Source organism: Variovorax sp. GW821-FHT10D07 (assembly GCF_059415325.1).
Genome location: NZ_JBWKMZ010000015.1, coordinates 110,129 through 218,561, shown reverse-complemented (window position 1 = coordinate 218,561; position 108,433 = coordinate 110,129). Strand labels below are relative to the sequence as shown.

Genomic DNA, 108,433 nt, shown 5'->3' with positions numbered 1-108,433 from the left:
GCATCGATCAAAGCGTTGATCTGGCCCACGGTCATGTCCGCGGTGACCGTGACGCCCAGTTCCTTGAGCAGGCCCGAAGGAGTGATCTTGGCATTGACCAGGCCGTCGTATCCCCCCAGCGAGCCCGACAGGTCGAGTCCGATGCTCTTCAGCGAACGGCCGAGCAGCGAGTCGTTCTTGATCGTCACCAGCTTCGTGCCGACCGAGAAGGTGGCGACAGGCGAGCCCAGCGCGCCGACGGCCTGCACGCAGATGTTGCGGCTGCCAGAGAAGAAAGGCAGCAGCGTCGGCGGTGCCTTCGTGATCCGCACGCGAACGGCGTTGTAGGGCAGGCCTCCCGGAATGAAGCGGTTCTCCTCGCCGGTCAGGCAGGCGGTGGCGGTGGCCGGCGGTTTGTTCGCCGGGGTCCAGTTGCCGCACTCGGGCGTGTCGATGGCGATGCCTGGCAGGTTCTGTCCGGCATTGGTCGTCGCGGCCGCGATGGCGGCGGCGCACCCGTTGGGCGTGGCCAGGGCGCTCAGCCGCTGCGCACCGGCCAGGGCCGAAAGGTCCGCGGTCTTCTGGAACTCGCGCTTCATGAAGAACAGGTAGCCGAGTTCGGTCCCGATCAACGCGATGACGATGAGGCTCAGCGCGATCGCGGTGTTGATGATGACCGAGCCGCGTTGGCGGCGGCGGCCGTGGGAGATCGATTGCATGGTGGCCTCTATACGGCGGGGCGCGCGGCCGTCGCCTTGCCCAAAAGATTGGTCGGCATCCAGCTGCTCGTCCACGGGACGATGTTGGGAAGCACCGGGTTCTTGCTGTACGGATAGGTCACCTTGATGGTGATCTGGTCGGGCGAGGAGGTATTGATCTCGGGCGCCACCATCTTCGAGCGCAGCCAGTCCTTCTTCTGGTCGACGCCGACGCCCACGCTGGCCGGCGTGATCAGCGAGGAGGCCAGGGCGTCGTAGATGGCTTCCTGCACGCGCGGGTCGTTCATCGCCACGGTCTTTCCGAGCCGGAGCACCGCGCGGGCGCCGTCCTCCGCCGAGCGGGCCACCACCTGCTGCGTGTACAGGACCGCACCGAAGGTGACGATGCCGTAGAGCGCGAGGAACAGCAGCGTGAAGACCAGGGCGAACTCGATCGCGGCGATGCCGCGCTGGCGCTTGCGCAGGGCGTGCCTGGTGCCGATTCCGCAAGGACGATCTGTCATGACGGCCTCCCATCGAACAGCATGCTGGCCTTGCCCACGATCTGGCTCGGGAACACGAGACTCAGGATGGGCGGGAGCAATTGATTGACCTTGTCCGCCTTCACGGTCACGACGATCTGGCAGCGCTGGGTCCAGTCGGTGCCGAGCACGCAGTTGTCGGGCGCGCAGCGCGTGGCCTCGGCGCCTTCGACGCGGCATATCTCCGCCGTCACCGCCAGCGGCTTCATCGCCGCAGGCATCCAGCTGGTGCGCTGCGTGGCGATGTCCACGGCGCGCGTCGCGCGTGCCGGCAGCGTCAGCTGATAGCGCAGCGCCGCGCGCGCACCGTCTTCCGCGGCGTTCTGCAGTCCCATGCGAAACGCGAGCAGCATGCCGTAGCTGAGGATCCCGTACAGCACCGCGAAGAAGATCAGGAACACGAGGGCGAACTCGACCGCATACATCCCGCGCTGCCCCCGGGACGGCGAGTGTCGGCTGCGGATGTATTTCATGTCGAACTCCTCGGATCAAGCGATCGATGATGGACGCCTACTTGCCGCCCGCACCGCTGTCGCCCGACGACTTGACGGACGAGTTGAATTTCTCGGGGATCGGGTATTCGAAGCTCTTGAGATAGCGTTCGTAGCTGCGGCCTGCCACGGGGCCGGCGATCGGGCGCGGCGTGCGCGACGCGATCTCGCCGCTGCGTTGCCATGCCAGCAGATTCAGGGTGGCATCACCGACCTCGAGTGGAGGAACGTCGAACTCATCCTCTTCCACTTCAACCATCTGCGCATCGGGTGCGTCTTGCGCCGAGGGCGCCGCGGCGACTGCTGGCGCCTGGGGAACGGGCGCGGCCTGCGCCTCCTTGCCCTTCGGCGCATCCGGCACCTTCACCGTGGTCACGCTCTTGGAACCGGCTTCCTCGGGCTTGGCGGCATCGGATTGCGCGAATGCGTTCGGTGCGCCGAGCAGGAGCGCGACGGCGAACGCGCAGGCGGACAGCGCGGAGACGGCGCCGTTGGATTCTTGGTTCTTCATGGTGTGCCTTGTGTGATCGGGGTCGGTGTGAGCGGTGCGGCCGCGGCCGAGGCGGAAGGATTCAATTGGCTGGCGGTGCGCACGCCGCCCATGCCGGCCCAGCGCGAGGGCTTGAGCGCGAGCGGAATGACCGCGGCGGCATCGTCGGATGCGAGGGTGGCAACCGCCGCCGCGTCGGGTGCGGGTGCAGGTGCGACAGCCACCGGTGCGGCAGGCGCCGCGGGTACCGCCGAAACGACGGGTGCCGCGTCCGCGGCAGGTGCCGTCGCGACGGGCGCCACCGGGCCCCGGGTTCCCCGCATCTGCTGCGCCGCGTCGCGCACGGCGGCGCGGGTCGCCTCGGGCATGCGGTTCGCGTCCATCAGCGCCGTGGCCTGTTCCCGCTGGTTGGTCGCTTCGAAGTAGAGCGCGAGATTGGCCTGGGCCTGCGTGCTGTCGGGGCGCAGCTGCAGTGCCTGCATCAGCGGCAGCCGCGCTTCGTCGAACTGCCCCGCGCGCAGGCTGGCATAGCCGAGGTCGCTGAGCAGCAGGGCGTCGGTCGGTGTGCGGCGCTGTGCCTGTCTGAGCAGTTGGGTGGCTTCGGCGAAGTTGCCCCGTGCACCTGCCAGCAGGCCCAGTCCCCGGTAGCCGGCGCTTTCCAGCGGCGTGGCCAGCAGGCGCTTGTAGGCGGCTTCGGCCGGCGCGGCCTGGCCGGTCTGGCGCAGGGCGTCGGCGCGCATGCGCGTGGAATCCGGCGACACGCCCCAGCGTTGTTCGAGCGCGTCGATGTGCGCGAGCGATGCGAACCACAGGCCCTGCTGCTGCATCTGGTCGACGACCTTGAGATAGGTCGCCTGGGTGTCGATGTTGGCGCTGGCCTTCGCTTCGGTCGCCGTCTCGAAGGCCTGTCGCTGCTGAGCATCCTCGCCAGCGGCGTAGTGGTCCTTGGTGGCGGAGCAACCCGTGATCGCCAGCGCGATCGCGACGACCACGGGCAGCAGCAGGGCGGCGCGCAATTGCGGGGTGCGCATGGAAAGAGCGGCGTGCTTCATTTGATGACAGTCCCCAGCGAACGGAAGATTGCAATGACGCCCGGCCCCGCCGTCACGATCATCAGGGCCGGCAGCAGCGTCGTGACCATGACCGCGGTCATCTTCACGGTGATCTTTCCGATGCGTTCCTTCATCTCGGAGCGCCGGTGTTCGCGCAACCGGTCGCTGAAGACGCGCATGGGTTCCTGCACCGCACCGCCGTGGCGATCGACCTGTACCAGCAGGCCGACCAGGCTGCGGAGGTTCTCGTTGCGGTGCAGGGTGGCCAGGCGCTGCAGCGAATGCTCGCGCGTGCGGCCCTGGGTGTACTGGCGGTTGGCCAGCGTGAGCTCGTAGCCCAGCACCGGCAGGACATGGGCGAAGTCGGTCGCCATGATCTGCAGGCTCTGGTCGAGGCTCAGGCCCACGCCCTGCAGCAGCCTCAGCAGGTCGACGAACAGCGGAAGCTCGCGCGCGACCGCCATGCGGCGGCTGGCGGCGATGCGTCCGAGCACCCACTTGGGACCCATGAAGCCGATCACGAACAGTGCCGCGAACACCGACAGCACGACGCCGCGGGTCTGTCCTTCGCCCCACAGCACGAAGGTCAGCGTGGGCAGCAGCAGGGCCAGCAGGATGCGGGTGACGAGAAAGATCAGCTGCGCGCGCCGCGAGTTCAGGCCGCACTGGTCGATGAGGTTGCGGTCCTCGTCCGCGACCAGCGCGCGGCCGAGCTTCGAGTCGAGCCAGTGGAAGGGCAGGTCGGCGTCGGGCTTGTAGGGCTGGTCGAGCGCGGAGGCGGCGTCGGCCGATCCGGCCGCGAGCGCCACCGTGCCCTGATGGATCGCCTTGCCGATCGCCTGTCCGCTGCGTGCCCGCCGCAGTTCCGACACGACGAGGGTGCCGGCCGCGATCAGCAGGCCGAGGGCCAGCAGCGCGAGGCTGATGGCGGTCAGGGTGCCGGGTGTCAGCGTCATGCGATCCTCGCGAGCTTGTAGAGCAGCAGGCCGCCGAGCAACTGGAGTCCACCACTGGACAGGACGAGCAGCTTGCCGGTGTCGTCCTGCCACATGCCCAGGAAGTAGCTTGGGTTGCTCATGAAGATGAAGGCACCGACGCCCAGCGGGAGCAGTCCGAGGATCCAGCCGGACAGCCGGGTTTCCGCCGACATCGCCACCAGTTCATGCTCGGCCTGCTCGTGGTCGCGCATGAAGTTGCTGACCCGCTCGAGCAGCAGGTCGGCGCGCCCGCCGTAGCGCACGCCCAGTCCGAGGATCGAGGCCAGCAGGAACATCTCCTCGATGCGGACGTTGGTCGCCGTCTGGTGCAGGGCCTTGTCGAGGTCGACGCCCGCACGAACCAGCGAAGCGGAGCGCTCGAGGTGGCCGCGCAGCGGCTCCTGCGTGGTGCCGATGGCGAGCTGGAACGCGGCCTGGGTCGAATTGCCGATCGTGATCAGGCGCACCATCGCGTCGATGTAGCCGGGCAACTGGCCGACGAGCGTGCGCCGCATCTTCTGCAGGCGCAGCCAGATCGCGAAGGTGGCACCGAGCGTTGCCAGCAGCAGGACGACGATGGCCACGGCCAGGCCGCCGAACGCTCCGGCGATCAGCGACAGCAGCACGATGCCGAGCACCACGAAGGCAAGGGTGCGAGGCTTCAGAACGCCCTCCAGCCACCCGGGCATGACGTTCTCCAGCCAGTTCTTGGGCCGCGCCGCCGAAGGCGTCGCCTCGGTCTCGAGCCAGGGGTCGGTGGTGAGGCCGGAGATCAGGTTGTCGACGGGCGACGGGTTGCGCGCGGCGGCCGATGCCGCCAGCGGCGCGGGCATCGAGGCGCTCGCGCCGCCCTGAATCTGCTGCGACAGGTGCCGGCCCACGGCCTGGCGCGTCTGGCGCGTCCTGGCCCATTGCCAAAGGATCAGGCCGCCCGCCGCCAGCAGCAGCGCGACGACCGCGACGCCGAGCAATACCGCGTCACGCACGGGAGTCTCCCTGTCCCGCGCGCGCGAAGGCCTGGCGGAAGCGCGTGATCTTCGGCGAGTGCGGCGCGATGCCCAGGCTGACCCAGCGGTCGCGCTCTTCGCCGTCCGGCGCCACGACCGGCTCGTAGCGATACAGCTCCTGCATCGCGACGACGTTGTCGTTCACGCCCGTCACTTCGCTCAGCGAGATGATGCGGCGTTGCCCGTTCGACATCCGCCCGATCTGCACGATGAAGTCGATCGCGCTCGCGATCTGCCTGCGCAGGCTCACTTCGCTGCCCTGGTAGCCCGCGAAGCCCGCGAGCATCTCGAGCCGGTAGAGGCATTCGCGCGGCGAGCTCGCGTGGATCGTGCCCATCGAGCCTTCGTGGCCGGTGTTCATCGCCTGCAGCATCTCGATCACCTCGGCGCCGCGCACTTCGCCCACGATGATGCGGTCGGGCCGCATGCGCAGGCTGTTGCGCAGCAGGTCGCGGATCGACACCACGCCCTGGCCGTCGAAGCCGCCGGGACGGCTCTCGAGCCGCACCACGTGGCTGGTGCTCAGCGAGAGTTCGGCCGTGTCCTCGATGGTGATCACGCGTTCGCGCGCCGGGATGAAGCTCGCCAGTGCATTGAGCAGCGAGGTCTTGCCCGAGCTGGTGCCGCCGCTCACGAGCACGTTGCAGCGCGCGCGCACCGCGATCTCGAGCAGTTGCGCCATGCCGGCGTCGAAGGTGCCGAGCTTGACCAGGTCGGCCGGCGTGAGCGGCTCCTTGCGGAACTTGCGGATCGAGACCGACAGGCCGTCGATCGCGAGCGGCTCGATGATCACGTTGATGCGGCCGCCGTCGGGCAGGCGCGCGTCGACCATCGGGTTGGCTTCGTCGAGCCGGCGTCCCAGCGGCGCCAGGATGCGGCGCACGATGCGCATCACGTGTTCGGAGTCGGCGAAGCGCAGGGTCTCGCGCTCCAGGATGCCGTGACGCGAGACGTAGACGTTCTGGTAGCCGTTGATCAGGATGTCTTCGACCGCGGGGTCGTTGAGCAGGTCCTCGAGCGGACCGAAGCCCGCGAGTTCCTTGGTGAGCGCATCCGAGATGAGTTGCATCTCGCGGTCGTTGATCGGCACGCGGCGCAGGCGCACGAAGCTGTCGACCTCGAGCTCGACGAACTGCTGGATCGAGGCGCGCGACCAGCGGCCGAACTCCGCGCCCAGCTCCTCGATGCGGCTGAGCAGGTGATCGTGCGTCCAGCTCTTGATGTCCTGGAACTGCTGGGAGGTGATGAACGCCTGGTCGTCGTCGGCGAATTCGATATCGGTGGACATGGGCTGTTCAACCTTGGGTGGGGCTCTTGCGGAAGCCGGTGACTTTCGACATCAGCGCCGTCCAGCGTGGGTCCTTCGCCGGCTGCTGGCTGGAGCCAGAGGTGTATTCCTGGTGCAGGCCGCGTGCGAGGCCCGCGATGGCTTGCGAGTACGGGTCGTTGCGCGCGGTGCGCACCAGCATCTCGCCGCGGCTCGAGGCCGCCAGCAGTTGCGTGCTGCGCGCGGGCAGCACGTGGCGCAGCGGCAGTTCGAGCCGCTCGGCGATGTCCTTGGCCGACAGGCCGACATGGCTGTCGAACTTGTTGACCACCAGCGACATCTGGTCGGTCTCGAGGCCGCGCGTGCGCAGTTCCTTGAGCATGTTCGCGGTGGAGACGATGGCGCCGATGCTCTGGTCGCAGACGACCCAGCAGCGCTGCGCTTCCTTCGCGGTCTGCGCCACGAAGTCGATGGTCGAGAAGCCGCCGAGATCGGCGATCTGGAAATCGAAGAAGTCGCCGAGCCGCTTGATCAGCGCGACCGAGTCGGAGTGCGAGATCTCGCGCACCTGCGCGAGGTTCGCGGGCAGCGGCAGCACCGCCACGCCGCTGGTGTGATGCGCGAGCGCCGTGTGCAGCAGGGTCTGGTCGAGGCGGCGCAGGTTGCGCACGCCTTCGACGAAGCTGAAGCCGCTCTGCGTATCGAGGTAGAGCAGTCCGTCGCGCGCAGGCAGGCCGAGGTCGAGCAGGGCCACGCCGTGGCGCGCGCTGCGCCCCGGCGCCTTGGCGGGCGCCTGCGTCAGCAGGTCGTTGAGCATCAGCGACAGGCTGGTCGCGAGCGTGGTCACGCCCAGGCCCGGCCGCGCGCCGAGCAGCGCGAGCGTGCAGCCGCGCGTGCCGCTCTGCAGGCTGCTGCGGCTGTCCAGCAGCTTGCGCAGCGTGTTGACCGCGTCGCTGGGCGGCGCGGCCATGTCGACGAAGTCGTCCACGCCGGCGCGCAGCGCGGCCAGCATCGAGGCCGGTTCCGCCGACACGCCCGTGGCCAGCACCGGCAGTGCCTGCCAGTCGCGCTTCAGGCGTTGGTGCAGTTCGCTCGCGGCCTGCGCGTGGTCGCCGGAGAAGTCGAGAAAGACGGCCACCGGGCCGAGCAGGGCGATGCGTTCGTCGATCGACTTGATGTCGGGCGACAGCACCACCACCGTGCCCAGCTTGCCGAGCGCGTCGGTCAGCCACGTGATGTGGCCGACGTTCGGCGAGGCGAAGAGATAGGTCTCTGCGCCGGTCTCGGGGAGGCTGTCGCGAGGGGCGTTCATGGCGTCTGCCACAGGGCGTGCGTGGCTGGTTTCCATCAACGCGAGAAGCCCGGCACCGCCGTGCCGGAAGCCGGCCCCAGCAGGTGCGCGCGCCACACGGGACCGTCGCGCTGCTCGGCACCGCCGGGCAGGTAGGGCGTGAGGTCGGTGTCGCGGGCGATGGGCTTCACGAGGTGCGGTGTCACGAGGATCACCAGCTCCTTCTCGTTCATCTGGTACTTGTTCTGCTTGAAGAAGGTACCGAGCACCGGGATGTCGCCGAGCAGCGGCACCTTGTCCGCGTTCGAGGTCGTGGTGCGGCTCACGAGGCCGCCGATGATGAAGCTCTCGCCATCGCCGAGTTCGACCGTGGTGTCGGCGCGGCGGGTGCTGATCGCCGGCACGGCCACGCCTCCGATGCTCAGCGAATTGGTGTAGTCGAGGTCGCTGGCCTCGGGCGCCACCTTCAGCACGATGCGTTCGTTCGACAGCACGGTGGGCGTGAGCGTGAGGCCGATGCCGAAGGGCTTGTATTCGATGCTGGTGGTACCCAGTCCCTGAGGCGCGGGCACCGGCAGTTCGCCGCCGGCAAGGAAGCTGGCGCTCTGGCCCGACAGGGCCACCAGCGTGGGTTCGGCGAGCACGCGCGCCATGCCGTTGCCTTCGAGGAAGCCGACGTCCAGGCCGATGCCGGCCTTGTTGAAGCCGAACAGGAGGTTGAAGGCCTGCGCGAGCGGGGTGTTGTATTCGGTGTTGATGCCGCCGGTCCCGGGGAAGGTCACCGACCTCAGCGACGCGGGCGTGAAGACGCCGAAGCTGAAGCCGTTGGAGTTGGCGCGCGTGCTGAAGATGTTGAGGCCGGCTTGCTTGAGCACGCTGCGGTTGAACTCGACGACCTTGACCTCGACCTGCACGGTGTTGCTGCGCACGTTGACGACCGAGCGGTCGACCAGCACCGACTTCTCGCCGCCGGCCGCCGATGCCGTGTCGCGCGCGTCCTGGTGCGCGGGCATGCTGTCGAGCGAACCGGTCAGTGTGGAAGCACGGCGGCGCACTTCGAGTGCGTAGACCGTGGCGGTCGACTGGCCCTTCTCCCAGATCATCAGCGTGGTGCGGCCAGCCGCCTTGCCGGTGACGATCAGGCGCGCGGCCACCGAATTCGGCGATTGGCGCGTGAGCGCCACGCCGGCCACCGTTTCGTCGGCGATCGCCATGCGCTCGATGCCCTTGGGGATCAGCAGTTCCTTCTGCGTGCCGGCGTCCACCAGCAGGCGCATCGGCGCGCGCTGCGTGACTTCCTGCGCGTCGGCCGCGGATGCCAGGGGCCATGCGCCCGGTGCCATCAGGCACAGCGCCACGGCGGTCAGGCGCAAGGGGTGGGCACGGCCTGCGGATGTCGCGCGAGGTTGGAGCGTCATGGTGTTTTTTTCCTGCATGGGATGCATGGGCTTGGCGCTGGGTGCCGATTAGTAATTGATGGTTTCGCTGCGGTCGCCGCGGATCACTTCGACCTTGAGTCCACCGCCGCGCTGTCCCTCGGCGCGCGGCGCGGAAGTGCGCGGAATCACTGTCGCCGTGCGGATCGCGCCGGGCTTGCCGCCGGTGACGAAGTCGGCGGCGGTGAGGCCGGCCTGTGCACGGTCGAGGCCTTCGAGCGGCGCGCGGCGCGGTTCGCCGGGCTTCAGCGGCGCCGGCTGCAGTGCCGTCGGCAGTTCGGCGAAGAGCTTCGGATCCGGTTCCGTCATGTCGGTGGGATTGCGCAGGGCCAGCAGCAGGCGGCCGCTGTTCTCGCCCAGCGTCAGGCGGTTGACGTCATCGACGGGCACCGCGAGCACGGCGGTGCGGGCCGCTTCCCCGCGTTGCTGCTGGGCGGCGGCCGTCTTGTCGGCCTTGGACGGCAGGCCATCGACCGAGGCCGTGCCGAATGCCAGCACCCGCTTGCGCGACAGCAGCAGGCGCGCCTGGCTGCGGTCGACGTCCCTGCCGTCGGACTTGAACATCACGAAGACATCGACGAAATCGCCGGGCTGGACCTTGTTGCCCACGCCCATGACTTCGTCGGCCTTGATGGCGATCGCACGTTCGCCTTCGGCCACGCGCAACGCCAGTCCCGACACCAGTTGGCCTTCGATGAGCGGCGTGCCTTCGCTGAGGTCGATGACCGGCACCCGGCCTTCGAGCGGTGCCGTTTCCTGGAAGGCACCGGCCGGATTGATGGTGAGGCGCTCGACGCGCAGTGCTTCGACGGGAATCACCTGCCCCGCGGGAAGCGCCCGGGTCGCGATCACGACCGGGTAGGTTTGCGCCTGCGCCGCCTTGTCGGGGGCGCTGGCCGTCGCGGCGGGGCGAACGGGGGCGACCGGTTGGCGGCTGAGCATCCATGCGTACACGCCGAGCGCGATTGCCAGGAGCACGAGAACGGCTGCAATTATTTTGGTCAGATTGATCATGTGCTGCGATCGTGAAGAGGGGCGGACGATGGAAAGGCTGTCGGGCGGGGATGTCGGATCGAACTCCTAGAAGTTCTGTCGGCCCCAGAACATCCACACGATGGTGGCGAGCGAGAGATAGGCCGCGTAGGGAATGAACTTGATGCGCCGCACGGAAGGCGTGCCGTCGGTCCGCATCGGCTGGCCGAAGAGCAGGTTCTCGAGTCGCGGATACAGCGGCCAACGCTGCGTGAAAAGCCAGAGCAGTCCGTGGGCGGCCGCGAGGATGCTGCCGATGACCCAGATCGGGAACAGGGCGGCATGGCCGACCCAGAGTCCGAGGGCTGCTGCGAATTTCACGTCGCCTGCGCCCATGAGCCGGGCGACGTAGAAGATGAGGAGAAAACCGAAACCGGCGGCTGCCCCGATGAGGCTGGAGCGCCAATCGATGTCGAAGGGATTGCTGCCGACCGCAAGTGCTGCCAGAGCCAGGGCGGCTCCGGCAAGCACGAGCCAGTTCGGTACACGGCGTTGTCTGAAGTCATACATGGCGACAAGAAGAAGCCAGAACAAACAAATCGACGCCGAAATTTCACGCACGTTCGGATCGGACTAGGGGGTGGTAGGAGCGGTGCCGGCGGTGGTCAGCGCGGTGGAAATCTTTTCGAAGATCACCTTGAGCTTGTCGCCAATTCCGGGCAGAACGCCCACGATCACCACGGAAATCAGGCCTGCAATGATTCCGTATTCCAGCGCGGTAGCGCCTTCTTCATCACGAATAAAACGAGTAATAGCGTTGAGCATGATTAACCTTTCAGAAAAAGTCGTTAACAAGGGCTGGCGGTGCGAATGTTATCCGGCGTAACTCTGTGTATCAACAAGGCAAACCCGATGGAAGGGAGTTCCGCTGTGCTAGTCAAGGATTGCTAGCACGATGGCTGCCAACTCCCACGGACATCGGTTGACCGGTCGGTCAGAGACGCTGAGTAACAGTTCGGAAACGATTTTTCCCTCTGTAGGCGTGCACCGACATCCCATGAAGACGGGAGGGAGTGTTACGGAACAGGGGTGCGCGAGAGGGGCGCGTTACGGGTACATGCGTGTTACGTGTTACGTGACACGACCCGAAAACGGTCAGATGTAACAGTCCAGAAAGGGTTGGACCGTGCGCAAAAAATCACAGGTTCAGGGCCTCAACCCTGCCTGCGAAGGGGGATCAGCCCAGGATTTCCTCGTGGAAGAGCTTCCACTCGCCGCCTTGGCGCAGCCAGTACTGGCGGCGCATCCGACCGCTGCGTTCCCCCTCGAACACCTCGCCGAAAGTGGCGACCATGGTGTCGTCGCTGTCGCGCCAATGGAGGTAGGAAACATCCTTTAACTGAATACGCCGGCCCTGGGCGTATTCCATTTCGTCGCGGACAATTGAAATTCCGTCGGCCGATTTTTTGGCTTGGCGCTGAAAATCCGGCAAATAGAATTTTTTCAATTGCGCTTCATTTCCCTGGGTCCGGGCGTCTTTCCAGGCATTGATCGCGCTGGTAAAGGATTGGGCATCCTTTTCGGCCTGGGGCTGGGAAATCCATTGCAGGCTGCGCGCGGTGACGACCGGCGTGGCGCCGATCTGCACCTTGCGCAGCAACTGGCGCAGGTCGGGATTGGCCATGACCACGCAGCCGTCGCTGGCCAGCGGCGCGCGCGCGTACTGCTGCGAGGGCGTGCCGTGCAGCCAGATGCCGCCGCCGGTCTTGCCGCGGCGCTGGTCGTAGGCGTTCGGGTAATTGATCGGCAGCGCGCCGGCGCCGTAGAAGTCCTTGAGCGACTTCGGGTCGAGGCTGCTGGTGATGAAGTACACGCCCAGCGGGGTGCGCGCGTCGCCCTCGATCGCCTTGTCGATGCCCGACTTGCCGACCGAGATGTAGTAGTCGGCCACAAGCTTCAGGCCCTTGTCGCCGTTCTCGAGCAGGTACAGGCGCGAGCGCGAGGCATCGATGGCGATCGCATAGCGGCTGCGCGTGGACAGCTCGAGGAACTGCGAGGGCACGGTGTTCGGCGGCGGCCGTTCGCGCAGCGCCTGCAGGCGGCGGCGCGATTCTTCCTGCAGCTCGGCCATGGCCGGGTTGCCCTTCAGGCGCGCCACGCTGGCGGCGTCCGAGAGGCTGTGCACGGCCGGCACCTGCGAGGCGAGCAGGTCGCCGTACACGAGCTGCGCGAGCTGGAAATTCGGGTAGTCGCGCACCAGTTCGCGCGCCTTGGCCAGTGCGGGCCGCGGCTGGCCGCGGCCGAAGAGTTCGTAGATCGCGATCAGCCGCGCCTCGGCGTTGCCGGCTTCCTGGATCGCGCCCGCGGGCGGCGCCTTGCGCGCGCTGCGGGCTTCGGAAGACGCGGCGGCGGTGCCGGCCGTCGCGGCGGCCGCGGTCGCCACGGCCCCCTTCTTCAGGCGGGCCTGGGCCTTGCCGCCCTTGGCGTCGCGGGCCTCCCGGGCTTCGCGCACGCTGCGCGATTCGCGGGTGCCGCGCGCTTCCTTGGCGCCGGCCTTTTCCTTCTGCGCCAAGCGGCTGCTGCCGGCAGCGCTCTTGCCCGACTTGGCACCGGCCGTCTTGGCATGCGAGGTCTTGCCCGTGCTGCCGGCGGCGCCGGCAGGCATGGCGAGCACGAGGGCCGACGCGGCCATCAGCGCGGCAAGGAGGCTCCCGCCGCGCCGGAGTTCTGGGATCTGAGGCCGGCCCCGCCGGACGATGTCTGCCACTAGCCGCCGACGCTTTCCTTGCGAATGTGCCACTGACCGCCGGAGCGTTGCAGTTCCAGCGTCTTGCGGCTGGAGATGTTGAGGTTGTCGGCACGGTAGACCTGGCGGAACTTGGCGGTGGCCGACTGGCCGTTGACCTGGATCACGAGGTTCTCGAGGTTCACGCTGATGCTGGACTTGCCGACGATGCGCGCGCGGCGTTCCTCTTCCCAGTTCTTGCGGCTCTGGCCGCCGCCGGGCGTGAAGTCGCTGCCGTAGGCGGCGAGGTAGCGGTCCATGTCCTGGCCGGCCCAGGCGGCCGCCCAGCCGCGCACGGCCGATTCGACCTCCGCATTGGCACTCGACGAAGCGGCGGGTGCGACCGGCGCGGCGGCCGGGGGCGAAGCCTCGGGGGCCTTGGCGACCACGGCCGGGGCCGGTGCAGGTGCGGGCGCCGGGGCCTTGGCCACCGGTGCGGGCGCCGGCGCCGGCACGGGGGCCGCGACGGGCGCCGGAGCGGGGGCGGGTGCCTTCGCGACCGGGGCGGGGGCCGGGGCCGCCGGTGTCGGGCGCGGTGCCTCGGGCGCCGCCGCCGCCAGCACGGTCGGCTTGGCGCCGGGCACGGCCGGCACGAACAGCGTGCGGATCACCGCCAGCTTGGGTGCGACCGCGGTGTTGTTCTGGTCGAGCTGCAGCGCCTTGCTGTAGGCCTGGCTCGCGAGCCGCGCATAGAGATCGCCGAGGTTCTCCTGGGCGGTGGCGTAGCTCGGATTGGTGCGGATCGCGCTCTCGAGGGCGTTGCGCGCCTTGTCGAACTGATTCTGGCTCGCGTAGATGACCGCGAGGTTGTTGTAGGGCTCGGGCAGCTCGGGGGCGTCCTGCGTGAGCTGGGTGAAGGCGGCGATCGCCTCGGCGCGCTTGCCGGTGTCGAGCTGGATCACGCCCTTGAGGAAGCGCATCTGCGGGTCGCGCGGCTTGTCCTTCAGGAAGGCGTCGGCCTTGGTCGAGGCTTCCTCGAGCTTGCCGGCCTGCATCAGGCGGTCGACTTCCTCGTGCTCGGGCGCCGCCAGCGCGGGCAGCGCCGTGGCACCGACCGCGGCGGCCAGGAACAGGGCGCGCACGACGGGCGTCAGGCTGAAAGGAGTGCGCAGGGAGCTCTTGGGCATGGCGGCGAGGCCTCGTGAGGGAGAGGAAAGGGGATGCGCCCGGGATTGTAAGTGGGGCGGTTAACCTTCAGACACACCGAGGGCGCCGCTGCGGCGTGCCTGCAACGCCGTTTCATTCCCCGCGGCATCGACCACCGGAAACCGTGGGGCCGGGCCTTTCACGCCGCGCCGCGTTCCTGCCCGCTGTCCGCCGGCGCCAGCCCATGCCCCGGCGCCGGCCGCAGCATCGCCGGAAAGTGCATGTCCCTGTAGGCCACGAAGCGGCTGCCGCGCGCCAGCCGGTAGCCCCACCAGACCGCCACGAACAGCACCAGCCCGATGTAGGTCGAGAACACGCCGATCCAGTCGATGCGCCCGCCCGTGAAGGCGGCGTAGTTCTGGCCCAGCGTGACCACCAGGCACAGGCCGAAGGCGAACAGCGGCCCGTAGGGGAAGAAGGGCGAGCGGTAGGGCAGCAGCGACAGGTCCAGCCCCTGCGCCATCATTCCCTTGCGGAAGCGGTAGTGGCTCACCGCGATGCCGAGCCAGGCCACGAAGCCGGTCATGCCCGACAGGTTCAAGAGCCACAGGTACACGCCCTGGCTCTCCGACAGCGAGGTCAAAAAGCACAGCGCGCCGACCGCGGTGGTCGCGAGCAGCGCATTGAGCGGCACGCCCGCGCGCGTGAGCCGCGCGAAGCAGCGCGGCGCGCGGCCGTCCTTCGCGAGGTTGAACAGCATCCGGGTCGAGGCATACATGCCCGAGTTGCCGGCCGACAGCACGGCCGTGAGGATCACCGCGTTCATCACGCTGGCCGCGAAGGCCAGCCCGGCGTGGCGGAACACCAGCGTGAACGGGCTCACGCCGATGGCGTGGAGGTCGGTCTTGATCAGGTTCGGGTCGGTGTAGGGAATCAGCACGCCGATCACGCCGATCGCCAGCACGTAGAACAGCAGGATGCGCCAGAACACCTGGCGCACCGCGCGCGGGATGTTCTTCGCGGGGTTGGCCGATTCGCCGGCCGCCACGCCGATCAGCTCGGTGCCCTGGAACGAGAAGCCCGCGATCATCGCCACGCCGATCATCGCGGGCAGGCCGCCCACGAAGGGCGCGTCGCCGAGCGTGAGGTTGCCGAAGCCCGCGGGCCGGTCGCCGCGCAGGATGCCGAAGATCATCAGCACGCCGACCACCACGAAGGCGATCACCGTCACCACCTTGACCAGTGCGAACCAGAACTCGGCCTCGCCGAAGCCGCGCACCGAGATCGCGTTGAGCAGGAACATCAGCCCGAGGAACAGCGCGCTCCACAGCATGGCCGGCGTGCCCGGGAACCAGTACTGCATCACCAGCTGCGCGGCCGCGAGCTCGACCGCGATGGTCACGGCCCAGTTGTACCAATAGTTCCAGCCGAGCGCGAAGCCGAAGCCCTCGTCGACGTAGAGCGCGCCGTAGGTCGCGAACGAGCCCGACACCGGCATGCAGGCCGCGAGCTCGCCGAGGCTGGTCATGAGGAAATAGACCATCGCGCCGATCAGCAGGTAGGCCGCGAGCGCGCCGCCCGGGCCGGCCTGCGACACGGTGGCGCCCGAGGCCACGAACAGGCCGGTGCCGATCGAGCCGCCGATGGCGATCATCGTCAGGTGGCGCGTGCCGAGCGCGCGGCGCAGCGTGGGTTCCTCGGCGGCGGTGCGCGAGGCGAGGGTGGGCGCGGTGGAGTCCGTTGCCATGTCGTTGTGTTCTCCCGTATGAGCCCGCGCGGCCCGTGAGGCCCGCGCGAGGTGGCGGCGATCATAAGTGCGGCCCTGCGCGCACCCCGCGTCGCCCCGGGGTACGGCCGCGGGGCCCGCACAGTACAGTCCCGCCATGGACCGCCTCCAGAGCATCGAAGCCTTCGTGCGCGTCGCGCAGACGCAGAGTTTTGCGGAGGCGGCGCGCCAGCTCCGGGTGGCGAACTCGGTGGTCACCACGCGCGTCAAGCAGCTCGAGGAGTTCCTCGGCGCGCCGCTGTTCCACCGCAGCACGCGCGTGGTGCGGCTCAGCGACGTGGGCCAGGCCTTCCTGCGCGACTGCGTGGAGCTCGTGGGCCGCGCCAACGACATCGTCGACCAGATGCGCGATGCGCGCGGCACCCCCTCGGGCGTGCTGCGCGTGCATGCGCTCACGGGCATGGTGCTCGGGCGCTTCGCCTCGCTGCTGCGCGAGTTCCACACCACCTATCCCGACATCCACCTCGAGCTGATCGTGAGCGACGCGGTGGTCGATCCGGTCAAGGCCGGCGTCGATTGCGCGCTGCAGATCTTCCCGGCCGCCTCCGAGGAGCTGGTGTCGCGCCCGCTGTTCCCGGTGCGCCGGCTGCTGTGCGCCACGCCCGAGTACCTCGAGCGGCACGGCACGCCCGCGACCCCGCGCGAGCTGCACCGCCACAAGCTGGGCCTGTACTCGGGCTACCCGACGCGCGACCGCTGGACCTTCCACCACCAGGGCGAGCAGACCACCATCTATCTCGCGGCCGCGCTGCTGACCAACAGCGTGCACCTGCTGCGCGAGTACGCGCTCGAGCACGCGGGCATCGTCTGCCTGCCCACGCTGGTGGCGGGCGACGCGATCGCGCGCGGCGAGCTGCGCGTGGTGCTGCCCGAGCACCAGCTCTCGTCGTTCTCGCTGAGCGCCGTCTATGCGGGCACCTCGCGCAACGCGCTCAAGCTGCGGCTGTTCATCGAGCACATCGCGACCCGCTTCACGCGCGTGCCGCCCTGGGACGCCACCCTGATCGAGCGCGGAATGATCCCGGCCGAACTCATCGAGTGAGGGCGCGCGTTCCCGGGTAAACCCCAGCGATTATTCGGAGTCTGCGAATAATCCTCTTCCAATCTGGTCCCTACCGGCGGCCCCGGTTGTTTCCTAGAGTTCGGTCCAAGCCAGAACCAAGGAGACCGCCATGACCCAGACCGCCCAGACCCACCAAGTCCACGAAGGGCCCGCCTACCGCACCCGCTTCGGTTCGCTCGCCCACTACGAGAAAGGCCACGTCGAGCCGATCGCCGACGACGTGCGCCACTACGCCTTCTCCAATTGCTTCGAGATCGCGAACAACAGCCGGCCCTATGAGAAGGTGGTGTTCGGCCAGAACCAGATCTACGTGCTCGAGACCCTGCGCGCCGAGGGCCACTCGCCCTGGTTCACCTGCGCGCACGACGAGTTCGCGCTGGTGATGGACGGCGAGGTCGAGGTGCACCTGGTGCAGCTCGATGCGGCCCAGAAGGTGGCCGACCCCGAGAAGAACGGCGCCGTGCAGGTCGAGGGCGAGCCGCGCGGCAAGAAGATGGGCTGGATGAAGCTCTCGCGCGGCCACCAGGGCCTGCTGCCGAAGAACACCGCCTACCAGTTCCGCAGCGCACGCCCCGGCGTGATCGTGCTGCAGACCTGCAAGGGCGAGCTGTCGGTCGAGAAGTGGGCCGAGATCTGCCAATCGCATTGATCGCATCGAAAGAGGAACGCACGCCATGAACGCCCCCGCAGAACTCGCCCGAGTCATCGCCTCGCAACCCGACGCCATGCTCGGCTACAAGGACTTCTCGCTCGGCAGCTTCCGCTTCCGCCGCGACGAGTATTTCGTCCACATCGGCTGGCAGACCCGCGACGGCCGCCCGATGAGCCACACCATGGATGCGGGCAACTACCTGCGCGCGCTGATGCGCGACGTGGCCTGGGGCTTCTTCTACGGCTGGGTCAACTTCGACAGCGTGTTCGGCACCGTCAACCACTACGACTCGGTCGACCTCTATGCCGGCAGCTTCAACGGCACGATGAAGGACGCGGGCATCGACCTGCTCGAGAACTTCCCGAGCGCCCAGATCCGCGCCACCTTCGAGGCCATGCTCGACGACTGGACCAACCAGAGCTTCGATCCCTTCGCCGCGCCGCAGGAGACCGGCTCGCCCTACGGCCGCAAGAACGGCAACAACACGGCCAAGATCACGCGGGCCCGCGAACTCGCCACGCGCTGCGTGGGCCTCCAGGGCGACCTCGACCTGCGCAGCGACGAGCGCGGCGCGCCGGTCAACCGCGCCTTCGCCGACGTGCCGCAGGACCAGCCCGAGCTGCATCCCGAGCCCGGCTTCGAGAACGAGGTGCATGCCTTCAATCTCTTCGGCTTCCTGAGCCGCTCGCAGGTGACCTGGAACCCGAGCTTCACCTCGGTGGTCAAGCACAGCTACATGTGCCCGACGACCGAGGAGCACATCCTGCCGATCATCCACGGCAACGACCGCGTCGAGTGGTTCTTCCAGATGACCGACGAGATCCACTGGGACTGCGGCGACAAGAACACCGGCAAGCCGATGGCGCGCGTGATCATGAAGGCCGGCGACATGGCCGCCATGCCCGCCTACTGCCGTCACCAGGGCTTCAGCCCCAAGCGCTCGATGCTGCTGGTGTGGGAGAACGGCTCGCCGAGCCTGGTGTACGAGATCCAGAAGGGCGAGAGCCCGGAGATCCCGGTCCAGTTCTGACCGGCTTCCCTTCCTTCCCAACGCCCCATCCAACTCTCCCCCGCGGGGGAGGGAGAGGAAACGCATGCCTGCTTCGTCCATACGCCACCAGCTCTTCATCGACGGCCGCTTCGTCGACGCCGAATCGGGCGAGACCCTCGCCACCCTGAACCCGCACGACAACACGCCGATCGTCGATGTCGCGCTCGCGGGCAAGGCCGACGTCGACAAGGCCGTCGCCGCCGCGAAGCGCGCGTTCCCGGCGTGGAGCCGCATGGCCGCCGCCGACCGCGGCCGCATCCTGCTCAGGCTCGCCGACCTGATCGAGGCCAACGCCGAGGAGCTCGCGCGCCTCGAATCGCTGGACACCGGCCACCCGATCCGCGATTCGCGCCGGCTCGACGTGCCGCGCACGGCCGCGTGCTTCCGCTACTTCGGCGGCATGGCGGACAAGTTCCAGGGCGAGACCATTCCCGTCGAGGAAGGCTTCCTCAACTACACGCTGCGCGAGCCCGTGGGCATCGTCGGCCAGGTGGTGCCGTGGAACTTCCCGCTGATGTTCACGAGCTGGAAGATGGCGCCCGCGCTCGCGGCCGGCAACTGCATCGTGATGAAGCCGGCCGAGATCACGCCGCTGAGTTCGCTGCGCATCGCCGAGCTGATGGCCGAGGCGGGGCTGCCGCCCGGCGTGGTCAACATGCTGCCGGGCCTGGGCAGCGTGGCGGGCCAGTACATCGCCGAGCATCCCGAGATCGCGAAGATCGCCTTCACCGGCAGCACCGCCACCGGCCGGCGCATCGTGCAGGCCAGTGCGGGCAACCTCAAGAAGGTGCAGCTCGAGCTCGGCGGCAAGGGGCCCAACATCGTGTTCGAGGACGCGAACCTGCAGGCCGCCGTCAACGGCAGCGCCTGGGCCATCTTCCACAACCAGGGCCAGGCCTGCATCGCGGGTTCGCGGCTGATGCTGCACGAGCGGATCGCCGACGAATTCCTCGCGCAGTTCATCCCGCTCGCGAAGTCGATCCGCCTCGGCAATCCGCTCGACGAGACCACCGAGATGGGCCCGCTGACCAGCGCCCAGCATCGCGAGCGCGTGCTGGGCTACGTCGAGGTCGCGCAGGGCGAGGGCGGCGAGCTGCTCGCGGGCGGCCGGTCGCCGGGCGGCGATCTCGCGAAGGGCTGCTATGTCGAGCCCACCGTGATGCGCGCGAAGTCGTACCGCGACCGCGTCGCGCAGGAAGAGGTCTTCGGCCCCTTCGTCACCGTGCTGACCTTCAAGGACGACGAAGAGGCGATGCGCATCGCCAACGGCACCGACTACGGCCTGGGCTCCGGCCTGTGGACGAAGGACCTGCAGCGCGCCCACAAGGTGGCGCGCGAGCTGCACGCCGGCATGGTCTGGATCAACAGCTACAAGCGCGTGAACCCCGGCTCGCCCTTCGGCGGTGTGGGCCAGAGCGGCTACGGCCGCGAGATGGGCTTCGACGCGATGCGCGAGTACACGCAGGTCAAGAGCGTGTGGGTCAACGTCGACGCGCGGATACCGCCGCACTTCGCGCGCTGAGTTTCGGCAGAGCGGCATCCGCAGACACAAGAACAGGAGACAGGCATGACATTCAATCGCAGGCAATTCACCCAGGCCACCGCGGCCCTCGTCGCCGCGGGCGCGACACCGCTGGCGTTCGCGGCCGATACGCTCAAGATCGGCTACGTGTCGCCGCAGACCGGCCCGCTCGCGCCCTTCGGCGAGGCCGACAAGTGGGTCATCGACCAGATGAAGGCCGCCTTCAAGGACGGCATCGCGGTCGGCGGCCGCAAGTACGCGGTGCAGATCGTGCTCAAGGACAGCCAGTCGAACCCGAACCGCGCGGGCGAGGTCGCCAACGACCTGATCCTCAAGGACAAGGTGGCGCTGGTGCTCACGGCCGGCACGCCCGAGACCGCGAACCCGGTCAGCGATGCCTGCGAGCTCAACGAGGTGCCGTGCATCTCGAGCGTGGTGCCGTGGCAGCCCTGGTTCTTCGGCCGCAAGGGCGATCCGGCCAAGGGCTTCGACTGGACCTACCACCTGTTCTGGGGCCTCGAGGACGTCATCGCCAACTTCACCAGCGGCTGGAAGACGCTGGCCACCAACAAGAAGGTGGGCGGCCTGTTCCCGAACGACGGCGACGGCAACGCCTGGGGCGACAAGGAGCTGGGCTTTCCGAAGCCGCTCGCGCAGATGGGCTTCACGCTCACCGACCCGGGCCGCTTCCAGAACGGCACGCAGGACTTCAGCGCGCAGATCGCGGCCTTCAAGAAGGAGGGCGTGGAGATCGTCACCGGCGTGGTGATCCCGCCCGATGCCAAGACCTTCCTCACGCAGGCGCGGCAGCAGGGCTTCAAACCGAAGGTGATCACGCTCGGCAAGGCGCTGCTGTTCCCGGGCGCGATCGAGGCGCTGGGCGAACTCGGCGACGGCCTTTCGACCGAGGTCTGGTGGAGCCCCTCGCATCCCTTCGCCTCGAGCCTCACGAAGCAGAGCGCGAAGGCGCTGGCCGAGGCCTACGAGGCCGGCACGAAGAAGCAGTGGACGCAGCCGATCGGCTTCGCGCATGCGCTGTTCGAGGTGGCGGCCAACGCGCTGGGCCGCGCGAAGTCGCTCAAGGCCGCCGACGTGCGCGATGCCGTGGCCGCGACCTCGATCCAGTCGGTGGTCGGCCCGGTCAAGTGGGGCGGCCAGGGGCCGTTCAGGAACGTCAGCAAGACGCCGCTGGTGCTCGGCCAATGGGGCAAGGGCACGAAGTACAAGGTGGAACTCACCCTCGTGAACAACGAGGCCGCGCCGGGCATTCCCACCGGCGGCAAGCTGCGCGCGCTCTGACCGCCATGGCGCTGCTGGCATTGCATGGCGTGAGCAAGTCCTACGGCGCGCTCAAGGTCACCGACGGCATCACGCTCGCGGTGGCCGAGGGCGAGACGCTGGGCATCCTCGGCCCCAACGGCGCGGGCAAGACCACGCTGTTCAACCTGATCTCGGGCGACGTGCGCGCCGATGCGGGCCGGGTCGACTATGCGGGCCGCGACGTGACGCGGCTGCGACCGCATCAGCGCTGCCGCGCCGGCATCGGCCGCAGCTACCAGGTGCCGCAGCCCTTCGGGAACATGAGCGTGTTCGAGAACCTCGTGACCGCGGCCTGCTTCGGCGGGCAGCAGACCGAGCGCGAGGCCTGGCGCACGGCGCACGAGGTGCTGGCGCAGACCGGGCTGATGGCGCAGGCGAACGCGCCGGCCGGCGGGCTGCGGCTGCTCGACCGCAAGCGGCTCGAGTTGGCGCGCGCACTCGCGACGAAGCCGCGGCTGCTGCTGCTCGACGAGATCGCGGGCGGGCTCACCGAGCCCGAGGCCGCGGTGCTGGTGGGCGAACTGCGGCGCATCAAGGCGCGCGGCGTGACCATGATCTGGATCGAGCACGTGGTGCATGCGCTGCTGTCGCTGGCCGACCGGCTGTTCGTCATCAACTTCGGGCAGAAGCTGGCCGAGGGCGAACCGCGCGCGGTGATGAACGATCCGGAGGTGCGGCGCGTGTACATGGGGATGGAAGCATGAGCGGAGCGCTGCTCACCACCCATGGCCTGCAGGCCTTCTACGGCGACGCCCAGGCCCTGTTCGGCATCGACTTCGCGCTCGCCGCCGGCGAACTCGTCGCGATCATCGGCGCCAACGGCGCGGGCAAGTCGACCTTCCTCAAGAGCCTCACGGGCCTGGTGCGCGCGCCGCGCGAGGCGATCCGTTTCAGGGGCGAGCCCATCGGCGGCCTGCCGCCCGGCGAGATCGTGCGGCGCGGCCTCGCGCTGGTGCCCGAGGGCCGCCGGCTGTTTCCCAGCCTCAGCGTGGAAGAGAACCTGCTGATGGGCGCCACCGCCCGGCGCCCGGGCCCGTGGAACCTGCAGCGGCTCTATGCGCTGTTCCCCATCCTGGCCGAGAAGCGCCGCCAGCCCGGCACCTCGCTGTCGGGCGGCCAGCAGCAGATGGTGGCGCTGGGCCGCGCGCTCATGAGCAATCCCGACGTGCTGCTGTGCGACGAACTCTCGCTGGGCCTCGCGCCGGTCGTCATCCGCGAGATCTACGCGGCCATGCCCGGCATCGCGGCCGAGGGCATGACGGTGGTGATCGTCGAGCAGGACGTGACGATGGCGCGCCAGGTCTCGCGGCGCGTCTACTGCTTCCAGGAAGGCCGGGTGTCGCTCGAGGGCCTGTCGGCCGATCTCACGCGCGAACGGATCGCACAGGCCTATTTCGGCATCGAGGCGGCCCATGCTTGAGACCCTGCTCCAGGGCGTGCTGCTCGGCGGCCTCTACACGCTGTTCGCGCTCGGCCAGTCGCTGATGTTCGGCGTGATGCGGCTCACGAACACGGCGCAGGGCGACTTCATCATCCTCGGCGCCTTCGCGGTGATCGCGGGCGTGTCGCTGGCCGGCGCTGCGGCGCCGTGGCTGGTCGCGCTCGCGGTGCTGCCCGTGGCTTTCGGCTTCGGCTATGCGCTGCAGCGCTGGGTGCTCAACGGCACGCTGGGCAAGGACCCGCTGCCCTCGCTGGTCGTCACCTTCGGCCTGTCGATCGTGATCCAGAACCTGCTGCTCGAGCTGTTCTCGGCCGATCCGCGCGCCATCGAGACCGGCGGCCTCGGCACGCGCGGCCTGGCGCTCGGCGAATCGCTGTCGCTCGGCGTGCTGCCGCTGATCGTGCTGGCCGTGGCGCTCGCGGCCACCGGCGCGCTGCAATGGCTGTTCGCGCACACCGCGCTGGGCCGGTCGTTCCGCGCCGTGTCGGACGACCGCGAGATCGCCGAGCTCATGGGGCTCGATGCGAAGAAGGTCTATGCCTTCGCGACCGCCATCGCCTTCGTGCTGATCGCGGTGGCGGGCGCGCTGCAGGGCATGCGCACCACGGTGTCGCCGTCGGACGGCCCGCTGCTGCTGCTGTTCGCCTTCGAGGCCGTGATCATCGGCGGCATGGGCTCGTTCTGGGGCACGCTGGCCGGCGCCATGATCCTCGGCATCGCGCAGCAGGTGGGCTTCCGCCTCGATCCGGGCTGGGGCATCTGGTTCGGGCACATCGTGTTCCTCGCGGTGCTCGTGTTCCGGCCGCAAGGCCTGCTTCCCAAGACACGCGGATGACGCCGATGACGACCCCCGCCACCCCTTCCTTCGTCGCGGTCGAGCGCGCCACCGCCGCGAGCCGCGGCGCCCTCGTCGTCGGCATCGCGCTGGTGCTCGTCGCCGCCAGCCTGCCCTTGTGGGGCGAATCGAGCTGGATGCGCGAGTTCGTCGAGATCGCCTGCTACTTCATCTTCGCGATGATGTGGAACCTGCTCGCGGGCTATGGCGGCATGGTCAGCATCGGGCAGCAGGCCTTCTTCGGCTTCGGCGGCTACGCGATGCTGGTGCTCGGCAACTTCGCGGGGCTCAATCCCTTCGTCGCGATCCCGCTCGGCGCGCTGGCCGCGGGGCTGGTCGCGATTCCAGTGTCCTTCATCGCATTCCGGCTCTCGGGCGGCTACTTCGCGATCGGCACCTGGGTCATCGCCGAGGTGTTCCGCCTGAGCTTCGCCAACGTGTCGGCAGTGGGCGGCGGCTCGGGCACCACGCTGACGGCGCTGCGCGGCATCGACAAGGCCACGCGCGAGAGCGTCACCTACTGGATGGCGCTGGGCTGCGTGGTGGCGGCGGTGGCGCTGGTCTACCTGTTCCTGCGCAGCAAGCGCGGCCTCGCGCTGCTGGCGATCCGCGACAACGAGGTGGCGGCCGAGTCGCAGGGCGTGCCGGTGGCGCGCATGAAGCTCGCCGTGTACGGGGTCGCGGCCTTCGGCGCGGGGCTCGCGGGCGCGCTGTACTTCGTCGGCAACCTGCGCATCAGCCCCGACGCGGCCTTCAGCGTCAACTGGAGCGCGTTCGCGATCTTCATGGTGGTGATCGGCGGCATCGGCCGCATCGAAGGACCGCTGGTCGGCGCGCTCGTCTTCTGGGCGCTCAACAAGTTCCTCAGCGACTACGGCACCTGGTACCTGCTGGGGCTCGGGCTGCTCGCGATCGTGGCCACGCTGTTCTTCAAGCAGGGGCTGTGGGGCTTCGCGCAGCAGCGCTGGGGCTGGTCGCTGTTTCCCACGCAGCGCAGGCTGGTCGCCGGCAAGCCGTGATTTCGCGCTGCGATGCAGCATTCTTGTAACGATCTGTTTACAATTAGGGCTCCGCCGCTTCCACCCGGAGTTCCTCCCGTGACGATCACCAAACGCCGCCTGCTCGAGGGCGGCGCCACCGCGCTGGCCGCCTCGCTGCTTCCCCCGTTCGCCCTGGCCCAGGACAAGCCGCGCGCCGGCGAAGCCGCCTGGCCCACCAAGCCCGTGAAACTGCTGGTCGGCTTCCCGACCGGCGCCTCGCCCGACCTGCTGGCGCGCGCCATCGCCGAGCCGCTCGCCAAGATCCTGCGCCAGCCGGTGCTGGTGGAGAACAAGCCCGGCGAGAGCGGCAACATCGTGGCCGACCAGGTCGCCAAGGCCACCGACGACCACACCATCGGCGCGCTGATCAACGGCAACCTCACGATCGCGAAGCTGCTCAATCCCAAGATTTCCTTCGATCCCGAGAAGGACTTCGCGCCGGTCGGCATGGTCGGCACCGCGCCGCTGGTGCTGGCCGTGTCGGGCAATGCCACCGGCAAGACCGCGGCCGACCACCTGCTGTGGGTGCGCAACCTCGGCAGCGGCGGCAAGTACGGCACGCCGGGCGTGGGCACGGTGGGCCACCTGGGCATGGAACTGCTCAAGAGCCGCTCGGCCATCACCGCGCAGCACAAGCCCTACACCGGCAATCCGCAGGTGATCGCGGGCCTGCTCGCGGGCGAGATCCAGCTCGCGCTGCTGCCGCCCGCGCTCGCGATGCCGCACGTGCGCTCGGGCAAGCTCAAGGCCATCGGCGTGACCTCGCCCGAGCGCAGCCCGCTGGTGCCCGAGCTGCCGACCATCCGCGATGCCGACGTGCGCGGCGCCGACCTCGAGATCTGGACCGCGCTGGCCGCGCCCGCGGGCATGAACAAGACCGCGCTGGCCAGGCTCAATGCCGCGCTGGTCGAGGTGATCAGCACGGACGAAGTGCGCGAGGCGCTGCTCAAGACCGGCTGGCAGACCCAGCCGGGTTCGCCCGACGCGCTGGCGCGCCGCATGCGCGCCGACACTGCGCGGCTGGGCGGCGTGATCCTGATGAAGGGCATCCACGCCGAGGGTTGAGCGGCGCCTGTGGCATGCTGGCGGGCCCTGACCCGGACCGCCCCGGCATGAGCGAGCGCCTTTTCCTCCACCTCGACGACGGCCCCCTGCTCGGGCCGCCGATCGACGCGCCCGGCGGCACGGTGCGCTCCTTCGCCGCCAGCGCGCCGCTGCGCCCGCACGTCGCCAACATCCTCGTGTACCGCGAGCGCTTCGCCGAGGGCGAGGAGGTGCTCGAGCGCGTGCTGCCCGACGGTGCCGCGCGGCTGGTCTTCAACCTCGGCGACGCGCCCTCGGCGAATGGCGCCGAGGGGCTGGCCGTCGAGGCCATCGGCGCCTCGGCCGAGGCCGTGCTGGTGCGGCTGCGCAAGCGCATGGAAGGCCTGTCGATCACCCTGCGGCCCGGCGCCGCGGCTCTGCTGCTCGGCCTGCCCGCGGGCGAACTCGCGGGCCGCGTGCTGCACCTCGACGAACTCTGGCGCGGCGCCGGCGCGCAGCTGCTCGAACGCATGGCCGAAGCCCCCAGCGATGCCGCGCGCGTCGCGCTGCTCGATGCCGCGCTGTGCCGCCGCCTCGCCGAGGCCGACGGCCGCGCGCAGGCGAGGCTGGGCCTGCATCCGGGCGCGCTGCAGGCCGCGCAGCTGATCGTCGCTTCAGCCGGCCGGCGTCCGCTGCGCGAGGTGGCCGAGGCGGTGGGCCTGGGCGAGCGCCGGCTGCAGCAGCTGTTCCATGCGCAGGTCGGCCTCTCGCCGCGCGCCTGGCGCCGGCTCGCGCGCATGCATGGCTGCCTGCGCGCGCTGCGTGCGACGCCGATGCCGGCCTGGGCCGAGGTCGCGGTCGACAGCGGCTTCTACGACCAGTCGCACATGGTCAACGAGTTCCGCGCGCTGTGCGGCGTCACGCCCACCGAGTTCCTGGGCCGCGCGATTGCGGGTTCTTCCAAGACGCCGGCCTGAGGCGGCGCTACCTTCGGCGCTTCTTTCCTTTTCAGCGAGCCGAACGATGACCGACCAGCCCTCGGGTGCGAATGCACTGCCCTCCCTGCAAGGCCGCGTGGCCGTGGTCACGGGCGCGAGCCGCGGCGCGGGGCGCGGCATCGCGCTCGAACTCGGCGCGGCCGGCGCCACCGTCTACGTCACGGGCCGCAGCACGCGCGCGCAGCCCGCGGACAGCTACGGCCAGATACTCGCGCTGTCGGGCCTGCAGCGCGTGCCCGGCAGCATCGAGGACACGGCCGAGGAGGTCACGCGCCTCGGCGGGCGGGGCGTGGCGGTGCGCTGCGACCACACCGACGAAGCGCAGGTGCGCGAGTTGTTCGCGCGCGTCGAGCGCGAGGCCGGCCGGCTCGACCTGCTGGTCAACAACGCCTGGGGTGGCCACGAAAGCTTCAACGGCGTGTTCGAGGCGCCGTTCTGGGAGCATCCGTTGTCGAACTGGGAGGCCATGTTCGACCGCGGCGTGCGCAACCATCTCGTGGCCAGCCGCTGCGCCGCGCCGCTGCTGGTGCGCCAGGGCCACGGCCTGATCGCCACCACCACCTTCTGGGACCGCGACCGCTACCTGCGCGGCAGCCTGTTCTACGACCTCGCCAAGGCCTCGATGACGCGACTGGCCTTCGGCATGGCGCAGGACCTGCGCGCGCACGGCGTGGCCTCGGTGGCGGTGTCGCCGGGCTGGATGCGCACCGAGTTCGTGCTGGCCGGCCACCAGACCGACGAGGCGCACTGGCACGAGCGGCCCGCGCTCGCGCGCACCGAATCGCCGCGCTACATCGGGCGCGCCATCGTGGCGCTGGCCGGCGACGCGAACGTGATGCACAAGACCGGCCGCGCGCTGCGCGTGGGCGACCTCGCGCGCGAGTACGGCTTCACCGACATCGACGGGCGGCAGGTCGCGCCCTTCGAGATGGAGGATGGGGAGGACGGCGGCGCCTGAGAGCGCAGCGCCGGCTCACAGCAGGCTCGAGATCCGCTGCGCCGCCTCGCGCAGCGCGGGCAGCATGCTGTCCTGCATCACCTTCGCGCTGGTGCGGTTGGCCTGGCCGCTGATGTTGAGCGCGGCCACCATGCGGCCCGCGCGGTCGACGATCGGCGCGGCCACCGAGATCAGGCCCTCCTCGAGCTCCTGGTTCACCAGGCACCACTGCTGGCGCCGCGCCTGCGCCACCTTGGCCAGCAGCGCGTCGATGTCGGTCACCGTGTGCTTGGTCAGCGGCTCGATCGCCGAGGCCTCGAGCCGCGCGCGCACCTCCTCGTCGGGCAGGTCGGCCAGCAGCAGCCGGCCCAGCGAGGTGCAGTAGGCCGGCAGCCGCGAGCCCACGCCGAGGCTGATGCGCATGATCTTCTGCGTCGGCACGCGCAGCACGTAGACGATGTCGGTGGCATCGAGCACCGCGGCCGAGCACGACTCCTGCACCTGCTGCACCAGCGCCTCCATCACGGGCTCGGCGCGGTTCCAGATCGGCATCGACGACAGGTAGGCGAAGCCCAGGTCGAGGATGCGCGGCGTGAGCGTGAACAGCTTGCCGTCGCTGACCACGTAGCCCAGCGTCTGCAGCGTGAGCAGGATGCGGCGCGCGCCCGCGCGCGTGAGGCCGCTGGCGGCGGCCACCTCGCTGAGCGTCTGGTGCGGCGCGCTCGCGCTGAACGAGCGGATCACCTGCAGGCCGCGCGCGAAGGACTGCACGTAGCTGTCGCCGGGGGCGGGCGTCTCGGTGGGCGCAAGGGGGCGGGTTGCCATGGGTATGGATCCTCTCTAGAATTCATTATACGAACAGATGTTCGATATGCGAACAAAATAGATTTCCCCCAGACGCGCAGCGACAACCCGTCTTCCCGCCTCTCCACCATCCTTCTTCGGAGACAGATCCATGATCGACAAGATCGCGCCCTCCATCGCCGATGCCCTCGCGGGCCTGGCCGATGGCGCCACCGTTCTCATCGGCGGCTTCGGCACCGCCGGCATTCCCGGCGAACTCATCGACGGCCTCATCGAACAGGGCGCGCGCGACCTGACGGTGGTCAACAACAACGCCGGCAACGGCGACACCGGCCTCGCCGCGCTGCTCAAGGCCGGCCGCGTGCGCAAGATCATCTGCAGCTTCCCGCGCCAGGCCGACAGCCACGTCTTCGACGCGCTCTACCGCAGCGGCCAGCTCGAGCTCGAGCTGGTGCCGCAGGGCAACCTGGCCGAGCGCATCCGCGCGGCCGGTGCCGGCATCGGCGCCTTCTTCTGCCCCACGGGCTACGGCACCGAGCTCGCGGGCAACCGCGAAACCCGCGAGATCGATGGCAAGCAGTACGTGCTCGAGTACCCGATCCACGGCGACGTGGCGCTGATCAAGGCCGAGCGCGGCGACCGCTGGGGCAACCTGGTCTACCGCAAGGCCGCGCGCAACTTCGGCCCGGTGATGGCCATGGCCGCGAAGAAGACCATCGCCACGGTGCACGACATCGCCGAGCTCGGCACCATGGACCCCGAAACCATCGTCACCCCCGGCATCTTCGTGCACAAGGTGGTGCGCATCGAGCGCGTCGCCACGCAGGCCGGCGGCTTCAAGAAGGAGGCATGACCATGAGCTACACCCGTCGCACCAAGGACCAGCTGGCCGCCCGCGTGGCGCAGGACATCTTCGACGGCGCCGTCGTCAACCTCGGCATCGGCCAGCCCACGCTGGTGGCCAACCACCTGCCGGCTGGCCGCGAGGTCATCCTGCACAGCGAGAACGGCATCCTCGGCATGGGCCCCGCGCCCGAGGCCGGCGAGGAAGACTACGACCTGATCAACGCCGGCAAGCAGCCGGTGACGCTGCTGCCCGGCGGCGCCTTCTTCCACCATGCCGACAGCTTCGCGATGATGCGCGGCGGCCACCTCGACATCTGCGTGCTCGGTGCCTTCCAGGTCTCGGCCACCGGCGACCTCGCGAACTGGAGCACCGGCGAGGCCGGCGCGATTCCGGCGGTGGGCGGCGCGATGGACCTCGCGATCGGCGCCAAGCAGACCTGGGTCATGATGGACCTGCTGACCAAGAAGGGCGAGAGCAAGATCGTCGAGCAGTGCAGCTACCCGCTGACCGGCATCGGCTGCGTGAAGCGCGTGTACTCCGACCTCGCCACGCTCGAATGCACGCCGCAGGGCCTGAAGCTGGTCGACAAGGTCGACGGGCTCGAGCATGCGGAGCTCGAGAAGCTCGTGGGCCTGCCGATCGCCGCCTGACGCGGACAGCCACATCCGTTCTTCACTTTCCGAGAGACAACACCATGACCAACCAAGCCTTCATCTGCGACGCCGTGCGCACCCCCTTCGGCCGCTACGGCGGCGCGCTCTCGAGCGTGCGCACCGACGACCTCGGCGCGGTGCCGCTCAAGGCGCTGATCGAGCGCAACAAGAACGTCGACTGGCAGGCCGTGACCGACGTGCTGTACGGCTGCGCCAACCAGGCCGGCGAGGACAACCGCAACGTCGCGCGCATGGCCTCGCTGCTGGCCGGCCTGCCGATCGAGGTGCCGGGCGCCACCATCAACCGCCTGTGCGGCTCGGGCCTCGATGCCGTGGGCAGCGCGGCGCGCGCCATCCGCGCCGGCGAGGCCGGCCTGATGATCGCGGGCGGCGTCGAGAGCATGAGCCGCGCGCCCTTCGTGATGCCGAAGGCCGAGAGCGCCTTCAGCCGCAACAACGCGGTCTACGACACCACCATCGGCTGGCGCTTCGTCAACAAGCTCATGAAGGCGCAGTACGGCGTCGACTCGATGCCCGAGACGGCCGAGAACGTGGCCACCGACTACAAGATCGAGCGCGAGGCGCAGGACCGGATGGCGCTGAACTCGCAGCTGCGCGCCGTGGCCGCGCAGAAGGCCGGCTTCTTCGACGCCGAGATCGTGCCGGTGAGCGTGCCGCAGAAGAAGGGCGATGCGATCGTCGTGAACAAGGACGAGCATCCGCGCGAGACCAGCCTCGAAGCGCTGGCCAAGCTCAAGGGCGTGGTGCGGCCCGACGGCACCGTCACCGCCGGCAATGCCAGCGGCGTGAACGACGGCGCCTGCGCGCTGCTGCTGGCCGACGAGGCCAGCGCCGCCAAGCACGGCCTCACGCCGCGCGCGCGCATCGTGGGCATGGCCACCGCCGGCGTCGCGCCGCGCATCATGGGCATCGGCCCGGCGCCCGCCACCCAGAAGGTGCTGGCGCTCACCGGCCTCAGGCTCGACCAGATCGACGTGATCGAGCTCAACGAGGCCTTCGCCGCGCAGGGCCTCGCGGTGCTGCGCCTGCTGGGCCTTTCGGACGACGACGCGCGCGTCAACGTCAACGGCGGCGCGATCGCGCTGGGCCATCCGCTCGGTGCCAGCGGCGCGCGCCTCGCGACCACCGCGGTCAACCAGCTGCACAAGAGCGGCGGCCGCTATGCGCTGTGCACCATGTGCATCGGCGTCGGCCAGGGCATCGCACTGATCCTCGAGCGCGTCTGAGCCTGCGTCCAACCTGAACCGTACCCCCGTCGATCGATCAGCCACACCCGACAACAACAACCGCGCGATCGATCGACTTGAAGCCATCGGCTGCCGCACCCGCGGCCCGATGGCATTTTTTTCAACCAAAAAGGAGAAAGAGGATCATGGTTTCCACATCGAACAAGGCGCGCCGCGCCCTCGGCCTGGCCGCCTTCGCGCTGGCCGCTGCCGGCCTGCTGCCGTCCCTGGCCGCCGCGCAGGCGGCCTTCCCGAGCAAGCCGGTGCGCATCATCACGCCGTTCCCGGTCGGCGGCGGTCCCGACGGCGTGGCGCGGCTGGTGGCCGACAAGCTGTCGCGCGCCTGGGGCCAGCCGGTGGTGGTCGAGAACCGGCCCGGCGGCAACGGCTTCATCGCGATCGATGCCTTCAAGCGCGGCGCGAAGGACGGCCACGACATCATCGTGCTCGACAACGTGCACCTGGCCGCCTACCCGGCGCTGTTCAAGAAGCTGCCCTACGACACGGCCAAGGACTTCGACGCGCTGCTGCCGCTGTTCAAGACCTACTTCTTCTTCACCGTCGCCACCAACAGCAAGTACAAGACCGTGGGCGACCTGATCGCCGACGCCAAGGCCAACCCCGGCAAGCTCGACTACGGCTCGTGGTCGGTCGGCAACCCGGTGCACCTGGGCTCGGAGCTGTTCGAGTCGGCCACCGGCACGCAGATGGAGCACGTGATCTACAAGGAAACGACCCAGCTCTACACCTCGGTCGCCACCGGCGAACTGGCCTTCGCGCTGGGCAGCAGCGCCACCGCCGGCCCGCTGCAGCGCGCCGGCAAGTTGCGCTTCCTGGCGGCCGCGGCGCCGCAGCGCGTGGCGGCCTTCCCCGACGTGCCTACCGTGAGCGAATCGGGCGGTCCCAAGGGCTTCGAGGTGATCGGCTGGAACGCGATCGCCGTGCCCAAGGGCCTGCCGGCCGCGGTCACCGACAAGATCAAGCGCGACATCGAGAAAGGCCTGGCCGAACCCGACGTGCTCGAGAAGTTCAAGAGCTTCGGCTACGAGCCCTTCCCGACCACGCGCGAGCAGTTCAATGGCTTCGTCGCGGCCGAAACCACCCGTTTCACGGATGTCATTCGGAAAGCGAACGTATCGCTCGACTGAGCCTGCGTGACGCTGCGTACGCCCCTGGCGTACGCAGCGTGGGAGCGATTGGATTCACCGGATGAAGGCTTTACGGTCTCTTACCGAACAACGAAGTCTTTTGACTATTTCCTGAGCGCGTCCTACAGCGTGGTTCCGGGGGCGGGCGATATGGTTGCGGCCAATAACCAATCGCTCCTTTTTCCTCGATCTTGAGAAAAAACCACCACCACCACGCTGTCACACACCCCGCGCGCTCCAACCCTCCCGCCACCTTCTTTCCCTCCACCTTCAGGTTCTCCGCCGCGGCGCTTCTCGTCGCCGTGGCGTGGGCGGGTGCGAGCACGCAGGTCAGGGCGCAGGTCGAGCGGCCCGGTGCCGCGGCACCCGTCGCCCTCTCCGGGGCCGACAGACCGGGCGGCTATGACGCCGCCGCGCACGACGCGCTCGTCGAACGCATCCGCGCCGGCAAGGCGACGCCGCGCGAGGCACTCGATGCGCTGCAGGCCTGGTTCCCGCGCGCCGCGACCGCGGCCCAGCGCGAGCGCATCGCGTCCGACGGCGTGGTGTGGGCACTGCAGGCCGACGAACCACGGGAATCCGTGGGCTGGGCGCGCGCCGTGCCGCTGGATCGGCTCGCGAACTACGCCTTCGAGTCCGCGTTCATCGCCGCGCGCCGCGTCGACGACCGCATCCTGCAACTGCAGCTCACCGCGTTGCAGCCCACGCAGCGCATCGTGCGGCGCGAGAACGCCTTCGCGCTCGAGGACCAGGGCTCGCTGACCGAGGCCCTGGCGCAGGCCGAGGCCGCCGAGCGCGCCACGCCCGGCAGCTTCAGTGCCTTCGAGCTCGCGAGCCTGCGCCAGCAGGCACTGGGCCAGCGGTTGCGCTGGGCCATCGCGGAGCGCGACCAGCGCGGCGGCGAGGGCCCCGAGCGCTTCGAGGCCATCGATGCGCTGCTGCCGCTCTATCCGAACGAACTGCAGGCCGCGGCCGATGCGGTGCAGCGCGCCACGCAGGCCAACGAAGCCGATGACCTCGAACGCTGGAAGGCGCTGCATCTGCGCCTCTATGCCGACCATCTGCTCGCGGTCTCTGCGCGCGGCCGCTTCCCCGAAGTGACCGCGGCCTACGAGCGCTGGCAGGTCGAGCATCCGCAGCAGCCGCTGCCCTACTACGCGCTGTCCGACGTGGCCGGCGCCTACCAGCAGCAGCGCCGCTCCGACCTCGCCGTGCCGATCTACGAGGAGGCGCTGCGCCGCGGCGGCGACGCCATCCCCGTGCCCAGCGACACCCACACCGGCCTGGTCTATGCCTACCTCGACACCGCGCGCTTCGAAGACGCCGAGGCGCTGCTGCAGAAGCTCGAGCAGGCCACGCCGCCGATGCTGCGGCTCACGCCCGAGCAGGGCCGGCCCAATCCCGAGTACGCCGAGGTGCGCAACCTGCGCGCGCTCTACCAGCTCTACACCGAGCGGCCCTGGCAGGCCGAGACCAGCTTCCGCGGCCTGACCTCGCTCGCGCCGCTCAACGCGGGCTTCCGCTCGGGCCTGGCCGAGACCATGAAGCTGCGCGACAAGCCCGACGAGGCACTGGGCCGCTATCGCGAAACGCTGGTCGACCATCCGTGGGACGTGGCCGCGCGTGCCGGCTACGCGGGCGCGCTGTTCGATGCCGGCGAGATGCGCGCGGGCCGCGAACTGACCGAGAGCCTGCAGGCCGAGGCGCCCGAATCGATCGCCGTGCGCAATGCCGTCGCGCAGCGCGACACGCTCTACGCGGCGCGGCTCGACGTCGAGGCCGACTACGGCCAGGGCCACGGCAGCAGCGTGCTGGCCGACCGCGACTGGCGCGTCGACTCGAAGCTCTCGTCGCCGCTGTGGGACGACCGCTGGCGCCTGTTCTTCCGCCAGGTGTTCGCGCGCGGCGACACCTCGCTGGGCAACATCGACCTGTCGCGCACCGGCGTCGGCGTCGAATACCTGCAGGGCCGCTGGCGCGCCAGCGCCGAGCTGCACCAGGCCGACAAGGGCCGCTACCGCACCGGCCTCGCGCTCGGCGTGGACTGGCGTGCCAGCGACAGCTGGCGCTTCTCGGCACGCTTCGATTCGAACAGCCTCGACACGCCATGGAAGGCGCGGCTGGCGAATGTCGGCGCGCGCTCGGCCGAGCTCGGCGCCACCTACGTGGTCAACGAGTCGCGCGCTTTCGAGGCCCGCTACCAGCGCATGGACTTCAGCGACGGCAACACGCGCGACGGCTTCGGCCTGCGCTGGCGCGAGCGCCTCGTGAGCGGCCCGCGCTTCCAGCTCGAAGGCACGTTGAGCGGCGAGACCGGGCGCTACGACCGCCAGGACGTCGACTACTTCGCGCCGCGCAGCGAGAGCGCGCTGCAGGTCGGCCTGACCGGCAAGTACCTGGGCTGGAAGCGCGACGACCGCCGCTTCTCGCATGTGTTCGGCCTCGAGGCCGGCAGCTACCGCCAGCAGGGCTTCGGCGGCGGCGCGCTCTGGTCGCTGCGTTACGGCCACGAATGGATGTTCGGCCGCTCGGCCACCTTGGCCTACGGCCTGGGCATCGCGAGCCATCCCTACGACGGCGTGCGCGAGCGCCGCCGCTTCGTCTATCTCAATCTGTCGGTGCCGTTCCAATGAAGAAGATGTTCATGACGACCAGCCTGGTCCCGCGGATGGCCGCGCTGCTGCTCGCCACGCTGCTCGCCGGCGCCGCGCTGGCCCAGGGCCTGCCGCGCGCCACCGCGCTGCCGGCGCCCGATGCCGACGACGGCAAGAGCTTCCGCGCCATCGCGCTGCACGACGTGCGCCACAACGTGCGCGAGAGCTTCGTCGACGAGCCCGAACCCACCGCGCTCGACGAGCGCACCGTGGCCGACTTCTTCGCCTGGCTGCGCAGCTCGGGCCATCACCCGGTGAGCCTGCAGCAGATCGTCGATGCGCGCGCCGGTGGCCGGCCGCTGCCCTCGAAGGCCGTGCTGCTGACCTTCGACGACGGCTACGAGAGCTTCTATACCAAGGTCTATCCGCTGCTGAAGCAATTCGGTTATCCGGCCGTGATGGCACTCGTCACGGGCTGGCTCGAGGTGCCGCCGGGCCAGGTGGTCGCGGGCTACGGCGCGCGCAACCCGTTGAAGCGCGAGGCCTTCATCAGCTGGAGCCAGGCGCGCGAGATGGGCGCCTCGGGCCTGGTCGAGTTCGCGAGCCACGGCGACGCGATCCACACCGGCGTGCCCGGCAATCCGCAAGGCAACCTGCAGCCCGCGGCCGTCACGCACCGCTACGACAGCGCCACCGGCCGCTACGAGGACGACGCGGCCTGGGTCGCGCGCGTCGAGGCCGACCTGCGCCGCAGCCGCGGCCTGATCGAGGCCCATACCGGCACCCGCGTGCGCGCCATGGTGTGGCCCTACGGTGCCTACAACAAGCAGACGCTGCGCGCGGCCGACCGCGCCGGCATGCCGATCACCCTGACGCTCGACGAGGGCGCGAACACGCCCGAGGTGCCGCTGCAGACCATCCGCCGCGGCCTGGCCACCTACGACATGTCGGTGCCCGACTTCAGCCTGCTGCGCGCGCCCGCGCGGCCCGATCCGCGCGCGCTGCACCGCGCCATGCACATCGACCTCGATCACATCTACGACCCCGACCCGGCGCAGCAGGAGGCCAACCTCTCGCGCCTGCTCGACCGGGTGCAGGCCGTCGGCCCCTCGGCCGTCTACCTGCAGGCCTTCGCCGATCCCGATGGCGACGGCGCGGCCGATGCGCTGTACTTCCCGAACCGGCACCTGCCGATGCGCGCCGACCTGTTCAACCGCGTCGCCTGGCAGCTGCGCACGCGCGCCGGGGTCGAGGTCTATGCCTGGATGCCGGTGCTCGCGTTCCAGCTGCCCGCGAACCACCCGCTGGCCGACGTGCGCGTGACGCACCTCGAACCCACGTCGGCCGCGGCGCGCGACCAGACGCGCTACCACCGGCTCTCGCCGGCCGATGCGCGCGTGCGCGCGCTGATCGGTGACATCTACGAGGACCTCGCGAAGAACACGCCGATCGCGGGCCTGCTGTTCCACGACGACGCCACCTACAGCGACGACGAGGACGCCAGCCCCGCGGCGCTGCGCGAACTCGCCGCGCAGGGCCTGCCGGCCGACCTCGCCGCGGTGCGCGCCGATCCCGCGCTGCGCGCGCGCTGGACCGCGTGGAAGACGCGCCAGCTCACCGACTTCACGCTCGAACTCGCGCAGCGCGCCCGCGACTGGCAGCCGCGCCTGCTCACCGCGCGCAACCTCTATGCGCGCCCGGTGCTCGAGCCGGCCGCGCAGGAGTGGTTCGCGCAGGACCTCGCGCAATCGCTGCAGGCCTACGACTACACCGCCGTGATGGCGATGCCCTTCATGGAGCAGGCGACCGATCCGCAGGCCTGGCTGGCGGCGCTGTTCCGCCAGGTGGCGGCGCAGCCGCAGGGCCTGGCGCGCACCGTGTTCGAGCTGCAGGCGCGCGACTGGCGCAGCGGCCGCATGGTCGACAAGGACACGCTGGCCGCGCAGTGGACCCTGCTGCACCGGCTGGGCGCGCGCCATGTCGCGCTCTATCCCGACGACTTCCTCGCGGGCGAGCCGCCGCTGGTGACGGTGCGCGACATCCTCTCGGTGCGCGCCAACCTCGCGGGCGGCAAGGTCGACGGCCTGGAGACGCCGCCGGCGCTCGCGCCCGCCAAGCCGGCCCCGGCCTCCGCGCCGACCGCACCGGGAGCCGCGCGATGAACCCCGAATTCTTCGGTTCCGACGTGGTGCGCGCGCTGCTCAACTACGTCTTCTACTACCCCTTCCTCGCGGCCTATGTCTGGATGGCCGGCGGCCTCGCGCATGCGCTGGTGTTCGAGCGCGGCCGCCACCGCAAGGTCGATCCGCTGCCGCTGTTGCCCGAGCGGCCGCTGGTCAGCGTGATCGTGCCCTGCTTCAACGAGGGCGAGCGCGTGCAGGAGGTGATCGAGCAGCTGATGCGCAGCCACTACCCGAACTACGAGGTCATCGCCGTCAACGACGGCAGCAGCGACGACACCGGCGCCATCCTCGATGCGCTGGCCGCGCGCTACGGCCAGCTGCGCGTGGTGCACCACGCCACCAACCAGGGCAAGGCGGTGGCGCTCAACACCGCAGCGGTGCTGGCCAACGGCGAGTACATCCTCGGCGTGGACGGCGATGCGCTGGTCGACCCCGATGCCATCGCCTGGATGCTGACCCACATGCTGCATTCGGAGCGCGTGGGCGCCGTCACCGGCAACCCGCGCATCCGCGGCCGCACCACCCTGCTCGGGCGCATGCAGGTGGGCGAGTTCTCCTCCAACATCGGCCTCATCAAGCGCACCCAGCAGCTGGCCGGGCGGCTGTTCACGGTCTCGGGCGTGCTCTCGATGTTCCGCCGCAACGCGCTGCTCGACGTCGACTTCTGGAGTCCCGACGTCATGACCGAAGACATCGACATCAGCTGGAAGCTGCAGCTCAAGGACTGGCGCGTGCGCTACGAGCCGCGCGCGCTGTGCTGGATCCTGATGCCCGAGACCGTGCGCGGCCTCTACCGCCAGCGCCAGCGCTGGGCCACCGGCGGCATCCAGACCCTGCTGCGCTACACGGGCCAGGTGCTCAAGCCGCGCAACTTCATGATGTGGCCGGTGTTCCTCGAGTACCTGGCCAGCGTGGTCTGGGCCTACGCCATGTTCGCGGTGCTGGTGCTCGCGCTGGTGCGGCGCTTCCTGCCGCCCGAGTGGCAGTACGTGGGCTTCTGGCCCGAGTGGCACGGGATGCTGCTGGGCATCACCTGCATGCTGCAGATGGGCGTGAGCCTGTGGATCGACCGCCACTACGACCGCGACATCCTGCGCTACCTGGTCTGGACCATCTGGTATCCGCTTGCCTTCTGGATGATCAACATGTTCACCACGGTCGTGGCCTTGCCGGCCACGATCCTGCGGCGCAAGGGCAAGCGCGCCCGGTGGACCAGCCCCGACAGAGGAGTGATAGCGAATGAACGATCGACTGCATCCGTCCGTGCCATCGAGCATGAATGAAGACCTGGGCCTGGACCTGGGCGCGGTGCCGCCCCGGCCCAACGGCAAGGCGCCGCCGCGCGAGCGCGAATGGGCCGAGCCGCAGGGCGAGGTGCCGGTGCTCGATGCCGCGCGCATGCCGTTGAGCGCCTTCATGCGCCACAAGACGCCGCAGGGCGCGCTGTTCATGTTCGTGTGGCTGCGCATCGCGCGGCCGCTGCTGCTGGCCGCGTTCTGGGTCGGCGTGGCGTTCTACGCCTGGCGCCACTTCTTCCAGGTCTGGCGGCCGGTGGAAGGCGCGAACCTGCTCACGCTCTATGCCCTGTCGGTGCTCGCCATCTTCGCGCTGATGCTGCTGCTCGCGCCGGTGCGCCGGCGCGCCATCGCCGACGAGGAGACGCGCGGCCGCTCGCCCGACAGCACCGTGGCCCAGCTGGCCGAATACACTTCGCTCGCGCCGCAGCGCCTCACGCTGTGGCAGCGCGCGCGGCGCCTGCTGGTGCAGCACGACCGCGACGGCCGGGTGACCGACGCGGCCGACCTCGACACCGAACCCGCGATGCTCACGCCTTCGGGCACGGCGGTGCGAAAGCGCCGCGCCTGATGCCGCATCGATCCACCCCGGGACACGGACCTTTCGAATCCGGCCACGCGGCCGCTGCGTACGCATGCCCATGAAAAAGACAGAAGTGATGGCGACGGCGATGGAGATGGCGAGAAAGGGGCTGGGCTTCGCGCCGGCGCTCGCGATCGAGCAGATCGCCGAATTGATCGCGCAGGAGGACCCGGCGGACGAGCTCTACGACAGCAAGGTCGAGCGGCTGCTCAAGCTGGCGGCCTGCATCTGGAGCCTGCGGCGGGATGTGGTGACGCCGCCCGGAGAGGGCGGACGGCTGCTCTGAGCGGCCGTCCGGGACACCGGGTCTACAGGGCGTCGAGGATTTCCTTGCGCTTCTTCTCGTACTCCTCCTCGGTGATGTCCTTGCGCTCCCGCAGCGCCTTGAGCTGATCGAGCCGCTCGGAGGTCGTGCCCCGCTGCCGTTGCGCGGGCGCTCCAGTGAAGGAAGTTTCGCGCAACGCGGCCTGCATGCGCAGCAGCGCATCCTCCATGGCGCGTCGGCCGGCGAAGCCGTGATCGAAGAGCCGTTCGGAGGTCTCGGCGCTGCCGAAGCCCACCACGCGGGGACTGGCGACCAGCGCGCCCGCGGGATCGCGGATCTGGCTCGTCAGGTCGACGGAGAAGCTCGTGGGCGGCCAGGTGAACAGGCCGGAGCCGCCCGAGGTCGTGACGATCGTGGGCACGATGACGTAGTGGACGCCGCTGCTCGCCGTTTCCGCGGGGTTGGCAATGGACGGAAGCTTCACGATGTCCGAGAACACGTTCGAGAGCATCTTCTCGAAGCCCGCATCGATGTCGCGGTAGGGGAAGTACCGGATGTTGTCCCCGCCGCCGCCCGGTGTCGTGACTTCCATGTCGGCGAGGGCCGCGGGGATGTGATAGCCCACGCGCAGCGGCATCGGCGCGGGCGCGTCCGCGCTGCGCGCGAGGCGCGCCTGATCGGGAACGACGGCGATCGGATGGGCGCAACCGGCGAGGACCGTGATGGCCAGCAGGGCGAGCCAGGCTTTGAAGGAGTGCAGGGTCGATGTCATGGTGCGCGGAGTTTAGGGGCGCGCCGGCACCGCCTGCGCCGTACGCCACCGCGCGGGCGTGGTTCCTTCCCAGCCGCGGAACGCGCGCGTGAACGAATTCAGCTCCTCGAAGCCCAGCACGAAGGCGATCTCGCCGGCTTCGAGCTGCGTGTCCTCGAGCAGTTGCCGCGCGGCCTGGTGGCGCACCTCGTCGAGCAGCCGCTGGTAGCTGGTGCCGGCCTCCTCGAGCCGGCGCTGCAGCGTGCGCGTGCTCACGCAGAGTTCGGCCGCCACGGTCTGGATGCTCGGGCGCTCGCCGCGCAGGGTGCGGCCCAGCACGGCGCGCGCCTGGTCGAGCAGCGAGCCGGCCGGGGTCTGCGCGGCCAGCGCGGCCTCCAGGCCGGGCAGCAGCACCGCGAGCAGGTCCTGGTTGTGGGTGACGAAGGGCTGCGCGAGCAGCGCCTCGTCGAACACGATGACGTCGGCCGCGGCGCCGAAGCGCGGCGCGCAGCCGAAATGCGCGCCCAGCATCGCGGCCTGCGCGCTCGTGTGCGCGCGCACCAGCTCGACCCGGCGCGGCACCACGCGGGTGCCGGTGCCGCGCCGCGCGAGCTCGAGCACCGACGCGAAGGTGCCGTCGGTCAGCAGCTGCGGCGAATGGCCCTCGACCAGGAACCAGTGAAAGCGCACGCGGACCTCGCCGTCGCCGCGCTCGATGCGGATCACTTCGGGGCAGGTCAGCCGCTTGAAGCGCGACAGCCGCTGCAGCGCCTCGCCGAAGTTCGGCGAGTGCAGCGCCGCGATCGAGGCGATGTCGTAGTGCTCGGTCGCGCCCTCGGCGCCGATGCGCAGGCCCAGCGCGGGATCGGGGTTCATCGCGGCCAGCGCGTCCCACACGGCGAACATCTGCCGCGTCGTGATGCGCGCCTTGCCGCTCGCGAACAGGTCGGCCGGCAGGCCCGCGCGGCGCAGCATCGACTGCGTGTCGAAGCCCAGCAGCCGCAGCCGCTGCTGCATCACGGCGGGCACGACGATCAGGTCGGGCGGGCGCTGGGTCATCGCCGGTCGTCGCCCGCCGCGAGGTGGATCGCCGCGCGGATCCGCGGATAGGTGCCGCAGCGGCAGATGTTGCCGCTCATCGCGGCGTCGATGTCGGCATCGCTGGGCTTCGGCGTGTGGCGCAGCAGCGCGCAGGCCGACATCAGCTGGCCGCTCTGACAGTAGCCGCACTGCACCACGTCGAGTTCGGTCCAGGCGCGGCGCAGCGCGTCGATCTCGGGGCCCTTCACGCCCTCGATGGTCGATACCGCGCGGCCCTGCACGGCCGACAGCGGCGTGGCGCACGAGCGCACCGCCTCGCCGTCGAGCATCACGGTGCAGGCGCCGCACAGCGCCTTGCCGCAGCCGAACTTGGTGCCGTTCATGTGCAGCTCGCCGCGTAGCACCCACAGGAGGGGCGTGTCGTCCTCGGCCGTCACCGCGACGGGGCGGCCGTTGATCTGGAGCGTGGTGGTCATGGGGTTCCTTCCTTTTCTCTCGTGCCGTGCGTTCAGGCCAGGCGCAGCGGCAGCGAACGCAGCCGCTGGCCGGTGAGCGCGAACACCGCGTTGGCCACGGCCGGCGCCACCGGCGGCGTGCCCGGCTCGCCCACGCCCGTGGGCGGCGCGCTGCTCGGCACGATCGCGATCTCGATCTGCGGGCATTCGTTCATGCGCAGCGGCGCGTAGTCGTGGAAGTTGCTCTGCTGCACCTGGCCGCGCTCGATGGTGATCTCGCCGTGCAGCGCGGCCGAGAGGCCGAACACGATCGCGCTCTCCATCTGCTGGCGCACCAGGTTCGGGTTCACGGCCAGCCCGCAGTCGACCGCGCAGTACATGCGCCGCACGCGGATCTGCCGCTCGGGCGTCAGCGAGACCTCGGCCACCTGCGCCACCACGCTGCCGAAACTGCGGTGCAGCGCGAGGCCGCGCGCGCGGCGCGTGCCGTCGGCCTCGGGCGCCAGCGGCGTGCCCCAGCCCGACATCGCCGTCACCCGTTGCAGCACGCCCAGGTGCCGCGCCTCGGCCGGGCTGCCCGCCAGCAGCGCGCGGCGAAACGCCACCGGGTCCTGGCCCGCGGCATGCGCGCATTCGTCGATGAAGCTCTCGGTGAAGAAGCCGTTCTGCGAATGGTTGACCGAGCGCCAGATGCCGACCGTGACCGCCGACTCCATCGTGCGGTGCGCCACGCGCGCATGGGCGAAGCGGTAGGCGGTGGTGGCCGTGCCCTCGGCCGCCGCGCTCAGGAAGGCCGGCGAGCCCAGGCTCGAGCCCGCGGTGTCGATGCGCCAGGCCACCAGCCGGCCCTGCGCATCGAAGCCGGCCTTGCTGCGCGCCACGTAGGCCGGGCGGTAGTAGTCGTGCGCCATGTCCTGCTCGCGCGACCACATCAGCTGCACCGGCATGCCGTCCGTTTCGCGCGCCAGCGCCGCCGCCTGCATCACGAAGTCGCCGAGGTAGCGGCGCCCGAAGCCGCCGCCGAGGTAGGCCAGCCGGATGTCGACCTTCGCGGCCTCGATGCCCAGCACCTTAGCGATGCCGCCGCGCAGCATGCCCGGCCCCTGCACGCCGACCCAGACGGTGGCCGCGCCGTCCTTGAATTGCACGGTGCAGTTCATCGGCTCCATGGTGGCGTGCGCGATGAAGGGCACGCGGTACTCGGCCTCGATGGTGCGCTCGGCGCTCTTCATCGCGGCGTCGGCGTCGCCGGTCTCGAGGTGCACGTCGGCCTGGTCCGGCGCATCGAGGCTCTGCGCGAGCTGGTCGATCAGCGCGCGGCTCGACAGGCTGGCGGCCGCGCCGTGGTCCCAGTCGATCGCGACCTTGTCGAGCGCGCGCATCGCATGCCAGGGCGTGTCGGCGATCACCGCCACCGCGCCCGAGGTCATGCCGCCCGAGCCCAGGCCGCCGCCCACCGGCGCGAGCGCCACCACCTTGCGCACGCCGGGCATCGCGCGCGCGGCCGTGTCGTCGAAGCGCGCCACCCGGCCGCCCAGCGTGGGGCACATCGAGAGCGTGGCGTAGAGCAAGCCGTCGGGCGGCAGCGCGTCGAGCCCGTAGCGCGCCGAGCCGTCGAGCTTGGCGGCGCTGTCGAGGCGGTGCACCGGCCGGCCGATCAGCGTGTAGCGCGAGGGATCCTTGAGCACGACTTGCGCCGGCAGCGGCTGCGTCGCCGCGCGCGCCGCCAGTTCGCCGAAGCGCGCGCTGCGTTGCGAGGCCGGATGCGAGACCCGGCCGGCCGTCACCTCGCATTCGGCCGCCGGCACGCCCCAGGCCGCCGCCGCGGCGCCCACCAGCATCGCGCGCGCCGAGGCGCCGGCCTCGCGCAGCGGCGTCCACTGGTCGACGATGCCCGACGATCCGCCGCTGCCCCAGAGCCCGGGCACCTCGCGCAGCAGCTTGCTGACCACGTGGCGGGTGCCGCGCTTGAGCGCGCCGTCGTCGTCGGGCTTGAACATCGGCAGGTTGTCGAGCAGCGCCGCCTGGTTGTTGTAGATCGGGTCGTAGCCGGCCTGCTCGAGCCGCAGCTGGGCGAGGTCGGCATCCATCTCCTCGGCCAGCAGCATCGCCAGCCCGGTGTGGATGCCCTGGCCCATCTCGGCCGCGGCCATCATCAGCGTGACCGTGTCGTCGGGCGACACCTTGACCCAGCCGTTCAGAGCCACCTGGCCGCTGGCCATGGCAGGCAGCGGCTCGGCGGTGGTCAGCCGCTGGCGCGTGGGCGAGGCGGACCAGCCGACGACCAGCGCACCGAGGGTGGCGGCCGTGCCGAGCAGGAAATGGCGACGTTTGAGGGCGGGCATGGGGCGGACTCCGTGCGGCTTCGAGCGGCCGCGATGGGCGGGAGTGTGCGCGGCGCACCGCGGGCTTGCCAATCCGATTGCGCCAATCGAACGGCGGATCGCGCCAGCCCGCGAGCCCGGCCGGGCCGGGTCCGTGCGTCGACCCGGTGTTTTCGGCCGGCCGGCGGTTTTTTGAGCCCCGGCTCCGTGGCGCCTGTGAGCTAGGACACATTTGTCACCAGAAAGTTAATGCGGGTTGCTACCGGGATCCGTAGTATTCATTTCGGTTTAAGCATCTCATGCGCAATCCGCATAACGGCCCGTTTTCGAACGTGCAACGGCCGACCTCGCGTCGGCAGTGGAACCACCCCAGCGTGTTGCGGTTCGGCGAACTTACCTAGCGGAGGAAACCAGATGGCCGTACGTGATCGCGTCACCAGCCCCGTGGCGCTTGCCTTGCCGACGCCAAGGCCCGGTCATGTCGTGCGGTTCATCGTCGCGCCCATGGTCGCTCGCCTGCGGGCGGGCTTCGACGGGATCCGGCGCCCGAACCTGGCCGCGCCGCGCCATGCGCCGCCGTTCGCGCCGCGTGGCGGGCCGCGCGAAGGGCCCGTGGCGCAGTTCCCCGTTCCGTCGGCGCCCCTGCCGTCCGGCACCGGCGCGCCGGTGCGGGCCTGCGCCTTCGTCTTCATCGCGAACCTGCCGCAGCTCATGGAGGTCTACGGCGCCGAGTTCGCGCTGCACGCCAGCATCGAGATCAAGTACCGCCTGCTGACGAGCTTCGTGAGCGTGGCCGACGCCGACCTCGCCATGCTGCGGCACGACTGCTTCCTGCTGTGGAGCAACCCGGCGTTTCCGGTCGAGGACGCGCAGGCGCGGCAGGGCGCTTCGGCCCGGCTCGAGAGCCTGCTCACGGGTCTCGGCGGCATGCCGGTGCAGCTGCGCGACACGCGCGCGCTGGTGCAACTGCACGTGGGCTGGAGCGACGCGCCCAGCCCCGGGCGCATGAGCCAGGCCGAGGTCGAGCTCCGGCTGTGGGCCGCGCAGCCGGCGCCCGACTTCCAGCTCGCGCAGACCGAGGGCTGGCAGCGGCTCTACCGCGAGGACATGGAAGTCGCGCTGCAGGTCAGCGACGCGCTGCATGCGCGGCGCCTCGCGATCGAATGGCATCCGGTGGTGGGGGCGCCGGCGCAGGCCGCCGCCTTCGCGGCGCCGCTCTATCACGAGGCACGTTTCCACACCGAGGGCGAGCCGCATGCCGCCGCCGCGCTGCGCTCCGAACTCTTCATGCCCTGCCTGCAGCGGCTGGGCCTGGTGCGCACCTTCGACCACCTCGCGGCCGGCCGCGTGGTGCGGCAGCTGCGCCTGGGCGGCACCGTGCGCCTGGGCCTGAGCATCTCGGCGCAGAGCGCGCGGCGCGACCACTGGTGGGCCTCGCTGATGGTGCTGCTGCGGCGCGAGCCCGAGCTGGCGGCGCGCCTCGTGGTCGAGATCGCCGGCGAACCCACGCTGCCCGATCTCGAATCGGTGCGCGACTTCTGCCTGCAGCTGCAGCTCTGCGGCTGCCGCGTCGCCATCAAGCATTTCGGCGGCGACTCTGGCAACCTCGCGGCCGCCAAGGTCTGCCGGCCCGACATCATCAAGCTCGACCCGGTCTTCATCCGGCGCGCGCGCGAGGACCGCTTCGGCCGCGAGCTGCTCGAGGAGATGCTCGCGCTGTGCGGGAGCTTCGCGCCCTCCATCGTGGTCGACGGCATCGAGCGCGAGGAGGACATCCGCATGGCGCTCGACGCCGGCGCCGAGTGGCTGCAGGGCTGCGGCATTCCCGCCGGCGCGCCGCTGAACGAAGGCACGCTCGCGCGCGGCCCCGGGGGGCGCGCGTGAATCCTCCCTCGCCCGACTTCCATCTGCAGCTCGCGCGGCTGGGCGCGCAGATCGACGTTTTGCAGCACACGCTGCAGGAGGTCATGCGCCACGGCGTCCTGCTGCATGGCGAGCGTGCGCGCGAGAAGCTGCTGGCGCGCGACCAGTACCTGGCGCTCGAGGCCGCGATCCGCGAGCAGGAGCTGCGCGATTCGCCCGCGCTGCGCGCCGTGCGTTCGGTGTGCGCGGCGTGCGCGACGGGCGCGCGGGCGCAGGCCGACGGCGCGCTGCCCGATGGCGCGAGAAGCACGGAGGGCGCGGAGGGCTCCGATGACTCGGATGGCGCCGACCGCGCGCGAGCTCGTGGCGTGCCGGACTCCTTCGCCTAGCGCCGGCATCCGTCCGTGGCGCGGTGCGCCCCCTCCGTCGCCCGCGCACACGGCCGCCATTTCGGCCGCGCCATTCCCCCTGCCTCCCGCTCGGGCCACCCTGCATGTCCCGCCCCGGGGAAGCGAATCGGATGGAGCCTGTTTCCGACCATGTATCTGCATTCCCTTTTTCGAAACGTCCCGGCGGCGGAGCGCGTGGCGCTGGTCGCGCGCAGCGAATTGCGGTCCTTCCGACGCAACGAGACCGTGCTGCGGATGGACGAGTGGACCGACAAGGTCTACTTCGTCGCCTCGGGACTGCTGCGCGTGGTGGTCGGCGGCAACGGCGGCAGCGCGGCCGTCACCACCGACTTCGTGCGCCCGCGCGACCTGTTCCTGAGCCCCACGCTCGACGAGGCGCGCTACCAGTCGATGGCCAACCTCGTGGCCGCGCTGCCGAGTTCGGTCTACCTCATTCCTGCCGCGGCCCTGCACGACATCTGCGCCCGGCATCCGTCGGTGGCGCTCGAGCTGCTCGAGCTCACCGTCAAGCGCATGACCATCATCCGCAGCCAGCTGCGCCGCATCTCCTCGCTCACCTCCGAGACCCTGGTCGCGCGCGTGCTCTACGAACTGACCCAACTCGCGCCGGCCGACACCGGCGGCTTCGACAAGCGCATCTCACAGGCCGTGATCGCGTCGTATGCGGGGCTGTCGCGCGAGGTCGTCAACAAGACCATGCGCGAGATGGAGAACCGCGGCCTGCTGTGGAAGGACGAGCACGGCATCCACGTGGTGGCCGATTTCGCATCGACCGACCATGGCAGTTTCGAGTCGCTCGAGCCGCACTCGGCGAGCGACGAGCGCGAGGGCGACACGCCTTTCATCGCGCCCGACGAACTCGATCTGCTGCGGACCGCGGGCGAGCGCGGACCGGGTGCGAAGTGAGGCGATGCGCGCGCCGTGCATGGCCGTTGTTTTCCGCCCGCCTGTTTGGGGCGAGCTGTGAACCGCCACACAGTTGCGATGCGATCGCGCGTGCGTCGCGAGGGCTCGATTCCTAGCATCGAAACCATGCGGCGATCCGTGCGATTCCAGCCCTCGCCGCGATCACGGATTGCGCACCTCTCGAGGCTTTCATGAGTTCCATCTTCTCCGCTTGCAACTGCAGCATCCACTACCTCGGCCGCGTCCAGCGTTCGGGCTGGATGCGGTTCTTTCCCTGGATGCGGCTGTACCAGTGCGCGAACTGCAAGAAATTGCAGTTGCTGCCGCAGAGGGAGGTGGATCGGGCGAAGGCGGCGTATGGGAGCCGGGTGACGTACAGAAAGGGTGAGCGGGAGGCAGCGGGCTAGGGCCCGATGGGACGAGCCTGCGTCTCAGAGGCTGTATTCGATGGTGCCCATGTAGTGCAGCGTTCCATCGCGAGTTTCCACCGAGCGCGGTGCCTCGATCTGCGCCTCGTCGATGAACACGAAGAAGTTGATGCCGCGCAGGCCCGCGGCTTCGGCGCGGCGGGACAGTTCCGCGGCCCATTGCTCGCTGTACGAATAGCCGGCAACCAGTTCCGCGAGCGTCGGCGCGATGCCCCAGCCGTATTCGAGGAAGTCGTGGTCGTACCAGGTCTCGCCCTGGTCGCGCGCGAATGGCGACACCGGGTCGTCGTCGCCACGCTCATCGCTGTAGTCCTCGGCAAAGTAGGAGGCTGCGAAATCCTCGGGGATGGTGCCCACCCAGAAATGGCAGGTCTGAGTCTGGTGCATGGCGTGCGCTTTCCTTGCGAGGCGGATGGATGTTTCGATGCGAAGCGAACGATCGATTTTCCGCTTTCACCGTCGCCCGACCCCCGCTAGCAGAACCGGCCCAACTCGGCTGGCGCGCTCCCCGGCAACCTGCGCGCGCCCGGGGGATGTCATCGATTCGCCTTACAGGAGGACTACCGTGATTCAGGGTTTCCCCTAGAAGAAAACCCTGTCCAAACAACTCCTCTGACATCCAATCGACATGAAGACCTCTTACCAACTCGCCCTCGCGGCCGCTTTCGCCGTGATGGCCGTGGCCTCCGTCCAGGCCCAGACCACGGGCGGCCGCAGCCGCGAAGCCGTCGAAGCCGAAGCCATTGCCACGGCCCACGCGCCCGACCAGAACGTGACCCGCGGCTCGCGCGGCCCCGAAACGGTGAAGCCGATGGCCGATCCCGATGCGATGTACCAGCAGGCCGTGGCCACCGCCCACGCGGCCGACCAGAACGTGACCCGTGGCTCGCGCGGCCCGGAAACGGTGAAGCCGATGGCCGATCCCGCGAAGGTCTACAACGAAGCCGTGGCAGCCGCCTCGGCGCCCGACCAGAACGTGGTGAGCGGTTCGCGCGTGAACAGCAAGGTGATCTCGACGATGCAGAACCCGGCGCTGACCGCGGCGCAGGGCAAGTAAAAACAGGGGACGACTGGGCCGAGAGCCCGGTGTTTCCTCAGGCGAAGGAGGTGCGGGGCGGCGTGCCCGAGGCCATGCGGCGCAGCATGGCGTTCTGCCGCGCCTCCTCGGCGTCGCGCAGGCTCTTGGCGGCGCGCGCCGCCACGTAGCTCACGTACAGGGTCTCGATGGCGCGGCCCCAGTCGTGGGCCTTCTGCGAAACCCCCTCGGCCTTCACCGGCGAGCCCGTGACGACGTGCGTCGACAGGTCGTCCTCGGGGCGCGCGGGCACGTCGATGCCGGCCTTGCCGAGGATGGCGGCTTTCTGAACGATGGTGAGCATGCGTGGGTCTCCCTGTGTGCAATGCCAGATTAACGGCCGTTCGCGCGGGGCGCCATCCGTCGCTTGACGTATGCGCGCGCCATCGCGAGGCGCCGACCGGCCATAAGCACTAGGCGTGCCATGCAGTCATAGGTCTACAGCGAGCCTGCGGCCGACGACGACTGCCACACCAGCGTGGCGGCGGTCAGGTCCTCGAGCGCGCTGCCGACGGCCTTGAAGACCGTGCGCTCGTCGCTGTCGGGCCGTGTGCGGCCGCCGCATTCGCCGCGGCACAGCGCGGCCAGCGTGCCCTGCACCGCCTCGGCGCGCAGCGTGCCGGCCGCGATCGCGTCGAGCAGGTCGCCGGCCTTCGTCAGCGCCTCGGGCGTGTCGATGAAGGTGCGCGCGTGCGCGAAGCACTGCGCATCGGCCTCGCGCATGGCGGGCGTGAAGCTGCCGATCAGGTCGAGGTGCGAGCCCGGCGCGAGCCATTCGCCGCGCACCAGCGGCGCGGTGGCCAGCGTGGCGCAACTGACGATGTCGGCCTGCCGCACGGCGGCCTCGAGGCCCTCGGGGCCCGGCGCCGCTGCGCGTGCGCCTGCCCAGCCCTGCGCGCGCCATTGCGCGGCCAGTGCTTCGGCGCCTTCGGGGCGGTGGTTCCACACCGTCACTTCCTCGATGGGGCGCACGCTCGCATGGGCCGCGGGCAGCATGCGCGCGATGCGGCCGGTGCCCAGCACCAGCAGCCGCCGCGCATCGCCGCGTGCGAGAAACGAGGCGCCGAGAGCCGAGGAGGCGGCCGTGCGGTGGGCCGTGAGCTCGTCGCCGTCCATCAGCGCGAGCGGCACGCCGGTGCGCGCGTCGTACAGCACATAGGTGGCATGCAGGCCGGGCAGGCCGCGCGCGCCGTTGCCCGGAAAGATGTTGATGGTCTTGATGCCGAGAAAGCCGGCCTCGCTCCAGGCCGGCATGATCAGCACGGTGCCCTTGTCGCCGCTCGCGTTGTCGATGGCGTGCACGTGGCGCGGCGGCACCTGGGCCTCGGCCGCGAAGGCGGCGCGCAGCGCGGGCACGAGGCGCTCGAAGCCCAGCGGGGCACGGGTGGCGGCGGCGTCGAAGTGCTTCATCGGGCGGGCGGGGTGGGTGCGATGGGGGCGGTCGCCAGCGCGGCTTCGAAGAACTCGGCGAGCGCGCGCTGGTAGGTGGTGCCGAAGCGGGCCTCGCTCATCGGCTCGAGATGGCCGGCGCCTGGCACCTCGATCAGCCGCTTGGGCTCGCGCGCATCGGCCAGCAGGCGCCGCGAGTGGTCGACGGGGATCACGGCATCGGCCGTGCCGTGGATCAGCAGCAGCGGGATCGGCGAGAGGGCGGCCACGTACTTCGAGGCGGCGTAGCCGTCGCCCACGAGCAAGCCGGCACCCGAGACCTTGTCGTTGGCGATCGACGAGTAGGAATAAAAGGTCGACTCGATCGCCACCGCGCGCACGCCGGCGCGGTTGCCCGCGCCCACGGCCGCGATCGCGTTGGTGCCGCCGAGGCTTTGGCCGAACACGAGCAAGCGCGCGGGATCGACGTCGGCGCGCGAGCGCACGTGGTCGATGGCGCTGCCCGAGTCCTCGAACACGCCGCGGGGCTCGGGCTTGCCTTCGGAGTCGCCGTAGCCGCGGTAGTCGAACACGAAGACGTTGAAGTCCTGCTTCGGCAGCCAGGCGACGAAGCGCCAGTGCGAGGACATGTTCTGCGCATTGCCGTGGAAATGGATCACCGTGCCCTTGGCCTCGCGCGGATCGGCGCGGCCCGTGGCCGGAATGAACCAGCCGCTGAGCGCGGTGCCGTCGGTGCTCTGGAAGCGCACGCGCTCGTAGCGCAGGCCCAGTGCGTCGGGCGTTTCGTAGCGCACGCGGTCGGGGTAATAGAACATCGACTCGACGCAGCCGCCGAGCAGCAGCAGCGGCAGCGCGAGCAGCGCGCGGCCGGCCAGGCGCGCGAGACGGCGTGGAACGCTCATGGCGTGGTGGCGCGGCTTTCCGCCAGCATGTTGCAGAACAGCGCGCCCTGCTCGATCGCGTCGTCGAGCGCCACGTGGGTGTGCGGCAGGCCGGGGTCGAACCAGCGCCGCGGCATCGCGCGCTTGGTGCTGTCGCGGTAGTCGGTCTTCAGCAGGGCCATGGCGAAGGACTTGACGTCGAGCGCCGAATGGCTGAACGGGCTCTCGCCCGCGAAGCGCATCAGGTACCAGTAGACGAACAGGAAGTCGAAGCCCGCCGGGTAGGCCACGAAGACCGGCCGCGCCTTCAGGCCCTTGAGCCAAGCCACGTAGCTCTTCATCGCATGCGCGGGCTCCTGCAGGTCGCTGCGGCAGGCGGCCCAGGCTTCGGGCTGCGTCCGCCACCACGCGGCGGTCTTCGGGTCGGCCTCGGCGCCGGGCAAGGTGTGCAGGTTGGCGCTGAAGGTGGACACCAGCTTCTTGTCGGCCGTGTAGGCGGCCGAGCCGAAGCTCAGCATCGAATGCGGGCCGGGGATGGGACCGTCGGATTCGACGTCGGTGCTGATGTAGATCTCTGTCATGGGATTCGATCGTTAGGAGGCGCGGTTTGCGCGAGGCCGGGCAGTCGGAAGACATGCAGGTCCTTCCAGTGTCCCGTCGAGTTCTCGATCAGCGCGACCTGCGTGCATTCCGCGCGAATGGCGCCCGAAGCCAGCAGCCGGGCCTGCAGTTCGCCAGCGGCGGCCTCCGCGTCGCTCGCGCTTCCGTGGGCCACCGTGAGATGAGGCACCACGCCCTGATGCTCGCCGCCGTAGGGCCGGAAGTCCGGAAAGGCCTCGACCAGCGTCAATGTCATCGAGACGAAGGGCGTCGCGGGTTCGGGCGCGAGGTAGGCCGTCGTTGGAAAGCGCCCGACCTTGCCGAGCACGAACGAGAACGCGCGGGTGCCGTCGAGCGCTTGCCGTGCGCGTGCCAGGACCTGCGCCGTGATCAGCGCGGGGTCCATGAAGGGCACGAGCAGCGTGATGTGCGCCGGCACGCCGAGCGCGACCGTTGCGTCGTAGTGCCGCCGCAGGTCCTCGACCATCGGCTCGGCGGCGGGGACCTTGACGGCGAATGCGGAGATGGGCATCGGGCGGAGGATAGCCGCTCAGGTGCCCGCAACGAGGCCCCATTCGAGCCCGAACTTCGCGAGGTACTTACGCAACCGATCCGCATCGTTCACCACGCTGCGCTGCGCCCGCGAGGCCTGGAACAGCTGCCTTCCGGCCTCCGACAGGCTGCGCGACTTCCGGCACACGCGCAGCACTGCCTCGAGCTGCAGCCGATCGAACAGGTCGAGCGAAGCGGCACGCGCCTCGCCGAGCAGCGCATCGAGGTCGGCAGCCTGTGATTCGCCCGCGAACGGCGCCGGCTGCGCGCGCTTCCACAGCCAGCGCAGCCGCGCGATCTCGGCCTCGACCAGCGCGACCGGGATGCGTCCGCCATCGGCCAGCGTGGCCAGCCGCGTGACGCTGGCCGAGAGGTCGCGGAAGTTGCCGCTCCACAGCGCCTCGGGGCTCTGGGCGAAGCGCAGGTAGGCGGCGCGCGCCTCGGCGTTGAAGCGCACCACGCGGTGGTTCTCGGCCGCATGCAGCGCCAGCAGGTGGTCGACGTTGGGCTCGATGTCCTCGGGGCGTTGCGCGAGGCCCGGCAGGTCGTAGGTCCAGAGGTTGATGCGCGCGAACAGGTCTTCGCGGAAGCGCCCCTCGGCCACGTCGCTGCGCAGGTCGCGGTTGGTGCCGGCGATGAGCTGGAAGTCGCTCTCGACCTCCTTGTCGGCCCCGACGGGGAAGAAGCGCTTCTCCTCGATCGCCTTGAGCAGCATGGCCTGCTCGTCGAGGCCCAGCTCGCCGATCTCGTCGAGGAAGAGCACGCCCTGGTGCGCCGTGCGCAGCAGGCCGGCGCGCTCGCTCGCGGCGCCGGTGAACGAGCCCTTCTTGTGGCCGAACAGCGTGGAGGCGGCGCCGTCGCCGCGCAGGGTGGCGCAGTTGACCTCGACGAAGGCGCCCGTGGCCTGGTGGCGCGACTGCTTGAGCTCGAACATGCGCCGCGCGAGGAAGGACTTGCCCGCGCCCGTCGGCCCCACCAGCAGGATCGGCGCGCGCGAGCGCACCGCCACGCGCTCGATCTCGTCGATCAGCGCGTTGAAGCGCGCATTGCGCGTGGCGATGCCGCTCTTGAGGAAGGCGACCGCGTCGCGCTGCTCGGCGTCGAAGCGGCGCGCGATCACGTCGTAGCGCGAGAGGTCGAGGTCGATCAGCACGCACTTGCCGGCCTCGCCCTCGCGCTGGCGCCGAGGCGGCGAGGTCTGCGCCAGCACGCCGGGGATGGTGCGCGACTCGGACAGCAGGAACATGCAGATCTGCGCGACGTGGGTGCCGGTGGTGATGTGCGACCAGTACTGCTCGCGCTCGGTGTCGAAGGGGTAGGCGCGTGCCCAGTCGTACAGGCGCGAGTAGACCTCGCCGAAATCCCACGGGTCGGCCAGGTCCATCGGCACCAGGTTGACCGTGGTCTCGGGTGAGACGGCCGCGATGTCGGCCTTGACGAGCTCGGCCAGCGCCTTGTGCCTGAGCGTGTAGAGCAGCTCCATGCGCGCCACCACCATGTCCTCGTGCTGCGCGAGCGAGACGGTGGGGCGCCACTTGCTCCAGCGGCCGGCGCCCTGGCCGGCGTCGAGCTGGGTGCCGAGGAAGCTGATGACGACGATAGGTTTCTTCATTGTTGGATAAATAACTAGCCAAAATTATAAGAAACCGCAGAAATCTGTCATGCGCTTGTAGGCTGGAATCAGACTAAGAAGAAAAAATATCCAATGAAATCAATGGGTTGAAACTTCATCGAGTCCGCGCAGGCAAGGCTGGCACACGCGTTGCAATAAGAAGCTCACTCAAGAAGACAAACGATCCAGAAGACAACGAACACAAGGAGAAGTCAGCATGGCCAACCTTCAACTCTTTCAAACGCTGCGCGGTGCACTGCTGCCGCAGGCCACGGCCCGCAACGAAGCGGGCGGTGCCGCCTACGAGCTGTCGCCCAAGCATCGGCTGGCGCAGCTGGCGGCCACCGGTTGCCTGAACAACACCTTCTACGCCCAGGCGCAGGACCAGCTCGATGCGGTGCTGGCGCTGGCCGCGCAGGTCGACCCGGTGTTCGTGGCCAAGACGGCGGTGTACGCGCGCCGTGCCGGCCACATGAAGGACATGCCGGCGCTGCTGGCCGCGACGCTGGCGGTGCGCGACGTGTCGCTGCTGGCCAAGGTGTTCCCGCAGGTGATCGACAACGGCAAGATGCTGCGCAACTTCGTGCAGATGCTGCGTTCGGGCGCGGTGGGCCGCAAGTCGCTCGGTACGCGTCCGAAGAAGCTGGTGCAGCAATGGCTGCTGTCGGCGACCGAGGCGCAGCTGCTGAATGCCGCGGTGGGCAACGCGCCTTCGCTGGCCGACGTGGTGAAGATGGTGCATCCGAAGCCCACCGAGGCCTGGCGCGCGGCATGGTTCGCATGGCTGATCGATCGTCCGTATGCGCTGGAGGCACTGCCTGCGGCCACGCAGGCCTTCGAACGCTTCAAGCGCGACCGTACGCAGGACGTGCCCGACGTGCCGTTCCAGATGCTGACCGCGCTGGAGCTCGACGCGCAGGCCTGGGCTCGCATCGCCGAGCGTGGTTCGTGGCAGATGGTGCGTCAGAACCTGAACACCTTTGCCCGCCATGGCGTGTTTGCGTTGCCTGGCCTCGCTGAAGCGGTGGCCGCCAAGCTGCGTGACCCGCAGGCGGTGGCCAAGGCGCGTGTGCTGCCGTACCAGCTGATGGCGGCCTACACCGCAACCGGTGCCGAGGTGCCGCACGTGGTGAAGGACGCGCTGCAGGACGCGATGGAACTCGCGCTGGCCAACGTGCCGCAGTTCGAGGGCCGCGTGGTGGTGTGCCCCGACGTGTCGGGCTCGATGAGCTCGGCGGTGACGGGTTACCGCGGTTCGGCGACCTCGGCGGTGCGCTGCATCGACGTGGCCGCGCTGGTGGCTGCCGCCGTGCTGCGCCGCAATGCGGATGCACGTGTGCTGCCCTTCGAGACGAAGGTGGTTTCGCTGCAGCTGAATCCGCGCGATTCGGTGATGACCAACGCGGCCAAGCTGGCGGCGGTGGGCGGTGGCGGTACCTCGTGCAGCGCGCCGCTGGCGTGGCTGAACCGCGAGAAGGCGCAGGCCGATCTGGTGGTGCTGGTGTCGGACAACGAATCGTGGGCCGACCGTGCGCGGGGTCGTGGCACCGCGACGATGCAGGAGTGGGAGGCGTTCAAGCAGCGCAACCCGAAGGCGCGGCTGGTGTGCATCGACATCCAGCCTTATGCGACCACCCAGGCGCAGGAGCGCGACGATGTGCTGAACATCGGCGGCTTCAGCGACGAGGTGTTCAAGCTGCTGGCGGTGTATGCCGCGGGTGGCCTGGGCGCCGACCACTGGGTGGGTGTGATCGAAGAGACTTCGATCTGAAGACGTGGAGGTGACGCGGGCGCGGTTCGCGGCACCCCCGAGTCATGGATGAATGTCGTCGTCCGACGAATGCAGATGTGAGTACATCCAACCCCCTCACATCGATCGTTGGTCGCCGGACGGGGACATGGAGTTGAAGTGCGAATGCAGGCAGGACTACATCTGGACGCCCGGGGGTCGAGCCCCGACACCAGTTCGCTGGTGGACATGTCTTGCCATCCTCGTCGCACTCTTTTTTTGCAGCGAATGCTGACGGAACTACAGACTCTTAATCTCGTGGTCGCGGGTTCGAATCCCGCCGGTCGCAAGACCGTAGCTCAGTGGTCAGAGCACGCCGTTTCGTCGATTCCTTTGTCGCTGCTTTTTGTTTTGAGGTGAATGCAGGCAGGTCTACAGGTAAGAGCGTCATGGTCTTGGCCATGAAGGTCCCGGGTCCGACTCCCGGTCTGTTTCGGCAGATAGCTCAGTCAACGACCTGCCGCTCCTCGTCACCTCTTTTTTTTGACGACGCGCGCCATGAGTGCCCGTCGAAGAATCGTTGAAAAATAGACAGAGACTCAGAGAGAAAAAAATGAAAGAACAGAACTACAACCTGCACGAAGTGACCAACGGCGTGCCCGTGAAGATGTGGACCCGCGGCGTGCCCGTGGAAGACGAAGCGCAAAAGCAACTCGAGAACGCGGCTCGCCTGCCGATCGTGTTCAAGCACATCGCGGCCATGCCCGACGTGCACTACGGCATCGGCGCGACCGTGGGTTCGGTGATCCCGACCTTCAAGGCCATCATCCCGGCCGCGGTGGGCGTGGACATCGGCTGCGGAATGATGGCGTGCAAGACCACGCTGCATGCCAACGACCTGCCCGACAACCTGGGCCCGCTGCGCTCGGCGATCGAGAAGGCCGTGCCGCACGGCTCGAACCCCAAGCGCATGGGCCGCGACAAGGGTTCGTGGGAAACGCCGCCCGACGAAACCGACGTTGCCTGGGCCAAGCTGGTGGATGAGTTCGATGCGATCTGCGAGGACTACCCGCGCATCAAGAACACGAACAACCACAAGCACCTGGGAACGCTCGGTACGGGCAACCACTTCATCGAGGTCTGCCTCGACGAGGCGGGTTCGGTGTGGTTCATGCTGCATTCGGGTTCGCGCGGCGTGGGCAACGCGATCGGCACGCACTTCATCGAACTCGCGAAGAAGGACGCGCAGCTGCACCAGCGCAACTTGCCCGATCAGGACCTGGCGTACTTCGAGGAAGGCGCCCAGTACTTCGGCGATTACGTGCGCGCGGTGGGCTGGGCCCAGAAGTTCGCGCGTGCGAACCGCGAGGTGATGATGCAACGCGTGGTCGCGGCCGCGCGCAAGGTGATCGCCAAGCCCTTCGAGGCGCACGTGGAAGCGGTGAACTGCCACCACAACTACGTGAGCCGCGAAACGCACTTCGGCGAGGACGTGCTCGTGACCCGCAAGGGCGCGGTGAGCGCGAAGGCCGGCGAGCTCGGCATCATTCCCGGCAGCATGGGCGCCAAGAGCTACATCGTGCGCGGCAAGGGCAACCCCGAGAGCTTCATGAGCTGCAGCCACGGCGCCGGTCGAAAGATGAGCCGTACCAAGGCGAAGAAGCTGTTCACGATCGCCGACCAGATCGCCGCGACCGAGGGCGTGGAATGCCGCAAGGACGCCGACGTGATCGACGAGATCCCGATGGCCTACAAGGACATCGACGCGGTGATGGAGGCGCAGAAGGACCTGGTGGAGGTGGTCTACACGCTCAAGCAGGTGGTGTGCGTGAAGGGTTAGTGCAAGGAGGTCGTCCGATCGGCCTCCCTTTTTCAGAGAGACCGGACGAGGACGACGAGATGAAGAGCAACAAGCAACGCCGCGCCGAGATCCGCGGCCGCCGCCTCGAGCGCGCGGCGCGCATCGAGGCGCAACTGCGGCTGCCCGATCAGCGGCACCTGCTGTCGCGGCGCGCGCCGGGCTTCGAGCCCGCCGACGTGGCGGTGCTGGCACGCCACAACAACACCTACGGCCCGCTGCCCACCTATTACGTCGACCGCGCCTTCACCTGCCGCGACTGCGGCGCCGAGCAGGTGTGGACGGCGAAGCAGCAGAAGTGGTGGTACGAGACGATGCACGCCAACATCGACAGCCGCGCGGTGCGCTGCCTGCCATGCCGGCGGGCGCTGCGCGCGGCGCGGTCCGCCTCGCGCGAAGGCGAGGGCGCGAACCTGCTGGGCGAGATGTCGCAACGGCTGCGTGCGTTCGCCGACGCACCCGCAACGCCCGCGGCGCGCGCCGAGGTCGATGCCGCGCTCGAGAGCAAGTGGTGGGGCCTGCGCACGCTGGCGGTCGAGGCACTGGGCCATTGGGGGTCGGCGGCCGATCTCGCGCGCCTGCGCGCGCTGGTCGATGCTTGGCAACCCTCATGGAACAGCTGGGAGCGACAGGGCGCGCAGGTGGCAGTCGAGGCCTTGGCCGCGAAGCTGCGCCATCCCGCCGACGAGGACTGGGCGCTCGAAGCCTGCCTGCGCGGCCATGCGATCCCGTGGAACTGGCGTGCCTTCCTGGCCGCCATTCCATCGGCGCGCCTCGCGGCATGCGGCGAGGCGGAGTTCGCTCGGCGCGGCGAAGGGCATCATCGGCTGTTGCGGTGGCTGGCGGTGCTGCAATGCCTGGGGCTCGCGCCCGCGTCGGCGCAGATCGCGGCATTGAACGCCCATGCGGACAAGGAGGTCCGACAGCGGGCCCAACGATTCGGGAGCAAGCCGGAATGAGCGCATCGAAGGAAGAGGTCGTGCCGATGGCGCCGGACGAGGCGGCGGCGCACGACGCGCTGCGCGCCACGCTGCAGCGCGTGGGCGTGGTGTTCGAGTTCAGCGTCCGCCGCGTGGCCGGCGACGCACAGGCCGTGGACGAAGCCCGACATCGCGCGGTGCTGCGGCGGCTGGGCGAGGAAATCATGGCGCGGGCCCAACGCCACTGGCGCGAGGCCATGGCGCAAGACCCGACCTTGCAGCCGGCCAGCTTCGATGCGCAACTGGCCTTCGACGTGGCGAGCGCACGCGCGACGCGGCTCGACGCGGCGGCGGTGGTCGCGGCCGACAGCTATTCACCGAACCATCGCATCGCGCACACGCGCGACCTCGACGAGGTGGACTGGTTCGAGTGGCTCTGCCAGGCCTTCGGCGATCCGCCCTATCCGCTGACCGTGGCCGATGAAGCCGAACGGGCCTCGCTGTTCCCGCGCTTCTGCGAGGCCATCGGACTTCTGCCGGACGAGGGCCTCGTGCTGCTCGACTGGGTCGGCGATCCGGAGCGCGAGCCCGAGCGCAGCCTGTGGAGCGCGTATTTCGAGGACGGCAAGGAGTGGTGGGGCATCTGGTGCTTCACGGTGTGGAATCCGCGCCGTGGCACGCTGGCCGCGGTGATGGCGAGTACGACGGATTGAATGACGGACAACAGGGAAAGGACAACGATGAAACCGCAACGACATGAAGAAGAACGGATCCGCTCGGCCCATCCGGTCGAGCCCGCCATGCGCGCGCAGATCATGGAGGAACTCGCCGCCATCGAGGCGCGGCACGAGGTCACGGTGCTGTTCGCCTGCGAATCGGGCAGCCGCGGCTGGGGCTTCGCCTCGCCCGACAGCGACTACGACGTGCGCTTCATCTACGTGAACCGCCTGCCGTGGTACCTCACGGTGACGCCGCGGCGCGACGTGATCGAGCTGCCGATCAGCGGCGAGCTCGACATCAACGGCTGGGACCTGCGCAAGGCGCTGGGACTGATGCGCGAATCGAACCCGACGCTGCTCGAGTGGCTGCGCTCGCCGATCGTCTACCGCGAGGACGCGCAGGTGATGCCGCGTTTCCGCGCGCTGTCGGAGGCGGTGTTCTCGAATGCGCGCGGCTGGCATCACTACGCCTCGATGGCGAAGAAGAACTTCCGCGAGCACCTGCAGGCCGAGACGGTGCGCTACAAGAAGTACCTCTACGTGTTGCGCCCGCTGCTGGCCGCGCGCTGGATCCGCATGCGGCCCGGCGTGCCGCCGATGCGTTTCGCCGACCTCGCCCAGCACACGCTCGACGCGGTGCGCGACGCCGCGCTGATCGACGAGATCAACGCGCTGCTCGAGGTGAAGATGCGCGCGGGGGAGGCCGCGACCAGTCCGCGCTGGCCGGGCATCCATGCCTTCATCGAGGCGGAGCTGGCCGCGCATGCGGCCGAGCCCGTGACGGCGCTGCCGCCGGCCGATGCGTCGGGGCTCGATGCCTTCCTGAGCGACACGGTGCTGCGTTTCGGGGGCGGCGATGCGAAGAGCGCGGTGCGCCACGAGTCGCAGGGTTGCGGCTGAAGGCGTCGCAAGGACAAACGGGGAACAGGGGCGCGCGATGACCGCGCCCACAACAAGAAGAACAGCCATGAAAGAAGAAATCCAACGAGAACAGGCGCATGCGGCGCCGTTGCAGGCCGTCGTGCTCGACGGCTCCCAAGGCGAGGGCGGCGGCCAGATCCTGCGCACCAGCCTCGCGCTGTCGATGGTCACGGGCCGGCCCATGGCCATCGAGAAGATTCGCGCCGGCCGTGCCAAGCCGGGCCTGATGCGCCAGCACCTCGCGTGCGTGAACGCGGCCGCCGCGATCAGCGGCGCGGCCGTCGAGGGCGTCGAGCTCGGTTCGCAGTCGCTGCGCTTCGCGCCAGGCCCGGTGCGCGCGGGCGAGTACCGCTTCGCGATCTCGGGCGCGGGCAGCTGCATGCTGGTGCTGCAGACCGTGCTGCCGCCGCTGCTGCTGGCGGGTGCTGCGAGCCGGCTGCACCTGAGCGGCGGCACGCACAACCCGATGGCGCCGCCGTTCCATTTCCTCGAGCGCGCCTTCGCGCCGCTGGTGCGCCGGCTCGGCGCCGACCTGCGACTGCAGCTGCGCCGTCACGGCTTCTATCCGGCCGGCGGCGGCGAGGTCGAGGCGGACATCGTGCCGGCGGCCGGCGCGCTGCAGCCCTTCGACCTGCTCTCGCGCGGCGAGGCGCTGGAGCGCCATGCCGAGTGCCTGGCGCCGGGCATCGCGCGCCATGTGATGACGCGCGAGCTCGAGACCCTGGGCGCGGCGATGGGCTGGACCGGCGAGCAGCTGCGCTACGGCGCCACGCGGCAGAACGAGGGCCCGGGCAATGCGCTGATCGCGACGCTGGTGCATGCGGAGGTGACCGAGGTGTTCACGGCCTTCGGCGAGAAGACGCTGAGCGCCGAGCAGGTGGCGCATGCGCTGGTGAAGGAGCTGCGCGACTTCCTCAAGAGCGAGGCGGCGGTCGGGCCGCATCTGGCCGACCAGCTCGCGCTGCTGCTGGCGCTGGCCACCTGGCAGAGCGGCCGCGGCGCGGCGTTCACCTGCAGCGAGGTGACCGAGCACACGCGCACCAACTGCGCGGTGATCGAGCGCTTCCTGCCGGTGCGCTTCGCGATCGCGCAGGCGCGCGCGGCCTCGACGGTGCGCGTCGAACCGGCCTGAGCCAACCCCTCAGGCCAGCGGCGTCGCGTTCGCGTACAGCCGCAGCAGCATCGCGCGCAGGGTCTTGACCTCGGCCGGGCTGAAGTCGGAGATCGCGACCGCCTCGTAGTGCTGTGCGAGCGGGATCAGCTCGAGCGTGAGCGCGAGCCCGCGCTCGGTCAGCGCGATGCGCACCGCGCGCTTGTCGGTGTCGCACTTCTCCCGCATCACCAGCTCGTTGGCCGCCAGCCGGTCGACGATGCGCGACAGCGCCGACAGGTCGGTCGAGGCGTGCGTCGCGAGCTCCGAGAGCGTCTGGCGCGGCGTGTGCTGCAGCGAGGCGCACACACGCCACTCGCTGAGGCTCAGCCCATAGGGCTTGAGGGCCTTGGCGAAGGCATTGCCCATGCGCGCGCCGGCGCGTGCCAGCAGGAAGGGAATGGCCTTTTCGAGGTCGTGTTCTGACGTTGGGGTTTTCATCTAGACATGCTTGATTGTTCAAGTATATAGTCCGCCCACTTATTTGAATAATCAAGTAAATGGAGACAACAAGATGAGCCTCGGACACTCTCGCAGGCACGCCGTCGCGGCCCTGCTGGCCCTCGTTTCGGCGCTGCCGGCGGCGCAGGCGCAGACGGCCGCGAAATGGCCGACCCAGGCCGTGCGCTTCATCGTGCCGTTCCCGGCCGGCTCGGCGCCCGACGTGCTGATCCGCCTCGTGGGCGCGAAGCTCGGCGAGAAGTGGGGCCAGGGCGTGATCGTCGACAACAGGCCCGGCGGCAGCGGCGTGATCGGCATGAACAGCATCCTCGCCGCGCCCGCCGACGGCTACAGCTTCGGCTTCGTGCAGGGCTCGGCGATCTCGGTGGCGCCGAGCACGATCAAGGGCGTGAGCTACGACTTCAACCGCGACTTCGTGCCGGTCACGCTCGCGGCGGTGGCGCCCTTCATGCTCGCGGTACCCGGCAACTCGCCGCACAAGACGCTGGCCGACTTCATCGCGGCCGCGCGCGCCAGACCGCAGGGCGTCGAGGTGGCCGACAACGGCCGCGGCACGGCGCCGCACCTGGCCTCGGCGCTGCTCGGGCTGCAGTCGGGCGCGCAGTTCCTCGAGGTGCACTACCCGGGCGGCGCGCAGGCGATGCAGGCCACGCTCGGCGGCCAGACCCAGATGATGGTCGAGACCTACAACGTGGTCGCGGGCAACGTGCAGGGCGGCCGCATGCGCATCCTGGCCAGCATGGGCGACCGCGTGGAGCCCGGCCTCGAGGCCTTCCCGCTCGCGAGCAAGACCGTGCCCGGTGCGGTGGCGCACGGCTGGTTCGCGGTGATCGCGAAGAAGGGCGTCGACGCGCAGGTGCTCGCGAAGCTCAACAAGGACATGAACGAGGCGCTGCTGCTGCCCGAGGTGGTCGCCAAGTCGCGCGAGCTCGGCACCTATCCGCGCCCCGGCACGCCCGAACAACTGGCGCGCTACATCGCCGAGGACCGCAAGACCTGGCAGGACGTGCTCGACAAGCTGAACATCAAACCGGAGTGAACACCCCATGAAAGACAAGATTGCGCTCGAAGAGCATTTCGCGATCGACCTGACGATCGCCGACTCGCAGGTCTATGCACGGCCCGAGGTGTGGCAGACCCTCAGGAGCAACCTGCTCGACTTCGAGCAGCAGCGCCTCGAGCAGATGGACCAGTGGGGCACGGCCTTCTCGATCCTCTCGCTGAACTCGCCCGCGGTGCAGGGCATTCCCGACGCGAAGCGCGCGGTGGAGGTCGCGCAGCGCGCCAACGACGTGCTGGCCGAGCAGGTGCGCCGCCATCCCGCGCGCTTCGGCGGCTTCGCGGCGTTGCCGCTGCAGGACCCCGAGGCCGCGGCGCGCGAACTCGAGCGCTGCGTGAAGGAACTGGGCTTCCACGGTTTCCTGGTCAACGGCTTCTCGCAGGTCGGCGACGAGCAGACGGTCGTCTACTACGACGACCCGCGCTTCGCCGATTTCTGGCGCGCCGCGGCCGCGTTGGGCAAGCCCTTCTACATGCATCCGCGCGACCCGCTGCTGCCGCGCGAGCCGATCTACGAAGGCGCGCACTGGCTCACCGGCCCGACCTGGGCCTTCGCGGTGGAGACCGGCATCCATGCGCTGCGCCTGCTGTCGAGCGGCCTGTTCGACCGCCATCCCGAACTGCAGATGATCCTCGGCCACTTCGGCGAGGGCATCCCGTTCAACATCTGGCGCGTCGACCACATCCTGCGCAAGGGCCGCCGCGGCATGCCCTGCGACAGGGAGATCGGCGACTACCTGCGCAGCAACGTGCACATCACGACCAGCGGCAACTTCCGCACGCCCACGCTGCTGTCGACCATGCTCGAGGTGGGATCGGACCGCATCATGTACTCGGTCGACTATCCGTTCGAGAAGCACGAGGACGCGGCGCGCTGGTTCGACCGCTGCGAGATCAGCGAGAACGACCGCCGCAAGATCGGCCGCGACAACGCGCGCCGGCTGTTCGGGCTCAACTGAAATGGGCGCGGCGAAAGACACGCGGCCGGTGCTGGTGGCCGGCGGCGGCATCGGCGGGCTGGCGGCGGCGCTCGCGCTGGTGCGCGAGGGTTATCGCGTCAAGGTGATCGAGCAGGCCGGACAGATCGGCGAGATCGGTGCCGGCATCCAGCTGAGCCCGAACGCCTTCGCGGCCTGCGATGCCCTCGGCGTGGGCACGCAGCTGCGCGCCAAGGCGGTCTACACCGACGAGATGGTGATGTTCGATGCGCTCGATGCGCGGCGCGTGGCCGGCATCTCGCTGGCCGACGCTTTCCGCGAGCGCTTCGGCAATCCCTATGCGGTGATCCACCGCGCCGACATCCATGGCGCGCTGCTCGACGGCGTGCAGTCGGCGCGCGACGGGCAGATCGAGTTCCTGACCTCGACCAAAGGCGTGAAGATCGAACAGGACGCGGAGGGCGTGACGCTGATCGACGCGCAGGGCGGGCACCACGAAGGCCAGGCGCTGATCGGCTGCGACGGCGTGCGCTCGGTGGTGCGCCAGCAGTACGTGGGCGACGGCATCCGGGTGTCGGGCCACGTGGTGTTCCGCGCGGTGGTCGACACGGCCGAGTTCCCCGAGGCACTGCGCTTCACCGCGCCGTGCATCTGGGTCGGCCCCAACTGCCACCTGGTGCACTACCCGCTCAAGGGCGGCGACAAGTTCAACCTGGCCGCCACCTTCCACAGCGACCGGCCCGAGGAATGGGGTTCGATGGACGGCGACCCGGCCGAGCTGCTGCGCTTCTTCGCCGGCACCTGCGAGCGGGTGCAGCAGATCCTGCGCGTGCCCCAGGCCTGGAAGCGCTACTCGACCGCCGACCGCAACCCGATCGAGCAATGGACCTTCGGCCGCGCCACCCTGCTGGGCGATGCCGCGCATCCGATGGTGCAGTACCTCGCGCAGGGCGCCTGCACGGCCTGCGAGGACGCGGTCACGCTCGGCCTCGCGCTGCGCCGCGAACAGGGCGACTGGCCGCGCGCGCTCGCGCTGTACGAGCGTTCGCGCGTGGCGCGCACCGCGCGCGTGGTGCTGTCGGCGCGCGAGATGGGGCGCATCTATCACGCCAAGGGCGTGGAGCGGCAGGTGCGCAACAGCATGTGGAAGGGCCGGCCGCAGGAGCGCTTCTACGACGCGCTCGAATGGCTCTACGGCTGGAGCGCCGAGCACTGCCTGGATCTCGACGAGGCGGTCGCGTGAGAGCCAGCGCCGAATCCGTGGGCACGGGCGGTGCCGCCGAAGTGCGCGCGCCGATCGACATCCCCGCGCTGATCGACAGCCATCCGGTCAGCAGCTTCCAGCGCTGGATCCTGGTGCTGGTGGGCTGCGCAGTGGTGATGGACGGCTTCGACGTGCAGGCGATGGGCTTCGTGGCGCCCGCGATCGTGCACGAATGGGGCATCGAGAAGGCCGCGCTGGGCCCGGTGTTCGGCGCCGGCCTGCTGGGCATGCTGGTCGGCTCGCTGGTGCTGAGCATCTGCGCCGACCGCTTCGGCCGCCGGCCGGTGCTGATCGCGGCCACGGTGTTCTTCGCGCTGTGCATGCTCGCCACCACGGGGGTCCACACGCTGGGCCAGCTGCTCGCGATGCGCTTCATCACCGGCATCGGGCTGGGCGGCATCATGGCCAACGCCAGCGCGCTGGCCAGCGAGTACAGCCCGCACCGGCGGCGCGTGACGCTGATGATGTGGGTCTCGTGCGGTTTCACCGGCGGCGCGGTGCTCGGCGGCGCGATCAGCGCGCTGCTGCTGCCGCTGGGCGGCTGGCGCGCGGTGTTCGTGTTCGGCGGCGTGGTGCCGCTGGTGATCGCCGCGCTGATGCTGCGCTACATGCCCGAGTCGATGCAGTTCCTGGTGCTGCGCGGGCGCCGGCTCGACCGGGTGCAGCAGTGGCTGCGCCACATCGCGCCCGGCGTGCCGGTGGATGCCGCCAGCCGCTATGTCGTGCACGAGGCGAAGCAGGACGGCGCGCCGGTGGCCGAACTCTTCCGCGGCGGCCGCGCGCGCGCCACGCTGCTGCTGTGGGGCATCAACTTCCTCAACCTGCTGAACCTGTTCTTCCTCGCCAACTGGCTGCCCACGCTGGCGGTCGACGCGGGCTACAGCGCGAACGTGGCGGTGGCCGCCGGCACGCTGCTGCAGGTGGGCGGCGTGGTGGGCACGGTCGCGATGGGGCCGCTGATCGACCACGTGGGCTTCTACCGGGTGCTGGTGCCGGTGTTCGCGCTCGCGGTGCTGACCATCGCGCTGATCGGCCAGCCCGCGCTGCCGCTCGCGGCCATGCTGGCGGCGGTGGTGGTCAGCGGCTTCTGCATCGTCGGCGCGCAGCCGGCGCTGATCGCGCTGGCCTCGAGCGTCTATCCGACCACGGTGCGCGCCACCGGCATGGGCTGGAGCCTCGGCATCGGCCGCGCGGGCTCGATCGCGGGGCCGCTGGTGGCGGGCTGGCTGATCGGGCTGCACTGGTCGAACGGCGCGCTGTTCATGGCGGCGGCGCTGCCCGCGCTGCTGTCGTGCGCGATGGTGTTCTGCATGGGGCGCACGGGATTCGGCAAAGGCCACAAAGACGGCAACAACGGCAACAACGGCGCGGCGACGCGCGAAGGAGAGAAGACATGACGACGGCAACGGTGGGTGCGCGCGAGGGCGGCGCGGCGGTGGTGGCGGCCCGCGTGCTGATGGCCGCGATCTTCCTGATCGCGGGCACGCGCAAGCTCATGACCTATGGCGCCACGCTCGGCTATTTCGCCAAGCTCGGCATCCCGCTGCCCGACGTGGTGCTGCCGCTGACCATCGCGCTCGAAATCGGCGGTGGCCTGCTGCTGGTCGCCGGCTGGCGCGTGAAGTGGGTGGCGCTCGCGCTCGCGCTCTTCACCCTCGCCACAGCCTTCGCGGCCCATGCCTTCTGGGCGGCCGACGCGGCGCAGTTCAATGCGCAGCTCAACAACTTCCTCAAGAACGTGGCGATGGTGGGCGGCTTCCTGGTGCTGATCGTGCAGGCCCGCGCCAGCGACACTGTGCGCTGAGCGGAAAACTGCTTTCCGTTCGCAGCATGGAAACACGCGCGAGCGCGCGGGAGACTCGCGGCGGGCGCCTCGCGCCCTGAAAAAGAAAGCCCGACGCATGACCATTTCTTCCTTCGTCTACAACAGCGCGCCCCAGCGCGTGGTCTTCGGTGCCGGCACGCTACGGCATCTGGCGCGCGAGATCGAGGCGCTCGGCGCGCGCCGCGCGCTGGTGCTGTCCACGCCCGAGCAGCGGCCGCAGGCCGAGCGCATCGCCGCCCTGCTCGGCGACCATGCGGCCGGCGTGTTCGACCGCGCCGTGATGCATGTGCCGATCGAAACGGCGCGCGAGGCGCGCGAGGTGGCGCGACGGCTCGATGCCGATTGCGCCGTGGCCATCGGCGGCGGCTCGACCACCGGCCTGGGCAAGGCGATCGCGCTCGATTCGGGGCTGCCGATCCTCGCCATTCCCACCACCTATGCGGGCTCCGAGATGACGCCGATCTACGGCATCACCGAGGCCGGCCTCAAGAAGACCGGCAAGGACGCGCGCGTGCTGCCGCGCACCGTGATCTATGACCCCGAGCTCACGCTGAGCCTGCCGGTGTCGATGAGCGTGACCAGCGGCATCAACGCGATCGCGCACGCGGCCGAAGGCCTCTACGCGGTCGATGCCAACCCGATCATGGACCTGATGGCGGTGGAGGGCATCGCCGCGCTGGGCCGCGCGCTGCCCGTGCTGCGCACTTCGGCCCAGGACCTGACGGCGCGCGGCGACGCGCTGTACGGCGCATGGCTGTGCGGCACCGTGCTCGGCAACGTCGGCATGGCGCTGCACCACAAGCTCTGCCACACGCTCGGCGGCAGCTTCAACCTGCCGCATGCCGAGACCCACACCATCGTGCTGCCGCATGCGCTGGCCTACAACGCCGCGGCGGCGCCGCGCGCCATGGAACGCATCGCCGGTGCGCTCGGCGGCCGCAGCGCGGCGCAGGCCGTGTACGAGCTCGCGCGCGACAACGGCGCGCCGGTGGCGCTGCGCGACATCGGCATGAAGGAAGCCGACCTCGACGTGGCCTGCGCGCAGGCGCTGCAGAACCAGTATCCGAATCCGCGTCCGCTGGAGCGCGATGCGATCCGCGCGTTGCTGCAGAACGCCTGGGAAGGCGCGCGGCCCTGAGCGGCCGCTTTTCTCCTCTACCCAAAAAGAAGAAGGGCGCGAAGGGCCCGCCGTGCTGGCGGGACCTTCGCGCCCTTCGCGCGAGGTCCGGGTGCGGTTCTCAGTTGGCCGCTTCGCCGCCCGCGGGCTGCGTGCTGGCCACCGAGGGCACGCCCTGCAGCTGCTTCACTTCGGCCAGGTAGGCCGGGCTGTTGCGCAGGCGCTCGTAGGCGGCCGTGCGTTGGCGGAAATCGGGGTTGGTGCTGTCGATGCCGTCGATGCGCGCGTACTGGTTGAGGCCGGCGCGGGTCCACAGCGCGAGGTCGGCCTTCACTTCGGCGCGGCTCAGGGCGCCGGCGGCCACGTTCTCGCCGGCTTCGCTGCCGACCCATGCTTCCTGCGGTGCCTGGGCCACGGTCTTCGAACGGTCCAGGTCGGCGCGCACGTCGGTGCGGCTCAGCGCGCTGCCGGTGGTGGCGATCGGCGCGCCCACCCAGGCTTCGGCCGGCACGGTCTGGGCCGAGGCGGCGCCGGCTGCGAGTGCGAAAGCGGAGAGGGCGATGAGTTGCTTGGTGTTCATGATGGGAGTCCCTTCGGATGTCTGTGTGGGCGGCGGACATTCGTCGTTGCCACGGGATGCAGTGTGAAACCGCATCGTGGTTCGCGCTGTGCGTTTGCGCACCGCTTTCGATCGATCGCGCGGGGCCGTGAACCCCACTGGCAGCGGGGAGAAACGGGGGCGAAGGCTCAGGCCGTTCGCACCGCGTACAGCACCGCCAGCGGCTCGGTGCGCCCGCGCACCGCGAGCATCTCGGGCTCGCCGAGCGTCTCGGCCGCGCCGGCCTGCTGCGCGGCGAACAGCGAGAGCACCAGCCGCGCCGAGGCCTTCTTCGAATGGTCCTGCAGCCGGCTCGCGGTGTTGACCACCTCGCCGATCGCGGTGAAGGTGGTGGTCTCGAGGTAGCCGACCTCGCCGACCGCGGCGCGGCCCGCATGCAGGCCCATGCCGAAGTCCAGCCGCTGGCCGAACTGGGCCTCGAAGCCCTCGCTCCAGGCGTCCATGCGCTCGCCGATCAGCGCGGTGGCGCGCAGCGCCTGGCGGCATGCGGTGGCGAGGTCGGTCTCGAGGCCGAAGATCGCCATCACGCTGTCGCCGATGAACTGGTTGGGCACGCCGCCGGCCTCGCGCACGGCGGCGCCGACGGTGGCGAAGTAGCGGTCGAGCACGTAGGCGAGGTCGAAGGGCCACTGGCGTTCCGACAGCCCCGACCAGCGCCGCAGGTCGACGAACAGGATCGCCACGTCGCGCTCGTGGCCGAAGCTGCCCACGGGCGCGGGCCGGCCCTCGTTGGGGCGCGGCGCGAACAGCGGCGTGACCTCGATGTCGCCGCGCGGGCGCAGCTGGCAGGCCAGGCGCACGTCGGCCGGCGCGCGCACGCGTTCGAGCGTGCGCTGCTCGTCGCGGCCCGGCGGGTCGACGTGGCCGGCGGGCCCGTTCACGCGCACGCGGCAGGTCGAGCAGCGCGCGCGGCCGCCGCAGGCCGACAGGTGGGCGATGCCGTGCGAGCGGCTGGCCTCGAGCACGCTCCAGCCGCGCGGCACGTGCACCGTGCGCTCGGGATAGCGCAGCGCGATCGAGGGCCGGCCCGACCAGCGGTAGAAGGCCGTGCGGCCCCAGCGCGCGAGCAGCAGCGCGGCCAGCGCCAGCGCATAGAAGAGCTTGATGTTGCGCTCGATCGCGCCGAGCACGCGTGACTGCTCGGCCGTGGGCACGGCCGTCGGCGGCACGCCGGTCCACTGGAACTCGCGCCCCATCGAGACGAAGCCCACGGCGGCCATCAGCGGCAGCACGACGGCGATGGCCAGCAGCAGGTGCGAGAAGCGGCGGTACCAGGGCTGCACGCGCAGCGCGAAGTGCAGGCCCAGGCAGCCGTGCACCCAGGCCGCGAGCATCAGCGCGAACTGCGCGCTCGCGCCCGGCAGGTCCCACAGGCCCCAGACCACGCGCGCGTACGAGCCCTCGATGCCGTAGACGGTGTAGGCACCGCGCATCGCCGTCAGGTGGGTGGCCAGCAGCAGCGGCAGCGAGAAGCCCAGCAGCACGCGCAGGCCCTCGAGCGGCGGCATGCGCAGCGTGCGCCGCTCCCACAGCGCGACCACGGCCAGCGCCAGGTGCGCCAGCGCGGCGCCATACAGCAGCAGGGTGCCGGGCAGGCTGTGCCAGAAGGCGCGCAACTGGTCGAGCACCGCCTCGGCCCGGGCGAAGGAGGCGATGCCCAGCGCATGGTTGAGCAGGTGCAGCGTGACGTAGGCCATCAGCACGATCCCGCTGGCCCAGCGCAGGTTGCGCCGCGTGGGCGTTCTCAGGGCGGACGGGGAACGTCTGTGCATGCGGCGGGTCGGAAGGGCACCCGAGCATAATGCGCGGCGCCCACCGACCCGGCATGGCCTCCACCACACCTTCCCCGTCTTCCTCCCCGGCTCCGGCCGCTCCGCGCTCCAGCCTCGCGCTGCGCCAGATCGCGCTCTTCGCGGGGCTGTCCGAGCAGCGGCTCGACCAGCTCGCGCAGCAGTGCCTGTGGCACAGCGTGGCCGCGGGCAAGCCGCTGCTGCTGCGCGCCGAGCAGCAGGGCGAGGTGTTCCTGCTGGTCTCGGGCCGCGTGCGCGTGACCACCTATTCGGCCAACGGCCGCCAGGTGACCTTCCGCGACTCCGAGGCCGGCGAGCATTTCGGCGACATCGCCGCCATCGACGGCGGGCCGCGCTCGGCCGACGTGGTCACGCTCGAACCCTGCGTGGTCGCCAGCCTCGACCGCGCCGCCTTCCTGGCCCTGCTGCGCGAGGAGCCGCTGGTGGCCGAGCGCGTGATGCAGCGGCTGGCCGCGCTGGTGCGTCAGCTCAGCGAACGCGTGATCGACCTCAGCACCCTCGGCGTGCAGAACCGGCTGCATGCCGAGCTGCTGCGGCTGGCGCGCGGCGCCGGCTTCGACGGCAACCAGGCGCGGCTCGAGCCCGCGCCGCGCCATGCGGCCCTGGCCAGCCAGATCAGCACCAACCGCGAGCAGGTCACGCGCGAGCTCAATGCGCTGGTGCGCAGCGGCGTGCTGCGCAAGGACGGCCGCGCGCTGGTGCTGGAAGATGCCGGCCGATTGGAGCGGATGGTGGCCCAGGTACGCGGCGACGCGTCCTGAGCCTCCGCGCGATCAGTTCCAGCGGCCGGTCGTGCCGCCCACGCTGAAGCGGCCAGCGCCCAGCAGCACCACGGCGAGCGCGCCGAACAGGTACAGGCCCTGCAGTTCGAGCGCCCAGCCGCCCTGATTGGTCAGCGCGAAGAAGTCGCCCATGTGCACCAGGCCGAAGGCGAACAGCATGTTGACCACGATCACCGCGGCCGCGGCGCGGGTCCAGAAACCGGCGATCAGCAGCAGCGGCGCGACGATCTCGCCGACGTAGACCAGGTAGGCCAGGCCACCGGGCAGGCCGGCCTTGGCCAGCATGCCGCCGATGAAGCCGACGCCGGCCGAGAGCTTGAAGATGCCGTGCAGCAGCACGAGCACGCCGATGGCGACGCGCAGCAGCAGCTTGCCGGCGTCGTCGTTGGCAAGGGCGGGGGCGGCGAACGACGAAGCGATCGGCGCACGCGGGGTGGCGGCGGTGGCGGCCTGGGTGTTCATGGCGGTTCCTCGAGCGGTCAGGATGGAAAAAGACAGTGCCCGCCCGCGGGATGCGGGCAGGTCCGTTTCCAGTGTGCGCAGGAGGCGGCGGGCCGGTCGGTGCGTTTACGCACCTTTTTTCGCGAAAGCCGCTCGGGCGGGCGGATCAGCGGCCCAGGAAATGCCCGGTCCACTTGCGCTCGTAGTCCATCTTGTGGAAGTGCGCGGCCATGAAGTCGATGAAGCTGCGCACCTTGGCCGACAGGTGCTTGCGGCTCGGGTAGGCCAAGTTGATGCGCAGGTGCGGCAGGTCCCAGTCGTCGAGCGTGGGCACCAGTCGGCCGGCCACGATGTCGTCGTAGACGATGTAGGTGGGCTGCACCAGGATCCCCATGCCGTCGAGCGCCGCGGCGCGCAGCACCTGGCCGTCGTTCGATTCGAGCAGCCCCTGCACCGACACCGTGCGGACCTCGCCGTCGCGGCCGGTGAAGCGCAGCTCGTTGGGGTTGTTGGCGTAGGTGTAGATCAAGAGCTTGTGCTGCTGCAGCTCTTCCAGCGTCTTCGGGAAGCCGTGCTGCGCGAAGTAGCGCGGCGAGGCCGCGAGGATGCGCCGCGTCTCGCCGAGGCGGCGGATCGTCACGTTGGAATCGGGCTCGTACTCGCGCGTGCGGATCGCCACGTCGATGTTGTTGTCGATCAGGTCGAAGTAGCGGTTGGCCGCCTCCACGTGCACCTTCACGCCGGGGTAGCGCTGGGTGTACTCGCGCAGCAGCGGCGCGATGTGGTGGATCGAGAACGACAGCGAGGCCGTGATGCGCAGCGTGCCCGTGGGCTGCAGCGCGGTGGCGTTGACGGCCGTCTCGGCATCATCGAGGTCCGACAGGATGGTGCGCGCGCGGCCGCAGAACTCGCGGCCGGTGTCGGTCAGGTAGAGCCGGCGCGTGTTGCGCTCGACCAGCCGGGCCCCCAGCCGCGCCTCGAGCGCGCTCAGGTGGCGGCTCGCGGCCGCGTTCGACAGCCCCAGCGCCTCGGCGGCGCGGCTCAGGCTGCCGGCGTCGGCAATCTGCACGAGCAGGGCGATTTCGGTCCAGCGGTCCATGGGGCGTGTCTCCGGCGAGCGTCTTTTTCGGGCTGGGGGATTTTGTCCCAGGGGGTGGGTCGACCGTTCCGCTGGGCGGAAAAATCATTTGCGCCGAGGTGCTTTGCGCCCTCCGGTCCGACGCCTAGAGTCGGGCGAACCCCTCGAACGAATGGAGACAGCCGCCATGCGCAATCTCAACCAGGACAACATCACCCAGGCCGTGCTCGCGCGCTTCGCCGACACCCCGAACCCGCGGCTGCACGAGATCGTGACCAGCCTGGTGCAGCACCTGCACGCCTTCGCGCGCGAGGTGAAGCTGACCGAGGCGGAGTGGAAGCAGGGCATCGACTACCTGACGGCCACGGGCCAGATGTGCGACGACACGCGCCAGGAATTCATCCTGCTGTCGGACGTGCTGGGGCTGTCGATGCTCACGATCGCGATGAACAACGACAAGCCCGCGGGCTGCACCGAGGCGACGGTGTTCGGCCCGTTCTACGTCGAGGGCGCGCCCGAGTACGCGCATGGCGACGACGTGGCCAACGGCGCGGCCGGTGAGCCCTGCGACGTCAGCGTGACGGTGCGCGGCCTCGACGGCGCGCCGGTGGCCGGTGCCGTGGTCGACGTGTGGCAGGCCGACGCGGGCGGGCACTACGACGTGCAGCATCCCGAGCTCGGCCATGCCGAGAACCGCGGCCGCCTGCACACCGGGCCCGACGGCGCGCTGCATTTCCGCAGCGTGCTGGCCGAGGCCTACCCGATCCCGACCGACGGCCCGGTGGGCCAGCTGCTCGACGCCACCAGGCGCCATCCGTGGCGGCCCGCGCACCTGCACTTCATGATCCAGGCGCCGGGCTACGAGCGGCTCATCACCCACGTGTTCCGCGAGGGCGACCAGTGGCTCGATTCCGATGCGGTGTTCGCGGTGCGCGAATCGCTGGTGGCGCCGTGGACGCGGCAGGCCGACGGCCGCTGGCGGCTCGATTTCGACTTCGTGCTGAACCCGCTCGCGGCGGCGCCGGCGCGATCCGCACCGCAGGCCGCGGCACAGCCGGCCTGAACACCGACCACGACACACACCGGAACCAGGAGACAGAGGAATGAACGACACGCTGCAGCAGGAGCTGCTGATCCGCCGCATGATCGAGCGCTGGGCCGTCTGGCGCGATGCCGGCGACTGGGAGCGCTTCGCCACCGTGTGGCATCCCGAGGGCGTGATGATGGCGACCTGGTTCCAGGGGCCGTTCGCCGAGTTCATCCGCGTCACGCAGGAAGGCTGGGCCAAGGGCGTGAGCATCCTGCACTTCCTCGGCGGCTCGGCGATCGAACTGGCGGGCGAGCGCGCCATCGTGCAGACCAAGATGACGATCTCGCAGCGCGGCCTGGTCGAGGGCGTGCCCTGCGACGTGGTGTGCACCGGCCGCTTCTACGACTTCGTGGTGCTGCACGAGGGGCAGTGGAAGCTGCTGCACCGCCAGCCGATCTACGAGAAGGACCGCATCGACCCGATCGATCCGGCCGCCACCGTGACCCTCGATGCCGCCAAGCTGGCCGAGCTGCCCGAGGGCTACCGCCACCTGGCCTACATCCAGCAGCGCATCGGCTACACGGTGAAGCTCGACATGCCGATGCTCAAGGGCTCGGCGGTCGAGGCGCTGTACCAGCGCGGCGCGCGCTGGCTCGCGGGCGGCGCGCTCGAGCGCTGAGCCGGGCCGGATCGGGGCCGAAGCGGCCCGCGCGCCTTCCTGCTACGCTCGCCGGGGCCCGCCGCGACGACGGGCTTTTTTTCGCGCGCCGTCCCTGCCCATGGTCTTCCCCCTCATCACCGACCCGCACTTCTACGCGGTCGCCATTCCCGCCGTGCTGCTGCTCGGCATCAGCAAGAGCGGCTTCGGCGCGGGCTTCGGCTCGCTCGCGGTGCCGTTGATGGCGCTGGCGGTCACGGTGCCGCAGGCCGCGGCGATCCTGATGCCGCTGCTGCTGTTGATGGACCTGCTGGGGCTCGCGGCCTTCCGGCGCGACTTCGACCGCTCGCTGCTGAAGTTCCTGATCCCCTTCGGCCTGCTGGGCACGGTGATCGGCACGCTGCTGTTCCGTGCGCTGTCGGCGCACACGGTGGCGGGCATCGTGGGCGTGTTCACGCTGCTGTTCCTGGCGCAGCGCGTGCTGTTCCCGCCCAAGCCCGACGATCCGCTGCCCTCGCGCGGCATCGGCGCCGCGCTGACCACGGTGTCGGGCTTCACGAGCTTCATCGCGCATGCGGGCGGGCCGCCGATCAATGCCTACGTGATCCCGCTGCGGCTGCCTCCGGTGGTCTTCACGGCCACCATGGCCTACTTCTTCTTCGTGGTGAACCTCAGCAAGTGGATCCCCTATGCGTGGCTGGGCCTGATCGACCTGCGCACGCTGGCCACCTCGCTGGCGCTGATGCCCTTCGCGCCGCTGGGCGTGTGGGTCGGCATCCGCATCGCGCGGCGCATCGACGCCACCTGGTTCTACCGCTTCGTCTACCTGGGCATGCTGCTGACGGGGCTCAAGCTCGTCTACGACGGCTTCGTGGCGGCCTGAGTCCCGCCGCCGTGGCGCTCAGAATTCGACGATCGACTTGAAGCCGCCGAAGATCATGCGCTTGGCGTCGAAGGGCATGGTCTTCGGGTCCATCGCCGCGATGCGCGGGTCGGCCATCACCTTGGCGTTGACCGTGTCGCGGTGCTTGCGCGACTTGTAGACGATCCACGAGAACGCGACCACCTCGTCGGCCTTGAGCTTCACGCTCTGCGGGAACGAGGTCAGCTTGCCGGGCTTGACGTCGTCCGCGACGCACTCCACGTATTCGAGCGCGCCGTACTCCATCCAGACCTTGCCGGCCTTGCGCGCCACCTTGCGGTAGGCCTCCACGTTCTTGGCGGGAATCGGCACGATGAAACCGTCGACATAGCGAGCCATGGGAACACTCCTTGAAAAGAAGGGAAAGAGAAACAGAAACGGCGGCCGGCCCAGCAGCAGCCCGTCAGGACGTTGCCGCGCCATTCGCCGCGCTCCCGGGGCCCGCCGCCTCCTCGTTGTTGTGCATCTGCCCCGGCATGGCGGAGCGAAGCAGCAGGGCGCCCAACAAACCCGCCACCGCCGCGAACACGGCGCCGACGAGAAATGCCATCTGGTAGCCGCCGGTGAGCGCGAGCGGCGTGCTCGCGCCGGCCGCGAGCATCGAGCCGGTCTGCGCGGCCGCGATGCTCGCGAGCACCGCGAGGCCCAGCGCGCCGCCCATCATGAAGGCGGTGTTGACCACGCCCGAGGCCAGGCCCGATTCGCTAGGGCTCACCTCGCTCATCGCGGCCAGCAGCAGCGGATTGAAGGCCATGCCGGCGCCCAGGCCCAGCAGCAGCATGCCGGGCAGCACGTCGATCGCGAAGCGGCCGTCGACCGGCGCGCGCGCGAACAGCGCCAGCCCGATGGCCGCGAGCCACAGGCCCGCCGCGAGCGGACGGCGGATGCCGAAGCGCATCACGATCTTTGCCGACAGCCCCAGCGAGAACACGGCCATGATGACGTTGGCCGGCAGGAAGGCCAGGCCGATCTGCATCGGCGTGTAGGCGAGCACCAGCTGCATGTAGAGCGCCGAGATGAAGAACCAGGCGAACATCGCCGCGGCCCACAGCACGCCCACCACGTTCGAGACCGAGACGCTGCGCAGCCGGAACAGGCCCAGCGGCATCAGCGGATGCTTCACCCTGGCCTCGATGGCGATGAAGATCGCGAGCAGCGCGACCGCGGTGCCGAGCAGGCCCAGCGTCTGCGCCGAGCGCCAGCCGGCCTCGTTGCCGTTGACCACGCCGTAGACCGCGAGCATCAGCGAGAGCGTGACCGTGACCGCGCCGGCCACGTCGAGCTTCTCGCCATGGGCCTGGCCGCGCGCGCTCGGCAGCAGCGCGATGCACAGCGCATACACGGCCACGCCGATCGGCAGGTTGACCAGGAAGATCCAGTGCCAGCTCAGCGAGCTGGTGAGCAGGCCGCCGAGCAGCACGCCGATGCTGCCGCCGCCGGCGCAGACGAAGCCGTAGACGCCCATCGCCTTGGCGCGGTCGGCCGGCTCGGTGAAGAGGTTCATGATCAGCGACAGCGAGACGGCCGACACGATCGCGCCGCCCAGGCCCTGCACCGCGCGCGCGGCGATCAAGAGGCCCTGCGTGGTCGAGATGCCGCAGGCCAGCGAAGCCAGCGTGAACAGCACCAGCCCGGCGAGGAAGACGCGGCGGTGGCCGTAGAGGTCGCCGAGCCGTCCGCCCAGCAGCAGGAAGCCGCCGAAGGTCAGCATGTAGGCGTTGACGACCCACACCAGCGAGGTCTCGGTGAAGCCGAGGTCGGTGCGGATCGACGGCAGCGCGACGTTCACGATGGTGGTGTCGAGCACGATCATCAGCACGCCCAGGCACAGCACCATCAGGGCGAGCCAGCGCTTGCGGTTGTCGAGGGATTCGGTCATGGAAAGGATTCCTCAGGGGCCGGGCGGCAGGCCGCCCGGCGGATGGTTGTGGCGTTCTTCGTCAGACCAGGGAGGCGCCGCCGTTGATCAGCCAGGGCGTGCCGTAGCGGTCGGTCACCATGCCGAAGCCCTCGACCCAGAAGGTCTTCTCGAACGGCATGCCGACCTGGCCGCCGTCGGCGAGGGCGTCGAACACGCGCTTCGCCTCGGCGACCGTCGGGTAGTTGAGCGCGACGCCGAAGCCCTTCATGCCTTCGTACGGCATGCCCGGCATGCTGTCGGAGGCCATGAGCGTGCTGTCGCCGACGACGAGGCTGGCATGCATCAGTCGGCTGGCGGCCTCGGGCGGCATGTTGGCGGCTTCGGGGCTTTCGCCCACGGTCATGAGCATTTCCATTTTTCCGCCGAGCGTCTTCTCGTAGAAGCGCATGGCCTCGGCCGCGTTGCCGTCGAAGGTGAGATAGGCATTGAGGAGCGACATGAGAGTTCCTTCAGTGAGTGGGTGGATGGGATAACGGAGGGGACAGGCTCAGGATCCCGCCGGCTTCTCGGCCGCGGTCTTGAGGTTGGCGAGGCCGGCTTCGAAGTCCTTGCCGATCAGGGTGTCCATGTCGAAGAACAGGCCCATGAGCTTGGAGACGTAGGGCGCCGGGCCGTGCATGGCCCAGGTGACCTGGGTCGCGTCGCCCTGCGGCTGGAAGCTGAAGTCGGCGGTGTTGCGGGCCTCGAAGGGCTGGAGGAAGTCGAGCTTGATCGAGACCTTGGTGGGCGAGGCCTCGAGGATCTCCATGCGGCCGGCGCCGGCCTTGTCGTTGCCCTCCCAGGCGTAGGTCGCGCCCGGGCCGCTGGCGGCGCCGCCGAAGCTGCGCTTCATGGCCGGATCGAGCTTCTCGTAGGGCGACCATTCGCTCCAGCGGTGGAAGTCGGCGACCAGCGGCGCGATCCGCGCGGGCGGGGCCTGGATGCGCGCGCTGCGTTCGACGCGGAAGCTGTCGGGGCGGGTGGCCGCGAACAGCAGGACGCCGGCGATCAGCACGACGAGGAGGAGGGCGATTTTCTTGAACATGGAGCGCTCTGCAACGACGAATGGAAAAGGGGGAAAGGGGGCTTCGCGCGGCGCGGCTTCAGTCGCCGACCACCACCATCCAGCCCACGCCGAAGCGGTCGCCGACCATGCCGAAGCCCGGCGAGAAGAAGGTGGCGATCAGCGGCTGCATCACCTGGCCGCCGTCGGCCAGCGCGTCGAACCACTTGCGCGCGTCGGCCTCGGTGGGCGCGGTGATCGCCAGCATGATTCCCTTGAACTCGGCCTGGCCCGAGCAGCGGCCGTCGGAGGCCATGAGCTCGGTCTCGCCGATGCGCAGCACCGCATGCATGACCTTGTCGGGACCGGGCATGGCGCCGGCGCAGCCGTCCGCGTCGGGCGGCATGTCGGCGGGGGCGTCGCTGTAGCGCATGAGCTGCACGACTTCGGCGCCGAGCGCCTTCCCGTAGAACGCGATGGCCTCGTCGCAGCGGCCTTCGAACGAGAGATAGGACTGGACTTTCATGGCAATTCCTCTTTGCAAGAGCGGTTATTCCGGGGGCGCCGCTGGGCAGCAGAGCCCGGGGCGAATACGATGGCACTACTTTGTGTACACCGTCCACAAAGAATAGCAAAGATAATGGACACTGTCCACATCGAAAAATCGTAGTCCGAGAAAGAAGGAAATGGTCCGCAACGCCGCCATCGCCGCCGAATCCGCGCCGCCCTCGCGCTCCACCTACCGCCATGGCGACCTGCGCCGGGCCTTGCTGGACGCGGGCATCGAGCTGGCGCGCGACGGCGGCCCCGACGCCGTGGTGCTGCGCGAGGCCACGCGCCGCGTGGGCGTGGTGCCCAACGCGGCCTACCGCCACTTCGCGAGCCGGCACGAGCTGCTGCTGGCGGTGCGCGGCGCGGCGCTGTCGGCCGCGGCGCGCTCGATGGAGAAGGAACTCGGCGCGATCTCGCACGACCAGCCGCCGGCCGACTACGCGCGCGCCTGGGTGCGGGCGATCGGCTCGGGCTACCTGCGCTTCGCGCAGGACCAGCCGGGGCTGTTCCGCACCGCCTTCGTGATCTCGTCCGACGAGGCGCGCGGCACCATCGGTCCCTCGAGCGCGGGCGCGAGCGGCATGGACCCGTTCCAGCTGCTGGGCTCGGGCCTCGACCGGCTGGTGGAGGCCGGTGCGCTCGATCCGGCGCGGCGCCCGAATGCCGAGTACCTGGCCTGGTCGGCGGTGCACGGGCTCGCGCTGCTGATCATCGAGGGCCCGCTCAAGGAGGCCGACCCGTCGGTGCTGGAGCCGCTGACGCTGCGGCTGCTGGAGATGGTGGAGCTGGGCCTGCAGTAGGCGCGGCGGGTCCTAGAGATAGACCTTCTGCAGCAGCTTGATCAGCGTCTCTCGCTCGCGCGCATTGAGCCGCGCGCTGGCATCGAGCTCGAGCTGGATCACGGCCTGTTCGGCCTCGCGCACCAGCGCCTCGCCGGCCGGCGTGAGATGCAGGCCGACCGCGCGGCCGTCGTGCGGATGCGGCTTGCGCTCGATCAGCGCGCGCGCGTCGAGCTCGGCCACCAGGCTCACGAGGTTGGGCGGCAGGATGTCGAGCGTGCTGCAGATCTGGCGCGAGGTGGCGCCCGGGTTGTGCGCCAGCAGCGAGAGCACCGAGAAGTCGATCTGCTTGAGCTTGAAGGCCGCCATGCGCTTGGCGAACAGCGCGCTCACCACCAGCCAGGCGCGGCGCGCGTTGTAGCCGACCAGGGTCTCGAGCACGCGCGCGTCGAGGCGGTCCGTCCGGCCGAGCGGCGCGGCGGCGATGTCGCTCTTCGCGCTCTTCGGAGCGGCGGATTTCGGGGAGGTGGGCATGGCGCAAGCGTAACCGCGAGCGGGGCCCCGAAGCGCCGGGCCGGTGGCGACTTGGCGACAGCCCGGCGCGGGCTCAGGACTCCGCGGTGAAGCCGATCTTCTTCACCAGCGGGCCCCAGCGCTCGTATTCGGACTGCAGCGACCGGCGCATCTCCTCGGGCGTGGAGCCCTGCGCGATCAGGCCCACCGACAGCAGGCCGTCGGCCACGGCCTTGTCCTTGAGCGCGGCCTGGATCGCGCCGCTCGCGGCGGCGATCACCGGCGCGGGCGTCTTCGCGGGCGCGAAGAAGCCGAACCATTCGTCGGCCACCAGCTCGGGGAAGCCCTGCTCGGCGAAGGTCGGCACCTCGGGCAGGTAGGCGGCGCGCTGGGCGCCCGAGGTGGCGAGCACGCGCAGCTTGTTGGCCTTGACGAAGGGCAGGTAGTCGCCGCTGGGCGTGAGGCTCGAGGCGATCTGGCCGCCCACCACGTCGTTGACCGCCGGCAGCGAGCCGCGGTAGGGCACGTGGCGCAGGTCGGCGCCGCTGTTGAGGCCCAGCAGCGCGCCCAGGAAGTGCGGCGTGGAGCCCGCGCCCGGCGAGCCGTAGCTGGCCTGGCCCGGGTTGGCCTTGGCCCAGGCCACGTAGTCCTTCAGCGTCTTCACGCTGGCCGGCACCATCGGGCCGACCGCCAGGCCGTGCGTCATCACCGCGCCGATCGAGACCGGCGCGAAGTCGGCCAGGCCATAGCTCAGCTTGCTATAGATGTAGGGATAGGTCGACAGCGCCGAGGCCTGCGAGAGCGCGAGCACCGAGCCGTCGGCCGGCGCGCTCTTGAGCGAGTCGAGCGCGATGCGCCCGCCCGCGCCGGGCTTGTTCTCGACCACGGGATTGAGCTTGGTGAAGTCGGTGCCGCCGAGCTTGTCGGCCACGCGGCGCGCCACGCTGTCGCCCGCGCTGCCGGCCGGGAAGCCGTAGTAGATCTTCACCTGCTGGGCGACGATCTCGGCCAGCGCGGCCAGGGGATGCTGCAGGGCGCCGAGCGCGGCTGCGCCGCCGAGCGCCGTCACGAACTGACGTCGGTTGGTCATGGTCTTGTCTCCGGTTGGTGGTGCTGGATCTATCGCGGCGCCATGCGCAGCGCGCCGTCGAGGCGGATCACCTCGCCGTTGAGGTGGCCGTTGGTCACGACGTGGCAGGCCAGCTCGGCGAATTCCGAGGGCTGGCCCAGCCGCGGCGGGAACGGGATCGAGGCCGCGAGCGACTGCTGCACCGGCTCGGGCAGCTCGAGCAGCAGCGGCGTGGCGAACAGACCGGGCGCGACGGTGCAGACGCGGATCGCGTGCTGCGCGAGGTCGCGCGCCATCGGCAGGGTCATGCCGACCAGGCCGCCCTTCGAGGCGCTGTAGGCCTGCTGGCCGACCTGGCCGTCGAAGGCCGCGACCGAGGCGGTGAACAGCATCACGCCCTTCTCGCCGTTGGCGAGCGCCTCGAGCTTTGCGCAGCGCGCGGCGAACAGGCGCGCCATGTTGTAGCTGCCGATCAGGTTGACGCTGACCACGCGCACGAAGTCCTCGAGCGGCGCCGGGTTGCCGTCCTTGCCGACGATGCGCTTGGCGCTGCCGATGCCGGCCACGTTCATCAGGATGCGCGCCGGGCCGTGCGCGGCCTCGGCCCGGTCGAGCGCGGCGCTCACGCTCGCGGCATCGGTGATGTCGCAGGCGCAGGCGATGCCGCCGATCTCGGCGGCGACCTTGGCGGCCAGCTCGGCATTGCGGTCGAGCAGCGCCACCTTCGCGCCCAGGCGCGCGAGTTCGCGCGCGGTGGCCTCGCCGAGGCCCGATGCGCCGCCGGTCACGAGTGCGGCCTGTCCTTCGATCTTCATGGGTTCGTCTCCAAAGAGGGGAAAAAAGGCGTCAGCGCGGCCGCAGGGTGAAGGGCAGCGTGCCGTCGTGCAGCGCCTCGACCAGCGCGGCGCGGTGCTTGAGCACGGCGCGCTGGTTGATCGAGCCCTTGTCGGTGACCTCGCCCTTGTCGATCGAGGGCGGCTCGCTCATCAGGTGCAGCCGCGCGATGCGGTTGGCGCTGCCGGTGCTCGCGGCGGCGAGCTGGTCCAGCACCTGCTGGAAGTGCGCCTGCACCGGCGCGCTCTCGAGCACCTGCCGCATGCTCGCGCCGGCGTCGAGGCCCGCGAGCTGGCGCACCTTCTGCGTAGTGAAGACCAGCGCGCCGACCTCCTTGAGGTTGATGCCGGTCAGCACCGCGTCCTGCACGTAGGGCGAGCCGGCCGTGGCGATCTTCGCGCGCAGCGGGCCCACGCTCACGAAGGTGCCGGTGGCGAGCTTGAAGTCCTCGGCGATGCGGCCGTCGAAGCGCAGGCCGCGGTGGATGTCGGCGTCGTCGATCCACTTCACCGCGTCGCCGGTCGAGAAGAAGCCTTCCTCGTCGAAGGCCTCGGCCGTGGCCTCGGGCGCGCGCCAGTAGCCGGGCGTGATGTTGGGGCCGCGATAGCGCACCTCGGTCTTGCCGTCGACCTCGATCAGCTTGAGCTCGATGCCCGCCGCGGGCAGGCCGACGTCGCCCGACTTCACGTCGGGGCCGGTCACGTAGAGCGCGAACGGGCCCGATTCGGTCATGCCCAGGCCGGTGCCCATCACGATGCGCTCGCCGACCTCGGCCTCCTGCGTGCGGTGCAGGCTGTCCCAGACCGGCTGCGACAGCGCCGCGCCCGAGTAGAAGAACATCTTCACGCGCGACAGCAGGTTGCGCCGCAGCACCGGGTCGGTCTCCATCGCCTGCGCGATCGCCTCGAAGCCGGTCGGCACGTTGAAGTAGATGGTGGGCGCGATCTCGCGCAGGTTGCGCAGCGTCTCGGCCATGCCGGTGGCCGTGGGCTTGCCCTCGTCGATGTAGAGCGTGCCGCCGTTGTCGAGCACGATGCCCACGTTGTGGTTGCCGCCGAAGGTGTGGTTCCACGGCAGCCAGTCGACCAGCACCGGCGGCTCGTCGCCCAGCGCCGGGATCGACTGGCGCAGCTGCTGCTGGTTGGCGCACCACATGCGGTGCGTGTTGACCACCGCCTTGGGCATCTTGGTCGAGCCCGAGGTGAACAGGAACTTGGTGATGGTGTCGGCGCCGGTGGCGTGCATCGCGGCGTCGATGGCGGGCGTGGGCACCGTTGCCGCGAGCGCGTCGAACGAGGTGGTGGCGCGGCCGGGCAGCGTGCCTTCGGCCAGCACGATCTCGACGTCCGTGTCGGCCGGCAGCGTGGCCTCGATCGCGCGGGCATAGCGCGCGGCGTCGGCCGCGAACACCAGGCCCGGCGTGAGCGTGGCCAGCACGTGGCGCAGCTTGTCGAAGTCCTGGCTCACGAGCGAGTAGGGCGGCGAGACCGGGCAGTAGGGCACGCCCGCGTAGAGGCAGCCAAGCGCGAGCAGCGCGTGCTCGATGCCGTTCTCGCTGAGGATCGCCACCGGGCGCTCTGCGTTCAGGCCGCGCGCTAGCAGGGCCTGGCCGATCGCGCGCGCCTTGTGCAGCGCCTCGGCGTAGCTCACGCGCAGCCAGTCGCCGGTGCCGCCGTCGGCCAGCCGCGCGCGGCGCGCGATGAAGGTGCGCTCGGGCGTGGCCTCGGCCCAGTGGTGCAGCCGGTCGGTCATGCGTTCGCGGTAGGGGCGAAGCGGCGTTTCCGCGCTCAGGTACTGCGTGCCCGGCGCGCCGTCGCGCAGCAGCGCGCGCGTGACGCCGAAGGCGAGCGGTCGGTATTTGATGGCCGTCATCGGGGCGCCCGTGCGTGAGTGGATGAGTGAATGAATGAAGAGGGCTTCAGCCCTTGCTGACCTTGGCGCCGCGGCCTTCGAGGAAGTCGCGCACGCGCTGCTTGGCCTCGGGCGCGGCCTGCACGATGCCGGACATCAGCGCCTCGGTGAAGAAGCCGTGGTCGGCCGGCTGCTCGGCGATGCGCGGCAGCGCGTGCATCAGCGCGTAGTTGGTGAGCGGCGCGTTGGTGGCCACGCGCTTGGCGAGCTCGAAGGCCTTGTCGAAGGCCGTGCCCTCTTCGACCAGGTACTGCGCGAAGTTGGCGCGCTCGCCGTCCTCGGCGTTGTAGACGCGGCCGGTCATCATCATGTCGGTCATGCGCGCCACGCCGATCAGCCTGGGGATGCGCACCGAGCCGCCGCCGCCCACGAAGATGCCGCGCGAGCCCTCGGGCAGCGCATAGAAGGTGCTGCGGTCGGCCACGCGGATGTGGCAGGCGCTCGCGAGCTCGAGCCCGCCGCCGACCACCGCGCCGTGCAGCGCGGCGATCACCGGCACCGGGCCCTTCTCGATGCACTCCAGCGCCGCATGCCACAGGCGCGAATGGGCGAGGCCCTGGCCCGCGTCGCGCTCCTTGAGTTCGCTCAGGTCGAGGCCGGCGCAGAAGTGCGGGCCCTCGCCGTCGATCACGGCCGCGCCCACGCTGGCGGGCAGGTTCTGGAAGGCATCGCGCAGCGCGAGGATCAGGCCGTCCGACAGCGCGTTGCGCTTGGCGCCACGCGTCAGGCGAATGATGGCGACGTCGTCGCGGAGGTCGATGTGGAGGTCGGAAGAGGTCATGTTGCGTTCTGGATTGAAGCGGATTATGGTTATGTGGAATAATCAATTCAAGGCATTCGACGATGCCGCGGACTAGGGACTTTCCCGTAAAGGAGACGATGAAGTGGACCACCAGAACCTGATCGCGATCGATATCCACACCCATGCCGAGGTGAGCTGCTGGAACCCGTTCGACAACTACGGCGAGGAGTACGACCGCGCGGCCGACAAGTACTTCGGCTCGAACCGCCGCCCGACGATCGAGGAGACGGTGGCCTACTACCGCGAGCGCAAGCTGGGGCTGGTGATGTTCATGGTCGACGCCGAGTCGAACATGGGCCGGCGGCGCATCCCGAACGAGGAGATCGCCGAGGCGGCGCAGAAGAACGCCGACATGATGATCGCCTTCGCGAGCATCGATCCGCACAAGGGAAAGATGGGCGCGCGCGAGGCGCGGCGGCTGATCGAGGAGCACGGCGTCAAGGGCTTCAAGTTCCACCCGACGGTGCAGGCCTTCCATCCCTACGACCGCATGGCCTGGCCGATCTACGAGGTGGTGGCCGAATACGGCATGCCCGCGATCTTCCACACCGGCCACAGCGGCATCGGCTCGAGCATGCGCTGCGGCGGCGGCCTGCGGCTCGAGTACAGCAACCCGATGCACCTGGACGACGTGGCGATAGCCTTCCCCGACATGCAGATCGTGATGGCGCACCCCAGCTTCCCCTGGCAGGACGAGGCGCTGAGCGTGGCCACGCACAAGCCCAACGTCTGGATCGACCTCTCGGGCTGGAGCCCCAAGTACTTTCCGAAGCAGCTGGTGCAGTACGCCAACACGCTGCTGAAGGACCGCGTGCTGTTCGGCAGCGACTACCCGCTGATCACACCCGAGCGCTGGATGAAGGACTTCGAGGTCGCGGGCTTCAAGCCCGAGGTGATGCCGGGCATCTTGAAGGGCAACGCGGTGCGGCTGCTGCGGCTTGAGACTTCAGCCGCGGCCTGATCAGTCCGGCTTGCGCGCACGGCCCGCCGGCGCGGCAGCGTCGTTCCAGTGCTGCTCCCACAGGGCGTCGCCGCGTTCGAGCGCGGCGCCCAGCTCCTTCTTGCGCCGCTGCACGACCGCGGTGACCAGCGCATTGCACAGCGAGAAGGCGGCCGTGTAGGAATCGAAGGGCGAGGCGCTCGAGGTACGCACCAGCATCAGGTGGTCGGCCGAGGCGGCCGCGGCCGCCGAGGGGCTGTCGGTGATCACGATCACCTTCGCGCCGCGTTCGCGGAAGTAGGCCGCCGCGCGCGCCGTGGCCAGCGAGTGGCGTCGGAAGGTGACGGCCAGCAGCACGTCGTTTTCGCCGATCCACAGCAGCTGGTCCTCGAGCGGCAGCGCCGCCGTGCCGGCCAGCGGCCGCACTTCGGGCAGGCACAGGTTCAGGTGCAGCGCCAGATGGCCCGCGATGGCGGCCGCATGCCGGTGGCCCAGCACATGCACGCGCGCCTTGCGCTGCACCAGCAGCCGCACGGCGGCCTCGAAGGCCACGGGATCGATGGCCGCGAAGGTCGAGCTCAGGTTGTGCTGGTCGTGCAGCAGCGCGTTGGCCAGGCAGGTGCGCACCGAGGCGTCGTCGACGATCACGGCATCGGCGCGCGTGGCGGGCGAGGCCAGCCGCGCCGTGACCTCGGAGCGGGCCTCGAGCTGCGCTTCCGCGTAGCTGGGATAGCCGAGCTTGGCGAGCAGCCGCACCACGGTCGAGGCGCTGGTGCCCACCTTCTTTGCAAGGCTCGTTGCAGATTCGAGCAGGCCCTGGGGATAGCGCGTCTGCAGTTCCTCGATCAGGCGCTGCTCGCTGCGCGTGAGCTTGCGGCCGTAGCCCGAGATGCGTTGGTTGAGGTTCATGGTCGCCGGGCATTCTGCCCGCGCAGGGCGCGCGATGGGCTTCGATTTTGCAATGGTTATTGCAAAACTGTGACGACCTTGCAAGAATGCGCGCACATTCAGGCCCCATCCCTTTCCGATTCCAGGACGCTTCCATGACCTTCCCCCTTTCCGCCTCCGCGCTGCGCCGCCGCACCTTCCTGGGCGCGGGCCTCGCGGCCGCGTTGCCGCTGGCGGCGCATGCGCAGGCCTATCCGTCGCGGCCGGTCACGCTGGTGGTGCCGTTCCCGGCCGGCGGTTCGGTGGACCTGATCGCGCGGCTCTATGCCGATCCGCTCGCGAAGGCGCTGGGCGCGCCGGTGGTGATCGACAACCGCGGCGGCGCGGGCGGCTCGATCGCCAGCGCGCAGGTGGCGCGCGCCAAACCCGACGGCTACACGCTGGTGGTCTCGTCGCAGAGCTCGCACCTCGCGAATCCGCTCACGCGGGCCAACCCCGGCTACGACCCGATCAAGGACTTCGCCTCCATCAGCCAGCTCGCTCGCTCGATCAACGTGCTGCTGGTGAACCCGGCCGTGCCCGCGAAGAACTTCAAGGAATTCGTCGCGCTCGTGAAGGCCCGCCCCGGCGAGCTGAACTTCTGCAGCGCCGGGCCCGGCAGCATGGGCCAGCTCAACGTCGAACTGATGAAGTCGCAGCTGCAGCTCAATGCCACGCACGTGCCGTACCGCGGCGGCGGCCCGCTGGTCACGGCGCTGATCTCGAACGAGGTGCAGTTCGGCCTCGACAACCTCGCGCCCTTCCTGCCGCACATCCAGGCCGGCAAGCTGCGCGCGCTCGCGGTGGCCGCGCCGGCACGCGTCGCGGCGCTGCCCGACGTGCCGACCTTCGCGGAGCTCGGCTATCCGGTGCTCAACACCACCTCGTGGATCGGCTTGGCCGCACCCGCGAAGACGCCGGGCGACGTGATCGCCACCTTGCACAAGGCCGTGCGCTCGGTGGCCGATCAGCCGTCCATGGTCGAGGCGCTGGAGTCGCGCGGTTCGCTCACGCCCGAGCAGCAGTCGCCCGCGCAGTTCACGGCCATGATGTCGGAGCGCCTCGCGCTGTACGGCGAGATGGTGAAGCGCGCGGGGATCCGCGGCGAATGACCACGTCCTCGTTCACTCCCGACACCGCGCCGCTCGAGGTGCTGCCGTGCGACCTCTCGGCCTACCGCGCGGGCAACACCGGCATCGACTACGTGCATCGTTTCGAATCGGGCCGGCCCGGGCCGCACGTGCTGGTCAATGCGCTGACGCACGGCAACGAGATCTGCGGCATGGTGGCGGCCACCGACCTGCTCGACCGCGGCGTGCGCCCGAAGATCGGCACGCTGACCGTGAGCTTCGCGAACGTCGAGGCCTACGAGGCCTTCGACATCGAGCGGCCCTACGAGAACCGCCAGCTGGTGCACAACCTCAACCGCATCTGGACGCCGGCGCTGCTCAACGGCACCGAGGACAGCCCCGAGCTGCGTCGCGCGCGCGAACTGCGGCCGGTGCTCGACGCGGCCGATCACGTGCTCGACATCCATTCGACGCGCGCGCCGGTGCAGCCCTTCTGGGTCTATCCGGAGCTCGAGCGCAATGCGCGGCTGGCGCTGGCCGTGGGCGCGCCGCTGGTGCACCTGGTGATGCCCGCGGGCGCGGCGCCCGGCACCGGCGTGATCGGCTACGGCCGCCACGGCGCGGCCGAGGGCCAGGGCGGGGCGGTCGTGGTGGAGTGCGGCCAGCACTTCAGCCGATCGGCCGCCGAGCTCGCGGTCGACGTGACGCAGCGTTTTCTCGCGCATCTCGGGCTGGTCGATCCGGTGGCCTCGCAGGCGCCCGCCGCGCCCGCGCGCCGCTTCCGCCTGCTCGAGGTGCACATGGTGAAGACCGAGAGCTTTGCCTTCACGCGGCCGCTGCTGGGCTTCGAGACCTTCGACCGGGGCGAACTGATCGCGGTCGACGCGGGGCAGGAGATCCGTTCGCCCTGCGACGGCTGCACGGTCTTCATGCCCACGCGCGCGGCGCTGGTGGGGCGCGAAGGCGTCTACCTCACGGTGCCGGTCTAAGGCACCCGCTCCTCGTCCTCTTCCTGCCGGTCCCAGTCGCGCCCGGCGCGCCGCTTGCGCTCCTCGCGCTCGCGCGCCATCTGCTCCTCGAACTGCTGGCGGCCCGCCTTGTTGACCGCGATCAGCTTCGCGCGGTCCTTGTAGTGCGGGTAGATGTCGTCGGTGAGCTTGAGGTTGCGCTCGCGGAAACGCATGCTCGATTCGCGCGCCTCGTGCGCGGGCCAGCCGAGCACCTCGAGCACCGAGCGCGCGCTGCGCAGCGACGACTCGAAGACCTCGCGCTCGACCAGCGTCACGCCGCGGTCGCGCAGCTGGAACAGGTGGCTCACGTTGCGCGCCCGCGCGATGATCTGCGCCTGCGGGAAGTTCTCGCGGAACAGGTCGACGATCTCGAGCGACTGCTCGATGTCGTCGACCGCCACCACCACCGCCTTGGCCGTGCCGGCACCGGCGGTGCGCAGCAGGTCGAGGCGCGTGGCATCGCCGTAGAACACCCGGAAGCCGAATTCGCGCAGGCCCTCGACGTTGTCGGCGTCGTGGTCGAGCACTGTCACGCGCAGCCCCTGCGACATCAGCATGCGGCCCACGATCTGGCCGTAGCGGCCGAAGCCGCAGATCAGCACCTTGGCGTCCTGCTGCTCCGAGATCTCCTCGAGCTGCGGCCCGCCGATGCGGCTGTAGCGCGGCAGCAGGTAGCGGTCGATCAGCACCAGCAGCAGCGGCGACAGCAGCATCGACAGCGCGACCGCGCCGATCAGCAGCGAGGTGACCTGCGGCGGCAGCACGTCGGGCCCGGCCGACTGGAACACCACGAAGGCGAACTCGCCGCCCTGCGCCAGCAGCAGCGTGAACACCGGGCGCTCCTGGTAGGCCAGCCCCATCGCCTTGGCCAGCGCATAGATCACCACCAGCTTGATGGCCATGAAGCCGAACACCAGCATCGCCATGATCCAGGGGCTCGCGAGCAGCACGCCGAAATCGATCGTCATGCCCACGGCGATGAAGAACAGCCCGAGCAAGAGGCCCTTGAAGGGCTCGATGTCGGTCTCGAGCTCGCGCCGGTATTCGCTCTCGGCCAGCAGCACGCCCGCGAGGAAGGCACCCAGCGCCATCGACAGGCCGACGAACTGCATCAGCGCGGCGATCGCCACCACCAGCAGCAGCGCGGCGGCGGTGAAGATCTCGGGCGTGTCGCTGCGCGCGATCCAGCGCAGCACCGGGCGCAGCGCGAGCCGGCCGCCGAGCACGATGCCGCCGATCACGCCGAAGATCTTCAGGCCCTCGAGCAGGCGGTCGAGGCCGCTCATCGACTGCTCGGCCGCGGTGGCGCCGGCCAGCAGCGGCAGGATGGCGAGGATCGGGATCGCCGCCACGTCCTGGAACAGCAGGATCGAGAAGCCGGCCTGGCCGCTCGGCGTGCGCAGCAGGTTGCGCTCGCCGAACACCTGCAGCGCGATCGCGGTCGAGGACAGCGCCAGGCCGAGCGCCGCCACCAGCGACACGCGCCAGGGCGCGCCGACCGCGCAGCCGATGGCGAACAGCACGGCGGCGCAACTGAGCACCTGGGCCGTGCCCCAGCCGAAGATCGGCCGGCGCAGGTTCCACAGCCGCTTGGGCTCGAGCTCGAGGCCGACCAGGAACAGCATCAGCACCACGCCGAACTCGGCGAAATGCAACACGTCCTCGACGCGCGACACCAGCCCCAGGCCCCAGGGGCCGATGGCGATGCCGGCCACCAGGTAGCCGATGATGGAACCGAGGCCCAGGGCCTTGGACAGCGGCACCACCAGCACGGCGGCGCTCAGATAGATCAGGCTGTTGGTCAGCCAGGCGGGCGCGTGCTCCATTCAGGCGCTCCCGCCGGTCGTCGCGGCCAGCCCGCGACGCATGGTGGTCTGGAACACCCGCTCGACCACCTTGCCGATGTCGTCCGATTCGGCCGGCCGGTCGCTTTCGGGCACCGGGCAGGCCACGCAGGCGTCGAGCTCGTCCATCTCGGGCCAGTCGGGGTAGCTGCCCAGGCGCTGGGCGAAGACCTCGACGTGCGCGGCCACTTCGGCCTCGGGGGCGCTGCGCGCGCCGTGGAAGATCAGCGGCGGCAGGAAGCGCATGCCGCACAGCGCGGCGGTCTGCTCGTAGGGCGGCAGGAAGGCGTCGAAGAAGAAGCGGTGGTAGCCCTGCGGGTGGTAGCTGCTCTCGGGGCTGCCGGTGGTGGCGACCAGCCACAGGTCCTTGCCCTGCAGCGCGATGCCCTCGGGGCCATAGGCCCAGCCGTAGGCCAGCACCTCGTCGACCCAGAGCTTCTGCAGCGCCGGCATCGAATACCACTGGATCGGATGCAACAGCACCACCAGCTGGGCGCGTTCGAGGCGCCGCTGCTCGGCCTCGACGTCGATCGCGTAGTCGGGGTAGGTGCCGTAGAGGTCGTTGACATCGACGCCCGGCACCGCGCGCGCCGCGGCCAGCAGCCGGCGGTTCACGCGCGAATCGCGCCAGTGCGGATGGGCGGCGAGCACATAGGTGCCTCCGCCCTGAGGGGTTCCCGTGGATGTTGTTGTCGTCATCCTGCGAACATAGCGCAGTCCCGGGATTTTGGGCGCCAGCCACTACCATGGCGGACTGTCCCTTCTGGAGGAGATTTCCATGCCGGTGGTTTTGGTCGCCAATCCCAAGGGTGGCGTTGGCAAGTCGACGCTCGCGACGAACATCGCGGGCTACTTTGCGAGCCGCGGCCATGCCGTGATGCTCGGCGACGTGGATCGCCAGCAGTCCTCCCGGCTCTGGCTCGGGCTGCGTCCACCGCAGGCGCGGCCGATTTCGACCTGGGACGCCACCGGCGACAACAGCGTGGTGCGCCCGCCGCGCGGCACCACCCATGCGGTGCTCGACACCCCGGCCGGCCTGCACGGCTGGCGCTTCAAGGACGTGATCGGGCTGGCCGACAAGCTCATCGTGCCGCTGCAGCCGAGCATCTTCGACATCTACGCCACGCGCGAATTCATCGACCGGCTGCTCGAGCAGCGCCGCGCCGAGAAGACGCAGATCGGCCTGGTCGGCATGCGCGTCAACGCCCGCACCCTGGCGGCCGACCGGCTCAACGAATTCATCGCGGGGCTGGGCGTGCCGGTGGTCGGCGAGCTGCGCGACACGCAGAACTACGTGCAGCTCGCGGCGCGCGGGCTCACCCTGTTCGACATCGCGCCGGGCCGGGTGCAGCGCGACCTCGAGCAGTGGCAGCCGATCTGCGAATGGCTCGAGAGCTGAGCCGCCGTGCGCCGCTGCGCCCCAGGTATTCCCTGAGCCCGCTTGTCGCCGTGCCGACACCCGCGGCCGCGGCCTTGCCGCTAGAGTGCGGCGCATGACCAAGAAGACCTTCCAGACCCTTCAGGATCTGGCCGCCTGCGTCGGCCAGGAAGTCGCGGTGAGCGACTGGATCACCATCACCCAGGAGCAGGTCAACCAGTTCGCCGAGGCGACCGGCGACCACCAGTGGATCCACGTCGACATCGAGCGCGCGAAGGCCGGTCCGTTCGGCGGGCCGATCGCCCACGGCTTCCTCACGCTGTCGCTGCTGCCGCGCTTCTACGAGACCGCGCTCGACGTGGTGGAGTCGCGCATGGGCGTGAACTACGGCCTGAACCGGGTGCGCTTCATGTCGCCCGTGCCGGTGGGCAAGCGGCTGCGCGCGCGCATGAAGCTGCTGACCGCCGAACCCATTGCCGACGACGGCATCCAGATGACCTGGGAAACCTCCATCGAGCTCGAAGGCGCGGCCAAGCCCGCCTGCGTGGCCGAGTCGGTGGTGCGCCGCTACCGCTGAGGCGGGCGGCCCCTTGCTTTCTTACATGCGGCGGTCGCTGATCTCGCCATAGGCGGCCGCGCCCTGGCGCGTGATGCCCACCGCGCTGGCGCGCACCGCGGCGCGGTCGGTCATGCCGTCGGTGGGGCGGGCCACGCCGGTGCCGCCATTGGTGATGCGCAACGGCTGCCGGGCCTGGGCCTGCACCTCGGCGCGCGACAGCGTCGACTGGAACGGTGCCGCGGGCAGCGGATTCTGTTCGCCCTGGAAGGCCTGGGCGCCGTGGCTCAGGACCAGGGTGGCGAGGGCGGCGAAGGCGATGGACTTGGCTTGCATGGTGGAACTCCTCGTGCCCCGTGTGGAGCGTGGGTGGATCGGCATGCCGGAATGCATCGAGCCGGCATGCTTTCCATACGGGGGATTCCGCCGTTCGGATGCGACCCCATCGCGCGAGGGGTCGCGATGCCTCATTTGAATCCGTTTTGCCGCCAGGCCTCGAACACCGTCACCGCCACCGCATTCGACAGGTTGAGGCTGCGCTGGCCTTCGCGCATCGGCAGCCGCAACCATTGCGCGGGATCGAAGCTCTCGCGGATCGCGGGGGGCAGGCCGCTGGTCTCGGAGCCGAACACCAGCCAGTCGCCGGGCGCGAAGCGGATGTCGTGCACGGCGCGGGTGCCGCGCGTGGTCAGCGCAAACAGGCGATCGGGCGCCGGCCGCTCGCTGTCGAGCAGCGCCTGCCAGCTCGCATGGCGGCGCACCTCGGCGTACTCGTGGTAATCGAGGCCGGCGCGGCGCAGCAGCTTGTCGTCCATCGAGAAGCCCAGCGGCTCGACCAGGTGCAGGGTGCAGCCGGTGTTGGCGGCCAGGCGGATCACGTTGCCGGTGTTCGGCGGAATCTCGGGGTGGACCAGGACGATATGGAACATGGGCCCGATTGTCGCCACGCTCAGTGCGGCCTGTCGGTGCGCGCCAGCACGATGCCCGCGACATGCGCCGCGCCCGCACGGCGCAGCACCTGGGCCGCGCTGAACAGCGAGGCGCCGGTGGTCATCACGTCGTCGACCAGCACCACGCGCCGCGCGGCCAGTGCATCGGCGCGCAGCGGCTCGACCGCGAAGGCACCCTGGAGGTTGCGCATGCGCTCGGCGCGCGAGAGGCCGCGCTGGGCCGGCGTCTCGCGCGTGCGCAGCAGCAGCGCGGCATCGGTCTTGGCGGGCGCGAGCCGGCGCGCCAGTTCCAGCGCCTGGTTGAAGCCGCGCTCGCGCAGCCGGCCCGGCGCGAGCGGCATCGGCAGCACGCAGTCGCAGGCATCCAGCAGCGCCGCCGCCGAGGGGATGGCGCGCAGCAGCTGCGCCAGCGGGCCGGCCCAGCCGGTGTCGCCGTGGAACTTGAAGTCCGCGACGCAGTCCGGCCACGGCCAGGCGTAGTCGCAGGCCGCGAGGCAGGCATCGAGCGGCGGCGGGTGCACGACGCAGTCGCCGCAGCGCGCCACGCCCGCGGGCAACGGCAGCGCGCAGGTCTGGCAGCGCGGCGCGCTGGCGGCGAAGCGCGCGGCGCAGGCCTCGCACACCGGGCGCGACGGCCAGTCGCGGCACAGCGCGCACTGGCTGGGCAGCCGTGCCAACAGCGAGGTCAAAGGGCGCGCGGTCCAACGGCTGAGCATGGGCTCAATATACTCACGCCCCCATGCCCACCGACCCCCAACGCCGACCGCCGACCATCGATGCCGCGGCGGCCGCCCGCTGGCGCCGGCTGGCGCCCGCCGACGGCTCGCCCTGGCTGCACGAGGAGATCGGGCGGCGCATGGAAGACCGGCTGCAATGGATCAAGGCCAGGCCGCGCCACTGGGCCGACTGGGCGCCGCTGCGCGGCGGCCTCGAGGCGCACGAGCTGCTGGCGCGCCGCTACCGCGAGGCCGAGGCCTTCGTGATCGAGCCCGAGCCGGCGCTGGTCGCCGCGACCTCGGCCGCGCTGGCCGCGCCCTGGTGGAGCGCGCGGCGCTGGCAGGGCGGCAAGCTGCGCTTCGACGGGCTGCCCGAGGAGGGCGTCGACCTGCTCTGGGCCAACATGGCGCTGCACATGGCGGCCGACCCCGAGGCGCTGATCGCGCACTGGCACCGGCAGGTCGCCACCGACGGCTTCCTGATGTTCTCGTGCTTCGGCCCCGACACCCTGCGCGAACTGCGCGCGTTGCATGCGCGCCTCGGCTGGCCGGCCGCGAGCCACGAGTTCACCGACATGCACGACTGGGGCGACATGCTGGTCCATGCCGGCTTCGCCGAGCCGGTGATGGACATGGAGCGCATCGTGCTGACCTGGGCCACGCCCGAGGCCGCGCTGGCCGAGCTGCGCACGCTCGGGCGTAACCTGCATCCGGCGCGTTTTCCGGCCCTGCGAGGCCGGGCCTGGCAGGCGGCCCTGCACAAGGCGCTGCCCGAACTCGCGCCGGCCGAAGGTGGCGAAGGCCGGATCGCGCTGACCTTCGAGATCATCTACGGCCATGCCTTCAAGCCGACCCCGCGGGTCTCGCTGTCGGCCGAGAGCGCGGTCTCGCTGCGCGAGATGCGCGAGATGCTGCAGCGCGGGCGCCCGTCCGCCCACTGAAGACCGTTGTAGCGCGGCCCGCGCGTGCCGCATTCGGTACACGGCCGCTGGTATCTACCCGCTACAATCCGCCGTTGCGTGAAACTCGTGGGTACATGCCCGCGATCGAGGTCCGTCGGAACCCGTGGAAGACAAGGGATCTGGCGGGCGCCGACTTACCGATTTGCTGAACTCGCCCGTGTCGAATTCCGTGTTTCGATTTGCCACTGTTTCAGGCCAGAACATCCACTGGTTTCTGAAGCGGAACTGCTCGGTGACGCCGAGCCAGCTCGGCTGGCTCTACGCTTCACTGTGCGTGGTATCGCTCGGTATCGGAACGGTCTTCTGGATGCACGGCGCGCCGCTCGTGTTGCCGTTCGCCTGGCTCGAACTGGCTGCCGTGGGGTTCGCGTTCATGGCCTACGCCCGGCATGCGACCGATGGCGAGAGGATCATGCTGCAGGCGGGCCGGCTCGTGGTCGAACTCGAGAACGGCGGGAGCTACGAGCGCACGGAATTTCTCCCGCACCGGGTGCGGATCGAGCCGCAGACCGGCGACCGATCGCTGATCGAGTTGTCGGGTCAGGGTCGATCGGTCAGGGTGGGGCGCTATGTACGGCCGGAGTTGAGGGCCGCACTGGCGCGCGAGATTCGGATGGCGTTGCGCGGCGCCTGAGGGGGCTCGCGCGGTGCTGCACGGTTGGGTTTGTTGAAAATTTGAAGAAACGTGAACACGATGAAGAGCATTTGGCGCAATAAGTTCATGCCGGCAATGCTGGCGGCCGGCGCGGCTTTCAGCGGCGCGGCGCACGCAGTCAACGATCTGCCCGGCGGCCCCTCGGTGCGCCAGTTGAATCTTCCGGTCGGTGTGACCAAGATTGCGCAGGAGCAGCACTTCCTGCACACGGTGATGATGATCATCTGCACGGTGATCTTCGTGGCCGTGTTCGCGGTCATGTTCTATTCGATCTGGAAGCACCGCAAGTCGGTGGGCCACAAGGCCGCCAACTTCCATGAATCGGTGGTGGTCGAAGTCATCTGGACCATCGTTCCCTTCCTGATCGTGATCGTGATGGCGCTGCCCGCCACCAAGGTGCTGGTGGCCCAGAAGGACACCACCAACGCCGACCTCACGATCAAGACCACGGGCTACCAGTGGAAGTGGGGCTACGACTACCTGAACGGCGAAGGCGAGGGCCTGGCCTTCATCTCCACGCTCGACAGCTCGCAGCGCGCGATGTCGGACGCCGGCGCCAAGGGCGCGATCCCCGACGACTACCTGTTCAAGGTTGACAACCCGCTGGTCGTGCCGGTGCAGAAGAAGGTTCGCATCATCACCACGGCCAACGACGTGATCCACGCCTTCGCGGTGCCGCAGCTCGGCATCAAGCAGGACGCGATCCCCGGCTTCGTGCGCGACACCTGGTTCCGTGCCGAGACCGTCGGCGACTACTACGGCCAGTGCCAGGAGCTGTGCGGCAAGGAACACGCCTACATGCCGATCCACGTGAAGGTGGTCTCGGCCGCCGACTACACGACCTGGGTCGCCGCCAAGCGCAAGGAAGCCGCCGCCAAGCTCGACGACCCGACCAAGGTCTGGACCCTGCCCGACATGATGGCGCGCGGCGAGAAGGTCTACGCCGCCAACTGCGCGGCCTGCCACCAGGCCAACGGCAAGGGCGCGGGCCCGATCAAGGCGCTCGATGGCGACCCGAAGGTGCTCGACGCCGACCACAAGGTGCAGCTGATGGTGCTGCTCAACGGCCAGAACAACGGCGCGATGCCGTCCTGGAAGCAACTGAGCGACACCGACCTCGCGGCCGTCGCCACCTACACCAAGAACAGCTGGTCGAACAAGACGGGCCAGATCGTGCAGCCGGCCGAAGTCCTTGCCCTGCGCGGCAAGTGATCGGTTGACCGGAACAACACAGCGAACAGCGCCCAGCGACGAGATATTCAAGGAACGATGAAATGAGTGCAGTCCTCGACCCCCACGGTCACGCCAACGGCGACCACGCGCACGACGACCACCATGACCACCACGCGCCCACCGGCTGGCGCCGCTGGGTGTTCGCGACCAACCACAAGGACATCGGCACGCTCTACCTGCTGTTCAGCTTCACGATGCTGATGGTGGGCGGCGTGCTCGCGCTGCTGATCCGCGCCGAGCTGTTCCAGCCGGGCCTGCAGCTCGTGAACCCCGAGCTGTTCAACCAGTTCACCACCATGCACGGCCTGATCATGGTGTTCGGCGCGATCATGCCGGCCTTCGTGGGCTTCGCGAACTGGATGATCCCGCTGCAGATCGGCGCCTCGGACATGGCGTTCGCGCGCATGAACAACTTCAGCTTCTGGCTGCTGATCCCCGCGGCGCTGATGCTGGTCGGTTCGTTCTTCATGCCCGGCGGCGCACCGGCCGCGGGCTGGACGCTCTACGCACCGCTCACGCTGCAGATGGGCCCCTCGATGGACGCCGGCATCTTCGCGATGCACATCATGGGCGCCTCGTCGATCATGGGCTCGATCAACATCATCGTGACCATCCTCAACATGCGCGCCCCCGGCATGACGCTGATGAAGATGCCGATGTTCTGCTGGACCTGGCTCATCACCGCCTACCTGCTGATCGCCGTGATGCCGGTGCTCGCCGGCGCCATCACGATGACGCTGACCGACCGCCACTTCGGCACCAGCTTCTTCAACCCCGCCGGCGGCGGCGACCCGGTGATGTACCAGCACATCTTCTGGTTCTTCGGCCACCCCGAGGTCTACATCATGATCTTGCCGGCCTTCGGCATCATCAGCCAGATCGTGCCGGCCTTCGCGCGCAAGAAGCTGTTCGGCTACGCCTCGATGGTGTACGCCACCTCGTCGATCGCGATCCTGTCGTTCATCGTCTGGGCGCACCACATGTTCACGACCGGCATGCCGGTCACGGGCCAGCTGTTCTTCATGTACGCGACCATGCTGATCGCGGTGCCGACGGCCGTGAAGATCTTCAACTGGATCGCGACCATGTGGCAGGGCTCGATGACCTTCGAGACGCCGATGCTGTTCGCGGTGGGCTTCATCTTCGTGTTCACGATGGGCGGCTTCACCGGCCTGATCCTCGCGATCGCGCCGATCGACATCCAGCTGCAGGACACCTACTACGTGGTGGCCCACTTCCACTACGTGCTGGTGGCCGGCTCGCTGTACGCCATGTTCGCGGGCTACTACTACTGGGCGCCCAAGTGGACCGGCGTGATGTACAACGAAACGCGCGGCAAGATCCACTTCTGGTGGTCGCTGATCTCGTTCAACGTCACCTTCTTCCCGATGCACTTCCTGGGCCTGGCGGGCATGCCGCGCCGCTATGCCGACTACCCGATGCAGTTCGCCGACTTCAACGCGGTGGCATCGGTCGGTGCCTTCGCCTTCGGCCTCGCCCAGGTGTACTTCTTCTTCTTCGTCGTGCTGCCGACCATGCTCGGCAAGGGCGAGAAGGCACCGCAGAAGCCGTGGGAAGCCGCCGAAGGCCTCGAGTGGGAAGTGCCGTCGCCGGCGCCGTTCCACACCTTCGAGACGCCGCCCAAGCTCGACGCGACCGCCACCAAGGTGATCGGCTGAGCGCCGCATCGTCCTACGCATCCCCGACGATCGAGACCGCCACGCGATGACGCCCGAACAGAGAAGAAACAACCGCCGCATGGGGCTCACGCTGGCCTCGATCGCGCTGATCTTCTTCGTCGGCTTCGTCGTGCGCATGGTCTGGTTCAGCGGCCGCTGACGCGGTCTTTGCAAGCCTCAAGGCACAGGAGCACACGCACATGAGCCTCGGTCAACGCATCCGGCGCGCCAATGTCCAGATGGTCGGCAAGCTGGCCGTGGTCGCCTGCGGCATGTTCGCCTTCGGCTATGCGCTGGTGCCGCTGTACCGCGCCATCTGCGAGATGACCGGCATCAACATCCTCGCGCTCTCCGAGCTCGAGGTGCCGGGCGGTGCGAGCGGCGGCAAGAACGTGCGCGTGCCCGACAACACGCAGGTCGACATGACCCGCACCATCAAGGTCGAGTTCGACTCCAACGTGCGCGGCGGCCTCTGGGACTTCAAGCCGGCCGAGCGCACGATGGAAGTGCACCCGGGCGAGCTCAACACGGTGATGTACGAGTTCCAGAACGTGCAGAACCGCCGCATGGCCGCGCAGGCCATCCCGAGCTACGCACCGCAGCAGGCCGCGCCCTATTTCAACAAGCTCGAGTGCTTCTGCTTCAACCAGTACACGCTCGACGCGGGCGAGAAGAAGCAGTGGCCGGTCGCCTTCGTGATCGATCCCAAGATCTCGAAGGACGTGAAGACGATCACCTTGTCGTACACCTTCTTCGAGGTCGGCGGCAAGACGCCCGCGGCGCCGGTCGCCGTCGCGCCCACCGCCGCCGCCGAGCCGCGTTCGTGATGGTCGATTCGCCGCCCACACCCGGAACGCCGCGCAAGGGTTCGCTGCTCGCGACCCTCAAGGCGGTGGCCTGGTCGTTCTTCGGCATCCGCAAGAAGAGCGCGTACCAGGACGACCTGGCCAAGCTGAACCCGCTGCACATCATCGCGGTCGCCTTCGTCATGGTGATCGCGTTCATCGTCGGCCTCGTGCTGGTGGTGCGCTTCGTGGTCGCGCCCTGAGCCCCGAGCGAACGAACCCACGCTACCCAGAACCCATCGAATCGAGAGAAGAAAGAAAGCCAGGAGCTGATATGAGTTCAACCACCCACGGCACCACGCCTTACTACTTCGTGCCAGGACCCTCGGCCTACCCGGTCGTGTCCGCCATCGGCCTGTTCTTCGTGATCCTCGGCGCGGGGCAGTGGATCAACGGCCACCAGTGGGGTGCGTGGTCGCTGCTGCTGGGCATGCTGATCTGGCTCGGCACGCTGTTCGTGTGGTTCCGCGCCGCCATCGGCGAGAGCGAGAGCGGCCAGTACGGCCACAAGATCGACCTCTCGTACCGCTGGAGCATGAGCTGGTTCATCTTCTCCGAGGTGATGTTCTTCGGCGCCTTCTTCACCGCGCTGTGGTGGGCCCGCACCCATGCGCTGCCGAACCTCGGCAGCCTGGACAACGCCCTGCTGTGGCCCGACTTCAAGGCCGTGTGGCCCAGCGTCGCGGCCGGCGTGACCGGTTCGCCGGCCGGCATCGTCGAGCCGTTCCAGACCGTCGGCCCGTTCTGGCTGCCCACGATCAACACCGCGCTGCTGCTGAGCTCGGGCGTGACCCTGACCATCGCCCACCACGCGCTGCGTGCCGGCCATCGCGCGCAGACCATCCGCTTCATGTGGCTCACCGTGCTGCTCGGCGTGATCTTCCTGGGCGTGCAGGGCTACGAGTACTACCACCTGTACACCGAACTGAACCTCAAGCTCAGCTCGGGCACCTACGGTTCGACCTTCTTCATGCTGACCGGCTTCCACGGCCTGCACGTGTTCATCGGCATGCTGATGCTGCTGTTCATCACGCTGCGCCTGCAGAAGGGCCACTTCACGCCCGAGCGCCACTTCGGCTTCGAGGGCGCCGCCTGGTACTGGCACTTCGTCGACGTGGTGTGGCTCGGCCTCTACATGCTGGTCTATTGGCTTTGAGCGAAGCACCTCGCGGCATTCCACAAAAAAGGCGCCGTCAGGCGCCTTTTTCATGGTTCTCGTGGAACGAGCACCACCTACTTGCCGAGAGGGAGCCCGGTGGGCTGGATGTAGCCCAGTTTCCAGGCCAGCAGCATGCAGAGGAACAAAAGGACCGAGAGGCCGATCCGAAAGGTGAGCGCGCGCGCCATGCCGCCGCTCTTGGCGCGCCCGTTGCGACCGTCCTTCAACATGTAGAAGAGCGCGAAAGCCAGGCTCGCGAAGATGCCCACGAACAACAGGGCAACGAAGTATTTCATGACCCGCATTATCGGCCGCCTGCCACCCGCGTTCCAGTGACTCCCGACCCCCTGAACCCGCCTCCCGGCCGCGCGCCGGACACCGCCTCCTCCCGCCAGCGCAGCGACCGCGGCTGGACCTGGGCCCGCTTCTGGCTGATGACCATCGCCGCGCTGGTCACCGTCTCCTCGACCATCTCGCTGGGCCGCTGGCAGCTCTCGCGCGCGGCGCAGAAGGAGGCGCTGCAGGCCGAGATCGACGGCCAGAAGCTCAAGCCGCCGCTCGAGCAGGCCGATTTCCTCGCGCTCGAGCGTCCCGCCGAGATGCTGCACCGCCCCGTGCACCTGCGCGGGCTGTGGCTCGCGGCGCAGTCGGTCTACCTCGACAACCGCCAGATGCATGGCGTGCCCGGCTTCTACGTGCTGACGCCGCTCGCGCTCGAGGGCAGCAACCAGACGGTGATGGTGCAGCGCGGCTGGATCCAGCGCAATTTCAACGACCGCACGCAACTGAGCGCGGTCGAGACGCCGGCCGGCCTCGTCGACGTGACCGGCCTGATCGAGCCGCCGCCGGGCCACCTGCTCGAGCTCGGCAAGCCCGCCGCGCCGGCCTCGGCACCGGCTGGCGAGGGGTCTTCGCCCATCCGGCAGAATCTCGACCTCGAAGGCTTCCGTGCCGAAACGCAACTGCCGCTGCGCACCGACGTGTCGCTGCAGCAGACCGGGCCTGCTTCCGAGGGCCTGCAGCGCGATTGGCCGGCGCCCGCGCTGGGCCTGGAGAAACACTATGGCTATGCATTCCAGTGGTTCGGCCTGTCGGCCCTCGTGGTGATCCTCTATGTCTGGTTCCAATTCATTGCCCCCCTCCGGCGCTCGCGCCGCGCACGCCGCGATGCAGTCCGCTGACGAGCCGCTGGGGCTGACCGTGCACTCGATGCCGTCGCCGACCCAGGCGCTCGACGGCGCGGAGGGCCGCCGCACGGTCGTCGGGCGCTGGAAGATGATCGCCGTGATGCTGATGTGCGCGGCGCCCGTGATCGCCTCGTACTTCACCTACTACGTGATCCGGCCCGAAGGCCGCAGCGTCTACGGCCAGCTGATCGACCCGCAGCACGAGATGCCCGCGCTGACCGCGGCCGACCGCGCGGGCGCGCCGGTCAGCCTGCAGACGCTCAAGGGCCAGTGGCTGCTGGTGGCGGTGGGCGATGCCGCCTGCGACGCCTTGTGCGAGCAGCAGCTCTACCTGCAGCGCCAGCTACGCGAGGTGCTGGGCCGAGAGAAGGACCGGCTCGACCGCGTCTGGCTGGTCAGCGATGCCGCGCCCGTGCCCGAGCGCCTCGAGAACGGCCTGCGCGGCGCCACCGTGCTGCGCCTGCCGCCCGAACAGCTCGCCAGGTGGTTCACGCCCGAAGCCGGCCACACGCTGGCCGAGCACCTGTTCGTGGTCGACCCGATGGGCAACTTCATGATGCGTTTCCCCGCGCGCATGGATGCCAAGGGTGCGGGCCGCGCCAAGCGCGACCTCGACCGCCTGCTGCGCGCCTCCGCCTCGTGGGACGAGCCGGGCCGCTGAGCGCGACGCACGACGACGAAGACGCACGACGCTTTCAATCAAGATGGACTCCAGCTCGCTCTACGACCTCACGCCGATCGCCTGGCTGCTGGCGGCCGGCGCGCTGATCGCGCTCGGGCCGCTGGTCTGGGTGTGGCGGCGCAACGCGGGGGCCGGCCCGGCGCGGCGGCTGCATGCGCTGACCGTGCTCACCCTGTTCCTGACCTTCGACCTCACGCTGTTCGGCGCCTTCACGCGCCTCACCGATTCGGGCCTGGGCTGCCCCGACTGGCCCGGCTGCTACGGCAATGCGAGCCCGGTCGGCGCGCGCCACGAGATCGCGATGGCGCAGGCCGCGCAGCCCACCGGCCCGGTCACGCACAGCAAGGCCTGGGTCGAGATGGTCCACCGCTACCTCGCCACCGGCGTCGGCGCGCTGATCACGGTGCTCGCGGTCGCGACCTGGGTGGTGCGCGCGCGGCAGAGCCAGCAGGCGAGGGCGGCGCCTTCGTCGGCGCGGCAAGGCGCAGACCATGCCGCGCTCAGCGCCTGGTGGCCCGCGGCCACGCTGGTCTGGGTCTGCCTGCAGGGGGCCTTCGGCGCGCTCACCGTCACCTGGAAGCTCTTTCCCGCCATCGTCACGCTGCACCTGCTGGGCGCCGTGGTGCTGCTCGCGCTGCTGTGCATCCAGGCCGTGCGCTACCGCCAGGTGGCCGCGCAACGCCTGCCCACGCCGGTGTCGCCGGCGCTGCGCAACGGGCTGATCGCGACCTCGGTGCTGCTGGTGCTGCAGATCGCGCTTGGCGGCTGGGTCAGCACCAACTACGCGGTGCTGGCCTGCACCCAGTTCCCGACCTGCCAGGACAGCTGGTGGCCGCCGATGAATTTCGCGCAGGGCTTCGAGATCTGGCGCCATCTCGGCGTGACCGGCGAGGGCGTGCCGCTCGATTTCGCGGCGCTCACCGCCATCCATTACGCGCACCGGCTGCTGGCGTATCTCGTGTTCGTCGCGCTCGGCCTGCTGGCCTGGCGCATGCGCCGCATCGACAGCCTGCGGCCGCAGGCCGGCTGGCTCGCCGGGCTCGCGCTGCTGCAGCTCGCCACCGGCCTGGGCAACGTGCTGCTCGGCTGGCCGCTCGCGGCGGCCGTGCTGCACACGGGCGGCGCCGCGGCGCTGGCGGTGGTGCTGGTCTGGGCGCTGTGCGAAAGCCGGCGCGAGCAGGCGGCCGGCGCCCGCCTGTCGCGCGCGAACCCCGCCGTTCCACCCGGCGCCCCCTTGCGCGGCGCGGAGGTCCCCCGATGAGCACCCCGATTCCCCTGCAGCAGGCGCATGGCGCGAGCGTGCTGCGCCAGTTCTACGCGCTCACCAAGCCGCGCGTGGTGCAGCTGATCGTCTTCTGCGCGCTGATCGGCATGGTGCTGGCCGTGCCCGGCGCGCCCTCGTGGCTCGACGTGCAGCGCGCCGTGCTGGCCTGCATCGGCATCTGGCTGGTGGCGGGCGCGGCGGCCGCCTTCAACTGCCTGGTCGAGAAGGGCATCGACGCCAAGATGAAGCGCACCGCCTGGCGCCCGACCGCACGCGGCGAGCTCAGTGACCGCCAGGCGTTGCTGTTCTCGGCGGCGCTGTGCATCGCCGGCTCGGTGCTGCTGTGGTTCACCGTCAATCCGCTCACCATGTGGCTGACCTTCGCCACCTTCGTCGGCTATGCGGTGATCTACACCGTGATCCTGAAGCCGCTGACGCCGCAGAACATCGTGATCGGCGGCGCCTCGGGCGCGATGCCGCCGGTGCTGGGCTGGGCCGCGATGACCGGCGAAGTGGGGCCCGAGGCGCTGATCCTGTTCCTCATCATCTTCCTGTGGACCCCGCCGCACTTCTGGGCGCTCGCGCTCTATCGCGTCGAGGACTACCGCAAGGCCGGCCTGCCGATGCTGCCGGTCACGCACGGCAACGAGTTCACGCGGCTGCAGGTGCTGCTCTACACCTTCATCCTGTTCGCGGGCTGCCTGATGCCCTTCATCTACGGCATGAGCGGCTGGCTCTACCTCGCGGTGGCGGTGGTCGTGAGCGTGGGCTTCACCGGCTACGCCTTCGCGCTGTGGCGCAACTACTCCGACACCCTGGCGCGCAAGACCTTCCGGTTCTCGCTGATCCACCTGAGCGTGCTGTTCGCGGCCTTGCTCGTCGACCATTACCTCCGCTGACCCATGAACAAGCGCAATGCCCTGAAGTTGATCGCCGCCGGCGCGGGCTGGACGGCCGTGTCGGCCACCGTGGGGCTGGGCCTCGCGGGCTGCAACGAGACTAAGCAGAGCTTCAATGCGGTCGACATCACGGGCGCCGATTACGCACGCGACTTCTCGCTCAAGGATGCCGACGGCAAGCAGCGCACCATGGCCGACTTCAAGGGCAAGGTGGTCGTGCTGTTCTTCGGCTACGCGCAGTGCCCCGACGTCTGCCCGACCACCATGACCGAGATGGCGCAGGTCAAGCAGCAGCTGGGCGCCGACGGCGACAAGCTGCAGGTGGTGTTCGTCACGGTCGACCCGGCACGCGACACGCCCGAGGTGATGAAGGCCTACATGGGCGCCTTCGACCCCAGCTTCGTCGCGCTGATCCCGACGGCCGACGAACTGGCCGCCACGACCAAGGACTTCAAGGTCTACTACAAGAAGGTCGACGGCAAGACACCCACCAGCTACTCGATGGACCACTCGGCCGCGAGCTTCGTCTACGACCCGCAGGGCCGGCTGCGGCTGTACGCGCGCTACGGCGCCGGCGTGCCGCCGATGGTGGCCGACATCAAGACCCTGCTGGCGGCCTGAGCCGATGACGCCCGGCACGGAGGTCGCGAGCCTCGCCGCAGCGATCGAAGCGGTCGAGCACCTGAAGGCACGCAAGGGCGCGTTCCGCATCGCGCTGATCCCGCCCGAGGTGCTGCATGCGCTCAACGACGGGCTGATCGAGACCGTCAACCTCAACGAATTCCTCGCGCTCGAACTGCCGCAGCTGGCGCGCAGCGTGGCGGGCCACATCGGCCTCGACGCGGCGAGCGAGCGGCTGGTCGACACGCTAGCGATGCTGAGCGCCTTCAAGCCGATGCAGCGGCACGGCCACATCGCGCGGGCGCTGTACGACCTCGCCGCGCTGCACGACGAACGCGATGCGGTCGCGCACCGGCTCGCCACGCATGCCAGCGACGTCGCGCGCTGCTGGGCGGCACAGTGGGTCACGCTGTCGCAATTGCCGCTGGCCGGGCAGCTCGAGGCGGTGCGGCGCTTCGCGGCCGATCCGCATTTCGGCGTGCGAGAGATCGCCTGGATGGCGGTGCGCGACGCGGTCGTCGGCTCGCTCGACGAGGCGCTCGCGCTGCTGCAGCCGTGGGTGCGCGATGACGATCCGAACATCCGCCGCTTCGCGAGCGAACTCACGCGCCCGCGCGGCGTGTGGTGCGCGCAGATCGAGGCGCTGAAGGCCGAGCCCTGGCGCGCGCTGCCGCTGCTCGAACCCTTGCGCGCCGACGGCAGCCGCTACGTGCAGAACTCGGTCGCCAACTGGCTCAACGACGCGAGCAAGACGCAGGCGGAGTGGGTCGATGGCGTGTGCGCGCGCTGGGTGAAGGAATCGAACACGCCCGAGACGCGCTACATCGCCAAGCGCGCGCTGCGCACGCTCGCCAAGACCTCGGGTTGATTCGCCCATGAAAAAGCCCGGCGCGGGGCCGGGCTCGTTCGAAGGGGCGGAAGGGGCGGAAGGGGCGGAAGAAAAGCCGATCAGGCGTAATCGGCCAGCGCCTTCTTCATCTTCTTCATCGCGGCCACCTCGATCTGGCGAATGCGCTCGGCGCTCACGCCATAGACCGCAGCCAGGTCGTGCAGGGTCATGCCGCCCGAACCGTCGTCGTTGACCTTGAGCCAGCGCTCTTCCACGATGCGGCGGCTGCGCGCGTCGAGGGCTTCGAGCGCGGTCGCGATGCCGTCGCTCGACAGGCGGTCGCGCTGCTGCGATTCGAGCAGCGCGGTCGGTTCCTGCGTCGCGTCGGCCAGGTAGGCGATCGGGCCGAAGGCTTCCTCGCCGTCGTCGTTCGGGCTCGGGTCGAGCAGCACGTCGCCGCCCGACAGCCGGGTTTCCATCTCGAGCACTTCCTCGGGCTTCACGTTCAGGCGCGCGGCCATCTGCGTCACCTCGTCGGCGCTCAACGTTTCGCGGTGCGTGCCGGTGTCGGCCGCGGCCGAGTCGGCCTTGAAGCCCTGCTTCATCGAGCGCAGGTTGAAGAACAGCTTGCGCTGGGCCTTGGTCGTCGCGACCTTGACCATGCGCCAGTTCTTCAGGATGTACTCGTGGATCTCGGCCTTGATCCAGTGCATGGCGTAGCTCACCAGCCGCACGCCCTGGTCGGGGTCGAAACGCTTCACGGCCTTCATCAGGCCGACGTTGCCTTCCTGGATCAGGTCGCCGTGCGGCAGCCCGTAGCCCAGGTACTGGCGGGAGATGGAGACCACGAGGCGCAGGTGCGAGAGGATCAGCGCACCGGCCGCTTCGAGGTCGTTGTGGTCGCGCAAACGGCGGGCGAAGCCCTGCTCTTCCTCGAGGGTGAGCAGCGGCAGGCGGTTGGCGGCCGAAATGTAAGCATCCAGGTTACCCAGCGGGGGCACCATCGACCAGGGGTTGGCGACGGCGAGCTGGTTGGCAGAGGCTCCAGACAGGGATGTCATCAGGGGAAACTCCTTCGTATTGGCCATATTAGCACTCGGTTGGAGGGAGTGCTAAGGCAAGGGTTCCCCTAAAGTCTCTATCGGGCCGATAGGCAAGAGCTGTCGGCCGGCGGCCCCGAAGGACCGCGGTCTTGTCCGACTTGCAGCCGGCAAAGCCCCGTAAGCGGGTACTTACCAGCGGATGCCCAGCTTCAACAGCAGCTTGGACACCACGAACAGCGGCCCGACCCAGAGGTATTGGATGTCTTCGAAGAACGAAGGTTTCCGTCCCTCGATCTTGTGGCCGATGAACTGGAAGATCCAGGCCACCATGAAGATGGCGGCGGAAATCGGCAACACAAGGCTGCCCATGGCATGGACCAGCGCCAGCAGGATGGCGGTCTGGATGCCCATCGCGAGCAGGAAGACCGGCGAGCGCAGCGTCAGGTAGTAGACGAGGCTGGCCAGCAGGAAGGCGTAGGCGGCCCAGGGGTGGATCGCGAAGATCAGCCCGACCAGGCTGACCATGATCGCGGGGATCGCGACGAAGTGGATCAGCTCATTGGTCGGGTGCCGGTGGCTCTGTTCGTAGTGGGCCAGCAGGCGGTCGACCTTGCGGTCGCTGGCGACCTCGGGTGCGTGGGCGGTGGCGGTGTGCGGCATGGCGTGTCTCCGTGGCTCGTGCGGGCCGTTCGTTGCGGCCCGCGATGGAATCCGCCGATGGTGCCCCGCGCCGGCTTTGCTGGCAAGTGCTATATAAACAATAGCATTACACCGAGCGGCCATCGCGGGGATCGCCATGACTTCCGGCACTGTCGCGCCCTGGGTGCACCGCTAAGATGCGGCGCGTGGCTCCGCTCGATCCTTCTTCCTCCTCCACTCCCCCGTCCTCGGCGGCGCAGGCCGGCATCGCGCCGCGCGGCCGCACCGCGATCCTGGTGGTCGACGACCACGACCTGCTGCGGCTCGGCGTCTGCGCGCTGGTCCAGGCCCAGGCGACCTCCTCGGGCGCCGCGATCGAGGTCTACGAGGCCGGCAACGTTGCCGACGCGCTCAAGCTCTACGAGGCGCACCAGGATGCCATCGGCCTGGTGCTGCTCGACCTCGCGCTGCCCGACACCCATGGCCTGAGCGGCCTGGCCGAGTTCCGCCTGCGCTACCCCGAGGCCCGCATCGTGGTGCTCTCGGGCACCGGCAACAGCACCCTGGCGCAGGGCGTGCTGGCGCTGGGCGCGAGCGCTTTCCTGCCCAAGTCGGCCGACCTCAAGGAAGTGGTGAGCTTCATCCGCGCCTGCGGCCTGCTCGACCCCGATGCCGCGCAGTCGCCGCCGCCGGCAGTGCCGAAGGCGCTCACCGGCTATGCCGAGTTCGCCCACGCCAGCGCCTGGCAGGAACTGACGCCGCGCCAGATGCAGGTGCTGCAGTGGGTGCTCGAGGGCAAGGCGAACAAGGAGATCGCCCAGCTCGCCAACCTGAGCGAAGGCACGGTGAAGAACCACGTGTCGACCATCCTGCTGCTGTTCGGCATGCGCTCGCGGGCCCAGTTGATCAGCACCCTGCATTGAACGGCGCGCGGTGCTGAACGACCCGGCCGCCGACGTCGTTCTCGGCCAGCGCGTGCTGCGCGAACACGTCGCCTCGGTCTACGACACCTACAGCGCCTCGACGCTGACC

116 protein-coding genes (2 of these 116 cut by a window edge) are annotated in these 108,433 nt (G+C 69.6%); 64 read left to right on the top strand and 52 right to left on the bottom strand.

Annotated features, from left to right (window positions below; all coding sequences use genetic code 11):
• The 16 genes from AC07PU_RS34375 to AC07PU_RS34300 form a co-directional block, all read right to left on the bottom strand.
• Positions 1–698, bottom strand: partial view of a TadG family pilus assembly protein gene (locus AC07PU_RS34375; protein ID WP_495322676.1) — the 5' end (the start) only. It extends 1,438 nt beyond the left edge of the window; the window shows 698 of its 2,136 coding nt (coding positions 1–698); its start codon is at positions 696–698; its stop codon lies off the left edge, out of view.
• Positions 699–706: 8 nt separating this feature from the next.
• Entirely contained in the window at positions 707–1,201 is a 495-nt protein-coding gene (locus tag AC07PU_RS34370; protein WP_495322675.1) for a TadE/TadG family type IV pilus assembly protein, read from the bottom strand.
• The gene (locus AC07PU_RS34365) at positions 1,198–1,692 is read right to left on the bottom strand and encodes a TadE/TadG family type IV pilus assembly protein (RefSeq protein WP_495322673.1); all 495 of its coding nucleotides are present in this window, start codon (positions 1,690–1,692) and stop codon (positions 1,198–1,200) included. The genes AC07PU_RS34370 and AC07PU_RS34365 overlap by 4 nt, the downstream gene beginning before the upstream one ends.
• Before the next feature lie 37 nt (positions 1,693–1,729).
• The gene (locus AC07PU_RS34360) at positions 1,730–2,221 is read right to left on the bottom strand and encodes a DUF3613 domain-containing protein (protein WP_495322672.1); all 492 of its coding nucleotides are present in this window, start codon (positions 2,219–2,221) and stop codon (positions 1,730–1,732) included.
• A complete protein-coding gene (locus tag AC07PU_RS34355) occupies positions 2,218–3,252 on the bottom strand; it encodes a hypothetical protein (RefSeq protein ID WP_495322671.1) in 1,035 nt (344 codons plus the stop codon). The genes AC07PU_RS34360 and AC07PU_RS34355 overlap by 4 nt, the downstream gene beginning before the upstream one ends.
• Positions 3,249–4,208, bottom strand: coding sequence for a type II secretion system F family protein (locus AC07PU_RS34350; protein WP_495322670.1), 960 nt, complete (start codon positions 4,206–4,208; stop codon positions 3,249–3,251). The genes AC07PU_RS34355 and AC07PU_RS34350 overlap by 4 nt, the downstream gene beginning before the upstream one ends.
• Positions 4,205–5,215: a type II secretion system F family protein gene (locus AC07PU_RS34345; RefSeq protein ID WP_495322669.1), complete on the bottom strand. Its 1,011-nt coding sequence runs from the start codon at positions 5,213–5,215 to the stop codon at positions 4,205–4,207. The genes AC07PU_RS34350 and AC07PU_RS34345 overlap by 4 nt, the downstream gene beginning before the upstream one ends.
• Positions 5,208–6,524, bottom strand: coding sequence for a TadA family conjugal transfer-associated ATPase (locus AC07PU_RS34340; RefSeq protein WP_495322668.1), 1,317 nt, complete (start codon positions 6,522–6,524; stop codon positions 5,208–5,210). The genes AC07PU_RS34345 and AC07PU_RS34340 overlap by 8 nt, the downstream gene beginning before the upstream one ends.
• A 7-nt stretch (positions 6,525–6,531) precedes the next feature.
• Complete coding sequence (locus AC07PU_RS34335) at positions 6,532–7,815, bottom strand: CpaE/TadZ family protein (protein ID WP_495322667.1); 1,284 nt, start codon at positions 7,813–7,815, stop codon at positions 6,532–6,534.
• 35 nt (positions 7,816–7,850) lie between these two features.
• Entirely contained in the window at positions 7,851–9,137 is a 1,287-nt protein-coding gene (locus tag AC07PU_RS34330; protein ID WP_495322690.1) for a type II and III secretion system protein family protein, read from the bottom strand.
• Positions 9,138–9,260: 123 nt separating this feature from the next.
• Positions 9,261–10,244: a Flp pilus assembly protein CpaB gene (gene cpaB, locus AC07PU_RS34325; RefSeq protein ID WP_495322666.1), complete on the bottom strand. Its 984-nt coding sequence runs from the start codon at positions 10,242–10,244 to the stop codon at positions 9,261–9,263.
• Positions 10,245–10,310: 66 nt separating this feature from the next.
• On the bottom strand, positions 10,311–10,823 hold the full coding sequence (locus AC07PU_RS34320) for an A24 family peptidase (RefSeq protein WP_495322665.1): 513 nt from the start codon (positions 10,821–10,823) through the stop codon (positions 10,311–10,313).
• 12 nt (positions 10,824–10,835) lie between these two features.
• On the bottom strand, positions 10,836–11,027 hold the full coding sequence (locus AC07PU_RS34315) for a Flp family type IVb pilin (RefSeq protein ID WP_495322664.1): 192 nt from the start codon (positions 11,025–11,027) through the stop codon (positions 10,836–10,838).
• A gap of 412 nt (positions 11,028–11,439) precedes the next feature.
• A complete protein-coding gene (locus AC07PU_RS34310; RefSeq protein ID WP_495322663.1) occupies positions 11,440–12,894 on the bottom strand; it encodes a L,D-transpeptidase family protein in 1,455 nt (484 codons plus the stop codon).
• Positions 12,895–12,968: 74 nt separating this feature from the next.
• Entirely contained in the window at positions 12,969–14,114 is a 1,146-nt protein-coding gene (locus tag AC07PU_RS34305; protein WP_495322662.1) for a tetratricopeptide repeat protein, read from the bottom strand.
• A gap of 158 nt (positions 14,115–14,272) precedes the next feature.
• A complete protein-coding gene (locus AC07PU_RS34300) occupies positions 14,273–15,820 on the bottom strand; it encodes an amino acid permease (RefSeq protein ID WP_495322661.1) in 1,548 nt (515 codons plus the stop codon).
• A 136-nt stretch (positions 15,821–15,956) separates the two neighbouring features.
• Between AC07PU_RS34300 and AC07PU_RS34295 the strand changes: the two genes are divergently transcribed.
• The 12 genes from AC07PU_RS34295 to AC07PU_RS34240 all read left to right on the top strand — a co-directional run bounded on the left by AC07PU_RS34295 (position 15,957) and on the right by AC07PU_RS34240 (position 27,762).
• Positions 15,957–16,901 carry a LysR family transcriptional regulator gene (locus tag AC07PU_RS34295; RefSeq protein ID WP_093347648.1) on the top strand — a complete coding sequence of 315 codons (945 nt, stop codon included), beginning with the start codon at positions 15,957–15,959 and terminating at the stop codon, positions 16,899–16,901.
• 130 nt (positions 16,902–17,031) lie between these two features.
• Positions 17,032–17,571 (top strand): cupin domain-containing protein, encoded by a 540-nt coding sequence (locus tag AC07PU_RS34290; protein WP_296797714.1) that lies wholly within the window; start codon positions 17,032–17,034, stop codon positions 17,569–17,571.
• 25 nt (positions 17,572–17,596) lie between these two features.
• Complete coding sequence (locus AC07PU_RS34285; RefSeq protein ID WP_495322660.1) at positions 17,597–18,604, top strand: hydroxyquinol 1,2-dioxygenase; 1,008 nt, start codon at positions 17,597–17,599, stop codon at positions 18,602–18,604.
• A 79-nt stretch (positions 18,605–18,683) separates the two neighbouring features.
• Entirely contained in the window at positions 18,684–20,147 is a 1,464-nt protein-coding gene (locus tag AC07PU_RS34280) for an aldehyde dehydrogenase family protein (RefSeq protein WP_495322689.1), read from the top strand.
• A gap of 45 nt (positions 20,148–20,192) precedes the next feature.
• A complete protein-coding gene (locus tag AC07PU_RS34275) occupies positions 20,193–21,446 on the top strand; it encodes an ABC transporter substrate-binding protein (RefSeq protein WP_495322659.1) in 1,254 nt (417 codons plus the stop codon).
• A gap of 5 nt (positions 21,447–21,451) precedes the next feature.
• On the top strand, positions 21,452–22,171 hold the full coding sequence (locus tag AC07PU_RS34270; protein ID WP_203202835.1) for an ABC transporter ATP-binding protein: 720 nt from the start codon (positions 21,452–21,454) through the stop codon (positions 22,169–22,171).
• Positions 22,168–22,887, top strand: a complete 720-nt coding sequence (locus AC07PU_RS34265) for an ABC transporter ATP-binding protein (protein WP_495322658.1) — start codon at positions 22,168–22,170, stop codon at positions 22,885–22,887. The genes AC07PU_RS34270 and AC07PU_RS34265 overlap by 4 nt, the downstream gene beginning before the upstream one ends.
• Positions 22,880–23,743 (top strand): branched-chain amino acid ABC transporter permease, encoded by an 864-nt coding sequence (locus tag AC07PU_RS34260; protein WP_490877348.1) that lies wholly within the window; start codon positions 22,880–22,882, stop codon positions 23,741–23,743. Before AC07PU_RS34265 ends, AC07PU_RS34260 begins: the two co-directional genes overlap by 8 nt.
• Before the next feature lie 5 nt (positions 23,744–23,748).
• Positions 23,749–24,762 carry a branched-chain amino acid ABC transporter permease gene (locus tag AC07PU_RS34255; protein ID WP_495322657.1) on the top strand — a complete coding sequence of 338 codons (1,014 nt, stop codon included), beginning with the start codon at positions 23,749–23,751 and terminating at the stop codon, positions 24,760–24,762.
• A gap of 78 nt (positions 24,763–24,840) precedes the next feature.
• The gene (locus tag AC07PU_RS34250; RefSeq protein ID WP_495322656.1) at positions 24,841–25,848 is read left to right on the top strand and encodes a Bug family tripartite tricarboxylate transporter substrate binding protein; all 1,008 of its coding nucleotides are present in this window, start codon (positions 24,841–24,843) and stop codon (positions 25,846–25,848) included.
• 47 nt (positions 25,849–25,895) lie between these two features.
• Positions 25,896–26,783 (top strand): helix-turn-helix transcriptional regulator, encoded by an 888-nt coding sequence (locus AC07PU_RS34245; RefSeq protein WP_495322655.1) that lies wholly within the window; start codon positions 25,896–25,898, stop codon positions 26,781–26,783.
• Between the two features lie 46 nt (positions 26,784–26,829).
• Positions 26,830–27,762: an SDR family oxidoreductase gene (locus AC07PU_RS34240; protein ID WP_495322654.1), complete on the top strand. Its 933-nt coding sequence runs from the start codon at positions 26,830–26,832 to the stop codon at positions 27,760–27,762.
• A 15-nt stretch (positions 27,763–27,777) separates the two neighbouring features.
• On the opposite strand, the gene AC07PU_RS34235 is transcribed toward AC07PU_RS34240, so the two are convergent.
• Entirely contained in the window at positions 27,778–28,566 is a 789-nt protein-coding gene (locus AC07PU_RS34235) for an IclR family transcriptional regulator domain-containing protein (protein ID WP_093347615.1), read from the bottom strand.
• Between the two features lie 130 nt (positions 28,567–28,696).
• On the opposite strand from AC07PU_RS34235, the gene AC07PU_RS34230 reads away from it, so the two are divergent.
• From AC07PU_RS34230 to AC07PU_RS34190, 9 genes are all read left to right on the top strand, one after another.
• Positions 28,697–29,398, top strand: a complete 702-nt coding sequence (locus AC07PU_RS34230; protein ID WP_208510979.1) for a 3-oxoacid CoA-transferase subunit A — start codon at positions 28,697–28,699, stop codon at positions 29,396–29,398.
• Positions 29,395–30,042: a 3-oxoacid CoA-transferase subunit B gene (locus AC07PU_RS34225; RefSeq protein WP_495322653.1), complete on the top strand. Its 648-nt coding sequence runs from the start codon at positions 29,395–29,397 to the stop codon at positions 30,040–30,042. Before AC07PU_RS34230 ends, AC07PU_RS34225 begins: the two co-directional genes overlap by 4 nt.
• A gap of 44 nt (positions 30,043–30,086) precedes the next feature.
• A complete protein-coding gene (gene pcaF / locus AC07PU_RS34220; protein ID WP_093347612.1) occupies positions 30,087–31,292 on the top strand; it encodes a 3-oxoadipyl-CoA thiolase in 1,206 nt (401 codons plus the stop codon).
• A 146-nt stretch (positions 31,293–31,438) separates the two neighbouring features.
• Complete coding sequence (locus AC07PU_RS34215; RefSeq protein WP_093347611.1) at positions 31,439–32,440, top strand: Bug family tripartite tricarboxylate transporter substrate binding protein; 1,002 nt, start codon at positions 31,439–31,441, stop codon at positions 32,438–32,440.
• A 302-nt stretch (positions 32,441–32,742) separates the two neighbouring features.
• Positions 32,743–35,073 carry a poly-beta-1,6 N-acetyl-D-glucosamine export porin PgaA gene (pgaA, locus tag AC07PU_RS34210; RefSeq protein WP_495322652.1) on the top strand — a complete coding sequence of 777 codons (2,331 nt, stop codon included), beginning with the start codon at positions 32,743–32,745 and terminating at the stop codon, positions 35,071–35,073.
• A gap of 11 nt (positions 35,074–35,084) precedes the next feature.
• Entirely contained in the window at positions 35,085–37,196 is a 2,112-nt protein-coding gene (pgaB, locus tag AC07PU_RS34205) for a poly-beta-1,6-N-acetyl-D-glucosamine N-deacetylase PgaB (protein ID WP_495322651.1), read from the top strand.
• Positions 37,193–38,500, top strand: a complete 1,308-nt coding sequence (gene pgaC / locus AC07PU_RS34200) for a poly-beta-1,6-N-acetyl-D-glucosamine synthase (protein ID WP_495322650.1) — start codon at positions 37,193–37,195, stop codon at positions 38,498–38,500. Before pgaB ends, pgaC begins: the two co-directional genes overlap by 4 nt.
• The gene (gene pgaD / locus AC07PU_RS34195; RefSeq protein WP_296799043.1) at positions 38,457–39,083 is read left to right on the top strand and encodes a poly-beta-1,6-N-acetyl-D-glucosamine biosynthesis protein PgaD; all 627 of its coding nucleotides are present in this window, start codon (positions 38,457–38,459) and stop codon (positions 39,081–39,083) included. The genes pgaC and pgaD overlap by 44 nt, the downstream gene beginning before the upstream one ends.
• 70 nt (positions 39,084–39,153) lie before the next feature.
• Complete coding sequence (locus tag AC07PU_RS34190) at positions 39,154–39,381, top strand: hypothetical protein (protein WP_296788096.1); 228 nt, start codon at positions 39,154–39,156, stop codon at positions 39,379–39,381.
• Positions 39,382–39,403: 22 nt separating this feature from the next.
• Here AC07PU_RS34190 and AC07PU_RS34185 read toward each other — a convergent pair whose 3' ends face one another.
• From AC07PU_RS34185 to AC07PU_RS34170, 4 genes are read right to left on the bottom strand one after another with little or no spacing between them, the layout of a single operon-like run.
• Complete coding sequence (locus AC07PU_RS34185; RefSeq protein ID WP_495322649.1) at positions 39,404–40,132, bottom strand: hypothetical protein; 729 nt, start codon at positions 40,130–40,132, stop codon at positions 39,404–39,406.
• Between the two features lie 12 nt (positions 40,133–40,144).
• Entirely contained in the window at positions 40,145–41,170 is a 1,026-nt protein-coding gene (locus AC07PU_RS34180) for an AraC family transcriptional regulator (RefSeq protein ID WP_495322648.1), read from the bottom strand.
• Entirely contained in the window at positions 41,167–41,628 is a 462-nt protein-coding gene (locus AC07PU_RS34175) for a (2Fe-2S)-binding protein (RefSeq protein WP_093347584.1), read from the bottom strand. Before AC07PU_RS34175 ends, AC07PU_RS34180 begins: the two co-directional genes overlap by 4 nt.
• A 32-nt stretch (positions 41,629–41,660) precedes the next feature.
• Positions 41,661–43,952, bottom strand: a complete 2,292-nt coding sequence (locus AC07PU_RS34170; RefSeq protein ID WP_495322647.1) for a xanthine dehydrogenase family protein molybdopterin-binding subunit — start codon at positions 43,950–43,952, stop codon at positions 41,661–41,663.
• 483 nt (positions 43,953–44,435) lie between these two features.
• Here AC07PU_RS34170 and AC07PU_RS34165 point away from each other — a divergent pair, with 483 nt between their 5' ends.
• The 4 genes from AC07PU_RS34165 (at position 44,436) to AC07PU_RS34150 (ending at position 47,517) form a co-directional block, all read left to right on the top strand.
• The gene (locus tag AC07PU_RS34165; protein WP_495322646.1) at positions 44,436–45,815 is read left to right on the top strand and encodes an EAL domain-containing protein; all 1,380 of its coding nucleotides are present in this window, start codon (positions 44,436–44,438) and stop codon (positions 45,813–45,815) included.
• Positions 45,812–46,183 (top strand): hypothetical protein, encoded by a 372-nt coding sequence (locus AC07PU_RS34160; protein WP_495322645.1) that lies wholly within the window; start codon positions 45,812–45,814, stop codon positions 46,181–46,183. The genes AC07PU_RS34165 and AC07PU_RS34160 overlap by 4 nt, the downstream gene beginning before the upstream one ends.
• A gap of 150 nt (positions 46,184–46,333) precedes the next feature.
• Entirely contained in the window at positions 46,334–47,110 is a 777-nt protein-coding gene (locus AC07PU_RS34155; protein WP_495322644.1) for a Crp/Fnr family transcriptional regulator, read from the top strand.
• Between the two features lie 191 nt (positions 47,111–47,301).
• The gene (locus tag AC07PU_RS34150; RefSeq protein WP_495322642.1) at positions 47,302–47,517 is read left to right on the top strand and encodes a hypothetical protein; all 216 of its coding nucleotides are present in this window, start codon (positions 47,302–47,304) and stop codon (positions 47,515–47,517) included.
• Between the two features lie 24 nt (positions 47,518–47,541).
• Here the strand turns inward: AC07PU_RS34150 and AC07PU_RS34145 are convergent, their stop codons facing one another.
• Positions 47,542–47,925: an immunity 22 family protein gene (locus AC07PU_RS34145; RefSeq protein WP_093347569.1), complete on the bottom strand. Its 384-nt coding sequence runs from the start codon at positions 47,923–47,925 to the stop codon at positions 47,542–47,544.
• A 241-nt stretch (positions 47,926–48,166) separates the two neighbouring features.
• Between AC07PU_RS34145 and AC07PU_RS34140 the strand changes: the two genes are divergently transcribed.
• Complete coding sequence (locus AC07PU_RS34140; RefSeq protein WP_093347567.1) at positions 48,167–48,595, top strand: hypothetical protein; 429 nt, start codon at positions 48,167–48,169, stop codon at positions 48,593–48,595.
• A gap of 37 nt (positions 48,596–48,632) precedes the next feature.
• Here the strand turns inward: AC07PU_RS34140 and AC07PU_RS34135 are convergent, their stop codons facing one another.
• The 6 genes from AC07PU_RS34135 to rtcR form a co-directional block, all read right to left on the bottom strand.
• Positions 48,633–48,917, bottom strand: a complete 285-nt coding sequence (locus tag AC07PU_RS34135) for a hypothetical protein (protein ID WP_296799062.1) — start codon at positions 48,915–48,917, stop codon at positions 48,633–48,635.
• A gap of 134 nt (positions 48,918–49,051) precedes the next feature.
• Positions 49,052–50,023 (bottom strand): bifunctional Delta(1)-pyrroline-2-carboxylate/Delta(1)-piperideine-2-carboxylate reductase, encoded by a 972-nt coding sequence (gene lhpI / locus AC07PU_RS34130; protein ID WP_495322641.1) that lies wholly within the window; start codon positions 50,021–50,023, stop codon positions 49,052–49,054.
• Positions 50,020–50,904, bottom strand: coding sequence for an alpha/beta hydrolase (locus tag AC07PU_RS34125; protein WP_495322640.1), 885 nt, complete (start codon positions 50,902–50,904; stop codon positions 50,020–50,022). Before AC07PU_RS34125 ends, lhpI begins: the two co-directional genes overlap by 4 nt.
• Positions 50,901–51,464, bottom strand: a complete 564-nt coding sequence (locus tag AC07PU_RS34120) for a 3'-5' exonuclease family protein (RefSeq protein WP_495322639.1) — start codon at positions 51,462–51,464, stop codon at positions 50,901–50,903. The genes AC07PU_RS34125 and AC07PU_RS34120 overlap by 4 nt, the downstream gene beginning before the upstream one ends.
• Positions 51,461–52,015: a 2'-5' RNA ligase family protein gene (locus AC07PU_RS34115; RefSeq protein WP_490877579.1), complete on the bottom strand. Its 555-nt coding sequence runs from the start codon at positions 52,013–52,015 to the stop codon at positions 51,461–51,463. Before AC07PU_RS34115 ends, AC07PU_RS34120 begins: the two co-directional genes overlap by 4 nt.
• 18 nt (positions 52,016–52,033) lie before the next feature.
• The gene (rtcR, locus tag AC07PU_RS34110; protein ID WP_495322638.1) at positions 52,034–53,647 is read right to left on the bottom strand and encodes an RNA repair transcriptional activator RtcR; all 1,614 of its coding nucleotides are present in this window, start codon (positions 53,645–53,647) and stop codon (positions 52,034–52,036) included.
• A 217-nt stretch (positions 53,648–53,864) separates the two neighbouring features.
• Between rtcR and AC07PU_RS34105 the strand changes: the two genes are divergently transcribed.
• The 6 genes from AC07PU_RS34105 (at position 53,865) to rtcA (ending at position 60,926) form a co-directional block, all read left to right on the top strand.
• Positions 53,865–55,418: a vWA domain-containing protein gene (locus AC07PU_RS34105; RefSeq protein ID WP_495322637.1), complete on the top strand. Its 1,554-nt coding sequence runs from the start codon at positions 53,865–53,867 to the stop codon at positions 55,416–55,418.
• Positions 55,419–55,989: 571 nt separating this feature from the next.
• Positions 55,990–57,216 (top strand): RtcB family protein, encoded by a 1,227-nt coding sequence (locus tag AC07PU_RS34100; RefSeq protein ID WP_495322636.1) that lies wholly within the window; start codon positions 55,990–55,992, stop codon positions 57,214–57,216.
• A 59-nt stretch (positions 57,217–57,275) separates the two neighbouring features.
• Positions 57,276–58,193, top strand: coding sequence for a zinc-ribbon domain containing protein (locus AC07PU_RS34095; RefSeq protein ID WP_495322635.1), 918 nt, complete (start codon positions 57,276–57,278; stop codon positions 58,191–58,193).
• The gene (locus AC07PU_RS34090; protein WP_495322634.1) at positions 58,190–58,867 is read left to right on the top strand and encodes a hypothetical protein; all 678 of its coding nucleotides are present in this window, start codon (positions 58,190–58,192) and stop codon (positions 58,865–58,867) included. The genes AC07PU_RS34095 and AC07PU_RS34090 overlap by 4 nt, the downstream gene beginning before the upstream one ends.
• A 27-nt stretch (positions 58,868–58,894) precedes the next feature.
• Positions 58,895–59,773, top strand: coding sequence for a nucleotidyltransferase domain-containing protein (locus tag AC07PU_RS34085; protein WP_495322633.1), 879 nt, complete (start codon positions 58,895–58,897; stop codon positions 59,771–59,773).
• Between the two features lie 67 nt (positions 59,774–59,840).
• On the top strand, positions 59,841–60,926 hold the full coding sequence (rtcA, locus tag AC07PU_RS34080; protein WP_495322632.1) for an RNA 3'-terminal phosphate cyclase: 1,086 nt from the start codon (positions 59,841–59,843) through the stop codon (positions 60,924–60,926).
• Between the two features lie 9 nt (positions 60,927–60,935).
• On the opposite strand, the gene AC07PU_RS34075 is transcribed toward rtcA, so the two are convergent.
• Positions 60,936–61,385, bottom strand: coding sequence for a MarR family winged helix-turn-helix transcriptional regulator (locus tag AC07PU_RS34075; protein WP_093347531.1), 450 nt, complete (start codon positions 61,383–61,385; stop codon positions 60,936–60,938).
• 73 nt (positions 61,386–61,458) lie between these two features.
• On the opposite strand from AC07PU_RS34075, the gene AC07PU_RS34070 reads away from it, so the two are divergent.
• From AC07PU_RS34070 to AC07PU_RS34045, 6 genes are all read left to right on the top strand, one after another.
• Complete coding sequence (locus tag AC07PU_RS34070) at positions 61,459–62,445, top strand: Bug family tripartite tricarboxylate transporter substrate binding protein (protein WP_495322631.1); 987 nt, start codon at positions 61,459–61,461, stop codon at positions 62,443–62,445.
• 7 nt (positions 62,446–62,452) lie between these two features.
• Positions 62,453–63,424: an amidohydrolase family protein gene (locus AC07PU_RS34065; protein WP_495322630.1), complete on the top strand. Its 972-nt coding sequence runs from the start codon at positions 62,453–62,455 to the stop codon at positions 63,422–63,424.
• 1 nt (position 63,425) lies between these two features.
• Positions 63,426–64,646 (top strand): 3-hydroxybenzoate 6-monooxygenase, encoded by a 1,221-nt coding sequence (locus AC07PU_RS34060; protein WP_495322629.1) that lies wholly within the window; start codon positions 63,426–63,428, stop codon positions 64,644–64,646.
• Positions 64,643–66,064, top strand: coding sequence for an MFS transporter (locus AC07PU_RS34055; RefSeq protein WP_495322628.1), 1,422 nt, complete (start codon positions 64,643–64,645; stop codon positions 66,062–66,064). The genes AC07PU_RS34060 and AC07PU_RS34055 overlap by 4 nt, the downstream gene beginning before the upstream one ends.
• A complete protein-coding gene (locus AC07PU_RS34050; RefSeq protein WP_495322627.1) occupies positions 66,061–66,471 on the top strand; it encodes a DoxX family protein in 411 nt (136 codons plus the stop codon). The genes AC07PU_RS34055 and AC07PU_RS34050 overlap by 4 nt, the downstream gene beginning before the upstream one ends.
• Before the next feature lie 97 nt (positions 66,472–66,568).
• Positions 66,569–67,630, top strand: coding sequence for a maleylacetate reductase (locus AC07PU_RS34045; protein WP_495322626.1), 1,062 nt, complete (start codon positions 66,569–66,571; stop codon positions 67,628–67,630).
• A gap of 100 nt (positions 67,631–67,730) precedes the next feature.
• Here the strand turns inward: AC07PU_RS34045 and AC07PU_RS34040 are convergent, their stop codons facing one another.
• A complete protein-coding gene (locus AC07PU_RS34040; RefSeq protein ID WP_495322625.1) occupies positions 67,731–68,189 on the bottom strand; it encodes a hypothetical protein in 459 nt (152 codons plus the stop codon).
• Positions 68,190–68,356: 167 nt separating this feature from the next.
• Positions 68,357–70,000 (bottom strand): adenylate/guanylate cyclase domain-containing protein, encoded by a 1,644-nt coding sequence (locus AC07PU_RS34035; protein WP_495322623.1) that lies wholly within the window; start codon positions 69,998–70,000, stop codon positions 68,357–68,359.
• Positions 70,001–70,053: 53 nt separating this feature from the next.
• On the opposite strand from AC07PU_RS34035, the gene AC07PU_RS34030 reads away from it, so the two are divergent.
• Positions 70,054–70,800 carry a Crp/Fnr family transcriptional regulator gene (locus AC07PU_RS34030; RefSeq protein WP_495322622.1) on the top strand — a complete coding sequence of 249 codons (747 nt, stop codon included), beginning with the start codon at positions 70,054–70,056 and terminating at the stop codon, positions 70,798–70,800.
• Positions 70,801–70,812: 12 nt separating this feature from the next.
• Here the strand turns inward: AC07PU_RS34030 and AC07PU_RS34025 are convergent, their stop codons facing one another.
• Together AC07PU_RS34025 and AC07PU_RS34020 are read right to left on the bottom strand one after the other, a co-directional pair.
• Positions 70,813–71,283 (bottom strand): DoxX family protein, encoded by a 471-nt coding sequence (locus tag AC07PU_RS34025; protein ID WP_495322621.1) that lies wholly within the window; start codon positions 71,281–71,283, stop codon positions 70,813–70,815.
• Between the two features lie 145 nt (positions 71,284–71,428).
• Positions 71,429–72,361, bottom strand: a complete 933-nt coding sequence (locus AC07PU_RS34020) for a LysR family transcriptional regulator (protein ID WP_093347507.1) — start codon at positions 72,359–72,361, stop codon at positions 71,429–71,431.
• Between the two features lie 166 nt (positions 72,362–72,527).
• Between AC07PU_RS34020 and AC07PU_RS34015 the strand changes: the two genes are divergently transcribed.
• From AC07PU_RS34015 to AC07PU_RS34005, 3 genes are all read left to right on the top strand, one after another.
• The gene (locus tag AC07PU_RS34015; protein ID WP_296799151.1) at positions 72,528–73,403 is read left to right on the top strand and encodes an intradiol ring-cleavage dioxygenase; all 876 of its coding nucleotides are present in this window, start codon (positions 72,528–72,530) and stop codon (positions 73,401–73,403) included.
• Positions 73,404–73,443: 40 nt separating this feature from the next.
• Positions 73,444–74,049 carry a nuclear transport factor 2 family protein gene (locus AC07PU_RS34010; RefSeq protein WP_495322620.1) on the top strand — a complete coding sequence of 202 codons (606 nt, stop codon included), beginning with the start codon at positions 73,444–73,446 and terminating at the stop codon, positions 74,047–74,049.
• Between the two features lie 100 nt (positions 74,050–74,149).
• On the top strand, positions 74,150–74,911 hold the full coding sequence (locus AC07PU_RS34005; protein WP_495322618.1) for a sulfite exporter TauE/SafE family protein: 762 nt from the start codon (positions 74,150–74,152) through the stop codon (positions 74,909–74,911).
• Between the two features lie 18 nt (positions 74,912–74,929).
• Here the strand turns inward: AC07PU_RS34005 and AC07PU_RS34000 are convergent, their stop codons facing one another.
• The 5 genes from AC07PU_RS34000 to AC07PU_RS33980 form a co-directional block, all read right to left on the bottom strand.
• On the bottom strand, positions 74,930–75,289 hold the full coding sequence (locus AC07PU_RS34000) for a DUF1428 domain-containing protein (protein WP_093347496.1): 360 nt from the start codon (positions 75,287–75,289) through the stop codon (positions 74,930–74,932).
• A gap of 64 nt (positions 75,290–75,353) precedes the next feature.
• Positions 75,354–76,829 (bottom strand): DHA2 family efflux MFS transporter permease subunit, encoded by a 1,476-nt coding sequence (locus tag AC07PU_RS33995; RefSeq protein ID WP_493210361.1) that lies wholly within the window; start codon positions 76,827–76,829, stop codon positions 75,354–75,356.
• A gap of 61 nt (positions 76,830–76,890) precedes the next feature.
• On the bottom strand, positions 76,891–77,310 hold the full coding sequence (locus tag AC07PU_RS33990) for a VOC family protein (protein WP_495322617.1): 420 nt from the start codon (positions 77,308–77,310) through the stop codon (positions 76,891–76,893).
• 48 nt (positions 77,311–77,358) lie between these two features.
• Positions 77,359–77,895 carry an SRPBCC family protein gene (locus tag AC07PU_RS33985; protein ID WP_296799162.1) on the bottom strand — a complete coding sequence of 179 codons (537 nt, stop codon included), beginning with the start codon at positions 77,893–77,895 and terminating at the stop codon, positions 77,359–77,361.
• Positions 77,896–77,953: 58 nt separating this feature from the next.
• The gene (locus AC07PU_RS33980) at positions 77,954–78,379 is read right to left on the bottom strand and encodes a VOC family protein (RefSeq protein WP_495322616.1); all 426 of its coding nucleotides are present in this window, start codon (positions 78,377–78,379) and stop codon (positions 77,954–77,956) included.
• Between the two features lie 160 nt (positions 78,380–78,539).
• On the opposite strand from AC07PU_RS33980, the gene AC07PU_RS33975 reads away from it, so the two are divergent.
• Complete coding sequence (locus tag AC07PU_RS33975; RefSeq protein WP_093347483.1) at positions 78,540–79,205, top strand: TetR/AcrR family transcriptional regulator; 666 nt, start codon at positions 78,540–78,542, stop codon at positions 79,203–79,205.
• Between the two features lie 12 nt (positions 79,206–79,217).
• Here the strand turns inward: AC07PU_RS33975 and AC07PU_RS33970 are convergent, their stop codons facing one another.
• From AC07PU_RS33970 to AC07PU_RS33950, 5 genes are all read right to left on the bottom strand, one after another.
• Positions 79,218–79,718 carry a MarR family winged helix-turn-helix transcriptional regulator gene (locus tag AC07PU_RS33970; protein ID WP_495322615.1) on the bottom strand — a complete coding sequence of 167 codons (501 nt, stop codon included), beginning with the start codon at positions 79,716–79,718 and terminating at the stop codon, positions 79,218–79,220.
• A 73-nt stretch (positions 79,719–79,791) separates the two neighbouring features.
• On the bottom strand, positions 79,792–80,787 hold the full coding sequence (locus AC07PU_RS33965; RefSeq protein WP_093347478.1) for a Bug family tripartite tricarboxylate transporter substrate binding protein: 996 nt from the start codon (positions 80,785–80,787) through the stop codon (positions 79,792–79,794).
• Between the two features lie 29 nt (positions 80,788–80,816).
• Positions 80,817–81,581 (bottom strand): SDR family NAD(P)-dependent oxidoreductase, encoded by a 765-nt coding sequence (locus AC07PU_RS33960; protein WP_495322614.1) that lies wholly within the window; start codon positions 81,579–81,581, stop codon positions 80,817–80,819.
• 31 nt (positions 81,582–81,612) lie between these two features.
• Entirely contained in the window at positions 81,613–83,472 is a 1,860-nt protein-coding gene (locus AC07PU_RS33955; RefSeq protein WP_495322613.1) for a feruloyl-CoA synthase, read from the bottom strand.
• A gap of 46 nt (positions 83,473–83,518) precedes the next feature.
• Positions 83,519–84,292: a crotonase/enoyl-CoA hydratase family protein gene (locus AC07PU_RS33950; protein WP_495322612.1), complete on the bottom strand. Its 774-nt coding sequence runs from the start codon at positions 84,290–84,292 to the stop codon at positions 83,519–83,521.
• A gap of 103 nt (positions 84,293–84,395) precedes the next feature.
• Here AC07PU_RS33950 and AC07PU_RS33945 point away from each other — a divergent pair, with 103 nt between their 5' ends.
• The gene (locus AC07PU_RS33945) at positions 84,396–85,274 is read left to right on the top strand and encodes an amidohydrolase family protein (protein ID WP_495322611.1); all 879 of its coding nucleotides are present in this window, start codon (positions 84,396–84,398) and stop codon (positions 85,272–85,274) included.
• On the opposite strand, the gene AC07PU_RS33940 is transcribed toward AC07PU_RS33945, so the two are convergent.
• A complete protein-coding gene (locus tag AC07PU_RS33940) occupies positions 85,275–86,162 on the bottom strand; it encodes a MurR/RpiR family transcriptional regulator (RefSeq protein ID WP_495322609.1) in 888 nt (295 codons plus the stop codon). It lies immediately after the preceding gene.
• Between the two features lie 134 nt (positions 86,163–86,296).
• Here AC07PU_RS33940 and AC07PU_RS33935 point away from each other — a divergent pair, with 134 nt between their 5' ends.
• Positions 86,297–87,292: a Bug family tripartite tricarboxylate transporter substrate binding protein gene (locus tag AC07PU_RS33935; RefSeq protein ID WP_495322608.1), complete on the top strand. Its 996-nt coding sequence runs from the start codon at positions 86,297–86,299 to the stop codon at positions 87,290–87,292.
• Positions 87,289–88,239: a M14 family metallopeptidase gene (locus AC07PU_RS33930; RefSeq protein ID WP_495322607.1), complete on the top strand. Its 951-nt coding sequence runs from the start codon at positions 87,289–87,291 to the stop codon at positions 88,237–88,239. Before AC07PU_RS33935 ends, AC07PU_RS33930 begins: the two co-directional genes overlap by 4 nt.
• Here AC07PU_RS33930 and kefC read toward each other — a convergent pair.
• On the bottom strand, positions 88,236–90,086 hold the full coding sequence (gene kefC / locus AC07PU_RS33925) for a glutathione-regulated potassium-efflux system protein KefC (RefSeq protein ID WP_495322606.1): 1,851 nt from the start codon (positions 90,084–90,086) through the stop codon (positions 88,236–88,238). The genes AC07PU_RS33930 and kefC overlap by 4 nt on opposite strands.
• A complete protein-coding gene (kefF, locus tag AC07PU_RS33920; RefSeq protein WP_495322605.1) occupies positions 90,087–90,803 on the bottom strand; it encodes a glutathione-regulated potassium-efflux system oxidoreductase KefF in 717 nt (238 codons plus the stop codon).
• Positions 90,804–90,882: 79 nt separating this feature from the next.
• Here kefF and AC07PU_RS33915 point away from each other — a divergent pair, with 79 nt between their 5' ends.
• Both AC07PU_RS33915 and AC07PU_RS33910 read left to right on the top strand, forming a co-directional pair.
• Positions 90,883–91,503, top strand: coding sequence for a nucleotide-binding protein (locus AC07PU_RS33915; RefSeq protein WP_208512964.1), 621 nt, complete (start codon positions 90,883–90,885; stop codon positions 91,501–91,503).
• Positions 91,504–91,597: 94 nt separating this feature from the next.
• Entirely contained in the window at positions 91,598–92,059 is a 462-nt protein-coding gene (locus AC07PU_RS33910; RefSeq protein WP_495322604.1) for a MaoC family dehydratase, read from the top strand.
• A gap of 21 nt (positions 92,060–92,080) precedes the next feature.
• Here the strand turns inward: AC07PU_RS33910 and AC07PU_RS33905 are convergent, their stop codons facing one another.
• The 3 genes from AC07PU_RS33905 to AC07PU_RS33895 all read right to left on the bottom strand — a co-directional run bounded on the left by AC07PU_RS33905 (position 92,081) and on the right by AC07PU_RS33895 (position 93,704).
• The gene (locus AC07PU_RS33905) at positions 92,081–92,374 is read right to left on the bottom strand and encodes a DUF4148 domain-containing protein (protein WP_296788231.1); all 294 of its coding nucleotides are present in this window, start codon (positions 92,372–92,374) and stop codon (positions 92,081–92,083) included.
• Between the two features lie 131 nt (positions 92,375–92,505).
• Positions 92,506–92,967, bottom strand: coding sequence for a tRNA (uridine(34)/cytosine(34)/5-carboxymethylaminomethyluridine(34)-2'-O)-methyltransferase TrmL (gene trmL / locus AC07PU_RS33900; RefSeq protein WP_203202772.1), 462 nt, complete (start codon positions 92,965–92,967; stop codon positions 92,506–92,508).
• 20 nt (positions 92,968–92,987) lie between these two features.
• Positions 92,988–93,704, bottom strand: coding sequence for a ComF family protein (locus tag AC07PU_RS33895; RefSeq protein ID WP_296801079.1), 717 nt, complete (start codon positions 93,702–93,704; stop codon positions 92,988–92,990).
• 23 nt (positions 93,705–93,727) lie between these two features.
• On the opposite strand from AC07PU_RS33895, the gene AC07PU_RS33890 reads away from it, so the two are divergent.
• The 8 genes from AC07PU_RS33890 to AC07PU_RS33855 all read left to right on the top strand — a co-directional run bounded on the left by AC07PU_RS33890 (position 93,728) and on the right by AC07PU_RS33855 (position 100,234).
• Positions 93,728–94,645 carry a methyltransferase domain-containing protein gene (locus AC07PU_RS33890; RefSeq protein ID WP_495322603.1) on the top strand — a complete coding sequence of 306 codons (918 nt, stop codon included), beginning with the start codon at positions 93,728–93,730 and terminating at the stop codon, positions 94,643–94,645.
• A gap of 178 nt (positions 94,646–94,823) precedes the next feature.
• On the top strand, positions 94,824–95,300 hold the full coding sequence (locus tag AC07PU_RS33885; protein WP_093348338.1) for a DUF2244 domain-containing protein: 477 nt from the start codon (positions 94,824–94,826) through the stop codon (positions 95,298–95,300).
• 60 nt (positions 95,301–95,360) lie between these two features.
• Positions 95,361–96,533 carry a cytochrome c oxidase subunit II gene (gene coxB, locus AC07PU_RS33880; RefSeq protein ID WP_093347433.1) on the top strand — a complete coding sequence of 391 codons (1,173 nt, stop codon included), beginning with the start codon at positions 95,361–95,363 and terminating at the stop codon, positions 96,531–96,533.
• A 62-nt stretch (positions 96,534–96,595) separates the two neighbouring features.
• Positions 96,596–98,233, top strand: coding sequence for a cytochrome c oxidase subunit I (gene ctaD / locus AC07PU_RS33875; protein ID WP_495322602.1), 1,638 nt, complete (start codon positions 96,596–96,598; stop codon positions 98,231–98,233).
• Between the two features lie 46 nt (positions 98,234–98,279).
• Complete coding sequence (locus AC07PU_RS33870; protein WP_218159410.1) at positions 98,280–98,393, top strand: cytochrome oxidase small assembly protein; 114 nt, start codon at positions 98,280–98,282, stop codon at positions 98,391–98,393.
• A gap of 40 nt (positions 98,394–98,433) precedes the next feature.
• Positions 98,434–99,060, top strand: a complete 627-nt coding sequence (locus tag AC07PU_RS33865) for a cytochrome c oxidase assembly protein (RefSeq protein ID WP_431510358.1) — start codon at positions 98,434–98,436, stop codon at positions 99,058–99,060.
• Positions 99,060–99,281: a DUF2970 domain-containing protein gene (locus tag AC07PU_RS33860; RefSeq protein WP_296801225.1), complete on the top strand. Its 222-nt coding sequence runs from the start codon at positions 99,060–99,062 to the stop codon at positions 99,279–99,281. Before AC07PU_RS33865 ends, AC07PU_RS33860 begins: the two co-directional genes overlap by 1 nt.
• Positions 99,282–99,352: 71 nt before the next feature.
• Positions 99,353–100,234, top strand: a complete 882-nt coding sequence (locus AC07PU_RS33855; protein ID WP_093347424.1) for a cytochrome c oxidase subunit 3 — start codon at positions 99,353–99,355, stop codon at positions 100,232–100,234.
• A gap of 77 nt (positions 100,235–100,311) precedes the next feature.
• Here AC07PU_RS33855 and AC07PU_RS33850 read toward each other — a convergent pair whose 3' ends face one another.
• Positions 100,312–100,542 carry a twin transmembrane helix small protein gene (locus AC07PU_RS33850; RefSeq protein WP_093347422.1) on the bottom strand — a complete coding sequence of 77 codons (231 nt, stop codon included), beginning with the start codon at positions 100,540–100,542 and terminating at the stop codon, positions 100,312–100,314.
• A gap of 27 nt (positions 100,543–100,569) precedes the next feature.
• Here AC07PU_RS33850 and AC07PU_RS33845 point away from each other — a divergent pair, with 27 nt between their 5' ends.
• Genes AC07PU_RS33845 through AC07PU_RS33820 form a run of 6 tightly spaced genes read left to right on the top strand, consistent with a single transcriptional unit; the run spans position 100,570 to position 105,758 of the window.
• Positions 100,570–101,418, top strand: coding sequence for an SURF1 family protein (locus tag AC07PU_RS33845; RefSeq protein ID WP_408908510.1), 849 nt, complete (start codon positions 100,570–100,572; stop codon positions 101,416–101,418).
• Entirely contained in the window at positions 101,405–102,085 is a 681-nt protein-coding gene (locus AC07PU_RS33840) for a redox-active disulfide-containing membrane protein (RefSeq protein ID WP_093347419.1), read from the top strand. Before AC07PU_RS33845 ends, AC07PU_RS33840 begins: the two co-directional genes overlap by 14 nt.
• A gap of 43 nt (positions 102,086–102,128) precedes the next feature.
• The gene (locus tag AC07PU_RS33835; RefSeq protein WP_256222716.1) at positions 102,129–103,367 is read left to right on the top strand and encodes a COX15/CtaA family protein; all 1,239 of its coding nucleotides are present in this window, start codon (positions 102,129–102,131) and stop codon (positions 103,365–103,367) included.
• Positions 103,364–104,269: a heme o synthase gene (cyoE, locus tag AC07PU_RS33830; RefSeq protein ID WP_208512970.1), complete on the top strand. Its 906-nt coding sequence runs from the start codon at positions 103,364–103,366 to the stop codon at positions 104,267–104,269. The genes AC07PU_RS33835 and cyoE overlap by 4 nt, the downstream gene beginning before the upstream one ends.
• Before the next feature lie 3 nt (positions 104,270–104,272).
• Positions 104,273–104,890 (top strand): SCO family protein, encoded by a 618-nt coding sequence (locus AC07PU_RS33825; protein WP_398497809.1) that lies wholly within the window; start codon positions 104,273–104,275, stop codon positions 104,888–104,890.
• A gap of 4 nt (positions 104,891–104,894) precedes the next feature.
• Positions 104,895–105,758: a DNA alkylation repair protein gene (locus tag AC07PU_RS33820; RefSeq protein WP_495322601.1), complete on the top strand. Its 864-nt coding sequence runs from the start codon at positions 104,895–104,897 to the stop codon at positions 105,756–105,758.
• Between the two features lie 80 nt (positions 105,759–105,838).
• Here the strand turns inward: AC07PU_RS33820 and rpoH are convergent, their stop codons facing one another.
• Together rpoH and AC07PU_RS33810 are read right to left on the bottom strand one after the other, a co-directional pair.
• Positions 105,839–106,780: an RNA polymerase sigma factor RpoH gene (gene rpoH, locus AC07PU_RS33815; RefSeq protein WP_057597535.1), complete on the bottom strand. Its 942-nt coding sequence runs from the start codon at positions 106,778–106,780 to the stop codon at positions 105,839–105,841.
• Between the two features lie 171 nt (positions 106,781–106,951).
• Positions 106,952–107,422 (bottom strand): Mpo1 family 2-hydroxy fatty acid dioxygenase, encoded by a 471-nt coding sequence (locus tag AC07PU_RS33810; protein ID WP_495322600.1) that lies wholly within the window; start codon positions 107,420–107,422, stop codon positions 106,952–106,954.
• Positions 107,423–107,598: 176 nt separating this feature from the next.
• On the opposite strand from AC07PU_RS33810, the gene AC07PU_RS33805 reads away from it, so the two are divergent.
• Both AC07PU_RS33805 and AC07PU_RS33800 read left to right on the top strand, forming a co-directional pair.
• Complete coding sequence (locus AC07PU_RS33805; RefSeq protein WP_057597537.1) at positions 107,599–108,324, top strand: response regulator transcription factor; 726 nt, start codon at positions 107,599–107,601, stop codon at positions 108,322–108,324.
• A 10-nt stretch (positions 108,325–108,334) separates the two neighbouring features.
• Positions 108,335–108,433, top strand: partial view of a sensor histidine kinase gene (locus AC07PU_RS33800; protein WP_495322599.1) — the start only. The gene runs 1,692 nt beyond the window's last position; 99 of the gene's 1,791 nt are visible here — the first part of the coding sequence; its start codon is at positions 108,335–108,337; its stop codon lies beyond the right edge, outside the window.

Excerpts from the sequence above, each read along its gene's own strand:
- AC07PU_RS34370 (WP_495322675.1), bottom strand. The coding sequence starts at position 1,201 with ATGACAGATCGTCCTTGCGGAATCGGCACCAGGCACGCCCTGCGCAAG.
- AC07PU_RS34365 (WP_495322673.1), bottom strand. The coding sequence starts at position 1,692 with ATGAAATACATCCGCAGCCGACACTCGCCGTCCCGGGGGCAGCGCGGG.
- AC07PU_RS34360 (WP_495322672.1), bottom strand. The coding sequence starts at position 2,221 with ATGAAGAACCAAGAATCCAACGGCGCCGTCTCCGCGCTGTCCGCCTGC.
- AC07PU_RS34355 (WP_495322671.1), bottom strand. The coding sequence starts at position 3,252 with ATGAAGCACGCCGCTCTTTCCATGCGCACCCCGCAATTGCGCGCCGCC.
- AC07PU_RS34350 (WP_495322670.1), bottom strand. The coding sequence starts at position 4,208 with ATGACGCTGACACCCGGCACCCTGACCGCCATCAGCCTCGCGCTGCTG.
- AC07PU_RS34340 (WP_495322668.1), bottom strand. The coding sequence starts at position 6,524 with ATGTCCACCGATATCGAATTCGCCGACGACGACCAGGCGTTCATCACC.
- AC07PU_RS34335 (WP_495322667.1), bottom strand. The coding sequence starts at position 7,815 with ATGAACGCCCCTCGCGACAGCCTCCCCGAGACCGGCGCAGAGACCTAT.
- AC07PU_RS34330 (WP_495322690.1), bottom strand. The coding sequence starts at position 9,137 with ATGGCACCGGGCGCATGGCCCCTGGCATCCGCGGCCGACGCGCAGGAA.
- cpaB (WP_495322666.1), bottom strand. The coding sequence starts at position 10,244 with ATGATCAATCTGACCAAAATAATTGCAGCCGTTCTCGTGCTCCTGGCA.
- AC07PU_RS34315 (WP_495322664.1), bottom strand. The coding sequence starts at position 11,027 with ATGCTCAACGCTATTACTCGTTTTATTCGTGATGAAGAAGGCGCTACC.
- AC07PU_RS34310 (WP_495322663.1), bottom strand. The coding sequence starts at position 12,894 with ATGGCCGCGTCGGCCCTCGTGCTCGCCATGCCTGCCGGCGCCGCCGGC.
- AC07PU_RS34305 (WP_495322662.1), bottom strand. The coding sequence starts at position 14,114 with ATGCCCAAGAGCTCCCTGCGCACTCCTTTCAGCCTGACGCCCGTCGTG.
- AC07PU_RS34300 (WP_495322661.1), bottom strand. The coding sequence starts at position 15,820 with ATGGCAACGGACTCCACCGCGCCCACCCTCGCCTCGCGCACCGCCGCC.
- AC07PU_RS34295 (WP_093347648.1), top strand. The coding sequence starts at position 15,957 with ATGGACCGCCTCCAGAGCATCGAAGCCTTCGTGCGCGTCGCGCAGACG.
- AC07PU_RS34290 (WP_296797714.1), top strand. The coding sequence starts at position 17,032 with ATGACCCAGACCGCCCAGACCCACCAAGTCCACGAAGGGCCCGCCTAC.
- AC07PU_RS34285 (WP_495322660.1), top strand. The coding sequence starts at position 17,597 with ATGAACGCCCCCGCAGAACTCGCCCGAGTCATCGCCTCGCAACCCGAC.
- AC07PU_RS34275 (WP_495322659.1), top strand. The coding sequence starts at position 20,193 with ATGACATTCAATCGCAGGCAATTCACCCAGGCCACCGCGGCCCTCGTC.
- AC07PU_RS34270 (WP_203202835.1), top strand. The coding sequence starts at position 21,452 with ATGGCGCTGCTGGCATTGCATGGCGTGAGCAAGTCCTACGGCGCGCTC.
- AC07PU_RS34265 (WP_495322658.1), top strand. The coding sequence starts at position 22,168 with ATGAGCGGAGCGCTGCTCACCACCCATGGCCTGCAGGCCTTCTACGGC.
- AC07PU_RS34260 (WP_490877348.1), top strand. The coding sequence starts at position 22,880 with ATGCTTGAGACCCTGCTCCAGGGCGTGCTGCTCGGCGGCCTCTACACG.
- AC07PU_RS34255 (WP_495322657.1), top strand. The coding sequence starts at position 23,749 with ATGACGACCCCCGCCACCCCTTCCTTCGTCGCGGTCGAGCGCGCCACC.
- AC07PU_RS34245 (WP_495322655.1), top strand. The coding sequence starts at position 25,896 with ATGAGCGAGCGCCTTTTCCTCCACCTCGACGACGGCCCCCTGCTCGGG.
- AC07PU_RS34240 (WP_495322654.1), top strand. The coding sequence starts at position 26,830 with ATGACCGACCAGCCCTCGGGTGCGAATGCACTGCCCTCCCTGCAAGGC.
- AC07PU_RS34235 (WP_093347615.1), bottom strand. The coding sequence starts at position 28,566 with ATGGCAACCCGCCCCCTTGCGCCCACCGAGACGCCCGCCCCCGGCGAC.
- AC07PU_RS34230 (WP_208510979.1), top strand. The coding sequence starts at position 28,697 with ATGATCGACAAGATCGCGCCCTCCATCGCCGATGCCCTCGCGGGCCTG.
- AC07PU_RS34225 (WP_495322653.1), top strand. The coding sequence starts at position 29,395 with ATGACCATGAGCTACACCCGTCGCACCAAGGACCAGCTGGCCGCCCGC.
- pcaF (WP_093347612.1), top strand. The coding sequence starts at position 30,087 with ATGACCAACCAAGCCTTCATCTGCGACGCCGTGCGCACCCCCTTCGGC.
- AC07PU_RS34215 (WP_093347611.1), top strand. The coding sequence starts at position 31,439 with ATGGTTTCCACATCGAACAAGGCGCGCCGCGCCCTCGGCCTGGCCGCC.
- pgaB (WP_495322651.1), top strand. The coding sequence starts at position 35,085 with ATGACGACCAGCCTGGTCCCGCGGATGGCCGCGCTGCTGCTCGCCACG.
- pgaC (WP_495322650.1), top strand. The coding sequence starts at position 37,193 with ATGAACCCCGAATTCTTCGGTTCCGACGTGGTGCGCGCGCTGCTCAAC.
- pgaD (WP_296799043.1), top strand. The coding sequence starts at position 38,457 with ATGAACGATCGACTGCATCCGTCCGTGCCATCGAGCATGAATGAAGAC.
- AC07PU_RS34190 (WP_296788096.1), top strand. The coding sequence starts at position 39,154 with ATGAAAAAGACAGAAGTGATGGCGACGGCGATGGAGATGGCGAGAAAG.
- AC07PU_RS34185 (WP_495322649.1), bottom strand. The coding sequence starts at position 40,132 with ATGACATCGACCCTGCACTCCTTCAAAGCCTGGCTCGCCCTGCTGGCC.
- AC07PU_RS34180 (WP_495322648.1), bottom strand. The coding sequence starts at position 41,170 with ATGACCCAGCGCCCGCCCGACCTGATCGTCGTGCCCGCCGTGATGCAG.
- AC07PU_RS34175 (WP_093347584.1), bottom strand. The coding sequence starts at position 41,628 with ATGACCACCACGCTCCAGATCAACGGCCGCCCCGTCGCGGTGACGGCC.
- AC07PU_RS34170 (WP_495322647.1), bottom strand. The coding sequence starts at position 43,952 with ATGCCCGCCCTCAAACGTCGCCATTTCCTGCTCGGCACGGCCGCCACC.
- AC07PU_RS34165 (WP_495322646.1), top strand. The coding sequence starts at position 44,436 with ATGGTCGCTCGCCTGCGGGCGGGCTTCGACGGGATCCGGCGCCCGAAC.
- AC07PU_RS34155 (WP_495322644.1), top strand. The coding sequence starts at position 46,334 with ATGTATCTGCATTCCCTTTTTCGAAACGTCCCGGCGGCGGAGCGCGTG.
- AC07PU_RS34150 (WP_495322642.1), top strand. The coding sequence starts at position 47,302 with ATGAGTTCCATCTTCTCCGCTTGCAACTGCAGCATCCACTACCTCGGC.
- AC07PU_RS34145 (WP_093347569.1), bottom strand. The coding sequence starts at position 47,925 with ATGCACCAGACTCAGACCTGCCATTTCTGGGTGGGCACCATCCCCGAG.
- AC07PU_RS34140 (WP_093347567.1), top strand. The coding sequence starts at position 48,167 with ATGAAGACCTCTTACCAACTCGCCCTCGCGGCCGCTTTCGCCGTGATG.
- AC07PU_RS34135 (WP_296799062.1), bottom strand. The coding sequence starts at position 48,917 with ATGCTCACCATCGTTCAGAAAGCCGCCATCCTCGGCAAGGCCGGCATC.
- lhpI (WP_495322641.1), bottom strand. The coding sequence starts at position 50,023 with ATGAAGCACTTCGACGCCGCCGCCACCCGTGCCCCGCTGGGCTTCGAG.
- AC07PU_RS34125 (WP_495322640.1), bottom strand. The coding sequence starts at position 50,904 with ATGAGCGTTCCACGCCGTCTCGCGCGCCTGGCCGGCCGCGCGCTGCTC.
- AC07PU_RS34120 (WP_495322639.1), bottom strand. The coding sequence starts at position 51,464 with ATGACAGAGATCTACATCAGCACCGACGTCGAATCCGACGGTCCCATC.
- AC07PU_RS34115 (WP_490877579.1), bottom strand. The coding sequence starts at position 52,015 with ATGCCCATCTCCGCATTCGCCGTCAAGGTCCCCGCCGCCGAGCCGATG.
- rtcR (WP_495322638.1), bottom strand. The coding sequence starts at position 53,647 with ATGAAGAAACCTATCGTCGTCATCAGCTTCCTCGGCACCCAGCTCGAC.
- AC07PU_RS34105 (WP_495322637.1), top strand. The coding sequence starts at position 53,865 with ATGGCCAACCTTCAACTCTTTCAAACGCTGCGCGGTGCACTGCTGCCG.
- AC07PU_RS34100 (WP_495322636.1), top strand. The coding sequence starts at position 55,990 with ATGAAAGAACAGAACTACAACCTGCACGAAGTGACCAACGGCGTGCCC.
- AC07PU_RS34095 (WP_495322635.1), top strand. The coding sequence starts at position 57,276 with ATGAAGAGCAACAAGCAACGCCGCGCCGAGATCCGCGGCCGCCGCCTC.
- AC07PU_RS34090 (WP_495322634.1), top strand. The coding sequence starts at position 58,190 with ATGAGCGCATCGAAGGAAGAGGTCGTGCCGATGGCGCCGGACGAGGCG.
- AC07PU_RS34085 (WP_495322633.1), top strand. The coding sequence starts at position 58,895 with ATGAAACCGCAACGACATGAAGAAGAACGGATCCGCTCGGCCCATCCG.
- rtcA (WP_495322632.1), top strand. The coding sequence starts at position 59,841 with ATGAAAGAAGAAATCCAACGAGAACAGGCGCATGCGGCGCCGTTGCAG.
- AC07PU_RS34075 (WP_093347531.1), bottom strand. The coding sequence starts at position 61,385 with ATGAAAACCCCAACGTCAGAACACGACCTCGAAAAGGCCATTCCCTTC.
- AC07PU_RS34070 (WP_495322631.1), top strand. The coding sequence starts at position 61,459 with ATGAGCCTCGGACACTCTCGCAGGCACGCCGTCGCGGCCCTGCTGGCC.
- AC07PU_RS34065 (WP_495322630.1), top strand. The coding sequence starts at position 62,453 with ATGAAAGACAAGATTGCGCTCGAAGAGCATTTCGCGATCGACCTGACG.
- AC07PU_RS34060 (WP_495322629.1), top strand. The coding sequence starts at position 63,426 with ATGGGCGCGGCGAAAGACACGCGGCCGGTGCTGGTGGCCGGCGGCGGC.
- AC07PU_RS34050 (WP_495322627.1), top strand. The coding sequence starts at position 66,061 with ATGACGACGGCAACGGTGGGTGCGCGCGAGGGCGGCGCGGCGGTGGTG.
- AC07PU_RS34045 (WP_495322626.1), top strand. The coding sequence starts at position 66,569 with ATGACCATTTCTTCCTTCGTCTACAACAGCGCGCCCCAGCGCGTGGTC.
- AC07PU_RS34040 (WP_495322625.1), bottom strand. The coding sequence starts at position 68,189 with ATGAACACCAAGCAACTCATCGCCCTCTCCGCTTTCGCACTCGCAGCC.
- AC07PU_RS34035 (WP_495322623.1), bottom strand. The coding sequence starts at position 70,000 with ATGCACAGACGTTCCCCGTCCGCCCTGAGAACGCCCACGCGGCGCAAC.
- AC07PU_RS34030 (WP_495322622.1), top strand. The coding sequence starts at position 70,054 with ATGGCCTCCACCACACCTTCCCCGTCTTCCTCCCCGGCTCCGGCCGCT.
- AC07PU_RS34025 (WP_495322621.1), bottom strand. The coding sequence starts at position 71,283 with ATGAACACCCAGGCCGCCACCGCCGCCACCCCGCGTGCGCCGATCGCT.
- AC07PU_RS34020 (WP_093347507.1), bottom strand. The coding sequence starts at position 72,361 with ATGGACCGCTGGACCGAAATCGCCCTGCTCGTGCAGATTGCCGACGCC.
- AC07PU_RS34015 (WP_296799151.1), top strand. The coding sequence starts at position 72,528 with ATGCGCAATCTCAACCAGGACAACATCACCCAGGCCGTGCTCGCGCGC.
- AC07PU_RS34010 (WP_495322620.1), top strand. The coding sequence starts at position 73,444 with ATGAACGACACGCTGCAGCAGGAGCTGCTGATCCGCCGCATGATCGAG.
- AC07PU_RS34005 (WP_495322618.1), top strand. The coding sequence starts at position 74,150 with ATGGTCTTCCCCCTCATCACCGACCCGCACTTCTACGCGGTCGCCATT.
- AC07PU_RS34000 (WP_093347496.1), bottom strand. The coding sequence starts at position 75,289 with ATGGCTCGCTATGTCGACGGTTTCATCGTGCCGATTCCCGCCAAGAAC.
- AC07PU_RS33995 (WP_493210361.1), bottom strand. The coding sequence starts at position 76,829 with ATGACCGAATCCCTCGACAACCGCAAGCGCTGGCTCGCCCTGATGGTG.
- AC07PU_RS33990 (WP_495322617.1), bottom strand. The coding sequence starts at position 77,310 with ATGTCGCTCCTCAATGCCTATCTCACCTTCGACGGCAACGCGGCCGAG.
- AC07PU_RS33985 (WP_296799162.1), bottom strand. The coding sequence starts at position 77,895 with ATGTTCAAGAAAATCGCCCTCCTCCTCGTCGTGCTGATCGCCGGCGTC.
- AC07PU_RS33980 (WP_495322616.1), bottom strand. The coding sequence starts at position 78,379 with ATGAAAGTCCAGTCCTATCTCTCGTTCGAAGGCCGCTGCGACGAGGCC.
- AC07PU_RS33975 (WP_093347483.1), top strand. The coding sequence starts at position 78,540 with ATGGTCCGCAACGCCGCCATCGCCGCCGAATCCGCGCCGCCCTCGCGC.
- AC07PU_RS33970 (WP_495322615.1), bottom strand. The coding sequence starts at position 79,718 with ATGCCCACCTCCCCGAAATCCGCCGCTCCGAAGAGCGCGAAGAGCGAC.
- AC07PU_RS33965 (WP_093347478.1), bottom strand. The coding sequence starts at position 80,787 with ATGACCAACCGACGTCAGTTCGTGACGGCGCTCGGCGGCGCAGCCGCG.
- AC07PU_RS33960 (WP_495322614.1), bottom strand. The coding sequence starts at position 81,581 with ATGAAGATCGAAGGACAGGCCGCACTCGTGACCGGCGGCGCATCGGGC.
- AC07PU_RS33955 (WP_495322613.1), bottom strand. The coding sequence starts at position 83,472 with ATGACGGCCATCAAATACCGACCGCTCGCCTTCGGCGTCACGCGCGCG.
- AC07PU_RS33950 (WP_495322612.1), bottom strand. The coding sequence starts at position 84,292 with ATGACCTCTTCCGACCTCCACATCGACCTCCGCGACGACGTCGCCATC.
- AC07PU_RS33940 (WP_495322609.1), bottom strand. The coding sequence starts at position 86,162 with ATGAACCTCAACCAACGCATCTCGGGCTACGGCCGCAAGCTCACGCGC.
- AC07PU_RS33935 (WP_495322608.1), top strand. The coding sequence starts at position 86,297 with ATGACCTTCCCCCTTTCCGCCTCCGCGCTGCGCCGCCGCACCTTCCTG.
- AC07PU_RS33930 (WP_495322607.1), top strand. The coding sequence starts at position 87,289 with ATGACCACGTCCTCGTTCACTCCCGACACCGCGCCGCTCGAGGTGCTG.
- kefC (WP_495322606.1), bottom strand. The coding sequence starts at position 90,086 with ATGGAGCACGCGCCCGCCTGGCTGACCAACAGCCTGATCTATCTGAGC.
- kefF (WP_495322605.1), bottom strand. The coding sequence starts at position 90,803 with ATGACGACAACAACATCCACGGGAACCCCTCAGGGCGGAGGCACCTAT.
- AC07PU_RS33915 (WP_208512964.1), top strand. The coding sequence starts at position 90,883 with ATGCCGGTGGTTTTGGTCGCCAATCCCAAGGGTGGCGTTGGCAAGTCG.
- AC07PU_RS33910 (WP_495322604.1), top strand. The coding sequence starts at position 91,598 with ATGACCAAGAAGACCTTCCAGACCCTTCAGGATCTGGCCGCCTGCGTC.
- AC07PU_RS33905 (WP_296788231.1), bottom strand. The coding sequence starts at position 92,374 with ATGCAAGCCAAGTCCATCGCCTTCGCCGCCCTCGCCACCCTGGTCCTG.
- trmL (WP_203202772.1), bottom strand. The coding sequence starts at position 92,967 with ATGTTCCATATCGTCCTGGTCCACCCCGAGATTCCGCCGAACACCGGC.
- AC07PU_RS33895 (WP_296801079.1), bottom strand. The coding sequence starts at position 93,704 with ATGCTCAGCCGTTGGACCGCGCGCCCTTTGACCTCGCTGTTGGCACGG.
- AC07PU_RS33890 (WP_495322603.1), top strand. The coding sequence starts at position 93,728 with ATGCCCACCGACCCCCAACGCCGACCGCCGACCATCGATGCCGCGGCG.
- coxB (WP_093347433.1), top strand. The coding sequence starts at position 95,361 with ATGAAGAGCATTTGGCGCAATAAGTTCATGCCGGCAATGCTGGCGGCC.
- ctaD (WP_495322602.1), top strand. The coding sequence starts at position 96,596 with ATGAGTGCAGTCCTCGACCCCCACGGTCACGCCAACGGCGACCACGCG.
- AC07PU_RS33870 (WP_218159410.1), top strand. The coding sequence starts at position 98,280 with ATGACGCCCGAACAGAGAAGAAACAACCGCCGCATGGGGCTCACGCTG.
- AC07PU_RS33865 (WP_431510358.1), top strand. The coding sequence starts at position 98,434 with ATGAGCCTCGGTCAACGCATCCGGCGCGCCAATGTCCAGATGGTCGGC.
- AC07PU_RS33860 (WP_296801225.1), top strand. The coding sequence starts at position 99,060 with ATGGTCGATTCGCCGCCCACACCCGGAACGCCGCGCAAGGGTTCGCTG.
- AC07PU_RS33855 (WP_093347424.1), top strand. The coding sequence starts at position 99,353 with ATGAGTTCAACCACCCACGGCACCACGCCTTACTACTTCGTGCCAGGA.
- AC07PU_RS33850 (WP_093347422.1), bottom strand. The coding sequence starts at position 100,542 with ATGCGGGTCATGAAATACTTCGTTGCCCTGTTGTTCGTGGGCATCTTC.
- AC07PU_RS33840 (WP_093347419.1), top strand. The coding sequence starts at position 101,405 with ATGCAGTCCGCTGACGAGCCGCTGGGGCTGACCGTGCACTCGATGCCG.
- AC07PU_RS33835 (WP_256222716.1), top strand. The coding sequence starts at position 102,129 with ATGGACTCCAGCTCGCTCTACGACCTCACGCCGATCGCCTGGCTGCTG.
- cyoE (WP_208512970.1), top strand. The coding sequence starts at position 103,364 with ATGAGCACCCCGATTCCCCTGCAGCAGGCGCATGGCGCGAGCGTGCTG.
- AC07PU_RS33825 (WP_398497809.1), top strand. The coding sequence starts at position 104,273 with ATGAACAAGCGCAATGCCCTGAAGTTGATCGCCGCCGGCGCGGGCTGG.
- AC07PU_RS33820 (WP_495322601.1), top strand. The coding sequence starts at position 104,895 with ATGACGCCCGGCACGGAGGTCGCGAGCCTCGCCGCAGCGATCGAAGCG.
- rpoH (WP_057597535.1), bottom strand. The coding sequence starts at position 106,780 with ATGACATCCCTGTCTGGAGCCTCTGCCAACCAGCTCGCCGTCGCCAAC.
- AC07PU_RS33810 (WP_495322600.1), bottom strand. The coding sequence starts at position 107,422 with ATGCCGCACACCGCCACCGCCCACGCACCCGAGGTCGCCAGCGACCGC.
- AC07PU_RS33805 (WP_057597537.1), top strand. The coding sequence starts at position 107,599 with ATGCGGCGCGTGGCTCCGCTCGATCCTTCTTCCTCCTCCACTCCCCCG.